Here is a 113,527-nt window from a genome sequence, read left to right on the forward strand (position 1 = left end):
AATTACGTGTTCACTCAGAGACTTGGTATTCATTTTTCGTCCGAGGACGTTAAGAATCCATGTCACTTTGAGTGCCCACACAGATTGTCTGATAAATTGTTAAAGAGCAGTGCAACGCGGCTTTCGCTCACCGTTGCGAGGTGACGTATATTACGTTTTCCTCATTCAGAGTCAAGCGATTATTTCGCGCTTTTCTCTGCCGGGCATTCATCGCTGAACCCCGCTGACCCGGCGGCTTGCGTGCCGTTGTTCCGTGTCAGTGGAGGCGCATTATAGGGAGTTCTCCGGCGCTGACAAGCGTAAAATTAAAAAAAACTACCAACCGTGTTTTTTTTCGCCAAAAGCCTCATCTTTTAGCCAGAAACGGTGCTAATTGCTGTTTTCGTCACCACAACCCGCCTGCAGGTGGCATACTTACTGGCATCAAGATTTAAGGAATATGCTTTATGCCTTTAAGCGCGCAACAGCTGGCGGCACAAAAAAACCTTTCCTATGTGCTGGCAGAAAAACTGGCACAGCGGATCCTGGCAGGTGTTTACATGCCTGGCAGCATCCTGCCGGGCGAACTGGAACTGGGGGAACAGTTTGGCGTGAGCCGAACGGCCGTTCGTGAAGCTGTGAAAACGTTAACCGCGAAAGGAATGGTGCTGCCCCGTCCGCGCATCGGTACGCGCGTGATGCCTCAGGGCAACTGGAACTTCCTCGATCAGGAGCTGCTCTCCTGGTGGATGACGGAAGATAACTTCCAGCAGGTTATTGATCACTTCCTTGTTATGCGCAGTAGCCTGGAGCCGCAGGCCTGCTTGCTGGCCGCAACGATCGGAACGGCAGAGCAAAAGGCCCGACTAAACACCCTGATGGATGAGATGGTTCATCTGAAGAAAAACTTTAACCGGGAACGCTGGATAGATGTGGATATGGCCTGGCACGAGCATATCTATGAGATGAGCGGTAATCCGTTCCTGACCTCTTTTGCCTCGCTCTTTCACTCTGTCTATCACACCTACTTTACCTCTATTACCCAGGATGAAGTGGTTAAGCTGGATTTACATCAGGCCATTGTCGATGCCATTCAGGACAGTGACGGGCCACGCGCCATGGCAGCCAGCCAGGCGCTGCTTGCCCCACCAGCACGGTAGCCATAACAACAGGAACTCGAATGACAGTAAAAAAAGCACGCAGTATGGCGGGCCTGCCGTGGATAGCGGCAATGGCCTTCTTTATGCAGGCCCTGGATGCGACCATCCTTAATACTGCCCTTCCCGCAATAGCCCAAAGCCTGAACCGTTCTCCGCTGGCGATGCAGTCAGCCATCATCAGTTATACCCTGACCGTTGCGATGCTGATCCCGGTGAGCGGCTGGCTGGCCGATCGCTTCGGCACCCGCCGTGTCTTTATGCTGGCGGTAACGTTGTTTACGCTGGGCTCGCTGGCTTGCGCACTCTCCAGTTCTCTGGGAGAGCTGGTTGTCTTCCGGGTAATCCAGGGGATAGGCGGCGCGATGATGATGCCGGTTGCGCGCCTGGCCCTGTTACGGGCCTACCCGCGCAGCGAGCTGTTGCCGGTGCTTAACTTTGTCACCATGCCGGGCCTGGTCGGGCCGATCCTCGGACCGGTACTGGGTGGCGTGCTGGTCACCTGGGCCAGCTGGCACTGGATATTCCTCATTAATATTCCGATTGGGATCGCCGGGCTTTTCTATGCCCGCAAATTTATGCCGAACTTCACCACCCCACGGCGTAAATTTGATATGGGCGGGTTTTTCCTGTTTGGCCTGAGCCTGGTGCTGTTTTCAAGCGGTATGGAGCTGTTCGGTGAGAAAGTGGTGGCGACCTGGCTGGCTATCTCCATCATTTTCAGCGGCATCGTTCTCTTCCTTCTTTATATCCGTCACGCGCGCCGTCATCCGACGCCGCTTATTTCGCTGTCGCTGTTTAATACTCGAACTTTCTCGGTGGGTATTGCCGGCAACATTGCCTCACGGTTGGGTACCGGTTGTGTTCCTTTCCTTATGCCGCTGATGCTACAGGTCGGGTTTGGTTACCCGGCACTGATTGCGGGCTGCATGATGGCGCCTACGGCGGTGGGCTCGATCCTCGCCAAATCCGGCGTGACGCAATTGCTGCGCCGGCTGGGCTACCGCAGGACGCTGGTTGGCGTGACAATATTTATCGGTGTGATGATTGCACAGTTCTCACTGCAGTCGGCGGCGTTGCCGGTATGGCTGCTGATCCTGCCGCTGTTTGTGCTGGGGATGGCGATGTCCATCCAGTTCACGTCGATGAACACCATTACCCTTGCCGATCTCAACGACGAGAATGCCAGCGGCGGTAACAGCGTGCTGGCGGTGACACAACAGCTGTCGATCAGTCTGGGGGTGGCGGTAAGTGCGGCAGTACTGCGTTTTTATGAAGGGTTCGACAGCACAAATACTGTCGAACAGTTTCACTTCACCTTTATCACCATGGGCGTGCTGACGGTGATCTCGGCGCTGGTCTTTATGCTGCTAAAACCGAAGGATGGTCGTAATCTTATTAAAGATCGGCACAAACCTAAACAGACCCCCGTTCCATCAGAACAGGAGTAAGCTGCAGCCGCTGTTGTTGCAGAGCGGGCTGGGCGATACGGTGGATCAGGACATCAACCGCCAGCTCGCCCAGTTCATCTTTTGGCTGATGGATGGTGGTGAGCGGCGGCGTCATATACTGCGCCAGTTCGATATCGTCATACCCCACCACGGCGATATCGTCCGGGATACGCAGTCCCGCCTGATAAAGCGCCTTGTAAGCCCCTACCGCCATCGCATCATTACCAATAAAGACCGCCTGCGGGCGCTCCTTCTGGGCCAGTAGAGCCTGCATCGCCTCAAACCCGCCGCTAAATTCAAAGTCACCGGTGATTTGATAGCCCTCAGGCACCGGCAAACCGGCACGCGCCATCGCCACCAGGAACCCTTCCAGCCGCAGGCGGGCGGGGGTTTTATCCAGCGGACCGGTAATACAGGCGATGCGGGTGTGGCCTTTATCAATCAGATGCTGTGTCGCCATGTCCCCGCCCAGCAACGAGTTATCCTGGATGAGATCGCTGGTACCGTCGAACGGCGCCCAGTCCATCATCACCGTGGGAACGGAGGGGTAGCGCTGCATAATCTCGGGGGAGGGTTGGTGCGTTTCGGTGCACAGCAATAGCAATCCGTCGACGCGCTTTTGCATCAGCGTCTCCAGATTGCGGTTCATCCGCTGTTCGTCGCCTTCGGTATTGCATAACACCAGGCTGTAGCCACGCTCAAAACAGCTGCGCTCAACGCCGCGCACCAGTTCAGAATAAAAGGGGTTGGTACTGGCCGTAATGAGCATGCCAATGGTACGCGTCTGGTTGAGTTTCAGACTGCGCGCCAGGGCGGAAGGCGCATAATTGAGGGATTTAACGGCAGCCTCGACCTTCTCCCGAATCGCGTCGCTGACGAAGCGATCGTTATTGATGACGTGGGAGACCGTCGAAGTAGAGACGCCCGCCATGCGGGCGACATCTTTCATTGTGGCCAAGCGTTACCTCTGCTGACTTAAAAATTCATCGATCTCATTACGCCATGGTACAGAAGGCTGTGCACCTGGACGGGTCACCGCAATGGCCGCCGCCGCATGGGCAAAGCGGATTGCGTCATCCAGGTGTTCGCCTTCCAGCAGCGCCGTCACCAGCGCACCATTAAAGGTGTCGCCCGCAGCGATGGTATCGACAGCTTTCACCTTAAAGCCAGGAATGCGACGCCCTTCTCCCTCAACGCTGGCCCATACGCCGCGGCTGCCAAGAGTAATGATGACCGTGTGGATGCCTTTGTCGTGCAGGGCTTTCGCCGCGCGCGCCGCATCCTCATCGTTTTCAACGCGAATGCCCGTCAGCTTTTCGGCCTCGGTTTCATTCGGGGTAATAATGTCCACCAGCGCCAGAAGCTCGTCTGATAATACACGGGCTGGCGCGGGATTTAGTACGACAGTGGTATGATTTTCATGAGCAATTTTCGCTGCCGCCAGCACGCTTTCTACCGGGGATTCCAGCTGCATCAGCAGGGCGTCGGCACTGGCGATAAGCGCATGTTGCGCCGCCACTCGTTCAGGTATCAGCGCCGCGTTTGCCCCCGCATGAATACCGATGACATTCTCACCTTCTCCGTTGACAAAAATCAGCGCCACGCCGGTTGATTCACCGTCCACCACGCTCACTGGCGCAATATCGATATTGTCGCTTTCCAGCTGCTGGCGAACGCGATCCCCGGTATCGTCATCGCCGGTACAGGCGATAAAGGCGATGTTCGCCCCGCTACGTCCGGCAGCGACCGCCTGGTTCGCGCCCTTGCCGCCAAAGGCGACCTGGTAGCGATGACCCGTTACGGTTTCGCCCGGTGTCGGGAAAGCGTCAAGGTTAAGAATGTGATCGGCATTAATACTGCCAAGGACGACGAGCTTACCTGCGGTTTTCATAGTTGAAGTGTCCATCAGAGAGTGCCACCGGGATGCCCCGGTGGCGTATGCCACTCTTTTCTTTATATGTTGTCCCTCAGGCAGCCTGCGACTGCCTGAATCGCATATTACTGCTTGATGACCAGTTTCAGGTCAACAGGGTATTTGGCCTGAACTTTCTCGCCCTTCAGCACTTTGTCAGCAGTCTGCACGCCAGTGGCGCCGATCTGCTCTGGCAGCTGAGCGATGGTCGCAGCCAGTTTGCCATCGTTTACCGCTTTTTCACCATCAGGCGTGCCGTCAAATCCAACCACCATCACATCAGATTTACCCGCAGTCTGCAGTGCACGCAGCGCGCCCAGCGCCATTTCATCGTTCTGTGCGAATACCGCTTTAACGTCCGGGTGCGCGGTCAGCAGGTTCTGCATGACGTTCAGGCCCTTAGTACGGTCGAAGTCTGCCGGCTGGCTGGCCAGTACGTTGAATTTGTGGGCAGCAACCGCCTGCTGGAAGCCTTCGCCACGCTCACGCGCTGCGGAAGTCCCGGCGATACCCTGCAGTTCGATAACCTTGGCGCCCTCGCCTGCTTTTTTGGCGATGTAGTCACCGGCGATTTTGCCGCCCAGCACGTTATCAGAGGCAATGTGGCTGACCACTTCGCCTTTAGATGCCTGACGGTCCAGGGTGATCACCGGGATGTTAGCCTGGTTCGCCATCTTCACAGCGTTACCTACCGCATCGGAATCGGTCGGGTTGATCAGCAGAATTTTGGTGCCGCGAACGGTTAAGTCCTGCACGTTAGCCAGCTCTTTTGCCGGGTTGTTCTGGGAGTCGAGGATCACCAGGTTGTAGCCCAGTTTGTCGGCCTCTTTCTGCGCGCCATCCTTCAGGGAGACGAAGAACGGGTTGTTCAGGGTAGAAACCACCAGCGCGATGGTATCTTTCGCCATGGCGTTTGCACTCACGGTTGCGCTCAGCGCGACAGCAGAAACCAGGGTAGCCAGTTTTTTCATGTTCATATCAAAGATGTCCTGTAGTGTCGTCAGTTACTGTTTTTTGTTGTCTACCAGTACCGCCAGCAAAATCACTACCGCTTTGACGATCATCTGGTAATAGGAAGAAACACCTAACAAATTCAATCCATTATTCAGGAAGCCGAGGATCAGCGCACCGATCAGCGTACCGACGATGCGGCCTTTCCCCCCGGCCAGGCTGGTGCCGCCCAGCACGACCGCGGCGATGGCATCCAGCTCATAGCCCGTACCGGCGGTCGGTTGCGCAGACGAGAGACGCGCCACTTCGATAATCCCCGCCAGCGAAGCCAGCAGGCCGCTCAGGGAGTAGACGATAACTTTGACTTTATTGACGCTGATACCGGACAGACGCGTCGCCGCTTCGTTCCCCCCCAGGGCATAGATATAGCGGCCCAGGCGGGTGTGATGCAACATGTACCACGCCGCGAGGAAGACTAACCCCATGATCCAGACCGGCGTCGGGATACCCAGCGGGCGGCCAATACCGAACCAGCCAAACAGATCGGCGTTGTCGGTAAAGCCGGTGTTAACCGGGCTGCCGTTGGTGTAAACCATGGTCACACCGCGCAGCAACAGCATCATCACCAGGGTAGCAATAAACGCCTGAACACGACCTTTCGCCACAATAACACCGGTAACAGCCCCAATAGCCGCACCCAGCGCCAGCGCCGCTGCAACGGCCACCAGCGCGTTGACTTCAATCCCTACAATTGAAGCAGCAACCGCGCCGGTGAGCGCCAGCAGGGAACCGACGGACAGATCGATACCCGAGGTCAGAATCACCAGCGTCATGCCCACCGCCATAATGGCGTTCACGGACGTCTGCTGGAGAATGTTGAACAGGTTATTAACGGTAAAAAAGTTCGGGCTCATGGTAGAGACAATCGCGATCAGCACCAGCAGGGCAATCAGCGATTTTTGTTCCATCAACCATGCCTTCGTGAAATAACGGCGTCCAGAAACAGCCTGGGTAGTCATCTTCTTACTCCTGATCCACGCGATTAAGCTTGCCCACAGCGGCAGCCATCAGAATTTCCTGGGTGGCCTGCTCGCGACTGAATTCACCGCCGAGATGCCCTTCATGCATGACGATAATGCGATCGCTCATGCCTAATACCTCTGGCATCTCGGAAGAGACCAGAATGATGCTTAGCCCGTCAGCCTTAAACTGGTTAATGAGCTGGTAAATCTCTTTTTTGGCGCCAACGTCCACGCCGCGCGTCGGTTCATCAAGAATCAGCACCTTCGGACGGGTCATCAGACCGCGGGCAATCGCCACTTTCTGCTGATTCCCGCCGGAGAGCAGCCCGATAGCCTGTTCCATCGACGGGGTTTTAACATTAAAGAGGCGGATAAAATCGCTGACTGCCTGCTGCTCGTCTTTATGCTTCAGACCACCGCCGCTGCGGCTGAAGTAGCGTAGCGCGGTTAAGGACATGTTCTCTTTCACCGACATGCCCAGTACCAGGCCATCGCGCTTACGGTCTTCGGAGATATAGACGATACCGTTCGCCAGGCCATCCTGCGGAGAACGGGTGACAACTTCATGACCATCAAGGGTGACATAGCCGCTGGTGCGCGGGTTGGCGCCATACAGCACCTTCATCAGCTCGGTACGCCCGGCGCCCATCAGCCCGGCCACGCCGAGGATCTCCCCCTGACGCAGGGTAAAGCTGACATCATGCACCCCAGGGCCAGACAAATTGTCGACCTTCAGGCGGATCTCGCCCGGCGCTTTATCGATACGTGGATACTGGTCTTCCAGCTTACGTCCCACCATCATCTCAATCAGCGTATCTTCGGTGAGGGTCACCACTTCACGCTCGGCAATAAACTGCCCGTCGCGGAAGACGGTGACGTCATCGCAAATCTCGAAGATCTCTTTCATACGGTGGGAGATATAGACAATGCCGCGCCCCTGCGCTTTCAGCTCGCGGATCACGCGGAACAGGGAGTCGGTTTCGGTATCGGTGAGGGCGTCGGTCGGTTCATCCATCACGATAACCCGGGATTCGAAACTCAGGACCTTGGCGATTTCGACCATCTGCTGATCGCCGATAGAGAGTTCGCCCACCAGACGATCGCTCTTAAAGCGCAGATTCAGCTTCGCCAGCAGTTTGTCGGCTTCGGCATACATCTGTTTCCAGTCGATTTTGCCAAAGCGGTTAACAAACTCACGCCCCAGGAAGATGTTCTCCGCGATGGAGAGCTGCGGGATGAGGTTCAGCTCCTGGTGGATGATGCCTATCCCGGCTTCCTGGGAGGATTTCGGGCCGTTGAAGGTGGTCTCTTTTCCCAGCCACAGCAGCGAACCGGCATCGCGTTGATAGATCCCGGTCAGCACTTTCATCATGGTGGATTTGCCAGCGCCGTTTTCGCCCACCAGCGCCATCACGCGCCCGGCGTAAACATTCAGCGCGGCCCCGGAGAGGGCTTTGACGCCCGGGAACGATTTATCGATCCCTTTCAGTTGCAGTAGTGCGTCCATGATGGCCTCAGAAGGTGACGCCAGCACAGAGAATGATATTCGCATACGGGGAACACTCCCCGCTGCGAATCACCGCCTGGCTGTCAGCGGTATTTTTCTTGAACTGCTCGTGCGTTATGTAACTTATTTTTATGGTGTTTCCCTGGTGTTGTTGCAGTTGCTTGATATGGCCAAGCAACGTTTCGTGGAGCTGCGGATTATGTTGTTTGATTTCCGTTGCGAGAATGGCTTCCTCAACCTGCATCTCGGTTGTCACCACATCCAGCACCTGCATAAACGTGGGCACGCCCTGCGTTAATGCCAGATCAATACGCGTTGTGCTGTGGGGAATGGGTAAACCCGCATCACAAACTACCAGCGTATCGGTATGCCCGAGACGGGAGATGACCGATGAGACTTCAGAGTTGAGTACCGTGCCTTTCTTCATTTTCTTGCTCCACTAGCGAAACGTTTCGCTGACATCAGTTTTATCTTACCGATGCGCAGAAAACCACCATGACGTAACAGATTTGTGATCGTTGTCGAAACGTTTCGCTAAGTGAAATGGGGAGATAAATATGGCGGTCAGGCAGGGGTTTTGTAGGCCGGGTAAGCGAAGCGCCACCCGGCATTTTCAGGAGGGATTAAATCTCGACTTGCGTCCCCAGCTCAATCACGCGGTTAGGCGGGATCTCGAACTGGTCAGGCGCGCGCAGGGCGTTACGCTGGAGAATAAGATAGAGCTTCCCACGCAGGCGCAGATACCACGGGCGTTTGCCGATGATCAGCGACTCGTGGGACATAAAGAACGAGGTCTCCATCATCCGGCAGCTTAAACCCTCCAGACCGCAGCGGTGGAACACCTCTTCCACGTTCGGGGTTTCACGCCAGCCGTAGCTGGCCACCACCCGCCAGAAGGTGGGCGACAGCTGCTCTATCTGCACCCGGCGGACGTTATGCACATAGGGCGCATCCTCGGTACGCAGGGTCAACAGGATCACCCGCTCGTGCAGCACTTTGTTGTGCTTGAGGTTGTGCATCAGGGCAAACGGGATCACGTTCAGCGCGCGCGACATATAGACCGCAGTGCCGGGTACGCGCACCGGCGGAGATTTCTCCAGCGAGGCAATCATCGCCTCCAGAGAATTACCGTGTTCATGCATCCGGCGCAGCAGGCGGAAACGCTCGCTCTTCCAGGTGGTCATCACAATGAACATCACCAGACCCAGCGTCAGCGGCAGCCAGCCGCCGGAGACAATCTTGTCGAGGTTCGCGGAGAACAGCGGCACGTCAATACAGAGGAAGCCGACCAGAATCATCCCCACAAGGAATTTATTCCAGTGCCAGTTCCGGTACGCCACCGTGGTAGAGAGGATCGAGGTCAGCACCATCGTACCGGTAACGGCAATACCGTAGGCCGCCGCCAGGTTACTGGAGTGCTCGAAGCTGACGATAACAATTACCACCGCGACATAAAGCAGCCAGTTAACGAAAGGAATGTAGATCTGGCCCGACTCCATCTCGGAGGTATGGATGATACGCATTGGCGAAAGATAGCCCAGACGTACCGCCTGGCGGGTCAGGGAGAAGACGCCGGAAATCACCGCCTGAGAAGCAATCACCGTCGCCAGCGTCGCCAGGATCAGCATCGGCACCAGCGCCCAGTCAGGTGCCAGCAGGAAGAACGGGTTTTTAATCGCTTCCGGATGTTTGAGCAGCAGCGCCCCCTGGCCGAAGTAGTTCAGCACCAGCGACGGCAGCACCACTAAAAACCAGGCCACGCGAATAGGCAGCTTACCGAAGTGGCCCATATCGGCATAGAGCGCTTCAACACCGGTAATAGAGAGCACCACCGCGCCCAGCGCGATAAACGACACGGTTTTGTATTCGAGGAAGAAATGCACTGCCCACATCGGATTCAGGGCATGCAGCACTTCCGGGTTAGCAATGATGCTGCGTAACCCCAGCGCCGCCAGGATCAGGAACCAGGAGAGCATAATCGGCGCGAAGAGTTTGCCCACCAGCCCGGTACCGTGTTTCTGAATAACAAACAGCAGGGTCAAAACAAGTATGGCCAGCGGGACAACCCACTCATCAAGATGCGGCGCGATAATCTCAAGCCCCTCTATCGCCGACAGCACCGAGATAGCAGGGGTGATCACCACTTCACCATAGAAGAAGCTGCCACCCACCAGGCCAATGATGACCAGGAACGAGGTCATTCTGGCGGACGTATTGCGTCCGGCAAGCGACATCAGGGTCAGGATCCCACCTTCACCGGCGTTATCTGCACGCATCACGAAGGAGAGATATTTAACAGAAACCACCAGGATCAGCAGCCAGAAGATCAGGGACAGAAAACCAAACACAGCGTCGCGTTCAACGCCAAATCCAAACTGACCGGACAAACATTCGCGCAGCGTATAAAGCGGGCTGGTGCCGATATCACCGTAGACAACGCCGATCGCCGCGAGCGTAATTGCGGGTAATGATTGCTTATTATCAGTGCTCATAGACTAGTCTTTTCGTTTAAATAACAAATGTGTGCTTAGTCCCTTGGCCCACAAAAAGCGCACAGTATGCACGATTAATCTTAGAATCGTACCCCTAAATGCCACCTCATTAACGTAGCGCAAAGAAAATAGCACCGTGGTTCAGTCTATTACCAGCCCGGAACGAAACGTCTATACTCGCTTCAATTAGCCGGGGGTACGGCGAAAGGATGCAAAAACAATTATGGCTCACACTCATTTATTAGCAGAAAGAATTTCCCGTCTCAGCGGTGCACTGGAGAAAGGGCTCTATGAACGTAGCCACGCCATTCGCCTCTGTTTACTGGCGGCGTTGAGCGGCGAAAGCGTATTTCTGCTGGGGCCGCCCGGCATCGCAAAAAGCCTGATTGCCCGCAGGCTGAAGTTCGCTTTTCAGCAAGCCAGGGCGTTTGAATACCTGATGACCCGCTTTTCCACGCCGGAAGAGGTCTTTGGTCCGCTCTCCATTCAGGCGTTAAAAGATGAAGGGCGGTACGAACGGTTAACCACCGGCTATCTGCCGGAAGCGGAAATTGTCTTTCTCGATGAGATCTGGAAAGCCGGCCCGGCGATCCTGAATACCCTGCTTACCGCCATTAACGAACGCCGGTTTCGCAACGGCGCGCATGAGGAGAAAATTCCGATGCGCCTGCTGGTGGCAGCATCCAACGAACTGCCCGAAGCCGACAGCAGCCTCGAAGCGCTGTATGACCGTATGCTGATCCGCCTGTGGCTCGATAAGGTGCAGGACAAAGCGAACTTCCGCTCGCTGCTGACCAGCCAGCAGGATGAAAACGATAACCCGGTGCCTGCCGCATTGCAGGTGACGGACGAGGAGTATCAGCAGTGGCAGCAGGACATTGGCAAAATCACCCTGCCTGATGCGGTGTTCGACTTGGTCTTTATGCTGCGCCAGCAGCTTGATGCCCTGCCGGGGGCGCCTTACGTCTCCGATCGCCGCTGGAAGAAAGCCATCCGCCTGCTGCAGGCCAGCGCGCTGTTCAGCGGTCGCGATGCGGTGGCGCCAATCGATCTGATCCTGCTGAAGGATTGCCTCTGGCACGACGCCAGCGGCATGAATCTGATGCAGCAGCAGCTGGAAATATTGATGACCGGACACGCGTGGGGACAGCAGGAGATGTTGAACCAGCTCGGGGCCATTACCCAGCGCCGCCTTCAGCTTCAGCAGCAGCAGAGCGACAAAACCGCCCTGCGCGTTATCCGTCAGAGCGGCATGTTCGCCCGTCGCCCACACTATGAATTACCGGCAGAACTGAGTGATACCACCCTGACGCTGCTCCTCCAGCAGCCGCTCAAGCTCCACGATATGCAGGTAATTCACATCACCCTCGAGCGGGAAACGCTGGCGCAGTGGCTGACCAAAGGCGGCGAGATCCGCGGCAAACTCAACGGCATTGGTTTCGCCCAGCCGCTCAACATGGAAGTGGACGGCAGCCTGCATCTGGTGATCCGCGACGTCAGTTTGCAGGGATCGCGTCTTGCGCTGCCCGGAACCGCGTCGGAAAGCGTGCCGGAAGAGATCAAACAGCAGCTGGAAGCGCTGGATAATCAGTGGCACCTCCAGCACACGCGCTTCAGCGAGCAGCAAAAATGTCTGTTCATCCACAGCGACTGGCTGGGGCGGATTGAAGCCAGCCTGCAGGATGTGAGCGCGCAGATCAAACAGGCGCGTCAATGCTGACGCTGGATACCCTCAACGTCATGCTTGCCGTCGGCGAGGAGGGCATGATCGAAGAGATCATCCTCACTCTGCTGGCCTCGCCGCAGCTGGCGATCTTTTTCGAAAAATTCCCGCGCCTTAAAACCGCCATTACCGACGATCTTCCTCGTTGGCGGGAAAATCTCCGTAAAAGGCTGAAAGATACCCGCGTCCCGCCGGAACTCACCGAAGAGGTGATGTGTTATCAGCAGAGCCAGTTACTCTCTACCCCCCAGCTTATCGTCCAGCTGCCGCAGATTTTAACCCTGCTGGACAAGGTTCACTCCCCCTTTGCCGGCCAGGCGCGGCAGCTGGTGGTGGATAACGCCACCTTTACCCCCGCCCTGCATACCCTCTTTTTACAGCGCTGGCGGCTGAGCCTGGTGGTGCAGGCCACCTCCCTGAATCAGCAGTTACTGGAAGAGGAGCGCGAACAGCTGCTCAGCGAAGTACAGGAGCGGATGACCCTGGCCGGGGCGCTGGAGCCGGTACTGGTGGAGAATGAAAATTCCGCCGGTCGCCTCTGGGATATGAGCGCCGGTCAGCTCAAGCGGGGGGATCATCAGCTTATCGTTCGCTACGGCGATTTTCTGGCACAGCAGCCGGAGCTGATGCAACTGGCGGAACAGCTGGGCCGTTCGCGGGAGGCGAAGTCGGTGCCAAAAAAGGATGCCCCGCTGGAAACCTTCCGCACCCTGGTGCGCGAACCGGCGACGGTGCCGGAGCAGGTGGACGGACTGCAGCAGAGCGATGACATTCTGCGCCTGCTGCCGCCAGAGCTGGCGACCCTCGGCATCACAGAACTTGAGTACGAATTTTACCGTCGGCTAGTGGAGAAGCAGCTCCTCACTTACCGTCTGCAAGGCGATGCCTGGCGGGAGAAGGTGAGCCAGCGCCCGGCTGTGCATCAGGATTTCGACGAACAACCCCGCGGGCCGTTTATCGTCTGCGTGGATACGTCCGGTTCGATGGGAGGATTCAACGAGCAGTGCGCCAAAGCCTTCTGTCTGGCCCTGATGCGCGTGGCGCTCGCCGACAGACGACGTTGCTTTATCATGCTGTTTTCCAGCGAGGTGGTGGGCTACGAACTCTCGGGCCAGCACGGTCTGGAGCAGGCGATCCGTTTCTTAAGCCAGCGCTTTCGCGGCGGTACCGATCTCGCCAGCTGTTTTCGCGCCATTATTGAGCGGATGCAGGGCGGCGAGTGGTATGACGCCGACGCGGTGGTGATTTCAGACTTTATTTCCCAGCGGCTGCCGGAAGAGGTGGTGAGTAAGGTGAAGGTACTGCAGCAGGTCCACCAGCATCGTTTTCATGCCGTGGCGATGTCCACACATGGAAAACCCGGCATCATGCGCATCTTCGATCATATCTGGCGCTTTGATACCGGGTTGCGTAGCCGCCTGCTGCAGCGCTGGAAACGCTAATTACAGCAGGGCGTCGACGCTGTCACGAACCTGCTGCGGCCATACGCCACACTGAACCTGGCCGATATGGGAGAGTTGCAGCAGTAACATGGTCAGACGAGACTGGCCGATACCGCCGCCGATGGTCTGCGGCATCTCGCCACGCAGCAGCGCCTGGTGCCACTCCAGCTTAAGGCGATCTTCATCACCGGTAATAGCCAGCTGGCGCTTCAGCGCCTCGGCATCCACGCGGATCCCCATGGAAGAGAGTTCAAACGCATCTTCCAGCACCGGGTTCCAGACCAGAATATCGCCGTTCAGGCCCGCCAGGCCGCTCTCGCCTTCGCTGCTCCAGTCATCATAATCCGGCGCACGTACATCGTGACGCTGACCATGAGACAGCTTGCCGCCGATCCCGATCAGGAATACGGCCCCTAACTCTTTGGCGATCGCACGCTCACGCCCTTTGGCATCCAGATCCGGGAAGCGGCTCAGCAGCTCCTGGCTGTGGACAAAGTGGATCGTCTCCGGCAGGAACGGGGTCAGGCCAAACTCTTTGCTGACCGCCGCCTCGGTGGCTTTGATCCCGGCATAAATGGCTTCTACCGTCGCTTTCAGCGTACCGGTATGACGTTCGCCATCACCCATAACGCGTTCCCAGTCCCACTGGTCAACGTAAACAGAGTGAATCGCGGTAAGACGGTCTTCATCGGGGCGAAGGGCTTTCATGTGCGTGTAAAGCCCTTCGCCCGCGCTGAAGTCGTGTTGTCCCAGGGTTTGACGCTTCCACTTCGCAAGGGAATGGACCACTTCGAACTGGGCGTCTGGCAGTGTTTTCACTTTCACCTGAACCGCTTTTTCGCAACCAGACAGGTTGTCCTGCGTCCCGTCGCCCACGCGGCTTAAGATAGGTGCCTGGACTTCAACCAGGCCCAGCTTCTCTTCCAGCTGGCGGGAAAAGTGGGATTTAACGAAACTGATCTGGCGTTGTTGTGCGATGTAAGCGGTTTTCATTATTTATACTCCTGCGTCCTGTTGGCATTGATTAAGCAACAAAAAAGAGCCTCTTTCAATAATCCAACAATAAAACTCCCGACTCACTTTTAAATCGCTAAAATTACCCGCTAAAATAGAGTGATTCATTAATCTTCATAAGAAAAAGCTATGGAAAATTATCAGATCGACAATCTGGACCGCGGCATTCTCGAGGCGCTGATGGCTAACGCACGTACCGCCTACGCAGAACTGGCAAAACAGTTTGGCGTCAGCCCGGGGACCATTCACGTGCGCGTAGAGAAGATGAAACAGGCGGGGATCATTACCGGCGCCCATATTGACGTCAGTCCGAAACAGCTGGGGTATGACGTCTGCTGTTTTATCGGCATCATCCTTAAGAGCGCTAAAGACTACCCTTCAGCGCTGGCAAAACTGAATGCGCTGGATGAAGTGACCGAGGCCTACTACACCACCGGCCACTACAGCATCTTTATTAAGGTGATGTGCCGATCGATCGACGCTTTGCAACAGGTACTTATCAACAAGATCCAAACAATCGATGAAATTCAGTCCACCGAGACGTTGATCTCCCTGCAGAACCCGATCATGCGTACCATCCGCCCGTAGCCGGGCAAAATAATTACCACATTTTCCACAGGTAGATCCCAGCTCGTTCACAGCGTACAATGTCCTCCTGTTTATCTGAGCGAGCGATCAATGGCGGACATTACTCTTATTAGCGGCAGCACCCTTGGCGGCGCTGAATATGTCGCGGAACACCTGGCCGAAAAGCTGGAAGACGCGGGCTTTTCTACTGAAACGCTGCATGGACCGTTATTAGAGGATCTCCAGCTCGACGGGATCTGGCTGTTGATCACCTCCACCCACGGTGCGGGGGATCTTCCGGATAACCTTCTTCCTTTATATGAAGAGTTAAAAGAGCAGCAGCCCGACCTGACGAACGTCCGGTTTGGTGCCATTGGTATTGGCAGCCGGGAGTACGACACCTTCTGCGGCGCCGTTGAGAAGGTCGAGACCGAACTGAAGTCCTGCGGGGCACAACAGATCGGTGAAACGCTGAAGATCAACATCCTCGATCATGATATTCCGGAAGATCCAGCCGAACTTTGGCTGGCGGAATGGAAAAATTTACTCAAAACAGATTAAAGATCGTGCGATCAGATGTGGATAACTCTGGTTAAAAGCTTGGATCAACCGGTAGTTATCCAAAGAACAACCCGTGATGACTTTTTGTGCTGTGTATAACATCACGATCTGATCCCAGCTTATACGTCGCAGGATCACCGATCATTCACAGCAAACGATCCTCTCTAAGCACATGATCTTCTTTGGGAGATCCGGCTTATCCACAGAAACCCGCGATCCTAATAAGAGATCACAATAAAACAGATCTCTAAATAAAAAGATCTTCTTTTTAATAGCCAGGATCCCAGTGCTTTCTCGAACGACTAAAGTTGAGTAGAATCCACGGCCCGGGCTTCAATCCATTTTCTTACCGCTTTACGCGAGGCAGACCACCATGTTTTATCAGGATCCTTTTGACGTCATTATCATTGGCGGGGGTCATGCAGGCACCGAGGCCGCAATGGCCGCGGCGCGAATGGGTCAGCAGACCCTGCTTTTGACACACAATATCGACACGCTAGGACAGATGTCCTGTAATCCGGCGATTGGCGGCATTGGGAAAGGACACCTGGTAAAAGAAGTGGATGCACTTGGCGGCCTGATGGCAACCGCGATCGATCATGCGGGTATCCAGTTTAGGATACTAAACGCGAGCAAAGGTCCCGCCGTTCGAGCGACCCGTGCTCAGGCGGACCGCGTGCTCTACCGCCAGGCCGTGCGTACCGCGCTGGAGAATCAGCCGAACCTGATGATCTTCCAGCAGGCGGTTGAGGATCTGATTGTGGAAAACGATCGTGTCGTTGGCGCCGTGACCCAGATGGGTCTGAAGTTCCGTGCCAAAGCCGTCGTGCTGACCGTCGGGACCTTCCTTGACGGCAAAATTCATATCGGACTGGACAACTACAGCGGTGGCCGTGCTGGCGATCCGCCGTCCATTCCCCTTTCACGCCGTCTGCGCGAGCTGCCGCTGCGCGTCAGCCGCCTGAAAACCGGTACGCCACCGCGTATCGACGCCCGCACCATTGATTTCAGCGTGCTGGCCCAACAGCACGGCGATAACCCGATGCCGGTCTTCTCGTTCATGGGTAGCGTGGATCAACATCCGCGCCAGGTGCCGTGCTATGTCACGCACACTAACGAGAAAACACATGACGTGATCCGCAGTAACCTCGATCGCAGCCCGATGTATGCCGGTGTGATCGAAGGGATCGGCCCACGCTACTGTCCGTCGATCGAAGACAAGGTAATGCGCTTCGCCGATCGTAACCAGCACCAGATCTTCCTGGAGCCTGAAGGGCTGACCTCCAACGAGATCTACCCGAACGGTATCTCCACCAGCCTGCCTTTCGACGTGCAGATGCAGATCGTCCGTTCCATGCAGGGGATGGAGAATGCGAAGATCGTCCGTCCGGGCTATGCCATTGAGTATGACTTCTTCGATCCACGTGACCTGAAGCCAACCCTGGAGAGCAAATTTATCCAGGGGCTCTTCTTCGCCGGTCAGATCAACGGCACAACCGGTTACGAAGAGGCTGCCGCTCAGGGGCTGCTGGCTGGTCTGAACGCCGCGCGCTTCTCGGCCGAAAAAGAGGGCTGGGCGCCGGGTCGTTCTCAGGCTTATCTGGGCGTACTGGTGGACGACCTCTGCACCCTCGGCACCAAAGAGCCGTACCGCATGTTTACCTCCCGCGCGGAATACCGTCTGATGCTGCGTGAAGACAACGCCGACCTGCGCCTGACCGAAATCGGTCGTGAGCTGGGGCTGGTGGATGATGCACGCTGGGCGCGCTTCAACGAGAAGCTGGAGAACATCGAGCGTGAACGTCAGCGCCTCAAATCGACCTGGGTCAACCCAACAGCCGAGTCTGTAGACGAAGTGAATGCTCACCTGTCTGCGCCGCTCTCCCGTGAAGCCAGCGGGGAAGATCTGCTCCGCCGTCCGGAGATGACCTACGACCAGCTAATCCAGATGACGCCGTTTGCGCCGGGTCTGGAGGATGTCCAGGCTGCTGAGCAGGTCGAAATCCAGGTGAAATACGAAGGCTATATCGCCCGTCAGCAGGATGAGATCGAGAAACAGCAGCGTAACGAGAGTACGATCCTGCCCGCCACGCTGGATTACCGTCTGGTTAACGGCCTCTCCAACGAGGTGATCGCCAAGCTGAATGACCATAAACCGTCGTCTATCGGCCAGGCATCGCGTATTTCAGGCGTCACGCCTGCGGCCATCTCCATTCTGCTGGTGTGGCTGAAAAAACAGGGTATGCTGCGCCGCAGCGCTTAATTGTAAGAACTGCCCGGTGGCGCAGCGCTTACCGGGCCTACAGAATTCCGTAGGGCGGGCTCGCGTAGCGCCACCCGCCCACACCTATCTCAACAGGTATTCGCCGTGCTCAACAAACTCACTCGTCTGCTGGAACAAGCCGGTATTTCGCTCACCGATCACCAGAAAAATCAGCTGGTGGGGTATGTCGACATGCTGAACAAATGGAACAAGGCCTATAATCTCACCTCGGTTCGCGATCCGAACGAGATGCTGATTCGTCACATCCTCGACAGCATCGTGGTGGCGCCGCATCTCAAAGGAGAGCGTTTTATCGACGTGGGAACGGGGCCGGGTCTGCCAGGTATTCCACTCTCTATCGTTCGTCCCGAGAGCCATTTCACGCTGCTGGACAGCCTGGGCAAGCGCGTACGCTTCCTGCGTCAGGTTCAGCATGAACTGAAGCTGGAAAACATTTATCCGGTGCAGAGTAGGGTAGAGGCGTTCCCCGCCGAGCCGCCATTTGATGGTGTGATCAGCCGGGCCTTTGCCTCGCTCAATGACATGATCGACTGGTGTAAGCATCTGCCTGCGGAAAATGGCCGCTTCTATGCCCTGAAAGGGGTGCTGCCGGAAGACGAAATCGCGCAGATGCCTGAAGGTTTTGAGGTGGAAGAGGCGATTAAATTGCATGTTCCCCAGCTGGAAGGCGAGCGTCATCTGGTGATCGTTAAGCCAAAATATTTTTAAAAATATAATAAAAAATGTGGAATTTGTGCTGTTCTTAGGATGTTAAAAATTACGCGACAGGCTAAGAAATAGACAAGGTTAATTTAACCACTTTTTTACTGGGGATTTTCTTTGGGTTAACCTGGACATGTAGTTAACCCAAAAGATAATAAACACCGAAAATATCAGCTTGCTAAAAGTAGGGAAGAGTAATCAGATTGTAATGTTAAATATTTATTAAAAATGTCAATAAAAGGTTTTTGTTGTATACAGGGCTGTTTTGAGAATAGTTGCTGAAATTAATCTTTAATATCATAAAGATGAAATATAACGTTTTACCGCTTTAATTTATTCGACCTTATCGTAAATGTGTATTTTGTGATCTCGTGCACGCTTTATCGTCAACGTTTCCGCGTTGTTTGCAGTTTTGACGCGCCATTCATAGTTTGACGAAAAGTTAAGAAATAGCGCCGGGGAAAAATATTTAAACATTTATTCACCTTTTCGCTACTTATTGTTTGAAATCACGGGGACGCACCGTATAATTTGTCCGCTTTTTGCTGCTTGACTCTGAGCCTTAAAGAACGTTTTATACGACACGCGACATACCTCGAAGTGAGCAGGAGTAAAAACGTGATATCAGTGTCGCTCTTGAGTCGAAACGTTGCTCGTAAGCTTCTGTTCATTCAGTTTCTGGCGGTGATGGCAAGTGGATTGCTGTTCTGCCTCAAAGACCCCTTCTGGGGCATCTCTGCGGTAAGCGGAGGTTTGGCAGTGGTTGTGCCAAACATGTTGTTTATGATTTTTGCCTGGCGTCATCAGGCGCATACACCTGCCAAAGGCCGCATGGCCTGGTCCTTCGCCCTCGGCGAAGTGTGTAAGGTGTTGCTGACCTTTGCCCTCCTGGTGGTGGCGCTGGCGGTTTTTAAAGTGGTATTTTTGCCGCTGATAGTGACGTGGGTTTTGGTGCTGGTGGTACAAATTCTGGCGCCAGCTGTAATCAATAACAAAGGGTAAAAGGCATCATGGCTTCAGAAAATATGACGCCGCAGGATTACATAGGTCACCATCTGAACAACCTTCAGTTGGACTTACGTACATTCTCGCTGGTGGATCCGCATAACCCCCCAGCCACCTTCTGGACGATTAATATCGACTCCATGTTCTTCTCGGTGGTACTGGGTCTGTTGTTCCTGGCCATTTTCCGCGGCGTTGCGAAACGTGCGACCAGCGGCGTTCCAGGGAAATTCCAGACGTTTATCGAAATGATCATTGGCTTTGTCCACGGTAGCGTCAAAGACATGTACCACGGTAAGAGCAAGGTAATTGCGCCGCTGGCGCTGACCGTCTTTGTCTGGGTCTTCCTGATGAACCTGATGGACCTGCTGCCGATCGACCTGCTGCCGTTTATCGGCGAGCATATCTTCGGTCTGCCTGCGCTGCGTGTGGTGCCGTCTGCTGACGTGAACATCACCCTGTCTATGGCGCTGGGCGTATTCATCCTGATTCTTTTCTACAGCATCAAAATGAAAGGTGTAGGCGGCTTCGTGAAAGAGCTTACCCTGCAGCCGTTCAACCACTGGGCGTTTATTCCGATCAACCTGATTCTGGAAGGCGTTAGCCTGCTGTCCAAACCGATTTCCCTCGGTCTGCGACTGTTCGGCAACATGTATGCGGGTGAGCTGATTTTCATTCTGATCGCGGGTCTTCTGCCGTGGTGGTCACAGTGGGTTCTGAATGTGCCGTGGGCCATTTTCCACATCCTGATCATTACGCTGCAAGCCTTTATCTTCATGGTTCTGACGATCGTCTATCTGTCGATGGCGTCTGAAGAGCACTGATTCTTTACCAACACTACTACGTTTTAACTGAAACAAACTGGAGACTGTCATGGAAAACCTGAATATGGATCTGCTGTACATGGCTGCCGCTGTGATGATGGGTCTGGCGGCTATCGGTGCTGCGATCGGTATCGGCATCCTCGGGGGTAAATTCCTGGAAGGCGCAGCGCGTCAGCCAGATCTGATTCCTCTGCTGCGTACTCAGTTCTTTATCGTTATGGGTCTGGTGGATGCTATCCCGATGATCGCTGTAGGTCTGGGTCTGTACGTGATGTTTGCTGTCGCGTAGTAAGTCGTTTAAACCCTAAGCCACAGTTGTAAATTTAAAGAGGTATTGTGCTGTGAACATGAACGCAACAATCCTCGGCCAGGCCATCGCGTTTGTTATCTTTGTCTGGTTCTGCATGAAGTATGTATGGCCGCCTTTAATGGCTGCCATCGAAAAACGTCAGAAAGAAATTTCTGACGGCCTGGCTTCTGCAGAACGCGCTAAGAAAGATTTGGACCTTGCACAGGCCAACGCGACCGACCAGCTGAAAAAAGCGAAAGCGGAAGCCCAGGTAATCATCGAGCAGGCGAACAAACGTCGTTCTCAGATCCTGGACGAAGCGAAAGCTGAAGCAGAACAGGAACGTACTAAAATCGTGACACAAGCGCAGGCAGAAATTGATGCCGAGCGTAAACGTGCTCGCGAAGAGCTGCGTAAGCAGGTCGCGATTCTGGCTGTTGCTGGCGCCGAGAAGATCATCGAACGTTCCGTGGATGAAGCTGCTAACAGCGACATCGTGGACAAACTTGTCGCTGAACTGTAAGGAGGGAGGGGCTGATGTCTGAATTTGTTACGGTAGCTCGCCCCTACGCCAAAGCAGCTTTTGACTTTGCTATCGAACACCAAAATGTCGATCGCTGGCAGAACATGCTGGCGTTTGCCGCTGAGGTAACGAAAAACGAACATATGGCTGAGATGCTTTCTGGCGCCCTGGCGCCTGAAACCCTCGCCGATTCGTTCATCGCCATTTGCGGTGAGCAGCTGGACGCCAACGGCCAGAACCTGATTCGGGTAATGGCAGAAAATGGTCGTCTGAAAGCGCTCCCGGATGTTCTCGAGCAGTTTGAGCACTTGCGTGCCCTCAGTGAAGCCACTGTTGAAGTTCACGTAACTTCTGCGACTGAACTGAGTAACGAACAGCTTGCGAAAATCACCGCCGCGATGGAAAAACGTCTGTCACGCAAAGTGAAGCTGAATTGCAATATCGATAAGTCTGTAATGGCAGGCGTAATCATCCGTGCGGGTGATATGGTCATTGATGGCAGCGTACGCGGCCGTCTTGAGCGCCTTGCAGACGTCTTGCAGTCTTAAGGGGACTGGAGCATGCAACTGAATTCCACCGAAATCAGCGAACTGATCAAGCAGCGCATTGCTCAGTTCAGTGTTGTGAGTGAAGCTCACAACGAAGGTACTATTGTTTCTGTAAGCGACGGTGTTATCCGCATCCACGGCCTGGCCGATTGTATGCAGGGTGAAATGATCTCCCTGCCGGGTAACCGTTACGCTATCGCACTGAACCTGGAGCGCGACTCCGTAGGTGCAGTTGTGATGGGTCCTTACGCTGACCTCGCCGAAGGCATGAAGGTTAAGTGTACTGGCCGTATTCTTGAAGTTCCAGTTGGCCGCGGCCTGCTGGGTCGCGTGGTGAACACCCTGGGTGCGCCAATCGACGGTAAAGGTCCGGTTGAGCACGATGGCTTCTCCCCAATCGAAGTTATCGCACCGGGCGTAATCGATCGTCAGTCCGTCGACCAGCCGGTGCAGACCGGTTATAAATCCGTTGACGCCATGATCCCAATCGGCCGTGGCCAGCGTGAGCTGATCATCGGTGACCGTCAGACCGGTAAAACCGCGATGGCAATCGATGCGATCATCAACCAGCGCGATTCCGGCATCAAATGTGTGTACGTAGCTATCGGCCAGAAAGCGTCCACCATCTCTAACGTGGTGCGTAAACTGGAAGAGCACGGCGCGCTGTCCAATACCATCGTTGTTGTGGCGACCGCTTCTGAATCTGCTGCACTGCAATATCTGGCACCGTATGCCGGTTGCGCAATGGGCGAATACTTCCGTGACCGCGGTGAAGATGCACTGATCGTATACGATGACCTGTCTAAACAGGCTGTTGCTTACCGTCAGGTTTCCCTGCTGCTCCGTCGTCCACCTGGACGTGAAGCATTCCCGGGCGACGTATTCTATCTGCACTCCCGTCTGCTGGAGCGTGCATCCCGCGTTAACGCGGAATACGTTGAGAACTTCACCAAAGGTGAAGTGAAGGGTAAAACGGGCTCTCTGACCGCTCTGCCGATCATTGAAACCCAGGCGGGTGACGTTTCTGCGTTCGTTCCGACCAACGTAATCTCCATTACCGATGGTCAGATCTTCCTGGAAACCAACCTGTTTAACTCCGGTATTCGTCCGGCGGTTAACCCGGGTATCTCCGTATCCCGTGTGGGTGGTGCAGCGCAGACCAAGATCATCAAGAAACTGTCCGGTGGTATCCGTACCGCACTGGCACAGTATCGTGAACTGGCAGCGTTCTCCCAGTTTGCATCCGATCTTGACGATGCAACCCGTAAACAGCTTGACCACGGTCAGAAAGTGACCGAACTGCTGAAACAGAAACAGTATGCCCCTATGTCAGTCGCACAGCAGGGCCTGGTACTGTTCGCAGCAGAACGTGGTTATCTGGGGGATGTAGAACTGGCGAAAATCGGTAGCTTTGAAGCCGCACTGCTGGCTTACGCTGACCGTGACCATGCTCCACTGATGCAAGAGATCAACCAGTCCGGTGGCTATAACGACGAAATCGAAGGCAAGCTGAAGAGCCTGCTCGATTCCTTCAAAGCAACCCAGTCCTGGTAACGTCTGGCGGTCTGTCTTAGGACAGACCGCAAGGCATTGAGGAGAAGCTCATGGCCGGCGCAAAAGAGATACGTAGTAAGATCGCAAGCGTCCAGAACACGCAAAAGATCACTAAAGCGATGGAGATGGTCGCCGCTTCCAAAATGCGTAAATCGCAGGAACGTATGGCGGCCAGCCGTCCTTATGCAGATACCATGCGCAAAGTGATTGGTCACCTTGCGAGCGGTAATCTGGAATATAAGCACCCTTACCTGGAAGAACGCGACGTTAAGCGCGTGGGCTACCTGGTGGTGTCTACCGACCGTGGTTTGTGCGGCGGCTTGAACATTAACCTGTTCAAAAAACTGCTGGCGGATATGAAAGCATGGTCCGATAAAGGCGTTCAAAGCGATATCGCGATGATTGGCTCTAAGGGCGTCTCTTTCTTTAATTCCGTAGGCGGCAATATCGTCGCCCAGGTGACCGGTATGGGTGATAACCCGTCCCTGTCCGAACTGATCGGTCCGGTTAAAGTGATGTTGCAGGCCTATGATGAAGGCCGTCTGGACAGGCTGTACGTTGTAAACAACAAATTTATTAACACCATGTCACAGGTTCCGACCCTCACTCAGCTGCTGCCGTTACCGGCATCAGAAGATGAAGAGTTACAGCATAAAGCCTGGGATTACCTGTATGAACCGGATCCAAAACCGCTGCTGGATACCTTGCTGCGTCGTTATGTTGAATCTCAGGTTTATCAGGGCGTGGTAGAAAACCTGGCTAGCGAGCAGGCCGCACGTATGGTGGCGATGAAAGCCGCTACCGATAATGGTGGCAGCCTGATCAAAGAGCTGCAGTTGGTATACAACAAAGCTCGTCAGGCCAGCATTACTCAGGAACTCACCGAGATCGTCTCGGGGGCCGCCGCGGTTTAACCAGGTTTACGAATTACGTAGAGGATTCAAGATGGCTACTGGAAAGATTGTCCAGGTAATCGGCGCCGTAGTTGACGTCGAATTCCCTCAGGATGCCGTACCGCGCGTGTACGATGCTCTTGAGGTTCAGAATGGTAACGAAAATCTGGTGCTGGAAGTTCAGCAGCAGCTCGGTGGCGGTATCGTGCGTACCATCGCCATGGGTTCTTCCGACGGTCTGCGTCGTGGTCTGGAAGTAAAAGACCTTGAGCACCCAATTGAAGTACCAGTAGGTAAAGCAACCCTGGGTCGTATCATGAACGTCCTGGGTCAGCCGATCGACATGAAAGGCGATATCGGCGAAGAAGAGCGTTGGGCTATCCACCGTTCAGCACCTTCCTATGAAGAGCTGTCCAGCTCTCAGGAACTGCTGGAAACCGGCATCAAAGTTATCGACCTGATGTGTCCGTTTGCGAAGGGCGGTAAAGTTGGTCTGTTCGGTGGTGCGGGTGTAGGTAAAACCGTAAACATGATGGAGCTGATCCGTAACATCGCGATCGAGCACTCCGGTTACTCCGTGTTTGCGGGCGTAGGTGAGCGTACTCGTGAGGGTAACGACTTCTACCACGAAATGACCGACTCTAACGTTCTGGATAAAGTATCCCTGGTTTACGGCCAGATGAACGAGCCACCTGGAAACCGTCTGCGCGTTGCGCTGACCGGTCTGACCATGGCTGAGAAATTCCGTGACGAAGGTCGTGACGTACTGCTGTTCGTCGACAACATCTACCGTTACACCCTGGCCGGTACGGAAGTATCCGCACTGCTGGGTCGTATGCCATCAGCGGTAGGCTACCAGCCGACCCTGGCGGAAGAGATGGGTGTTCTGCAGGAACGTATCACCTCTACCAAAACCGGTTCTATTACCTCCGTTCAGGCGGTATACGTACCTGCGGATGACTTGACTGACCCATCCCCAGCAACCACCTTTGCGCACTTAGACGCAACCGTGGTACTGAGCCGTCAGATCGCGTCTCTGGGTATCTACCCGGCCGTTGACCCGCTGGACTCCACCAGCCGTCAGCTGGATCCACTGGTAGTAGGTCAGGAACACTACGACACCGCGCGTGGCGTACAGTCCCTGCTGCAGCGTTATCAGGAACTGAAAGACATCATCGCCATCCTGGGTATGGATGAACTGTCTGAAGAAGACAAACTGGTGGTAGCACGTGCGCGTAAGATCCAGCGCTTCCTGTCCCAGCCGTTCTTCGTAGCAGAAGTATTTACCGGTTCTCCGGGCAAATACGTTGCGCTGAAAGACACCATCCGTGGCTTTAAAGGCATCATGGAAGGCGAATACGATCACCTGCCGGAGCAGGCGTTCTATATGGTGGGTTCCATCGACGAAGCCGTAGAAAAAGCCAAAAAACTTTAACGCCTTAATCGGAGGGTGATATGGCAATGACTTACCACCTGGACGTCGTCAGCGCAGAGCAACAAATGTTCTCTGGTCTGGTCGAGAAAATCCAGGTAACGGGTAGCGAAGGTGAACTGGGTATTTTCCCGGGTCACGCCCCGCTGCTCACCGCCATTAAGCCTGGTATGATCCGCATCGTTAAACAGTTCGGTCATGAAGAGTTTATCTATCTGTCTGGCGGCATTATTGAAGTGCAGCCTGGTAGCGTGACCGTACTGGCTGATACCGCAATTCGTGGCCAGGATCTCGACGAAGCGCGAGCTCTGGAATCGAAGCGTAAAGCAGAAGAGCACATTAAGAGCTCTCATGGCGACGTGGATTACGCTCAGGCGTCTGCAGAGCTGGCCAAAGCGATCGCGAAACTGCGTGTTATCGAGTTGACCAAAAAAGCGATGTAACACCGGCTTGAAAGCACGAAAGCCAGTCTGGTCTCCAGACTGGCTTTTTTTATGGATCTGTTTCATTAAATCTGAAACTAAAACGATGTTTTATTATTTTGTGATTTAGCTCACAAAAAGATTGATCGGCAGAATTGTCAGGAGTAGACTTCGTTTTGTGATGAATGTCACATAACTGAACTCCAAAAATATCAGGATGCCATCATGAAAACGATCAACAAAATCATCGCCCTTTTCAGCAACATGAACGTCTCTTTCGGTACGTTCAACCACTAAGTGCTGATATGCCGGGTGGCGCCACGCTTACCGTAGTGTGATAAGCGAAGCGCCTCTCTGGTACCTACATTTTTACCTGCGTTTTATCCAGTTCCTTCCCTTCACTGTTCACGCTTTTACCCTTCGCGATAAAGTAGTTCGTGTTATCAACGTTTCCTGTCACCGCATCGTCGTACTCGCCTGGCTGATTACGGATCGATACGTTGCCGGTAAAGGTTCCCTGAGTTGTCACATCGCCGTATGGGCTTGGACGGAAGATGTAGTTAAAGCGCTGGTTATCTACCGCGATATTGTTCTCCACCACCAGCCTGCCGGGGTTAAAGTTATCGGTGAAGCCGTCCAGGTGATTGCCCGTGGCTTTGCTGTTGCGGATCTGATGCGCCACAGGCTGCCCTTCTCCGCCGAGCTTAAAGCCGTTACTGGTATTGTTGCTGGCAACCGAGTTCTCGATCACGACCACGCCGTTTGCGCCATCTTCAATCTTGTTGAACAGGTCAAAACCGTCGTCGATATTGTCATGAGAATAGCAACGCTCCAGCCGGTTACTTTCCCCTACCCGCATTTTCACCGCGAAGCCATCGGCGTTAATCTTGCCGGGATCTTCATTGCCGTAAGATTCAGAATCCACAACCCGGTTATAGCTTGCCCATAATGGCCGGCCAATCTTATCCGGGGAGGAGATCTGGATCCCGGTATCGTCATTGCGGTAGGCCGTGACGCGCTCGATCAGGTTATGGCTACCCTGAACGCGCAGACTTTTGCCGGTCACGTCGATACCGTTGATATGCCAGTAGCTGGCATCAAGCAACAGGCCGTGGATCACCACTTTCCCGTCTGCCTGCAGGGTTTTGAGTTTATCGCTGCTGCCGCTGGCAGCGACGGGGATCTCACTCTGCGGGTAATCGCCGCTTTTCAGCACCAGCTTGCCGCCGGGCGCCAGCAGGGCGATGGCGGTGGCGAGATCCAGTGGCGCATCGGCAGTGCCTTGTGCATCCGCTTTTCCGTCCGGAGCGGCATACAGGTGCGTCGTATCTCTGTCTGCAATGCGTTCGACGGTGAGCTGCTGGTTCACTGGCGTGCCATGAGCAGGCGTAAAGGTCACCGTGAAGGTGCTGGTCTGCTCCAGGCGGGCTGGCAGGGTGTACATCTCGCCTGCTTTCACCGCTTTCTCATTACCGATCACCACTTCGTTTTGTCTTACGCTAAATACCCCGTCCTCATTAGCGCGCGCCTGCAGCAGGTAATCTGGCGAAGCGCTGACCGTACCGGACGCCAGCTGCACCACGACCGGCAGTGGCTCTGCCTGCCAGGGCTCCGAAGGCACGGTATGGGCGCTGGTGGTGATGAGCGAGGCGTTAGTGACCGTAATTTTGGCATTGCGGGAGGCAAAAAAGCCGACGTAATAGTGGTCCTTGTTCTGTACCGAAATCAGGTCAGCGCGCGGCACGCGCTTGCTCACCCAGGTGTCGCTGTCCAGCGGGGCCCAGGCGGTAATAAAGCCGTCGTCGGTGCGCTGGAGTTTCAGGCGAAATTCCGGCGTCTGGCTCAGATCCACCTCTTCCTTGTAACTCTGTTTTTTAATGGCGGCTCCGGCATCACCCCACGGATGGCTGATCCCCTCCCGGGTGATAGCCTGCATTTTTACCCGCTGATGGTCTTTTTTATCCTGGGTCATGATGGCGTTCATCACCTGATTCGATGCCGCCGGAAACTCTTCATAACCCATTTTTAGCGGTTGCTGGCGCGGGTTGCCGAGGACATCACGTACCAGCAGTCCGGCGCCCTCCTGCGCGGCAGGTTTCGCGCCATTCTCCGGCCCAAACTGGTCGACCCGGACAGTGGCCTGCAAAACAAAATTTTCTCCCGTTGGCAGCTCGGTATAGAAAAACGTTAAGCCGTCATGGGAGTTGGCGATTTTGCCGCCCCGGCTTTCCAGGGTGATGGCTTTTGCCAGGTCAGCGCTCTCCTGGGGCGAGAGCTTTTTCCCGTCGATAGTCACATCATTGACGCCGATTTTCTCGGGCAGCACGTTGGAGGAAAAATTCAGATCCGTTGATTGCCCAAAGGCAATGGCTTTCCAGACATGAGGTTGTTCTGTTGCCATAGCGGAAAAGGCGCTACACATCATCAGGGCCAGAGGTATTTTAGACTTCATCTTATTCTCCTGAGTAATAATTGAGCGCTATTATCATCAGAATAAAACAGTGTTTCTTTTTTGTGTGTCACACATTCAGATAATTAAAACAGTGTTTTGCTTATAACAGGCTTTATTAATAGAGCGAAAAAATAGCTAACATGTTGGGAGGGCTGGAGAGTTCGCTAAAGGGCGCTATATTTCACAGGCAAAGCCCTTTAATCTGCGGTAAAAAGGACCTTTAATTTGCCCGAAACAGGCAACGTTGTGCGTTTTACCGCCACTCCATTTTTTGGCGCAAAATATGTAGAATTTTCAACGCCAAAGGGTTTTACTTTTCACTCAAATTACAGTCAGGACGTGTATGTTGAACACTGCAATGAGCGTGGTCATCCTTGCCGCAGGCAAAGGCACCCGCATGTATTCCGATCTTCCTAAAGTGCTGCACACCCTTGCAGGGAAAGCGATGGTGCAGCATGTCATTGACGCAGCTAACGATCTTGGCGCCAGCCAGGTGCATCTGGTCTACGGTCACGGCGGCGATCTGCTGAAGCAGACGCTACGCGATGACAAACTCAACTGGGTTCTGCAGGCAGAACAGCTGGGCACCGGCCACGCCATGCAGCAGGCCTCCCCGTTCTTCTCTGACGACGAAGACATCCTGATGCTCTACGGCGACGTGCCGTTGATCTCAGTTGAGACGCTGACCCGCCTGCGTGCTGCAAAACCGCAGGGCGGGATCGGTCTGCTGACCGTTAAGCTGGACGATCCAACCGGTTATGGCCGTATCACCCGTGATAACGGCAAGGTGACGGGCATCGTTGAGCACAAAGATGCCACCGAGGCACAGCGTGAAATTCAGGAAATTAACACCGGCATTCTGATCGCCAACGGCGCGGACATGAAGCGCTGGCTGTCACAGCTGAACAACAATAACGCCCAGGGCGAATTCTACATTACCGATATCATCGCGATGGCGTATCAGGAAGGCCGCGAGATCGCTGCCGTTCATCCGGATCGCTTAAGCGAAGTGGAAGGGGTGAACAACCGTCTTCAGCTGTCCCGTCTGGAGCGCGTATATCAGTCCGAGCAGGCTGAAAAGCTGCTGCTGGCGGGCGTGATGCTGCGCGATCCAGCGCGTTTCGATCTGCGTGGGGTGCTGAGCCACGGGCGCGACGTCGAAATCGATACTAACGTTATTCTGGAAGGCAACGTAACGCTGGGTAACCGCGTCAAAATTGGCGCCGGTTGTGTGATTAAAAACAGCATCATTGGCGACGACTGCGAAATCAGCCCTTATAGCGTGGTTGAAGATGCTCATCTCTCCGCCGCCTGCACTATCGGGCCGTTTGCCCGCCTGCGTCCGGGCGCTGAGCTGCTGGAAGGCGCACATGTCGGCAACTTCGTCGAAATGAAAAAGGCGCGTCTGGGCAAAGGCTCGAAAGCTGGCCATCTGACCTATCTGGGCGATGCGGAGATTGGCGATAACGTGAATATCGGCGCCGGGACTATCACCTGTAACTATGACGGTGCGAACAAGTTTAAAACCATTATTGGTGACGACGTGTTTGTGGGATCGGATTCACAGCTGGTGGCGCCAGTGACGATTGGTAAAGGCGTAACCATTGCGGCGGGCACGACCGTTACCCGCAATGTGGCGGAGAACGAGCTGGTGTTAAGCCGTGTGCCGCAGGTGCATAAGCAGGGCTGGAAACGCCCGGTGAAGAAAAAGTAAGTGGATTATTTCCTCTCCCCCTCCGGGAGAGGGTTCGGGATGAGGGGATAACATAATCCCCCGCCCATCAGCAGTACCCATAAATATAACCCCACTCTCTACAAGGCTCGGGGCGCCCGGAAAGGGCATAACAGGTCAGCGACAACGCAGGCGAAAGCCTCTATTCGGAATCTAAAACTATGTGTGGAATTGTTGGCGCAGTCGCGCAGCGTGATATTGCTGAAATCCTTCTCGAAGGTTTACGTCGTCTGGAATACCGTGGTTATGACTCTGCCGGTCTGGCAGTGGTGGATGCAGAAGGGAATATGACCCGTCTGCGTCGCCTCGGTAAAGTAAACATGCTGGCACAGGCCGCGGAAGAGAACCCGCTGCACGGTGGCACAGGTATTGCCCATACCCGCTGGGCGACCCACGGTGAACCTTCGGAAGGCAACGCGCACCCGCACGTCTCTGAACACATTGTGGTGGTGCATAACGGCATCATCGAAAACCATGAACCGCTGCGTGAAGAGCTTATCGCGCGTGGTTACACCTTCGTCTCTGAAACCGACACCGAAGTGATTGCCCACCTGGTTCACTGGGAGCTGGAGCAGGGCGGTACGCTGCGTGAGGCCGTACTGCGTGCGATCCCACAGCTGCGCGGCGCCTACGGCACCGTGATCATGGACAGCCGCGACCCGTCTACCTTGCTGGCAGCCCGCTCTGGCAGCCCGATGGTGATTGGCCTGGGGATGGGGGAGAACTTTATCGCCTCCGATCAGCTGGCGCTGCTGCCGGTGACCCGTCGCTTTATCTTCATGGAAGAGGGCGATATTGCAGAAGTGACCCGCCGTGACGTCAAAATCTTTGATAAATCTGGCGAGCCGGTAAAACGTCAGGATATCGAATCCAACCTGCAGTACGACGCGGGTGATAAAGGCGCTTACCGTCACTACATGCAGAAAGAGATCTACGAGCAGCCGAATGCCATCAAAAACACCCTGACCGGGCGTATCAGCCACGGCGAAGTGGATTTGAGCGAACTGGGGGCTAACGCCAACGAAATGCTGGCAAAAGTTGAGCACATTCAGATCGTGGCCTGCGGCACCTCTTACAACTCCGGTATGGTTTCCCGCTACTGGTTTGAAGCGCTGGCAGGCGTGCCGTGCGACGTGGAGATCGCCTCCGAGTTCCGCTATCGCAAATCAGCCGTGCGTCGTAACAGCCTGATGATCACCCTGTCTCAGTCCGGCGAAACCGCTGATACCCTGGCGGCGCTGCGTCTCTCCAAAGAGCTGGGCTATCTGGGCTCGCTGGCCATCTGCAACGTACCGGGCTCCTCGCTGGTGCGTGAGTCTGACCTGGCGCTGATGACCAAAGCCGGTACCGAAATTGGCGTGGCCTCCACCAAAGCGTTCACCACCCAGCTGACGGTCCTGCTGATGCTGGTGGCGAAACTGGCCCGTCTGAAAGGTCAGGATGCGGCGATTGAGCACGATATCGTGCACGGTCTGCAGGCGCTGCCGAGCCGTATTGAGCAGATGCTCTCCCAGGACAAGCGCATTGAAGCGCTGGCGGAAGATTTCTCCGACAAGCATCACGCCCTGTTCCTGGGGCGTGGCGATCAGTATCCGATTGCTCTGGAAGGTGCGCTGAAGCTCAAAGAGATCTCCTATATCCACGCTGAAGCCTACGCGGCAGGTGAGCTGAAACACGGCCCACTGGCGCTGATCGATGCGGATATGCCGGTTATCGTGGTGGCACCGAACAACGAACTGCTGGAAAAACTGAAGTCCAACATCGAAGAAGTCCGCGCCCGTGGCGGCGTGCTCTATGTCTTCGCGGATCAGGATGCTGGCTTTACCAGCAGCGACAACATGCACATCATCGAGATGCCGCATGTGGAAGAGGTCATTGCTCCTATCTTCTATACCGTTCCGCTGCAGCTGCTGGCTTACCACGTTGCGCTGATCAAAGGCACTGACGTCGACCAGCCGCGTAACCTGGCGAAGTCCGTTACCGTAGAGTAATCCTCTCAGGCTCCACCTTTGGGTGGAGCTTTTTTTATCCTTCCTGCCCGTTTTTTCGCCTGCTTTTTTGCCCTGCGTTCTATGACAATCTGTCATCTTCGGCTATTTTTTTCAGTTTCACAGAAAGAAAATTTTTCTGAAATCAATGCGTCATATTTCGCTTTAACTTATTGATAAAGATGCTTTAATTTGCTTAATTTTCTGCGCAATTTTCGTTGTCATAAAACTGTCATAATTCGTACATTTATCTGTCACCTCTTTGTCCTATTTTGCTCATCGTAGCCACTAAACAACGATTTACGAAAATCTTGCAGGAGACATTATGAAAGTTATGCGTACCACTGTCGCAACTGTTGTCGCCGCGACCTTATCGATGAGCGCGTTCTCTGTATTTGCAGAGGCAAGCCTGACTGGCGCTGGTGCAACCTTCCCTGCGCCGGTGTATGCCAAATGGGCTGATACTTACCAGAAAGAGACTGGTAACAAGGTGAACTACCAGGGTATCGGCTCCTCCGGTGGCGTTAAACAAATTACCGCAAATACCGTTGATTTCGGCGCATCTGATGCTCCGCTGTCGGATGAGAAACTGAATCAGGAAGGCCTGTTCCAGTTCCCGACCGTTATCGGTGGTGTTGTGCTGGCGGTAAATATCCCTGGCCTGAAGTCCGGCGAGCTGGTGCTGGATGGTAAAACCCTGGGTGATATCTACCTCGGCAAAATCAAAAAATGGGATGACGAAGCCATCACTAAACTGAACCCGGGCGTGAAACTGCCTTCGCAGAACATCGCTGTGGTTCGTCGTGCTGACGGCTCCGGTACCTCCTTCGTCTTCACCAGCTACCTGGCGAAAGTGAACGAAGAGTGGAAATCCAAAGTCGGTTCCGGCTCTACCGTTAACTGGCCGACCGGCCTGGGCGGTAAAGGTAACGACGGTATCGCCGCGTTCGTACAGCGTCTGCCAGGCTCAATCGGCTACGTAGAATACGCTTACGCCAAGCAGAACAACCTGGCGTACACCAAACTGGTTTCTGCCGACGGCAAACCGGTCAGCCCAACTGAAGAGAACTTTGCTAACGCGGCTAAAGGCGCTGACTGGAGCAAATCCTTCGCTCAGGATCTGACCAACCAGAAAGGCGACAATGCATGGCCAATCACCTCTACCACCTTCATCCTGGTCCACAAGGATCAGAAGAAGCCAGAGCAGGGTGCTGAAGTGCTGAAGTTCTTCGACTGGGCATACAAAAATGGCGGCAAACAGGCTAACGACCTGGATTACGCCAGCCTGCCGGACAGCGTGGTTGAGCAGATTCGTGCTGCATGGAAAACCAACGTGAAAGACAGCAGCGGTAAAGCGCTGTACTAACAGGATATTTTTGACGAAGATGGCGGGTGGCGCTAGCGCTAACCCGCTCTACGGTTCCGACTGTAGGCCCGGCAAGCGTAAGCGTCACCGGGCATATTCGTAAGACGTCTCAAACAGAAGAGTAATTTATGGCTGCAACCAAGCCTGCATTTAACCCTCCGGGTAAAAAAGGTGACATGATTTTCAGCGCGCTGGTAAAACTGGCTGCGCTGATTGTGCTATTGCTGCTGGGCGGCATTATCGTGTCCCTGATTTTCTCCTCCTGGCCGAGCATCCAGAAATTTGGTTTCTCCTTCCTGTGGACCAAAGAGTGGGATGCGCCGAACGATATCTACGGTGCGCTGGTGCCTATCTACGGCACGCTGGTGACCTCGTTTATCGCGCTGCTGATTGCGGTGCCGGTGAGCTTCGGTATCGCCCTGTTCCTGACCGAACTGGCGCCAAACTGGCTGCGACGCCCGCTGGGTATTGCCATTGAACTACTGGCGGCCATTCCAAGTATCGTTTACGGCATGTGGGGTCTGTTTATCTTCGCTCCGCTGTTCGCGACCTATTTTCAGGAGCCGGTAGGTAACGTCCTTTCCGCCATCCCGTTTGTGGGCGCGCTATTCTCCGGTCCGGCTTTCGGTATCGGCATCCTGGCGGCTGGCGTGATCCTCGCCATCATGATTATTCCGTACATTGCGGCGGTCATGCGCGATGTCTTCGAACAGACCCCGGTGATGATGAAAGAGTCGGCCTACGGTATCGGCTGCACCACCTGGGAAGTTATCTGGCGTATCGTCCTGCCGTTCACCAAAAATGGGGTAATCGGCGGCATTATGCTGGGTCTGGGTCGTGCGCTGGGTGAAACCATGGCAGTGACCTTTATCATCGGTAACACCTACCAGCTCGACAGCGCCTCGCTCTATATGCCGGGTAACAGCATTACCTCGGCGCTGGCAAACGAATTCGCCGAAGCGGAATCGGGCCTGCACGTTGCCGCGCTGATGGAACTGGGCTTAATTCTGTTTGTTATCACCTTCATTGTTCTGGCGATCTCCAAACTGATGATCATGCGCCTGGCGAAAAATGAGGGGGCACGCTAATGGCTACGCTCGAAATGCAAAATACCGCGGAGCTGGCGGAATCCCGCCGCAAAATGCAGGCGAAACGCCGCATGAAAAACCGCCTCGCCCTGACGCTCTCCATGGCGACCATGGCGTTTGGTCTGTTCTGGCTGATCTGGATCCTGTTCTCCACGGTGGCGCGTGGTATCGACGGCATGTCGTGGGCGTTGTTTACCGAAATGACACCGCCGCCAAATACGGCAGGTGGTGGTCTGGCGAACGCCCTGGCGGGCAGCGGCCTGCTGATCCTCTGGGCGACCGTCTTCGGCACGCCACTTGGCATCATGGCGGGCATTTACCTGGCGGAGTATGGCCGTAAATCCTGGATTGCTGAAGTGATTCGCTTCATTAACGACATCCTGCTCTCTGCCCCATCGATTGTGGTCGGCCTGTTCGTCTACACCATCGTGGTGGCGCAGATGGAACACTTCTCCGGCTGGGCGGGTGTGATTGCGCTGGCGCTGCTGCAGGTGCCTATCGTTATTCGTACCACCGAGAACATGCTGAAACTGGTGCCGGACAGCCTGCGTGAAGCGGCCTACGCACTGGGTACGCCAAAGTGGAAGATGATTTCTGCCATCACCCTGAAAGCCTCCATCTCGGGGATCCTGACAGGTGTGCTGCTGGCCGTTGCCCGTATCGCCGGTGAAACGGCACCGCTGCTCTTTACCGCGCTCTCAAACCAGTTCTGGAGCACGGACATGATGCAGCCGATCGCCAACCTGCCGGTGACGATCTTTAAATTTGCGATGAGCCCGTTTGCCGAATGGCAGTCACTGGCCTGGGCCGGGGTACTGATTATTACCCTGTGCGTACTGTTACTGAACATTCTGGCGCGCGTTATTTTCGCGAAGAAGAAACACGGTTAATTATTGACGGCGTGGCACGCTGCGGCGCCGGATGAGGAAATGAGTCAATGAGTATGGTGAATACTGCTCCGGGTAAACTTTCGGTTCGTGACCTGAACTTCTACTACGGTAAGTTCCATGCCCTGAAGAACATCAACCTGGATATTGCTAAAAACCAGGTTACCGCGTTCATCGGTCCGTCTGGCTGCGGTAAGTCCACGCTGCTGCGTACCTTTAACAAAATGTATTCGCTTTATCCGGAGCAGCGCGCCGAAGGCGAGATCCTGCTGGATGGCGACAACATTCTGACCAATACCCAGGATATCGCTCTGCTGCGCGCGAAAGTGGGTATGGTGTTCCAGAAGCCTACGCCATTCCCGATGTCGATTTATGACAACATCGCCTTTGGCGTGCGCCTGTTCGAGAAGCTCTCCCGCGCCGATATGGATGAACGCGTGCAGTGGGCTTTGACCAAGGCCGCATTGTGGAACGAAACCAAAGATAAACTTCACCAGAGCGGGTACTCTCTCTCCGGTGGTCAGCAGCAGCGTCTGTGCATTGCGCGCGGTATCGCCATTCGCCCGGAAGTGTTGCTGCTGGATGAGCCGTGCTCAGCGCTGGACCCGATCTCCACCGGGCGTATTGAAGAGCTGATCACCGAGCTTAAGGCGGATTACACCGTGGTGATCGTGACCCACAACATGCAGCAGGCTGCCCGTTGTTCCGACCACACAGCATTTATGTACCTGGGCGAGTTGATTGAGTTCAGTAAAACGGACGACCTGTTCACCAAGCCTGCGAAGAAACAAACAGAAGACTACATCACCGGACGCTACGGCTGATTCAGGAGTGCGCAATGGATAATCTCAATCTTAATAAACATATTTCCGGCCAGTTTAACGCAGAGCTGGAGAGTATCCGCACCCAGGTGATGACCATGGGCGGTATGGTAGAGCAGCAGCTTTCTGACGCGATCACCGCAATGCATAACCAGGACAGCGAGCTGGCGAAGCGCGTGGTGGAAGGCGACAAACACGTCAACATGATGGAAGTGGCGATCGATGAAGCCTGCGTGCGCATTATCGCCAAGCGTCAGCCGACAGCGAGCGACCTGCGTCTGGTGATGGCGATCATCAAAACTATCGCCGAGCTGGAACGTATTGGCGACGTGGCGGACAAAATTTGCCGCACCGCGCTGGAGAAGTTCTCCCAGCAGCACCAGCCGCTGCTGGTGAGCCTGGAGTCGCTGGGGCGCCATACCGTGCAAATGCTGCACGACGTGCTGGATGCCTTTGCGCGTATGGATCTGGATGAAGCGGTACGTATTTATCGGGAAGATAAGAAAGTCGACCAGGAGTACGAAGGCATCGTGCGCCAGCTGATGACCTACATGATGGAAGATACGCGAACCATTCCAAGCGTACTGACCGCGCTGTTCTGCGCCCGTTCTATCGAGCGTATCGGTGACCGTTGCCAGAACATTTGCGAATACATCTTCTACTTCGTGAAGGGCCAGGATTTCCGCCATGTGGGTGGAGACGAGCTGGACAAGATGCTGGCGGGTAAAGATCCGAAAGAGTAATAACCTCCTTTCATCACGCCAGTACTTACTGGCGTGATTATTTCTGGTGCAATCACATTATTTACCTTCATCCGTTGCCTGACGACCGAAACGCGCTAACGTGGGACGAAAAAACAGCAAAGGATGGAACATGAAAAAATCATTAGCATGCCTGGCTATGGCAATCAGTATTGGAATAAGTACTGGAATGCCGGTTAACGCCGCCCCCTTTCCTGCCACACCCGATCCGGCGATGCCGGTTAGCCACTATGTCACGCAGGTTAATACGGATAAAAGTATTACCTTTCGCCTGTTTGCACCTGCTGCGAAGCGGGTCTCCGTGGTGACGGGATCGATGCCGGAAACCTGGGTTTCCCATGATATGACGAAAGATAAAAACGGCGTCTGGTCATGGAAAAGCGAGCCTATGGCTCCGAACCTGTATGAATATTTCTACGATATTGATGGTTTTCGCTCCAGCGACACGGGCAGCCGCTATCCAAAACCCCAGCGCCAGGTCAATACCAGCCTGATTCTGGTCCCCGGCAGCATTCTGGACGATCGTCCGGTTCCCCATGGCGATCTGACCACCCTGACCTGGCATTCGCAGGCGCTCAACGCTGAACGCCGCGTCTATGTCTGGACCCCGCCGGGATATAACGGTAAAGGCGAACCGTTACCGGTTCTCTATTTCTATCATGGGTTTGGGGATACCGGCCTTTCAGCCATCGATCAGGGCCGCCTGCCGCAAATCATGGATAACCTGATGGCCGAGGGTAAAATCAAACCTATGCTGGTGGTCGTGCCCGACACGGAGACCGACATTCCGGAGGCGATTCCTGAAAACTTCCCGCCTGCCGAAAGACGCAAAACCTTTTATCACCTCAACGCTAAAGCGGCAGATCAAGAGCTGATGAGCGAGATAGTTCCGCTGATTGATACCCGCTTCAACGTGCGTAAAGAGGCGGAGGGCCGCGCGCTGGCGGGTCTGTCGCAGGGGGGATATCAGGCGCTGGTGTCCGGAATGAATCACCTGGACAGCTTTGGCTGGCTGGGAACCTTCAGCGGCGTTACCACAACTACCGTACCTGACGCGGGCGTAGCCGCAAGATTTAAGCAGCCCGATGTTATCAACGGACAGCTGCGTAATTTTACGGTAGTGGTAGGAGAGCATGATTCGGTTACCGGAAAAGATATCGCCGGGCTGAAAGCGGAGCTGGAAAAGCAGGGCATCAAATTTGACTACAAGCTGTATCCCGGACTGAATCACGAAATGGACGTCTGGCGTCCGGCCTATGCGGAATTTGTACAAAAACTCTTTAAGTAAAAATATCAGCCCTCCCCGTTCGGGGAGGGCATTTGCTTAGCGGGTAATATTCCAGCCGCGTGCCTTCCAGAGTGCCGGCAGCTGCGCCAGATCGGTAAAGGTCGTGACTTTCGGATGGTCGAGCGGCGGGTTATGCGGATCGGCGCAGAAGTAGAACACCTCCATGCCCGCGGCGATCCCCGCCTGCGCGCCTGCGCTGGAGTCATCCACCAGGATGCAGTTCTCCACGTTGACGTTCATCGCTTTCGCCGCATGGAACATCATGGCCGGATCGGGCTTCCAGCGCTGAATATCGTAGCCGCTGAACAGTTTTTCCGGGAAATGGTGCAGCATCTGTAACTTGCCAAGGGAGTGCTGCATTTTGCTCACCGGGCCGTTAGAGACCACGCACATCGGCACCGCCATGGCATCCAGCAGGGCGCTGGCCCCGGCGATCGCTTCCAGTTCCGAGTCGAAAAGGCGTGCGACCTCGGCGCGGTAAACAGGCTCCAGATCCGCTTTCGCGAGGCTGACGCCGTGTTCGGCATTAATGATGTCGATGATCTCGTAGAGCTTTACGCCCTTAAAGCGTTTGAAGGTCTCTTCGAGATCGAGCGTGATACCAAATTCCTGGAACATGGTGACATACGCCCGGGAACAGATGACCTCACTGTCGACCAGCGTACCGTCGCAGTCGAAAAATACCGCATCAATCTGAGACATGCCTTTCCCTTTCTTAACAAGTTTAACGTTTACGTAATGCATAACGGTGTGACGCAATCGTTGCCGTATAAGCAGATGCAATGAAAAAAAGTACCTCACAACCGCCCTTATTGTCGCATTTTGGTATAGGATAGCGACGGATTTTCCCTCCCTGTTCGGAAATAGATAATGAGTCAACAACACACTACCCAGTCTTCTGGCGCGGGTTTGCTTGAGCGCGTGTTTAAACTGCGCGAGCACGGCACGACGGCACGCACCGAAGTGATCGCCGGTTTCACCACCTTCCTGACGATGGTCTATATCGTTTTCGTGAACCCACAAATTCTGGGCGTTGCTGGCATGGACACCAGCGCCGTCTTCGTTACGACCTGTCTTATCGCCGCCTTCGGCAGCATCCTGATGGGGCTGTTCGCTAACCTGCCGGTTGCCCTGGCACCGGCGATGGGCCTCAACGCTTTCTTCGCCTTCGTCGTGGTTCAGGCGATGGGCCTGCCGTGGCAGGTGGGCATGGGCGCCATCTTCTGGGGCGCGGTCGGTCTGCTGCTGCTGACCATTTTCCGCGTGCGTTACTGGATGATTGCTAATATCCCGGTCAGTCTGCGCGTAGGTATCACCAGCGGTATCGGCCTGTTTATTGGCATGATGGGGCTGAAAAACGCCGGCGTGATCGTGGCGAACCCGGAGACCCTGGTCAGTATCGGTAAACTCACCTCCCACAGCGTGCTGCTGGGTGTGCTGGGCTTCTTCATCATCGCGATTCTGGCCTCACGCAATATCCATGCGGCGGTGCTGGTGTCGATTATTGTCACTACCCTGCTGGGCTGGATGCTGGGCGACGTACATTACAACGGTATCGTCTCCGCGCCGCCGAGCGTCTCCACGGTGATTGGCCACGTCGATCTGGCGGGCTCGCTGAACCTGGGTCTGGCCGGGGTGATCTTCTCCTTCATGCTGGTGAACCTGTTTGACTCCTCCGGGACGCTGATTGGCGTGACCGACAAGGCCGGTCTGGCGGATGAGAAGGGCAAATTCCCGCGCATGAAGCAGGCGCTGTTTGTGGACAGCATCTCCTCCGTCACCGGCTCCTTTATCGGTACCTCCTCTGTGACCGCCTACATCGAATCCTCTTCCGGGGTCTCCGTGGGTGGCCGTACCGGCCTGACCGCTGTCGTCGTCGGCCTGCTGTTCCTGCTGGTGATCTTCCTCTCTCCGCTGGCCGGTATGGTGCCGCCCTACGCTGCCGCAGGCGCGCTGATTTACGTGGGTGTGCTGATGACCTCCAGCCTGGCGCGCGTGAAGTGGGATGACCTGACCGAAGCGGTGCCGGCGTTTATCACTGCGGTGATGATGCCGTTCAGTTTCTCCATCACCGAAGGCATTGCGCTGGGCTTTATCTCTTACTGTGTCATGAAGGCGGGGACCGGGCGCTGGCGTGAAATCAGCCCGTGCGTGATGGTCGTTGCGCTGCTGTTCATTCTGAAGATTGCGTTTATCGACGCGTAATAAAAAAAGCCCTTTTCTGAGAAAAGGGCTTTAATTTTTGTCCGTTCTTTTACGCTTTAACCCGCTGAATATACTTCCCGAACGCGCTCAGCTGTCCGCTCAGGTGATCCAGCGTGCTCTGGTCAATCACTTCACCCGTCTGCGGATCGACCTTGTTCTGAATCACGCCACCCATAAATTCCGGCTTGTTCATTACCATCGCATCCAGGAAGACCAGGATCTGGCGCAGATGATACTGGCAGCGCGCACCGCCAATCGCCCCCATTGAGCTGGTCTGGATCAGCACCGGCTTGCCTGCCAGCGGCTGCTCCGGCAGACGAGAAAGCCAGTCGATAGCATTCTTTAAGCCACCCGGCACGGAGTAGTTATATTCCGGAGTCACAATCACCACGCCGTCTGCCTGGCGGATCTGTTCTGCCAGCGCTTCTACGGCAGCAGGGAATCCCTCTTCCTGCTGTATATCGGCGTCGTACAGCGGGATATCGCCGATCGACGGCAGGGCGCTAATTGCCATCCCCTCAGGCGCCAGCTTCGGCAGAGTGCGGGCAACCATGCCGTTAAATGAACCTTTGCGCAGGCTTCCCAGTAACGTAACAACATTCAACGTATCAGACATCACTACTCCTTCTTCATCATGATGGCCCTGCTGAAGGGTCAGGTAAGGGTAATTGCTTTCTCCGCCGGTAAACTGGTGAGTCGCATCAGGCGTGCTGCCGGCTCGTTGGCGCGGGCAGGAACATCCGGCAGACCGTTCCATCCAAGGCGGCTATCGAATGCCCAGATTTTTAACCGTTCAATAACCGGGGTGACGGCAACAGACCAGATCAGCACATCTTCGGCATCGCTTAAGGCTTCCACCTGCGCGGCTCTGGATGCCCGTAGACGACCTGAGCCCGGTAACAGTTGCAGCAGGCTGGCGCAGTCGCTGGCGTCGCCTGACAGTTTACGAATGCTCTGGCGCAGGGTAATGAGCTGTGCTCTGGCTTCGTTGGGGTCGTTCTGATTACGCACCCATAAGTTCTCGTTGCTGGACAAGGGGTAGGTGTCGTGAGCGTGGGTACCATCCATGCTGCGAATGGTCCGCTGCAGCTCCATATCCAGGCCGCAGTCGCCCTCAGTGGTCAGCGCCAGACCCACGATATTGCCGGCGTAGGCAATAGAAAAACGGGGAAGCGCAGGATCGGCAAAAACCGGGCGACCCTCAGGTTCGGTAATTACGTCCGGCAGCTCGCTGGTGCCGTAAAGCATAAACATCAGTTCAGCAAGCAGCGATCGGGAAGCCAAAAATCGCGCCCGACGATGTTCCGGAAGCTTCCGCGCTTCGATATGACAGGATGGAGAGAGTCTGGTCGAAACCAGCCGCCCCTCGGTCAGCGTCCCTCTTGCAAAATGCGTTGCCATTTTTCGCTCCATGATAATGGTCAGTAGACGGGTTAAACGTTTACATCATTATCGCTTAACTGATCTACTGTTTTAATGGCTAAATGGGGGTAAGGGAAGTTTTGCAGCGGAACTTTACACTTTCTTAGCCAAAAACCGGACCATTAGCGCAATGGAGAACCATACAGCGCCTTAATGGTTTCTCTCAGCCAGAGGATTTTAGGGTTGTGGCTGTTACGCTTATGCCAGATCAGGGTGAAGGGAACGGTGAGCTTTTGCGCCTGCGTTTCATCGATGGGGATTGGCAGGGTAACCAGCTTCCGCTGGTGGAGCTGATTATAGTGATGGCAGTAGTGCGGCGCGGTGGCAATATAATTATGGCCCGGCTGCGCCGCCATAAACATCGACTGCTCGAATCCAGGCAGGCTCATGGCGATATTACGCGTACGTCCCATCTCTCTCAGCACCTCATCCAGCGCCCAGGTGTCGCTCCGCTCCCAGAAGATGCTGATATGCGGATAGCGCAGGAAGGTCTCCAGATCCCACGTCTCCTGAAGGGCTGGATGGTCCTCACGCAGATAGACGCACGGACGGTCGCTGAAGAGAATTTCGTAGTCGATAAACCACGGCATCAGCTTCAGTAACTCCCGGGAGCGCGGGTGCGTTTCACGTCCGGTAAAACCGAGATCGACCTCCCCGCGGGTAATGGCGTCCAGCGAATCGTAATCCCAGTGGCGCATCTTCACGGTCGCCTGTGGGTAACGCTGATTCACCTGTTCCAGTAGCGCGTTAAAGCGGATCAGCATCAGCGGCGTTTCCGCCGCCAGCTCAAAGGTCAGGCCGCCGGGAGAGTCATGGTGGAATTTATCGAGGATCTGGTTGCCAATCTGCATCCAGTCGGCCAGATCCTGTTCCAGACTCATCGTCAGCGGAGTAGGCAGCAGCCCCAGAGGGGTCTTTACAAACAGCGGATCGTCGAACCAGTCGCGCAGCTTCGCCAGTGATTTACTCACCGCGGACGGGGTAACGTTCATCCGTTTCGCGGCTTTGGTGACGCTGCGTTCCTGCAGCAAAAGCTGCAGGCACAACAACAGGTTAAGATCGAGACTGCTGAGGTGCTTCTTCATGATGTGCTGCGGGCCGGATGACCATAAGTAGGGTGATGCTGAGCATGCTACAGCCAATCAGAACCCCGATCAGCATATTCAGTGCATTCAGCCCGATTATCGCCGCCAGCCAAATCCACAGCGACGAGCCGCAGACCTGAGTAATACCCAGCACCGAGCTTGCCACTCCCGCTCGCAGCGCAAACGGCCCTAATGCCTGGCTCATTGCCACGCCAAACCCCATCGAGAACCCGGCGCAAACCAGGGTAATACCGGCCAGCATCAGGGCAGGAGAGCTGGCTGTCGCCAGCACCACGCCCGCCGCCAGGAACAGTACCTGCGAGGTCAGTATCAGCGTGCGCTGGCGGAAGATATTCAGTGCAAACGGCGCCGAAAAGGAGACGACCATGCTGACCAGCGCGGTTAACGCCATCACTGTGGAATACTCGCCTCGATCGAAACCCATGATTTCCATTAATAACACCGGGGAAGCGTTTACATAGGTCAGGATCACCGCCACGCTCAGGGTGGTGATCAGCAGCCGGCTAATGAAGAAGCGGTTAAGCAGCGTCTCCTCCGGCGGAACCGACGCCGTGTGACCAGGGTTTTGCGCTCCCGGATGGGTCTCTTTCAGCACCGCGATAGAGAGGATAAAAACCAGCATTCCCATCGCCGCCATGGCCCAGAAGAGGCTCTGCCACGGGAATTGCAGCATGATCAGGTAGCCCACCACCGGTGCCAGCACCGGAATAATACAGGTGATACCGTTTATCATGGAGAGCACCTTGGCGCGTCGCTGGGTGCTTAAGGTGTCACGCAAAATCGCAAACGCCACCACGTAGCAGCCGCCCGCGCCGATGCCCTGGATAAAGCGCCCGGCCAGAAACAGCGTACTCTCCTGCGCCAGAGAGCAGAGCACCGATGCCAGGGCAAAAATTACCGCCCCGGTAATGGCGACGGGCTGCCGTCCGGCTTTATCGGCAATCTTTCCGGCAAACACCATCGATGACGCCATCCCCGCGAGGTAGGCTGAAAACGCGATATGCAGCTGCGCTTCGCTGGCGCCCAGATCGCGGGCGATGTGCGGCAGCCCCACCAGATACATATCAATGCCCGATGGATAAAGCAGCACCAGCGCAAAACTACAAAACAGAAAACGAGCCATAAATCCCCCATAAATGCAGGCATGAAGCATAGGGGGAGAAGGAAGGTTTAGCGAGTTGCCATTTGGACAAAGGTGATTTCCTGGCAGGAAAGCCACCTCAGCGTGAGGTGGCTTACAGGAACGCAGGCAGGATCAACCGAAGCGCGGCAGGAAATTAAAGGTATTACCGAACCAGCAAAAAATGACCACGATACCGAAGAGGATCACCAGAGAAGGGATCGCCATCCCTCCCCAGACGGTGAAGATCTTATCCGGGAATTTCTGTCTCGCTTTCAACGCCAGCAGGGCCGGGACAATGACCGCCCATAGGGTTGCACACAGCCCGGCACCGCCAATTCCGTAGATAAAGCCGTTCGGGAAGATAAGGTAGAGCAAAGTGGGCGGCAGGAAGGTCAGCATGATTGTCTTCAGACGACCGGAGGGGGAATTATCCAGTTTAAAGAGGTCGGCAAGGTAATCGAACAAGCCTAGCGTGACGCCAAAGAAGGAGCTGGCGACGGCTAAATTGGAGAACACCAGTAAGCAAAATTCGATGACCCCGTGCTGGCGGGTGCCAAGGAAAGATTTCACCAGCGAATCGACGTTGCCCCCGGATGAGATGATCTCGTTGAAGCTGTCGCGGGTGATATTCCCCATCGTGCAATACAACCAGAACAGATAGATAAAAAGCGCCAGCAGCGAGCCAAACACAAGGCTTTTTATCAGTTTATCTTTCCGCTTCCCATAGCAGATGATCAGGCTGGGAATATTGCCATGAAAACCAAACGACGCCAGGCAGACGGGCAGGGCCATAAAGATATAGGGGAAGTAGCTGGTATTGCTGGCAGAGATAACGTTGCTGTCTCGTAATATCGAGTAATCAACCTGAAAGAAAAATGACCCAAAAACAACGATAAAGGCGATGATCTTAATGCCTAAAAACAGCGAGGTAATCCTGCTGGCGGCTAATGAGCTGAACCACAACACCGCCGCGACAAAGAGCGCCGTACTGACACCCACAATGCGCGGGTTCACATGCGTGCCCTGATTCATGGCGATGGTTTCACTTATGATTGCGCCATTGGCCGAGATATAGGCATAGGTCAGGATATAAAGCACAAAGGCGACCGTGAAACCACTTACGATATTCCATTTATTGCCAAGCAGATCTTTGGTGACCGTATTAAAACTTGAGCCGACAGGATAGTTCAAATTTGCTTCCAGCAATAATAACCCGGAGTGAAGCATTGAAAACCAGGCAATAATTAAAATAAAGGCACCCCAAAAAAACCATGCCCCTGCCAAATCCACGGGTAAAGCAAACATTCCCCCGCCAATAACGGTACCTGCTATAACCATGACACCCCAAACCGAAGAGTGTTTAGTCTCTAATTCTAAAGCGTTATCCATGGTGCCCCCATCAATTATGGTAAGCCTGATGTTATTGATATATTTACTTTGTGGGTGGCTAACATTATTTAGCCACCCGGGGACAGAAGGTTAAACTTCTTTGAGTTTTGCAGTGAAGTGGCGTAATACTTTAGGTTCGTAGGTGAAGGTTAACCCTTTTATATTCTTCGCATTTTCTTTAACGTGTTTAAAGGCTTCGACGATGAAATCCATATGCGATTGCGTATACGTGGCCCGCGGAATCGTTAAACGCAGCAGCTCTGCCGGGCAAGGTAATTGTTTACCTGTTTTCGGATCGCGGCCTAATAAGAACGAACCGATCTCAACTGCGCGGATACCTGCTACTTTATAGAGCTCACAGGCCAGCGCCTGCGCCGGGAACTGTTCTGCTGGAATGTGCGGCAATAACTTACCCGCATCCACGAAGGCAGCATGGCCCCCCGCCTGCTGGCAAACCACCCCGATGGCTTCCAGGCCGTCAACCAGGTACTGCACCTGATTAATCCGGTAGGCCAGCCAGTCCTGGCCCATGCCATCATGCAGGCCGACAGCCAGACGCTCCATCGCGCCACCTTCAAGGCCACCGTAAGTCGGGAACCCTTCCTGAACGACGCACAATGTTCTGCACTCGGTGTAGACATCGAAGTAGTCATCGTTCTTGATGCACAGCAACCCGCCCATGGGCACCATGGCATCTTTCTTGGCGGACATCGCCAGCATATCCGCGTACTTATAGGTTTCCCGGGTTATTTCCGCGATAGTCCAGTCTTTATATTCCGCTTCGCGTTTCTGAATAAACCAGGCGTTTTCTGCGAAGCGCGCCGAATCCATGACCACCGGGATATCGTATTTTCTGGCAATCGCATACATCGCTTTCAGGTTCGCCAGCGACACTGGCTGCCCACCGGCGGAGTTGCTGGTGATGGTTGCGACAATATAAGGCACGTTACTCGGCCCCACTTCTTCGATGCCGTTTTCCAGACCCTGCAGGTCAAAGTTGCCTTTAAAATCGTAACGGACGCCGGTATCGAATGCTTCCTTAATATAGACGTTACGGACGGTGCAGCCATTTATCTGGCTATGCCCCTGCGTGGTATCAAAGAAGTAGTTCGAGAAGGCAACCATTTTCGAGCGGTCTAACCCCTTCTCCTGCTCGCGTTTTTTGATTAACACAGGAATATAAATCTGCTCGGCGCCGCGTCCCTGATGGGTCGGGATAGTATATTGATAGCCGAAAATTTCTTTCACCGCGTCGGACAGCGCATAGTAGCTGCGGCTTCCACTATAGGCTTCGTCACCGCGCAGCATGGCGGCCTGCATATTTTGTGTGACAGCGCCAGTGCCGCTGTCGGTCAGTAAATCAATAAACACGTCTTCGCTATCCAGCAGGAAAGGGTTCATCCCCGATTTAATAATAGCGTTTTCGCGATGCTCCCTTGTGGTGCGTTTAACTGGCTCAATAACTCTGATGCGAAATGGCTCTGGTAAATGTTTGAAGTTTTCCATTATATCATTCCTGTTTTTATTGCAGCGGTGCTGGTGGCTATTTTAATAACCATTAATACAGGCATGCCTGGGCCTGCCATACCGCTACGCAACCGGGAGAATATATTTCACCGACAGAGACGTGCAGAGGCACAATTGCAGCCTTATGGGCGCAATGATTTCAGGCATACCGGATAAATAGAGTGTTAATCTATTCAGGTTGCATAGAGAATGAGAAGCGAAGGGAGATTAAGGATGGTGATTGACAATTTTATTGTCAATATTGAACCACTTAGAAGTGATATATGTATTTAAGATAATCATCATTGATTTATCCTCATTAGACACGCTACTACACTATTCGAATGAGAATATTTGTCTATGCGCGGTGATATTAATTGTGATTGTAATCACAGAGAATATAACAGGCGTATTTGGTATTTATTCAGGTAATATGAGAAAAGAAAAAGCCGCAATAACAGCGATGCTATTGCGGCTTTTTTGCAGTTAACTGCAACGGGTTTATTTCCCGATGCAGAAGCTGGAGAAGATGCGACCCAGCAGATCGTCCGAGGTAAACTCCCCGGTGATCTCGCTTAACGCCTGCTGCGCCAGACGCAGCTCTTCTGCCAGCAACTCTCCGGCCCAGGCGCCGAGCAGCTGCGCTTTACCCTGATCCAGATGCTGTGCCGCCTCTTCCAGTGCCTGCAAATGGCGACGACGGGCGAGGAAGCCGCCCTCCATGCTGGTATCAAAGCCCATGCTCTGCTTCAGATGGTTGCGCAGCTCATCCACGCCCTCGCCGGTGCGCGCCGACAGGCGGATCAGTGAGTGACCATTCACATCGCTGATACCCAGCATTTCGCCGGTAACGTCCGCTTTGTTACGCACCACGGTGATCGGCAGTTTTGCCGGCAGGCGGGCGATAAAATCCGGCCAGATCTCGGCCGGGTCAACGGCGGCGGTGGTAGTCCCGTCGACCATAAACAGCACCCGGTCGGCCTGCTCGATCTCCTGCCAGGCGCGCTCGATACCGATACGCTCCACTTCGTCACTGGCATCGCGTAAGCCCGCGGTGTCGATGATATGCAGCGGCATACCGTCGATATGAATGTGTTCCCGCAGCACGTCGCGGGTGGTGCCGGCAATGTCGGTGACAATTGCCGCTTCGCGCCCCGCCAGGGCATTCAGCAGGCTCGATTTCCCGGCATTAGGGCGACCAGCAATCACCACCTTCATCCCTTCGCGCAGCAGGCTGCCCTGACGCGCCTCGGCACGTACCGCGTCGAGATCGTTCATCACCGCGTTAAGCTGGGCTTCGATTTTGCCATCGGAGAGGAAGTCGATCTCCTCATCCGGGAAATCAATGGCTGCTTCCACGTAGATGCGCAGGTGAGTAAGTGCTTCCACCAGATGGTTAACGCGCGCGGAAAAGGCGCCCTGCAGCGAGTTCAGCGCCGAGCGCGCGGCCTGCTCGGAGCTGGCGTCGATCAGGTCGGCAATCGCTTCTGCCTGGGCCAGATCCAGCTTGTCGTTCAGAAACGCCCGCTCGGAGAACTCGCCCGGTTTAGCGATGCGTACGCCCGGCAGGGTCAGAATGCGTTTCAGCAGCAGGTCGAGGATCACCGGCCCGCCGTGGCCCTGCAGTTCGAGCACATCTTCGCCGGTAAAGGAGTTCGGGCCCGGGAACCAGAGTGCGATGCCCTGGTCCAGCGCCGTTCCGTCGCTATCTTTAAAGGGCAGATAATCGGCATAGCGTGGCTTTGGCAGTTTACCCAGCACCGCTTCTGCTACCTCGCGCGCCTTCAGGCCGGAGATACGCAGAATGCCCACACCACCGCGTCCCGGTGGGGTTGCCTGGGCGACGATAGTGTCGTTATGGCTCATGGTTTGTCTCTTCTTAACGCAATAAAAAAGGCGGTCTGATGACCGCCTTTATTTTAGCTACAGCCTACTTGGGATCAGGAGCTTTTCTTTTCGCGGCTATGCAGGCCACGTTTTTCCAGACCACGGTAGATCAGCTGTTGCTGAAGGATGGTTACCAGGTTGCTGACGATATAGTACAGCACCAGACCTGACGGGAACCACAGGAAGAACACGGTGAAGATGACCGGCATAAAGGTCATGATCTTCTGCTGCATCGGGTCGGTCACGGTGGTCGGCGACATCTTCTGGATGAAGAACATCGTCACGCCCATCAGGATCGGCAGGATGTAGTACGGGTCCTGTGCGGAGAGGTCATGGATCCACAGCGCGAATGGCGCGTGGCGCAGCTCAACGGAGCCCATCAGCATGTAGTAGAGCGCAAGGAAGATAGGCATCTGGATCAGCAGCGGGAAGCAGCCACCCAGCGGGTTCACTTTCTCGGCTTTGTACAGGGCCATCATCTCCTGGCTCTGACGCTGCTTGTCATCGCCCAGACGCTCACGCATCGCCTGAATCTTCGGCTGTAGCATACGCATCTTCGCCATGGAGGTGTACTGCGCTTTGGTCAGCGGGTACATGATGCCACGAACGATAAAGGTGATAACGATGATGGAGAAGCCCCAGTTACCCAGGAAGCTGTGGATCCACTTCAGCAGCTTGAACAGCGGCTGAGAGATGAACCACAACCAACCGTAGTCTACGGTCAGGTCCAGGTGCGGCGCCACGGCAGCCATTTTGTCCTGGATTTCCGGGCCGACCCACAGGGTGCTGGCCAGCGTACCGGTTTGACCCGGCTGAACCAGAACCGGCTGAGACTTATAGCCGATAGCGGCAACACCGTTACCCAGGTTCGCGGTATAGAAGTTGTTGGTACCGTCGTTATTCGGGATCCACGCGGTAGCGAAATACTGCTGCAGCATCGCAACCCAGCCGCCTTTGGAGCTGACGTTCAGGTTTTCGTTATCGGCGATGGTGTCGAACTTGTATTTCTCGTATTTCGCGTCTGGCGTAGAGTACGCTGCGCCGCGGAAGGTGTGCAGCGCGAAGTTGCTGCTTCCGGTGTCGCGGTGCGACGGCAGATTGATGGACTGCTTCAGCTGACCAAAGGTCGACACTTCCAGCGGCTTCGCACCGGCGTTCTGTACGTTATAGCCCACGTTTACCGCAAACTCACCGCGTTTCAGGGTGAAGGTTTTGGTGAAGGTGTTACCCGCGGCGTCGGTGTAGGTCAGCGGAATGGTGATTTCGTTCTGACCATCGGCCAGCACAAAGGTATCGCTGTCTACGTTATACAGCGGACGCGCACCGTTAGCCGGGTTATCCGGGCCATCACGACCGGTCAGGCCGCTCTGTGCCTGATAGATAAACTCAGGCGTGGTTTCCAGCAGCTGGAAAGGTTCGGAAGACTTCAGCTCTTTCGGGTAGGTCAACAGCAGCGCCTGCTCAATATCACCACCACGGGTGTTGATAGTCAGCTCAAGCACATCGGTCTTAACCGTAATCTGTTTCCCCTGGCCACTGGCCGGTACGCCCTGGTCGGCGGCGCTACCCGCTGCGGTGGTCGTTGTCTGCGTGACCTGCTGCTGAGGTTGAGGATTTTTGTCCTGCTCCCAAGCCTGGAAGATCATGAAAGACACGAACAACAAAGCGATGATAAGAAGATTGCGTTGCGAATCCATCGTTAGTGTTCTCTGGTATCAAAAGGTCCTGGAGGGACGGGGTCGTCTCCACCTGGGTGTAAAGGGTGGCATTTTAATACGCGTTTCACCGTCAACCAACTGCCTTTTATCACTCCAAACCTGCGCAATGCCTCAATTCCGTATTGCGAACAGGTCGGTCTGAAACGGCAGTGTGGCCCGAGTAGCGGACTAATCAGGCGTTGATAGACCCGGATAAGGCCGATCAGGACCCGTGAGCCAGGCGACAGTGGCGGCGCCATAATTTTTCCAACGCTTCCGAGAGAGCACGGTTATCGAGGTCGGCAACCCCTTTTTTAGCCACCACCACGAAATCCATAGAAGGCAGTTCATGTTGACGTAAACGGAAGCTTTCACGCGTCAGACGTTTAATCCGATTGCGTTCATGCGCACGCTTAACGTTTTTCTTGGCGACAGTGAGACCGATACGGGGATGCCCCAGCGAATTTTGGCGGCCGAGAATGGTGATTTGCGGCGTGCCAGCCCGTTGTGGCTGCTGGAAGACGAAAGTGAAATGAGTGGGAGTTAACAAACGTAACTCCCTGGGAAATGCTAGCTTAACCACTCAGGGGTTAGCTTAATTACTTGGAAACGGTCAGACGTGAACGGCCTTTAGCACGACGACGTGCCAGAACCTGACGACCATTTTTAGTAGCCATACGAGCACGGAAGCCGTGAGAACGGTTGCGCTTCAGTACAGACGGTTGAAAAGTGCGTTTCATGGCGATTTCTACCTAAACTTGAATAAATTCAATGACTTTTTGTGGAGTCCGAACGAATAACGAACGATGGACGCCGAAGCCATGGGTGATTAAAGAGGCCGGATTGTAATAATTGTACACTCCGGAGTCAATTCTCTTTCCTTATTTCCCGCGTCTTTCCGCACGTTTTTAGCGTGCAAATTGAGCAGCGTCAGACGCAGGAAATCGAGTCCCACGCGCCGGGTGGGGAATTATACGGGCTCCCGGGCAAATCGCAAGGATCGTCCAGGATCTTCGTTAGATCATTTAAGCAAAAATTTGTCGCTACTCATTAATTTTTCCAATATGCGGCCTAAATCGCGGGGTCGCTTCGCCAGGATCGTTTACACTTACCCCGTTTCGATCCTCCTGTGGATAAATCGGGAAGAAACTGTGAGAAACAGAAGATCTCTGGCTCAGTTTAGGCTATGATCCGCGGTCCTGATCGCGATCCCAGGATCCAGAGCAGGTAAAAAAAACCGCAGACAGCGGTTCGCACGTCCCCCTAAACGCCGGGTTCTTTCGACGTGTGTCTACAATCATGACTATTCAATAGCTTTCTTTTTTGTTCGAGTGGAGTCCGCCGTGTCACTTTCGCTTTGGCAGCAGTGTCTTGCCCGATTGCAGGATGAGTTACCAGCCACAGAATTCAGTATGTGGATCCGCCCGTTGCAGGCGGAACTGAGCGATAACACGCTGGCTTTGTATGCGCCAAACCGTTTTGTGCTCGATTGGGTCAGGGACAAATACCTCAATAACATCAACGGACTGCTAAACGAATTTTGCGGTGCCGATGCCCCACAGCTGCGTTTTGAAGTGGGCACTAAACCGGTCACCCAAACCCTCAAAGAGACCGTTAACGTCGCCGCTGCGCCCGCGCAGACCGCGCAGGTTCAGATGCCGCGCGTCGCGCCTGCGCCGCGTGCGGGTTGGGATAACGTCCCGGCACCGGCAGAGCCAACCTACCGCTCTAACGTTAACGTCAAACACACCTTTGATAACTTCGTCGAAGGTAAATCGAACCAGCTGGCCCGCGCGGCGGCGCGCCAGGTGGCGGATAACCCGGGCGGCGCCTATAACCCGCTGTTCCTTTATGGCGGTACCGGTCTGGGTAAAACGCACCTGCTGCATGCGGTAGGCAATGGCATTATGGCGCGTAAGCCCAATGCCAAAGTGGTGTATATGCACTCCGAGCGCTTCGTTCAGGATATGGTAAAAGCCCTGCAAAACAATGCGATCGAAGAGTTTAAACGCTATTACCGTTCCGTTGATGCGCTGCTGATCGATGACATCCAGTTCTTTGCCAATAAAGAACGATCCCAGGAAGAGTTTTTCCACACCTTCAATGCGCTGCTGGAAGGCAATCAGCAGATCATTTTGACCTCGGATCGCTATCCAAAAGAGATCAACGGGGTTGAAGATCGTCTGAAATCGCGCTTCGGCTGGGGCCTGACCGTGGCGATCGAGCCACCGGAGCTGGAAACCCGCGTGGCGATCCTGATGAAAAAGGCCGACGAGAACGACATTCGTCTGCCGGGTGAGGTGGCGTTCTTTATCGCCAAGCGTCTGCGTTCCAACGTTCGTGAGCTTGAGGGCGCACTGAACCGCGTTATTGCTAACGCCAACTTTACCGGACGGGCGATCACCATCGATTTCGTGCGTGAGGCGCTGCGCGATCTGCTGGCGCTGCAGGAAAAACTGGTCACCATCGACAATATTCAGAAGACGGTGGCGGAGTACTACAAAATTAAAGTGGCAGATTTGCTGTCTAAACGTCGTTCCCGCTCGGTGGCGAGACCGCGTCAGATGGCGATGGCGCTGGCAAAGGAGTTAACCAACCACAGTCTGCCGGAGATCGGCGATGCGTTTGGTGGCCGTGACCATACCACCGTGCTGCACGCCTGCCGTAAGATCGAGCAGCTGCGTGAAGAAAGCCACGACATAAAAGAAGACTTCTCCAATTTAATCAGAACATTATCATCGTGATGCTATGAAATTTACCGTTGAACGTGAACATTTATTAAAACCGCTGCAACAGGTGAGTGGCCCCTTAGGCGGCCGCCCGACGCTGCCTATTCTTGGTAACCTGCTGCTGCAGGTGGCAGACGGCACGCTGTCGCTGACCGGGACCGATCTCGAGATGGAAATGGTCGCACGTGTGACGCTTTCTCAGCCTCACGAAGCGGGCGCAACCACCGTTCCGGCGCGTAAGTTCTTTGATATCTGCCGCGGACTGCCTGAAGGGGCAGAGATTGCCGTGCAGCTGGAAGGCGACCGTATGCTGGTGCGCTCTGGCCGCAGCCGTTTCTCGCTCTCTACGCTGCCTGCTGCTGACTTCCCGAACCTGGACGACTGGCAAAGTGAAGTCGAATTCACCCTGCCACAGGCCACCATGAAACGCCTGATTGAAGCCACCCAGTTCTCTATGGCGCATCAGGACGTTCGCTACTACTTAAACGGTATGCTGTTCGAAACCGAAGGGGAAGAGCTGCGTACCGTTGCCACCGACGGTCACCGCCTGGCGGTCTGCTCCATGCCGGTTGGCGTGACGCTGCCGAACCATTCGGTGATCGTACCGCGTAAAGGCGTGATTGAACTGATGCGTATGCTCGACGGCGGTGAAACCCCGCTGCGCGTGCAGATTGGCAGCAACAATATCCGCGCTCACGTGGGCGACTTCATCTTTACCTCCAAGCTGGTAGATGGCCGTTTCCCGGACTATCGCCGCGTATTGCCGAAGAACCCGGACAAAACGCTGGAAGCGGGCTGCGATATCCTCAAGCAGGCCTTTGCCCGCGCGGCAATCCTCTCCAACGAGAAGTTCCGCGGCGTGCGTCTGTATGTGAGCGAAAACCAGCTGAAGATCACGGCCAACAACCCGGAACAGGAAGAGGCCGAAGAGATTCTGGATGTCACCTATGCCGCAGGCACCGAGATGGAAATCGGCTTTAACGTCAGTTACGTGCTGGATGTGCTGAACGCGCTGAAGTGCGAGAACGTGCGTATTCTGCTGACCGACTCCGTGTCGAGCGTACAAATTGAAGATGCTGCCAGCCAGAGTGCGGCTTATGTTGTCATGCCAATGAGACTGTAATGTCGCTCACCCGCCTGTTGATCCGCGACTTTCGCAATATCGAAAGCGCGGATCTTGCTTTATCCCCCGGCTTTAACTTCCTGGTTGGCGCCAACGGCAGCGGCAAAACCAGCGTGCTGGAAGCCATCTATACGCTCGGCCATGGCCGGGCGTTTCGCAGTTTGCAGATTGGCCGCGTCATTCGCCACGAGCAGGACGCGTTTGTGCTTCATGGCCGTTTACGGGGCGAAGAGCACGAGACCGCCATCGGCCTGACCAAAGACAAGCACGGTGACAGCAAGGTACGCATCGACGGCACCGACGGGCACAAAGTGGCCGAGCTGGCGCTGCTGATGCCCATGCAGCTAATCACCCCCGAGGGGTTTACTTTACTCAACGGCGGCCCCAAATACAGAAGAGCCTTCCTCGACTGGGGATGCTTTCACAACGAAGCCGGTTTCTTTAACGCCTGGAGCAACCTCAAGCGGCTGCTGAAACAGCGCAATGCCGCGCTGCGCCAGGTGACCCGCTACGCCCAACTGCGGGCGTGGGATAAAGAGCTGATCCCGCTGGCGGAGCAGATTAGCCGCTGGCGTGCGGAGTACAGCGCCGGGATCGCGGAAGACATGGCGGACACCTGCCAGCAGTTTTTACCCGAGTTCTCCCTGAGCTTCTCCTTCCAGCGCGGCTGGGAGAAAGAGACAGATTATGCCGAGGTGCTGGAGCGAAGCTTCGAGCGCGATCGCATGCTGACCTACACCGCGCATGGCCCGCACAAGGCGGATTTCCGCATTCGTGCCGATGGCGCGCCGGTGGAAGACACCTTATCACGCGGGCAGCTTAAACTTCTGATGTGCGCCCTGCGCCTGGCGCAGGGCGAGTACCTAACCCGTGAGAGCGGGCGACGCTGTCTGTATCTGATTGATGATTTTGCCTCGGAACTTGACGACGCGCGGCGCGGGCTGCTTGCCAGCCGCTTAAAAGCCACACAGTCCCAGGTTTTCGTCAGTGCGATTAGCGCTGAACACGTAATAGACATGTCGGACGAAAATTCGAAGATGTTTAACGTGGAAAAGGGTAAAATAACGGATTAACCCAAGAATAAATGAGCGAGAAACGTTGATGTCGAATTCTTATGACTCCTCCAGTATCAAAGTCCTGAAAGGGCTGGATGCGGTGCGTAAGCGCCCGGGTATGTATATCGGCGATACGGATGACGGCACCGGTCTGCACCACATGGTATTCGAGGTGGTAGATAACGCTATCGACGAAGCGCTCGCGGGTCACTGTAAAGACATTATCGTCACCATCCACGCCGATAACTCTGTTTCCGTACAGGATGATGGCCGTGGCATTCCGACCGGCATCCACCCGGAAGAGGGCGTCTCTGCGGCGGAAGTGATCATGACCGTTCTGCACGCGGGCGGTAAGTTCGATGATAACTCCTATAAAGTGTCCGGCGGTCTGCACGGCGTGGGCGTCTCTGTCGTTAACGCCCTGTCGCAGAAGCTGGAGCTGGTGATCAACCGCGAAGGTAAAATTCACCGTCAGGTCTATACCCACGGCGTGCCGCAGGCACCGCTGGCGGTAACGGGCGAGACGGAGAAAACCGGTACCACGGTCCGTTTCTGGCCGAGCCTCGAAACCTTCTCCAACGTGACCGAGTTCGAATATGACATCCTGGCGAAGCGTCTGCGCGAGCTGTCATTCCTGAACTCCGGCGTCTCGATTCGCCTGCGCGACAAGCGCGACGGCAAAGAAGACCACTTCCATTACGAAGGTGGTATCAAGGCGTTCGTTGAGTATCTGAACAAGAACAAAACGCCAATTCACCCAAATATCTTCTATTTCTCCACCGAAAAAGATGGTATCGGCGTGGAAGTGGCGCTGCAGTGGAACGACGGTTTCCAGGAAAACATCTACTGCTTCACCAATAACATTCCGCAGCGCGACGGCGGTACGCACCTGGTCGGCTTCCGTACGGCGATGACCCGTACCCTGAACGCCTACATGGACAAAGAAGGCTACAGCAAAAAAGCGAAAGTCAGCGCCACCGGTGACGATGCCCGTGAAGGCCTGATCGCCGTTGTCTCCGTGAAGGTACCGGATCCGAAGTTCTCCTCCCAGACCAAAGACAAGCTGGTCTCCTCTGAGGTGAAATCGGCGGTTGAACAGCAGATGAACGAGCTGCTGAGCGACTACCTGCAGGAAAACCCGTCCGACGCCAAAATCGTCGTCGGTAAAATTATCGATGCGGCGCGTGCCCGTGAAGCGGCGCGTAAAGCCCGTGAAATGACCCGTCGTAAAGGCGCGCTGGACTTAGCAGGCCTGCCGGGCAAACTGGCGGACTGCCAGGAACGCGACCCGGCGCTGTCCGAACTGTACCTCGTGGAAGGGGACTCTGCGGGCGGTTCTGCGAAGCAGGGCCGTAACCGTAAGAACCAGGCGATCCTGCCGCTGAAGGGTAAAATCCTCAACGTTGAGAAAGCGCGCTTCGACAAGATGCTCTCCTCTCAGGAAGTAGCAACCCTGATCACCGCCCTGGGCTGCGGTATTGGCCGCGACGAGTACAACCCGGACAAGCTGCGCTATCACAGCATCATCATCATGACCGATGCGGACGTCGACGGCTCGCACATTCGTACCCTGCTGCTGACCTTCTTCTACCGTCAGATGCCGGAGATCGTTGAGCGTGGCCACGTCTACATTGCCCAGCCGCCGCTCTACAAGGTGAAAAAAGGCAAGCAGGAGCAGTACATCAAAGATGACGAGGCGATGGATCAGTACCAGATCGCTATTGCTCTTGATGGCGCCACCCTGCACGCCAACTCAAGCGCCCCGGCGCTGGCGGGCGAGCCGCTGGAGCGTCTGGTCTCCGAGTACAACGCCACCCAGAAGATGATTGGCCGCATGGAGCGCCGTTATCCAAAAGCGCTGCTGAAGGCGCTGGTTTACCAGCCGACCCTGAACGAAGCCGATCTCGATAACGAGCAGGCGGTGACCCGCTGGGTAAATACCCTGGTCAGCGAGCTGAACGAGAACGAGCAGCACGGCAGCCAGTGGAAGTTCGATATTCAGCAGAACGCCGCCCACCAGTTCGAGCCGGTGATCCGCGTGCGTACCCACGGCGTGGATACTGACTATCCGCTGGAGCATGAGTTCGTGACCGGCGCGGAATACCGTCGTATCTGCACCCTCGGCGAGAAGCTGCGTGGCCTGATTGAAGACGATGCGTTCATCGAACGTGGCGAACGCCGTCAGCCGGTTGCCAGCTTCGAGCAGGCGCTGGAGTGGCTGGTGAAAGAGTCCCGTCGTGGCCTCTCCATTCAGCGCTATAAAGGTCTGGGCGAAATGAACCCGGATCAGCTGTGGGAAACGACCATGGATCCGGAAAGCCGCCGCATGCTGCGGGTTACCGTTAAGGACGCGATTGCTGCCGACCAGCTGTTCACTACCCTGATGGGCGATGCGGTTGAACCCCGTCGCGCCTTCATCGAAGAGAACGCCCTGAAAGCGGCGAATATTGACATCTAAGCCGTTTGTTCCCCGGTGGCGCTGCGCTTACCGGGGCTACAGGTTTCGTAGGCCCGGTACGCGTCAGCGTCACCGGGCTTTTCTTTAGATGCAAAAGAGGAATTTCCTCTCCAGACCCCATCCCCTTTCTTACCGTGTTTTTTGAGCGGAATCGCGCTAGCATGAGGAAAGACTCATTCCAACCGGGGATCTCATGGCTATCAAACTCATTGCAATCGATATGGACGGCACACTGCTGCTGCCAGACCACACCATCTCTCCTGCCGTTAAAAATGCGATTGCCGCAGCCCGGGAGAAGGGCGTGAACGTGGTGCTTTGCACCGGTCGCCCATATGCGGGGGTGCATAACTACCTGAAAGAGCTGCACATGAACGAGCCAGGAGATTACTGCATTACCTACAACGGTGCGCTGGTGCAGAAAGCGGCCGATGGCAGCACGGTGGCGCAGACGGCGCTGAGCTATGAAGACTATCGCTATCTGGAACAACTCTCCCGCGAGGTAGGCTCGCACTTCCACGCCCTCGACCGCACCACGCTGTACACCGCGAACCGCGACATCAGCTACTACACGGTACATGAATCCTACGTCGCCACCATCCCGCTGGTGTTCTGCGAAGCGGAAAAAATGGATCCCGAAACCCAGTTCCTGAAGGTTATGATGATCGATGAGCCCGCCATTCTCGACCAGGCCATCGCCCGCATTCCGGATGAGGTAAAAGAGAAGTACACCGTGCTGAAAAGTGCGCCGTACTTCCTCGAAATCCTCGATAAACGCGTCAATAAAGGCACCGGCGTGAAGTCGCTGGCCGAAACGCTGGGGATCAAGCCGGAAGAGATCATGACGCTCGGCGATCAGGAAAACGACATTGCGATGCTGGAATATGCTGGCTTAGGCGTGGCGATGGAGAACGCGATCCCGTCGGTGAAAGAGGTGGCTAACTTCGTCACTAAATCTAACCTCGAAGATGGCGTGGCCTACGCGATTGAGAAGTTTGTGCTGAATTAAGACCTGTCAGGCAAGTACGCTCGACGTACTTGCCGCCTGCTCTCATCTTTCCTTCTGAGCAATATGTGCCATTACGTGTTGTTCGCATCGTTTAGGGCGGCGTTACCTACGCACTGAAAGTGATGTGCTTGTTGAGTATGATTAATAAAATTGTCGCGCATCAGGGTATCCTCATGAAACAAATCACTTTCGCTCCCCGCAACCATCAGCTCACCAATACCCGTACCTGGACCGCAGACAGCCAGTGGCTGGCTTTTGACGTCCGGCCTTCCGGGGCGTCGTTTACCGGCGAAACCATTGAACGAGTGAATGTTAAAACCGGCGACGTCGAGGTGATCTATCGCGCCAGCAACGGTGCGCATGTGGGGGTTGTCACCGTCCATCCGACGGCTGATAAATACGTTTTTATCCACGGCCCGCAACATCCCGACGCCCACTGGCAGTACGACTTCCATCACCGTCAGGGGGTGGTTGCAGAGCGCGGGCAGGTGAGCAATCTTGATGCGATGGATATCACCCCGCCTTTCACCTCCGGCGCGCTGCGCGGTGGCAGTCATGTTCATGTGTATAGCCCGGACGGGCAGTTCGTCAGCTTTACCTATAACGACCATGTGTTGCACATGCTCGATCCGACGCTGGATTTACGTAACGTGGGCGTGGCCGCGCCTTATGGCCCGGTGACCCCTGCGGGCCACCATCCGCGGGAGTATGCCGGTACGCACTGGAGCGTGCTGGTCAGCCGTACCACCCCCGCGCCACAGCCGGGCAGCGATGAGATCAACCGTGCCTACGAAGAGGGCTGGGTCGGTAATCATCAACTGGCTTTTATCGGCGATACCCTTACCGCCAGCGGCAAGAAGGTGCCGGAGCTGTTTATCGTTGACCTGCCGAAAGAGGAACAGGGCTGGAAACAGGCGGGCGATCTACCGCTTCAGGGCACGGCAGATCGCATGCCCGCCCCGCCTGCCGGGGTCATGCAGCGCCGTTTAACCTTTACTCACGGCAACCGCTATCCGGGGCTGGTGAACGTGCCGCGCCACTGGGTGCGCAGCAACCCCCAGGCGACACAAATCGCGTTCCTGATGCGGGATGATAACGGCGTGGTGCAGCTGTGGCTGATCGCCCCTGAAGGGGGTGAACCCCGTCAGCTTACCCATAACCCAAGCGATATTCAGTCGGCCTTTAACTGGCATCCGGCGGGCCATTCACTGGGATTTGTGCTGGAGGATCGCATTGCAACCTGTGATGCGGCGTCTGGTGCTGTGACGTTTTTGACGTCCGATCACGGCAATCCGCCGTCGGGTGATGCGGTGATTTACTCTCCGGATGGGCACACCATTGCCTGGATGGAGGAGATCGACGGATTCCGGCAGCTGTGGGTGACAGAGACCGGACGCTAATCAGCGAGAGGGCATCCCGGCGGGCGGGATCACGGCGTTGGTCGCCAGGGTCTCTTGCTCGCTTTGCTCCACGCGGGAGCGAACGGATTTATCGGTGCGGAAGAGGTCCCACGGCAGCAGCAGGGTATCGACCACCGCGGTAAATGGCATATCGAGCACCACCAGCGATTTCGTTCCCCAGTGGGTATCGTCGTCAGCCAGCATAGTCGCGCTGGCTCGCGTGCCGGGATAGGTTCCTTCTTTACCGCCGGTGTGAGACATCACGCTCGAACACCCGCAAAGCACAACCACTGCGCTGAACGTCGTCAGTTTTATCAGAACATTTTTCATCATCAGTTAGTCATCATCAATGGCACGGCATAAACCTGCTACCGGGTTTATAACGGGCCATTCTCAAAATGAATAGTTGAAAAGTACCGCTCTGTGGCACCTATCGCATTTTAACCTTACGTGCTGTAGACCCAGTCTATTCCAGTACCCGTAAAGTGCAAAAAATTCTCGCAACGGCATGCTTGAAAAGATCGCAAACGGACCCATTTTAAGGATGTATCGATGAACAAACGTGCCTGAGGGGCGTTTGGGATACTCCTGCCTGTCCATGGTGGAAGGCGACAATTCTTGCTGATTTCAGGAGTTTTAACTGTATGCGTAACTTTGATCTTTCTCCGCTTTATCGTTCAGCCATTGGCTTCGATCGTCTGTTCAACCATTTAGAAAACAACCAAAGCCAGAGCAATGGCTACCCTCCATACAATGTTGAACTGGTTGACGAAAACCATTATCGCATTGCGATTGCCGTGGCCGGTTTCGCTGAAAGCGAACTGGAGATCACCGCTCAGGATAACCTGCTGGTGGTGAAAGGCGCTCATGCGGGCGAGCAGAAAGAACGTACCTACCTCTATCAGGGCATCGCAGAACGTAACTTTGAACGTAAATTCCAGTTAGCTGAGAACATCCACGTTCATGGCGCGAACCTGGTTAACGGTCTGCTCTATATCGATCTGGAACGTGTTATCCCGGAAGCGAAAAAACCGCGCCGTATCGAAATTAATTAATTGTCCGGGTCGCTTTCGCGGCCCAAATATAAATGCTTGCCGATATCGGGAGCATATGTGAATCCATAAGGATTTGCAGGAACAAGTGTGTACAAAAATAAATTGTACCGAACTCGCTTCTCAGAAGGAGATTTAGTATGCGTAATTACGATTTATCCCCGCTGCTGCGTCAGTGGATCGGTTTTGACAAACTGGCCTCCGCGCTGCAAAGCACCACCGAAAGCCAGACCTTCCCGCCGTATAACATCGAAAAGATCGACGATAACCACTATCGCATTACGCTCGCAGTGGCCGGCTTCAGCCAGCAGAACCTCGATATTCAGCTGGAAGGCACACGCCTGACGGTAAAAGGCACCCCGGAAAAACCAGCAACCGAAACCAAATGGCTGCACCAGGGGCTGGTGACCCAGCCGTTCAGCCTGAGCTTTACCCTGGCTGAACATATGGAGGTGACGGGCGCCACCTTCACCAACGGGCTGCTGCATATCGACATCACCCGCAACGTGCCGGAAGCGATTGCTCCGCAGCGGATCGCCATCAGTGAACGTCCGGCGTTGAACAGTTAATAGACTGTGTCGGGGGGCGCTACGCTCACCCGACCTACAAGACCCGCAGGCTCGCGCAAGCGAAGCGTCGCCGGGCAAAATCAAAGCCCCGCCCCGGCGGGGCTTTTTTGTGCGCCATCGCCCATACAACCCGCCTGCGCTCTGCGAAAATCCCTGCTAATTATATTGTTATTCACAGGGATGCTGTCATGAGTGATATAGCGTTAACGGTCAGTATTCTGGCGGTGGTTGCGGTGGTCGGGCTGTGGATAGGCAATGTCAAAATCCGCGGCGTCGGGTTCGGCATTGGCGGCGTGCTCTTTGGCGGGATTTTTGTCGGCCATTTTGCCGACCAGCTTGGCATTACGCTCAGCGCGGAAATGCTGCACTTCATTCAGGAATTTGGCCTGATCCTCTTCGTTTACACTATCGGCATCCAGGTCGGGCCCGGCTTTTTCGCCTCGCTGCGCGTCTCTGGCCTGCGGCTTAATCTTTTTGCGATGGGGATTGTGGTGATGGGGGGGCTAGTCACCGCCCTGCTGCATAAACTCTTCGCCATTCCGCTGCCGGTGGTGTTGGGCATTTTCTCCGGGGCGGTAACCAATACTCCCGCGCTGGGTGCCGGGCAGCAAATCCTGCGCGATCTGGGCATCGCCCCCGACATCGTCGATCAGATGGGGATGAGCTACGCCATGGCCTACCCGTTCGGCATCTGCGGCATCCTGCTCACCATGTGGCTGATGCGTATCCTGTTTCGCGTTAACGTTGAACAGGAAGCCCGGGAGCATGAATCTACCCTTACGAACGGACAGGCGCTGATTAAAACCATCAACATCCGCGTCGACAACCCCAACCTCAACAACCTGCCGATTCAGGATGTGCCGATCCTTAACAGCGCCAATATTATCTGCTCCCGCCTGAAGCGTGAGGAAACCCTGATGGTGCCGCTGCCCGGCACGGTGATCCAGATAGGCGACCTGCTGCATCTGGTGGGGCAACCGGCGGACCTGCATAACGCCCAACTGGTGATTGGCCAGGAGGTCGATACCTCTCTTTCTACCCGCGGCACCGATATGCGCGTCGAGCGCGTGGTGGTGACCAACGAGAAGGTATTAGGCAAGAAAATCCGCGAACTGCAGGTAAAAGAGCGCTACGACGTTGTGATCTCTCGCCTGAACCGCGCCGGGATCGAGCTGGTGGCCAGCCCGGACGCCAGCCTGCAGTTTGGCGACATCCTTAACCTCGTCGGGCGCCCGGCCTCCATTGACGCCGTCGCCAATATGGTAGGCAACGCACAACAAAAACTGCAGCAGGTGCAGATGCTACCGGTGTTTATCGGTATCGGACTCGGCGTCCTGCTCGGCTCTATCCCCCTCTATGTACCGGGGTTCCCGGTGGCGCTCAAGCTGGGGCTGGCAGGCGGGCCGTTGATTATGGCGCTGATCCTCGGTCGTATCGGCTGTGTCGGTAAGCTCTACTGGTTTATGCCTCCGAGCGCCAACCTTGCCCTGCGTGAGCTGGGGATCGTGCTGTTTCTGGCGGTGGTGGGGCTGAAATCTGGCGGGGATTTCGTCGAGACGCTCGCCCGCGGTGACGGCGTCAGCTGGATTGGTTACGGCATCCTCATTACCGCCGTCCCGCTGATCACGATGGGCATTCTGGCGCGGCTACTGGCGAAGATGAACTACCTCACCCTCTGCGGCATGCTGGCCGGTTCGATGACCGATCCCCCGGCGCTGGCCTTTGCCAACAACCTGCACGCCACCAGCGGGGCGGCGGCGCTCTCCTACGCCACGGTCTATCCGCTGGTGATGTTTATGCGCATTATCACACCGCAGCTACTGGCGGTGCTGTTCTGGGGGATAGGTTAAACCTCTAACCCCAGCCTGGTGAACTGCTCTGCCGGGGCGTCGCTCTCATGTAGCAGACGCACCAGCAGGGCAATCATCCGCGCTTCGATGGCTTTATCTTCTATCGGGCACTGCTGGTGCGGGTCGGTGTATAAATCGAACAGTAGATTACCGACGCGGTTCACCCCGGGGTATTTTTCCTGAGCCGGAATACGCAGCGTTTTAACCCCTTTGGTAAAGCGGAAGGGGGGCGCCAGCGCGATCGCCTCCAGCTCATCCGGGGTAAAGCGGGTATTCATCTTGATGGGCATCAGGGTGTAGTTGGCGATGTCATTCTCACGGCCAGGCAGTGCGGCGCGCATATAGACATAGCGCCCGTCCGTGACGTTGACATGGCCGCTGAAGACCCCAAACAGCGCAGCGTCACGCACCGGGGTATCATCTTCAAGAATGCGGGCTAACGGACGGCCCTGAACGTCAGGTGGAATGGGCTGGTTGAAGAACTCCAGCAGCGTTGGCGCCCAGTCAATCATCTGCACCAGCGCATCTCGCTGCACCCCCTGATGACCGCTGCGCGGATCCCAGATAAATAGCGGGTTATTCGCCACTTCGTTGTAATAGGGCATCTGGTTTTTCGCCCACCAGCCATGCTCCCCGAGCAAAAAGCCGTGATCGGTGCCGACGATGAGCATCGTATCGCGCCACAGATCGTGGCGGTCCATCAGGTCCAGAATGCGCCCCAGGTTGCGATCGCACATGGAGACCAGGGCGCGATAGCGGCAGCGAATATGCTCTACCGCCTCCGGGCTCTCTTCCACTTTGCCGCGGGGCCAGTCGTAGTGCGGGCCGTTCCAGGCATCCTGGTATAACGAGAGGTACGCCTCGGTGGTATAAAACGGCTCGTGGGGGTCGAAGGTTTCCACCTGCAATAGCCAGCTATCCTGGTGATGGTTCTTGTCGATAAACTCGCACCCGGCGTTAAAGACCTGGGTTTGCGGGAAGTCCGCCTCCTGCTGAATGTAGTCGCGGTTGACCCAGTCGTGTCGCCAGAGCCCGGAGACCCCGCCCCCGGTTTGTTTCTGGGGCACGCGCAGCACCTCCGGGATGGCCGGGTCGGCGACGCTGGCCTTCCAGTGATCCCCCTCCTGGCCACGGATAATTTCCCATGAGCTGTAGCGGTTATGGTAGTTGCCGCCGCCATCCTCCCAGTAGTGCAGGTGGTCGCTGATCAGGTGGGTATAGATGCCCGCTTTTTTCAGTAGCTCCGGCATGGAGTCGTCGAACGGCTCCAGCGGCCCCCATTCCCGGTGCAAAAAATTATACCGGCCAGTATGTAACTCGCGACGTGCGGGCATGCAGGGCATACTGCCAACATAGCTGTTGTTGAAGGTGGCGCAGCGGGCCGCCAGACGCTGGAAATTTGGCGCCTGGGTGATCATATCCCCGTAAGGCGGCAGATAGTGCTTATTCAGGCTGTCGAAGAGCAGAATGATCGCTTTCATCGTCGCTCCTTAACGGGCCTTTACCAGATGCGGGAAATGCTCTTCAACCACGGCGTAGATCTGCTTCCCGATGGTCTCTCCGTCCATAATATTTTCGATGGGGATCAGATACTGCCCGTGCCGCGGATCGAGGCTTACCACATCAATCAGTTTTTTCGAAATGGCATAGATATCGGCCCATTCGGTGAACCCACCGACTTCGCCGGCGGCGGTGTGCTCCATGGCGAAATCAATGTCATATTTAGCTAACGCTTTTTTTACCACCGTCTGCAACATCACGCTGCTGCCGACACCGTAGCCGCAAACAAACAGAATATTAATTTTGTCTTTCATAACGATATCCTTTTCACAATGAGATGAGTTAGCCCGCATAAGGCCCAAGATGGAACGTTAAGGCAATAAACTTAAGTACTTCGCAAATCGCTGGCCATAAGGTCGCCCAGTCGAAAATACCGGTCCAGCCCACCCCTTCCGCAGCGAGGCCAGTTAAGGGAATTGCCCATACGGTGCCGAAGGTTTGAATAATTCCCAGCAAGAAAGTACAAATAATAACGGCGCGGTAACCGCCCAGCCGGTTGGCTAATACGCCGATCGGGCCGCCCGCAAAAAATAGCGGCACAAAACCGGGCAATACCATAATCGGACTATGGGTAAGCAGCAGGATCCCCATCGAAAAAATCGTGCCGAAGGTACAGAAAATAAAACCAAGGGTGGCGGCATTCGGGGAGAAGGGAAGTAATGCTGCAACATCGACAGCGGGAATCGCGTCGGGAATTAAACGATCCTGCCAGCCTTTAAACGAGGCGTTAATTTCCCCGACCATCATACGAACGCCCTGGAGCAGGATCACCATATACATGGAGAACTGCAGGCCGAGATTAATAATGTAGATATACCAGGGCTTACCTTTTGCCATGACCTGAACGTTATCGATGCCGGTCGTCAACAGGAACCCGCCGACGAACACGGTCATGACAATGGCGATGGAGGTAACGTTATGGTTAAAAATCGCCAGCCAGCCGGGTAGCTTCATATTCTCGGCATCCTGCTTCTCGGCGTCGCCAAAGAGGTGGGCGAATTTCGAGAAAAACCAGATCCCCAGCATCTGGTTATGGGCTATGGTAAAGCCGGCATTATTGGTGATTTTCGCCACCGGTTTGGCTATCAGGGTAGTCGCAAACGCCCAGAATACGCCGGTTAAAATCCCGGCGATAATAATCGACGGCACCCAGCCAAAGCCCAGCCAGAAGACGATCAACCACAGCACTGCCTGAGAGTGAGACACCCCGGTATTGCCGGTGAGGAAAATGCCTTTCACCTTTGTGTAGCGGCCAAGTAAGACCAGCACCAGGTTGGTAAAAAAGGCCAGCACAAACACATAACCTACAAAACCGAAATTATCGCCGAGTGCAATCTGGGTTGCTGCTTTCATGGCATAGGAATCCATTAAATAGCCATGAATGCCATAAGATTTACTGACCGCATCGGCAACGGGTTTAAATGTGGCTGAGAACTGAAATCCGCCAAAGAGCACCATCATTAATCCCACCATGGCGCTAACCATACCGGTAATAATTTTGATCGGCGATTTCCTGTCGAGGGCATAACCCAGCCCCACCAGCAACCCAATTAAAATAGCGGGTTCAGTTAAAAAAGATTGTATTACTGAAATGAAGTCTGAAAACATAATGCAGTCAACCTCCGTGATATTCGCTTCCAGATTAATAAAATCCACTTTTTTGTTGCTTCTTATTTAATAACGGAACGACTAGTGGTGATAAAGGCAAACATTTTTGGCAGCAAATGCACTTTAATAATCATATTTAGTCATTAGAAGATTGATTTTGATTTTTTGTGATTCTATTTGCAAAATTACTGATGTATTACTTTCGATTATTTAAATTTCTATTCGATAAGCTTTTTATATATACAATGGATTTGTGAATAAGCCGGGATGCCCTTATTGGATGATTCAATATATAAACGGTCAATAATTTAACCTTAATTATTGAGGTGGGAAGTGTTTTGAAGATATATTTAGTAAATTAAAGGCGACGATTTTATTTTGCGGGCTCAGCCACAAAATTATATTAAACCGAAGTATAAGTTAGCTTTCGCACGGCCAAGTAATTTTCCAATCATTATTAAACAAAGGAATGAAAAAATGAACGCAACCTATACTGTTAATCTGAATCCCTACGATAAAAACAAACTGTGCGCATTAATTTCTATTGCTAGTACCGAGGCGGTACGCTTTGACTACACCGTCAAGGGTAAAACGGTGAACACCAGTTTTCATTACGGCACCGATCAATACAGCGTTAATCCAGAGATTGTCGTGGTGGGGTTGTATGCCAATTATTTAAATTCGGTCACGTTGAATCTTTATACCGCTGACAATGCCGTAGAAACCCTCCTTATATCGATATCAACAGAGGGACAGGACTATGGCGAAGTGCCCCTGTCGCTGGCAATCAATATTGCTGACGGCACGATGGCAGAGAATACCTTAGGGCAGGGTTGGTTTGTCACCAGCGCGTGGAATGGCTATGACATCAATGGCGATCTGCGTATTACCGGCCTGTTCCCCTGGATGTACGGCAACCTAAAAATTATTGAAAACTCGCTCTGGTCAGCCGAAGCCAGTGAAACCTGGGATCCCGACAAGCATGCTTTTGCGCCAACACTGTACCGCTTTAACCTTGCCGGTAAGGTCACGCAAACCTACTCTGCTCCAGCGGGTTACGGTTTTCATCACGACATCACTACTGACGGGCAAGGCAATCTCTGGGTGTTAGGCTCGCTGCTGGATGGTTGGAGTGACGAGCAAAAACTGGAGTGCATCCTCTATAAATACGACATCAACAGCGGGGCGTTGCTCTGGCAACGTGATTATTCCCGGGAATTTATGGGTGCCACGGTGCTGGATAATACCGACACCAACGACGTGCATTTCAATAGTCTGGAATATGTCGCAGAGACCGGGCAACTGATGATCAATTCCCGCTCCAGTTGTACTGTGCTGGGACTTAATAGTGCCTCCGGGGATCCGGAGTGGATTATTGATAACCCAGCTTTTCCTGTGCTGAATAGTGCCCTGAATCTGCAGGTGGTGGATGAGGATAACTTCAGCTATCCCAACGGCGAGCATGCCGTCTTTGTCACACACAACAGCCGGTACCAGGCGTGGCGGGGTGAAAACAAGTTCGTTGTCTCCCTGTTCAATAACAACTCCTGCGCAGATGAACAGGGCAAGGAACTGGTCCGGACGATTGAATCGGACCCGGTTACTTATACCGCTGCCGCACTGGATTCCTTACCTACCATTCTTGCCATAGATTTAACCGCCTCGACGGTTCAGCGCCTGGATCAGTTTCATTTCCCAGGCCAGCGCAGCGAACTCACATCATCGGTATTTGATGTCGGGAACGAATATTACAATGTTTATTTTGGTGCCGAACAATCTTTCTTCGTTTTTGATACCGATAATAATATTGGTGTGTCGGTTTACAATATTGATACCGGCTTAGGCTATCGCGGCAGAATATTTACTTACGATGAGCTGCGCTCATTAATCTAAAATTAACCTTAGCGGCAAGATAAGGCTTGGTGTTACTTGCCGCCTTTACACCACCTGTAACCCGTTTCCCTGGCTGTGGTTATACGGCTGTCACCACCGGATCCTGCGGGTGGGAATGACTTCTCTGTATACGTTACTATTGCCTGAGTTTTATTCGATGAGCAGCCAGACAGGAGTAGTTATGAAAATTTCCCGCCTCGGCGAAGCGCCGGATTATCGCTTCTCGCTGGCAAACGAGCGCACCTTTCTGGCCTGGATCCGCACCGCACTGGGCTTTCTGGCAGCCGGTGTCGGCCTTGACCAGCTGGCCCCCGACTTTGCCACGCCGGTGATCCGCCAGCTGCTGGCGCTGCTGCTGTGCCTCTTTTCCGGCGGGCTGGCGATCTACGGTTACCTGCGCTGGCTGCGTAATGAAAAGGCGATGCGCCTGAAAGAAGACCTGCCCTATACCCACAGCCTGCTGATTATCAGCCTGATCCTGATGGTGGTGGCGGTGATTGTCATGGGACTGGTGCTCTATGGCGGATAATCGCAAAGCCCGCCGCCTGGCCGATCCGGGACTGCAGCCGGAGCGGACCTCGCTCGCCTGGCTGCGCACCCTGCTGGGCTACGGCGCCCTGATGGTGCTGGCGGTTAAACACAACTGGCAGCAGGCAGGGCAGCTGTTCTGGGTGGCGCTGGGTGTACTGGCAATCGCGGCGCTGATCCTCTGGTATTACACCCGCAGCAGGGCGCAAATGGATGTTTCTCTGTATGATTTTTCATCATCCCGACCGGTGCATATTAAATTTTTGATCGCCCTCGCAGTGTTATCCCTCGCATTACTGTTTGCTGCTAGCCATGTCCACCATCTCATTATTTTTATCAGGGGTATTACATGACAGGATGTCAGGTTATGGCCAAGCCAGCCAGCTCACGATGCAACCTGAATTGCCGCTACTGTTTTTATATCGATAAGCCTAAACAGGCGATCATGGATGACGCCACCCTGGAAACCTTTATTCAACAGCATATCGCCGCCCAGCCCGGACCAGAGGTACAGTTCGCCTGGCAGGGCGGGGAACCGACCCTGTGCGGGCTGGATTTCTTTCGTCGTGTCGTGGAACTGCAACAGCGGCATGGCGCAGGAAAACGTATCCACAACGCTTTTCAGACCAACGGCATCCTGCTCAATGACGCCTGGTGTGTATTTTTTCGTGAACAGGGCTGGCTGGTGGGTATCTCTCTCGATGGGCCTGCGGCGCTGCATGATGCTTATCGCGTCAGCCGCAGCGGCAACCCTACTCATCATAAGGTGCTGGCGGCGATAGAGAAGCTGCGAGCGCATCAGGTGTCGTTTAATCTTCTGACGGTCATCAACCGGCAGAACAGCGGCCAGCCGGAGCGCATGTATCGCTATTTGCGCGCGCTGGGCACGCCGTATCTGCAGTTTCTTCCCCTGCTGGAGCACGACAACCCGGAATCAGTCAGCGATGCGCAGTGGGGAGCATTCCTGTCGTCGGTGTTTGATATCTGGGTGCGGGAGGATATTGGTCGCATCTTTGTGCAGCTTTTCGACTCGACGTTAGGGGTCTGGTGCGGCTATCCGTCGCAGATCTGTTCCCTCGCCGTCACCTGCGGCCACGCCTTCGCGCTGGAGGCGCAGGGCGATCTCTATCAATGCGATCACTATGTCTACCCCGAGTACCGGCTGGGTAACATCCACCAGACGCCGCTGGCAGAGCTTAATAACAGTGAGGCGGCCATCGCCTTTGGCCAGCGTAAAAAAACCACTTTACCCGGTGAGTGCCAGGCCTGCCCGGCGCTTTACCTGTGCAACGGCGACTGCCCGAAACACCGGGTGGAGGGCAAAAGCGCGCTGTGCGCGGGGTATCTGGCGTTCTTTCGCCATTGTGCCCCGCATATGCGGGTGATGCGCGATCTTATCCGCCATCACCGTTCGCCCATCGAGTTAATGACCCTGTTACGCCAGAGCCAGTAAGTTACCGCCCTTTTGCCAGATACTTCGCCATCTCCTCGTCCGGCACCATGCCGCCGCCGGTGGCCCACACCAGGTGGGTGGCGTTGTCCAGCGCATAGTGCCCGGCAGTGGCAAGACGTACCGGCCCGGCCATTCCCGCCAGCGCGGAGGGCTCAAGACGAATATGCTCTTCCTGCGCCAGCCAGCCCAGCATGTCATACATGCTCTGATCGGAGAGGGTATAGAACCCGTCGAGCAGGCGCTCCATGGCGCGGCCAACAAAACCGGACGCGCGGCCTACCGCCAGGCCATCGGCCGCGGTGAGGTTATCGATCCCCAGATCCTGCACGGCAATCTGGTCATGTAGCCCGGTATAAACCCCCAGCAGCATGCACGGTGAATGGGTAGGTTCGGCAAAGAAGCAGTGCACATGGTCGCCAAAGGCCAGCTTCAGCCCAAACGCCACGCCGCCAGGGCCGCCGCCGACGCCGCATGGCAGATAGACAAACAGGGGATGATCCCTGTCCACCACCCGGCCCTGGTCAGCAAACTGCGCTTTCAGTCGTGCGCCTGCCACGGCATAGCCTAAAAACAGGGTGCGGGAGTTTTCATCGTCGATAAAGAAGCAGTTCGGATCGCTTTCGGCCGCTTTGCGGCCTTGCTCCACCGCCACGCCGTAGTCCTGCTCATATTCCACCACCGTCACGCCGTGGCTGCGCAGTTTCGCTTTTTTCCATTCCCGGGCGTCGGCGGACATATGGACCGTCACCTTAAAGCCGATGCGGGCGCTCATGATGCCGATGGACATCCCCAGGTTGCCGGTCGACCCCACGGCGATGCTGTACTGGCTGAAGAAATCTTTGAAGCGCGGCTCCAGCAGGATGCTGTAATTCTCCTCCGGCGTTAACAGGCCCGCGGCGAGGGCCAGTTTTTCCGCGTGGGTCAGCACCTCATAGATGCCGCCGCGGGCTTTGATGGAGCCGGAGATCGGCAGATGACTGTCTTTTTTCAACAGCAACGTGCCGGGAAGGGTGATATCGAACGCCGTCTCCAGCCGCTTGTGCATCCCCGGTATGGCGACCAGCTCCGATTCGATAATCCCGTTTGTGGCCGCCGTTTCCGGGAACGCTTTCGCCAGGTACGGCGCAAACCGCGCCAGGCGCGCGTGGGCATCATCCACGTCGGCCTGGGTCAGGCCAACGTGCGGCAACCCTTCGGCCAGCGTGGTGGCTTTGGGGTTAAGCCAGGTGGTCTCTTTCAGGGCGATCAGCGCATTGAGCAGGGGATATTGCGCGATTAATGTCTGGGTCTGTGGCGTCATAGGTTCCTCGCAGGCGTTATCCCCTTAAGAAAACAGGAAACGGACGCGAGGGCAAGTGAACGCTACACCGCCTGCTGGTGATGTGAGGCGCGGGAGGCCAGCGGCAGCCAGCACAGCACAATCAGCAGCCCCATTAAGGTCATCAGCAGACCAAGGCTGGCCTGTCCGTTTTGCGGCATCATCGCCGAGAGCCAGGCCAGCGCGCCGGAGCCGATATTCTGCAATCCTCCCACCAGCGCCCCGGCGGTGCCCGCGAGGAACGGGAAGGGCTCCATCGCGCCGCTGGTCGCCAGCGGGAAGAGCATCCCCGCGCCAAAGAAGAAGAGCGCAGCCGGGATCAGCAGGGTCCAGACATTCATCACCCCGAACAGCCCCGGGATCCACATCATCAGCCCCGCCAGCAGGCAGCTTGCCACCGACTGCCACATCAGGGTGGTAAAGCGTTTATTGGCGCGTCCGGCAAACCAGGCGCCGAAGAACGCCGCCGGGATCGGCAGAATAAACAGAATACTTACCACCATACTGCTGAGACCCAGCCCGGCGCCCAACAGCACGCCCGAACTGGCTTCGAATACGGCGATACCCGCCAGGCCCCCAATCAGCATCAGCACGTAGCAGTTAAACGCCCCGTTGCCGAAAAGGATTTTGTAGCTGGTGAGCAGTCTGGTGCGAGGCGCCTCAGTAGGCCGGGTTTCCGGCATCCAGCGCGCCATGCTGAAGGTGACGATGGCGCACAGCACCAGCAGGAAGCCATAGCAGGCCCGCCAGGACCAGACGGTATCCAGCAGGCCGCCAATCAGCGGCGCCAGCAGCGGGCTCACCAGGATGCCCATGTTCAGCAGGCTATTGGCGTGACGCAGCTGGCTCCCCTGATACATATCCCGCGGCAGCGTGCGTGCCATCACCCCGCCGACGCCGGTGCCGACGCCCTGCAACGCGCTGGCGGCAATCAGCACGCTCAGGCTGTGGGTGGTCATGGCGATGACCGTCGCGATCATAAAAATCGTCATGCCGACCAGGATCACCGGGCGGCGACCCACGCGGTCCGAAAGCGGGCCGTAGACGAGCTGCGATACCCCATAGGTCAACAGATAGGCGCCCATCACGCTCTGGATTGCCCCTTCGCGCACCTGGAGTGCCTTCGCCATGCCCGCGATGGCCGGGATATAGATGGTTTGCGCCATCTGACCGACGGCGACCAGCAAGATCAACATCAAGAGTAAATTAACGTTCCGCTGTTTTTTCATGTCGCTGAATACTTTTGCCAAAAGTGAGAAATAAAGAATAAGTGACTACGCATTCCCATAAATGCGCGAGGAATCTACCACAGGAAAATGACAAGTTAAGTACCCGGCTGAATAACGGGAAGAGGCAAGAAGGCAGGATTTTTAAACGACAGCGGCAACGAATGTTGCCAGCGTTAATTCATTTGCTTAAACCGCGCAAAACAGCCGGTGCGTCACGCGCGGTTCATCGGCGACCAGCGTAAAGCCTGACCGCTGGTAGAAGGCCCAGGCGGCCTGCGGCGCATGGGTATTGAGAAAATCGAACCAGATGCTGGCATCGGCCATCACCACATCGAGCAGCTGCCTGCCGATACCCTGCCCGCGACACTTTTCGCTGATATAGAGATGGCGGATGCGACCGGCCCGCGGCTGCTGGCTGAACGGATCGCGGTTTAGTCCGCAAATTCCTACCAGCTTGCCATTGAGAAACGCACCCAGCAGCTTTTCGCCGGGGGCATTGAAGCGGTTTTCGCCGCGCTGCCAGTTCTCTTCCAGCCTGCGCAGCATGTTGAAATTGCGCGCGACGCTCTCGGCCTTAAGCGCGATATACCCCGGTTCGTCCGGCGTAACGGGTTCAATTAGCAAACGCGACATAGCATTCCCTCGTTATTATCGTTGTTAAAGAGGGGCGGTTTCCCGCCCCTCTTCGGTGCGACTTGAACCTGAATTACTTCACGTATTTCAGGACAGCATCAAGCAGTTGCAGTGCTGCAACAATGAGTTTGAGGATAAGTACAACCATATCCACTACGCTCATACGCGTCTCCTCTGGTTAAGGAGCACGATGCTGGCTTACCTTTCCGCCGCCTGTGACCAGCACCTTTGTTGACGTAACACAGTGTGCTCAGTTGGGGAGTGGAGGCGCTGACGGCACCACCCGTTTCAGCCAGGACTTCGTTGCGCCGGTGTACTACGAGCGGCTCCCCTCACACCCTGTGAACACCACCAGTATAGATAAATACTGTATATATGAACAGTAATTTATGGACAAAACGTGAAGGGCGATCCATACTCAAATGCGTCAAAATCCGTGCCCCAAATTGCGCGTTCCTGTGCGATCGCGTATACTTCGGGCGTTGACGTAACACAGTGTGCTCTGCGGTCACCAGCCGCAAACGCTGTAAAAAAAACCTCGCTCCGGCGGGGTTTTTTGTTTTCATCACCTAATAAACGAAACGTGATCCCTGACGCATTTTTGCGCAGATGAAAATATTTCCATTGTCACGCCTGAAAACCTGTGTTTGTATAAATTCTATCAATGATTCCAGAGATAGGTTCCTAATGACCTCTTCCATGCTGACCTCGACCCTACTAAAAACTGCGCAACCAGCCGCAGTGGTCGTCGTGCGTGTGGTGGTCGTCGTCGGCAATGCGCCGTAGGGACTGGATCAACACACGATTCCAAACCCCGCCGGCGCAAACCGGCGGGGTTTTTCGTTTAAAGCCCCCCGGAAAGTCGGCTCAGATCACAATAAGAGGACTGGAGCATGGCAAGTTCGGGCACAACATCACACAAGACGCGTTTCACAGGCGCGCAGTTAATCGTTCATCTGCTGGAACGTCAGGGCATTACCACGGTTGCGGGTATCCCTGGCGGAACGGTACTCCCGCTGTATGACGCCTTAAGCCAGAGCACGCAGATCCGTCACGTGCTGGCGCGACACGAACAGGGCGCAGGCTTTATCGCCCAGGGCATGGCGCGTACCCAGGGCAAACCGGCGGTTTGCATGGCCTGTAGCGGGCCGGGGGCCACCAACCTGGTGACCGCCATCGCCGACGCGCGTCTCGACTCCATTCCGTTAGTCTGCATTACCGGCCAGGTGCCTGCCTCGATGATCGGCACCGATGCGTTTCAGGAAGTGGACACCTACGGCATCTCTATCCCCATCACCAAGCACAACTATTTAGTGCGCGATATCAGCGAATTACCGCAGGTTATCAGCGATGCGTTCCGTATCGCCCAGTCCGGTCGTCCGGGTCCGGTGTGGATAGACATTCCTAAGGATGTGCAGACCGCTGAAATTGAGATCGAGGTACTGCCAGAGCCAGGCACCCGTGCGCCATCGCCGGCATTCAGCGCGGAGAGCGTGCGCGAGGCGGCGGCGATGATTAACGCCGCCCAGCGTCCGGTGCTCTATCTGGGCGGCGGGGTGATCGACGCGCCTGATGCGGTGCGTACCCTGGCAGAAAAGGCCAACCTGCCAACCACCATGACCCTGATGGCGTTGGGTATGCTGCCCAAAGCGCACCCGCTGTCGCTGGGTATGCTCGGGATGCATGGCGCGCGCAGCACCAACTTTATTCTGCAGGAAGCTGACCTGCTGATTGTTCTCGGGGCGCGTTTTGATGACCGGGCGATCGGCAAAACCGAGCAGTTCTGCCCGAACGCCAAAATCATTCACGTGGATATCGACCGCGCGGAGCTGGGCAAAATCAAGCAGCCGCACGTGGCGATCCAGGGCGACGTTGACGAGGTGCTGGCGCAGCTGCTGCCGCACATCGACGCCACTCCGCGCACCGCGTGGCGTGAGCAGGTTACCGGTCTGCAGCAGGAGTTCCCGGGCGCTATCCCGACCGGCGGCGATCCGCTGAGCCACTACGGGTTGATTAACGCCGTGGCCGCCTGCGTGGACGACAGCGCCATTATCACCACCGATGTGGGACAGCATCAGATGTGGACCGCCCAGGCCTATCCACTGAACCGTCCACGTCAGTGGCTGACCTCCGGCGGGCTGGGGACCATGGGCTTTGGCCTGCCTGCGGCAGTGGGCGCGGCGCTGGCGAATCCGGACCGCAAGGTGATCTGCTTCTCCGGCGACGGCAGCCTGATGATGAACATCCAGGAGATGGCCACCGCGGCGGAAAACCAGCTGGATGTGAAAATCATTCTGATGAACAACGAAGCGCTGGGCCTGGTGCATCAGCAGCAGAGCCTGTTCTACAAGCAGGGCGTCTTTGCCGCCACCTATCCGGGGATGATTAACTTTATGCAGATTGCCGCCGGGTTTGGCCTGCACACCTGCGATCTGAATGCCGAAGAGGATGCGCAGGCCGCACTTCAGGCGGCGATCTCGCGCCCAGGCCCGGCACTGATCCACGTGCGTATCGATCCACAACAAAAAGTTTATCCGATGGTACCGCCGGGTGCGGCCAATACAGAAATGGTGGGGGAATAAGCCATGCAGAAGCAAAATGATAATGTCATTCTGGAACTCACCGTCCGCAACCACCCAGGCGTCATGACCCACGTCTGCGGGCTGTTTGCCCGCCGGGCGTTCAACGTGGAAGGCATCCTCTGTTTACCAATCCAGGGCAGCGAGCACAGCCGTATCTGGCTACTGGTGAATGATGACCAGCGTCTGGAGCAGATGATGGCCCAGATCGACAAGCTGGAAGATGTGGTGAAAGTGGTGCGTAACCAGTCCGATCCGACCATGTTTAACAAAATTGCGGTGTTCTTCGAGTAACTTACTCCCCGGCGGCGTCCGGGGTGATGATTTTCACAAAGCCGTTCCGGCAGTGGGCCGGGTAGTCTGCCGGAAGCGGGCGGTCGCTGATCAGCACATCAAATGCCGACAGCGGCCCGATGCTGGCGGGGGCCACTTCATCAAACAGGGCGTAACGGGCCAGCAGGATCTTGCGGATGCCATGTTGCATGGCTTTGCGCTTGGTGGCGAGATCGTCAAGGTTAAACCAGGTAACCCCATAGTGCTCATGCACGCCGCTGGCGGAGATAAACACCTTGCGCGGGTTCAGGGAGTCCAGTATCGACGGGTTGCTGGTGTCATAAAACGCATCGCTTTTTGCCCGGTAGGTGCCGCCACACAAAATGGCGGTGGCGTTGGGCTTCTCATTAAGCGCCATAAATACGCGATGGGAATAGCAGATGCCGGTAAAGGTAATGTCGTCGGGGATCATGCTAATCACCAGCGGCATCTCCGGGCCATTATCAAAAAAGACCAGGTCGTTTTCCGCCACCATGCCCGCCGCCAGAATGGCGATAGGCAGATCGTCGGGGTGGTGAGTCTGGCTGCGTACCACCGGTGCGGCAGGCGCGGTGGCCGGTTTATTAACCATCACGATATAGCCGCCCAGCAGGGTCAGGGGCAGCACGGTCTCATGGTTATCCGGGCTGAGATCGCGACGGATAGTCATAACGGAGACTTCAAGCATCCGGGCGGCATCTTTCAGATGGATGCGGTCGGTTTTTTTTAACAGCTCCACCAGACGCCGGATTCGTTCTTTTTGCTTCGTCTCCATTCACCCTCTCCGCACAGTAGGATGTTCCTTTAAACACATGCATGATGCGTCAGGAACATTTTTGTTGCGTCATACTATACTGCCGCCCGGCCGGAAAGAAAAGCCGCTTCTGAAACTGTCATTATCATCCAATCTGTTGTAATTAATGAGTTAATTTTAAATTCCCGACATTGCTTTTCACTTTTAACTCCGCGCGAAGATTAAACATTAACCGACGTCAATGGATCCGCTAATCGCGATCGCAGTCACAAATGATACGAAAATAACATGATAATGTTACGATAATATCATTGTTGAGTGATTGTTTCAGAGAGGTAGTAAACATGGATATCGCGGTTATCGGCTCCAACATGGTGGATCTCATCACCTATATCAATCAGATGCCGAAAGAGGGCGAAACCCTTGAAGCCCCGGCGTTTAAAATTGGCTGTGGCGGCAAAGGCGCGAATCAGGCGGTGGCGGCGGCCAAGCTCAATTCGAAGGTGATGATGCTGACCAAAGTCGGTGACGATATTTTTGCCGATAACACCATCCGCAATCTGGAGTCCTGGGGCATCAACACCACCTATGTGGAAAAAGTGCCATGCACCAGCAGCGGCGTGGCGCCCATCTTTGTGAACGCCAACTCCAGCAACAGCATTCTGATTGTGAAAGGCGCCAATAAATTCCTCTCGCCGGAAGATATCGACCGCGCGGCAGAGGATTTGAAAAAGTGTCAGCTGATTGTTTTACAGCTTGAAGTGCAGCTGGAGACGGTTTATCACGCCATCGAGTTTGGTAAAAAACACGGTATTCAGGTGTTATTAAATCCGGCCCCGGCATTACGTGAATTAGATATGTCCTATGCCTGCAAATGTGATTTCTTTGTGCCGAATGAAACCGAACTGGAAATTCTGACCGGCATGCCGGTAAATACCTACGAAAATATCTGCCTCGCGGCGCGTTCGCTGGTAGATAAAGGGCTGAATAATATTATTGTCACCATGGGTGAAAAAGGGGCGCTATGGATGACGCGCGACCGGGAAGTTAAAGTCCCGGCCTTTAAAGTAAATGCCGTCGATACCAGCGGGGCCGGTGATGCCTTTATCGGCTGCTTCGCCCACTACTATGTCCAGAGCGGCGACGTTGAAGCCGCCATGAAAAAAGCCTCCCTCTTTGCCGCCTTCAGCGTCACCGGGAAAGGCACCCAGTCTTCTTACCCCAGCATCGAACAATTCAATGAGTTTCTGGCATTGAACGAATAATAAAACCCTGCGAAATAAAAGGTAGCACTATGAACGATAAAAACATCATTCAGATGCCTGACGGCTATCTGAATAAAACCCCTCTGTTCCAGTTTATTTTGTTATCCTGCTTATTCCCATTATGGGGATGCGCTGCTGCTTTAAATGATATTTTAATTACGCAGTTTAAAAGCGTCTTTGCACTCAGCAATTTTGCCTCGGCGCTGGTGCAAAGCGCATTTTATGGCGGTTATTTCCTGATAGCTATTCCGGCCTCGCTGGTAATTAAAAAGACCAGCTATAAAGTGGCGATCTTAATCGGATTAACGCTCTATATCGTAGGCTGTACGCTCTTTTTCCCGGCCTCGCACATGGCAACCTACACCATGTTCCTGGCGGCCATCTTTGCCATCGCGATTGGTCTGAGCTTCCTCGAAACGGCGGCTAATACCTACAGCTCAATGATCGGCTCGAAAGCCTATGCCACGCTGCGCCTGAACGTTAGCCAGACCTTCTACCCGATTGGCGCTGCCGCAGGCATCCTGCTGGGTAAATATCTGGTCTTCTCCGAAGGCGACAGCCTGGAAAAACAGATGGCAGGCATGAACGCCGAGCAGATCCACAACTTTAAGATCCTGATGCTGGAGAACACGCTGGAGCCTTACAAGTATATGATTATGGTTCTGGTGGTGGTGATGGTTCTGTTTCTGTTAACCCGCTTCCCCACCTGCAAAGTGGCGCAAACCACGGAGCGTAAGCGCCCGTCGGCGATGGATACCCTGCGCTACCTCGCCACCAATGCCCGCTTCCGTCGCGGTATTGTGGCGCAGTTCCTCTATGTGGGCATGCAGGTGGCGGTGTGGTCATTCACCATCCGTCTGGCGCTGGAGCTGGGCGATATCAACGAACGCGACGCCTCCAACTTTATGGTCTACAGCTTTGCCTGCTTCTTCATCGGCAAGTTCATCGCCAACGTTCTGATGACCCGCTTTAACCCGGCGAAGGTGCTCATTATGTACTCGGTGGTCGGCGCGCTGTTCCTGGCCTATGTGGCGCTGGCGCCAGGCTTTAGCGCGGTTTACGTTGCGGTGTTGGTCAGTATTCTCTTCGGGCCATGCTGGGCCACTATCTACGCCGGAACCCTGGATACCGTGGACAACGAACATACCGAAATGGCGGGCGCGGTGATCGTGATGGCGATTGTGGGTGCGGCAGTCGTGCCTGCGGTGCAGGGCTATGTCGCCGATCTGTTCCACTCGCTGCAGGCCTCTTTCCTGGTCTCGATGCTGTGCTTTGTCTACGTGGGCGTCTATTTCTGGCGTGAGAGCAAAGTGCGCCGTGAACTGACCGAAGCCACCGCTTCCTGAGGAGAAACACCATGACGCAACTTCCCCTGTGGCGCGCGCTCTTTACCGAACAGCCGCGCACCCTGCTGCAAAACGATGACTTCACGGTGACGGCGTTTCGCTACGCCAGCGGCGTGGAGGGGCTGCGGGTGCAAAACAGCCGCGGCCACCTGGTGATCCTCCCCTGGCTGGGGCAGATGATCTGGGATGCGGAGTTTGATGGCCGCGACCTGACGATGCGCAATATGTTCCGCCAGCCCAAAGCGGCAAAAGAGGTGGTGGAAACCTATGGCTGTTTTGCCTTCCACTCGGGCCTGCTGGCAAACGGCTGCCCGTCCCCGGAAGATACCCATCCGCTGCACGGCGAAATGCCCTGCGCGCCAATGGATGAAGCCTGGCTGGAGCTGAAGGGCGACAGCCTGACGGTGACCGGACGCTATGAATATGTGATGGGCTTCGGTCATCATTATCAGGCGCAGCCGGCGGTGACGTTACGTAAAGCCAGCGCCCTGTTTGAGATCACCATGGCGGTAACCAACCTGGCGACGGTGCCCATGCCGCTCCAGTACATGTGCCATATGAACTATGCGTATGTTGAGGGGGCCACCTTCAGCCAGAACGTCCCGGATGAAGCCATTCAGCTGCGCGAGTCGATCCCGGCGCACGTTAAACCTACCGAACAGTGGCTGGCGTTCAACCAGCGTGTACAGCAGGGCGAAGCGACCCTGAAGACCCTCTCTGAACCGCAATTTTACGATCCGGAGATTGTCTTCTTCACCGACCAGCTCGATCGTTATACGGATAGCCCGGAATTCCGCATGATCGCCCCGGATGGCGTCACCTTTGTTACGCGTTTTGCCAGCGCCGAACTGAACTACGCCACCCGCTGGATACTCTACAACGGCGATCAGCAGGTGGCGGCGTTCGTGCTTCCGGCCACCTGCCGCCCGGAAGGGTTCCTGGCGGCACAGCACAGCGGCAGCCTGATTTCGCTGGCTCCGGCCGAAACCCGCCGCTTTACGGTGACCACAGGCATCCTCTGACGGCACGAATCGTTCATCGCTTGAACAGTAACGCGCTTATCGCTAAGGTAAGCGCGTTTTTTAATCCCGCCAGGAATGCACCATGACCACCATCGCCCTTATCGACGATCACCTTATCGTCCGCTCCGGATTTGCCCAGCTGCTGAGCCTGGAGCCCGATTTTCAGGTGGTGGCCGAGTTCGGCTCCGGCCGCGAGGCGCTGGCCGGCCTGCCGGGATGCGGGGTGCAGGTCTGTATCTGCGATATCTCAATGCCGGACCTCTCCGGGCTGGAGCTGCTGAGCCAGCTGCCGAAAGGAATAACGACCATCATGCTCTCGGTTCACGACAGTCCGGCGCTGGTAGAGCAGGCGCTGAACGCGGGCGCGCGCGGGTTTCTCTCCAAACGCTGCAGCCCGGACGAGCTGATTGCCGCCGTGCGCACCGTCGCCACCGGCGGTTGCTACCTGACGCCAGATATCGCCCTCAAGCTGGCGGCCGGACGCCAGGACCCGCTTACCCGACGCGAACGCCAGGTGGCGGAAAAGCTGGCTCAGGGAATGGCGGTGAAAGAGATCGCCCTTGAGCTTGGCCTGTCGCCAAAAACCGTACACGTTCACCGCGCCAACCTGATGGAAAAACTGGGCGTCAGCAATGACGTTGAGCTGGCGCGCCGCATGTTTGACGGCTGGTAATGCACGCCTTTTTCTCCCGGCTGGTGGCGGTGGTCGCCAGCTTCTTTATCTTCTCCGCCGCCTGGTTCTGCCTGTGGAGCATCAGCCTGCACCTGGTAGAACGCCCGGAGCTGGCGGTGTTGCTGTTCCCTTTCGGCCTGCGGCTGGGGCTGATGCTGCAATGCCCGCGCGGCTACTGGCCGGTTTTATTGGGTGCAGAGTGGCTGATGCTGATCTGGTTGTCGCAGGAAGTCGCCCTCGCGTATCTGCCCTTATTGATGACCGGAAGCCTGCTCACGCTCCTCCCGGTTGCGCTTATTTCCCGCTATCGTCACCAGCGCGACTGGCGCACCCTGCTGCGCCAGGGGGCGGCGCTGATCGCCGCCGCGCTGTTGCAGTCCCTGCCGTGGGTGGGCGAAAAGGAGATGCTGAACACCCTGCTGCTGACCCTGACCGGCGGCCTGACCCTGGCCCCGACCTGCCTCGTCATCTGGCATTACCTCACCAGCACCGTCTGGCAGCCCCTTGGCCCGGCGTTGGTTTCTCAGCCCGTCAACTGGCGCGCCCGGCATCTCATCTGGTATCTGCTGCTGTTTGTGGTGAGCCTGTGGTTGCAGCTTGGCCTGCCCGCAGAGCTGTCGCGCTTTACGCCGTTTTGTCTGGCGCTGCCGATCATCGCGCTCGCCTGGCATTACGGCTGGCAGGGGGCGTTGATCGCCACGCTGATGAACGCCATCGCGCTGATTGCCAGCCAGACCTGGCACGATCACCCGGTGGATCTGCTGCTTTCTCTGCTGGCCCAGAGCCTGACCGGGCTGCTGCTCGGCGCGGGCATTCAGCGTCTGCGTGAGCTGAACCAGTCCCTGCAAACCGAGCTGTCGCGCAATCGCCGCCTGGCAGAACGCCTGCTGGAGACCGAAGAGAGCGTGCGCCAGGAGGTGGCGCGTGAACTGCACGACGACATCGGCCAGACCATTACCGCCATTCGTACCCAGGCGGGTATCGTCCAGCGTCTGGCGGCGGACAACGCCGGGGTGAAGCAGGGCGGGGCGCATATCGAACAGCTCTCGCTGGGCGTGTATGACTCGGTGCGTCGCCTGCTGGGCAGGCTGCGTCCGCGCCAGCTGGACGATCTGACCCTGGAACAGGCGGTGCGCTCCCTGATGCGTGAGATGGAGCTGGAGAGCCGCGGCATCGTCAGCCATCTCGACTGGTGCATTGATGAATCATTGCTGAGTGAAGGCCAGCGCGTCACGCTGTTTCGCGTCTGTCAGGAAGGGCTGAACAATATCGTCAAACACGCCAACGCCAGCGCGGTGACGCTGCAGGGCTGGCAGCAGGATGAAAGCCTCAGGCTGGTGATTGAAGACGATGGCTGCGGCCTGCCGCCGGGCTCAGGGCAACAAGGCTTTGGCCTGGCGGGGATGCGCGAACGCGTGAAGGCGCTGGGCGGCACGCTGACTATCTCCTGCACACACGGGACGCGCGTCAGCGTCAGTTTACCGCTTCGGAGTCACCATGTTTAAACCCCCTGTCGATGCAGTCCCGATAAGCGATAAGGCGGAAATCGACGCCCGCTATCGTTACTGGCGACGCCATATTCTGATCACCCTCTGGCTCGGCTACGCGCTGTTCTACTTCACCCGCAAAAGCTTTAACGCCGCCGCGCCGGAGATCCTCGCCAGCGGGGTGATGACCCGCACCGATATCGGCCTGCTGGCGACGCTGTTTTACATCACCTATGGCCTGTCGAAGTTCTTCTCCGGCATCGTCAGCGACCGCTCCAACGCCCGCTACTTTATGGGTTTTGGCCTGATCGCCACCGGGGTGGTGAACATCCTGTTCGGCTTCTCCACCTCGCTGTGGGCCTTCGCCCTGCTGTGGGCGCTGAACGCCTTTTTCCAGGGCTGGGGCGCGCCGGTCTGTGCCCGCCTGCTCACCGCCTGGTATTCGCGCAACGAGCGCGGCGGCTGGTGGGCGATCTGGAACACCGCCCATAACGTCGGCGGGGCGCTGATCCCGATGGTGGTCGGTGCCGCAGCGCTGCACTACGGCTGGCGCGCGGGGATGATGATTGCCGGTTGTCTCGCGATCCTCGCCGGGCTGTTTCTCTGCTGGCGTCTGCGCGATCGGCCGCAAACCGTGGGTCTGCCGGCGGTGGGCGACTGGCGGCACGACGCGCTGGAGATTGCCCAGCAGCAGGAGGGGGCCGGGCTGTCCCGCCAGGCGATCCTCACCCGATATGTGCTGAAAAACCCCTATATCTGGCTGCTGTCGCTCTGCTACGTGCTGGTCTACGTGGTGCGCGCGGCGATCAATGACTGGGGCAATCTGTACATGTCCGAGACGCTGGGTGTGGATCTGGTCACCGCCAACTCGGCGGTGACGATGTTTGAGCTGGGCGGGTTTATCGGCGCGCTGGTGGCGGGCTGGGGCTCGGATAAGCTCTTCAACGGCAACCGAGGCCCGATGAATCTCATTTTTGCCGCCGGGATTTTGCTCTCGGTCGGCTCGCTGTGGCTGATGCCGTTCGCCAGCTACGTGATGCAGGCGGCGTGCTTCTTTACCATCGGCTTCTTTGTATTTGGCCCGCAGATGCTGATCGGCATGGCGGCGGCGGAGTGCTCCCACAAGGACGCAGCAGGGGCGGCGACCGGTTTTGTCGGGCTGTTCGCCTACCTCGGGGCATCGCTCTCCGGCTGGCCGCTGGCCAGGGTGATCGACACCTGGCACTGGAGCGGGTTCTTCGCGGTGATCGCCATCGCGGCGGGGATTTCGGCCCTGCTGCTGCTGCCGTTCCTTAATGCCCAGGCCCCGCGTGAAGCCAGTGTGATGTGATGCGCCTCACCTTTTCACCGCGAGTGGCGCGAAACTAAGAAATTTTCCCGGTTCCGCCTGGACGCTGTCTCAGGCATCTCTCCTGGCTGATTTTTACAATGCCTGCCATTCGCAGGTAAAAATCAGCTCAGGAGCAAACCATGCTGGCCTTCCTCAATCAGGTGCGCAAGCCGACCCTGGATCTGCCGCTCGATGTGCGGCGCAAAATGTGGTTCAAACCCTTCATGCAGTCCTACCTGGTGGTCTTTATCGGCTACCTGACCATGTATCTGATCCGCAAAAACTTTAACATCGCGCAGAACGACATGATCTCGACCTACGGGCTGAGCATGACCCAGTTGGGGATGATTGGCCTCGGTTTCTCCATCACCTACGGGGTGGGGAAAACCGTTGTCTCGTACTATGCGGACGGCAAAAACACCAAGCAGTTCCTGCCGTTTATGCTGATCCTCTCCGCCATCTGTATGCTCGGCTTCAGCGCCAGCATGGGCGCGGGCTCCGTCAGCCTGTTTCTGATGATCGCCTTCTACGCCCTGAGCGGTTTCTTCCAGAGTACCGGCGGGTCGTGCAGCTACTCCACCATCACCAAATGGACCCCGCGCCGCAAGCGGGGCTCGTACCTCGGCATGTGGAACATCTCCCACAACCTCGGCGGGGCGGGTGCGGCAGGGGTGGCGCTGTTCGGCGCGAACTACCTCTTCGACGGCCACGTGATCGGCATGTTTATCTTCCCGTCGATTATCGCCCTGATCGTCGGCTTTATCGGCCTGCGCTTCGGCAGTGACTCCCCGGAATCATACGGTCTGGGTAAAGCCGAAGAGCTGTTTAATGAAGAGATCAGCGAAGAGGACAAAGAGACTGAAGAGAACGAGATGACCAAATGGCAGATCTTTGTTGAGTACGTGCTGAAAAACAAAGTGATCTGGCTGCTCTGCTTCTCCAATATCTTCCTCTACGTGGTGCGCATCGGTATCGACCAGTGGTCGACCGTGTATGCCTTCCAGGAGCTGAAGCTCTCCAAAGAGGTGGCGATCCAGGGCTTCACCCTGTTTGAAGTAGGCGCGCTGGTCGGCACCCTGCTGTGGGGCTGGCTCTCGGATCTCGCCAATGGCCGTCGTGCGCTGGTGGCCTGCGTCGCGCTGGCGCTGATTATCGCCACGCTGGGTATTTATCAGCATGCAAGCAACCAGTACGTCTATCTCGCCTCCCTGTTCGCGCTCGGCTTCCTGGTCTTTGGTCCGCAGCTGTTGATCGGCGTGGCGGCGGTAGGTTTTGTGCCGAAAAAAGCGATCGGCGCTGCCGATGGGATTAAAGGCACCTTCGCTTACCTGATCGGCGACAGCTTCGCCAAGCTCGGTTTGGGGATGATTGCCGACGGCACGCCGATCTTCGGCCTCACCGGCTGGGCAGGCACTTTTGCCGCGCTGGATGCGGCAGCCATCGGCTGTATCGTCCTGATGGCGATGGTTGCGGTGTTGGAAGAGCGCAAGATCCGCCGCGAAAAACGCGTACAACGTTTGAAAGCAGCCTGAGTATGCAGGTCACTTTTTGCCCGGCGTGATGCCGGGCTTTTTTACATTCTCACCCCGATTACCTTACCCCGCTTTACACATCCGCTCCGTCCTATGCTCTACAGTTTTAGTTTGCTGCCGCCTTTCGCGCAGCCTCAGCCCTTTTGCTAACGGAGAGCTTGCATGTTGACCCGACGATTGTCCTGCCTTGCGCTGCTGGTGGCGCTGGCCTCACCCGCGATGGCGGCCGATACCCCCACCTACGGCGAAAAGCTGGAAGGTTTTGACTACGCCTGGCCGGTAAAACACTTCACCTTCACCTCGCAAGAACAGTCTCTGGATATGGCCTATCTGGACGTGAAGCCGGAAAACGCCAACGGCCGGACCGTGGTGCTGATGCACGGTAAAAACTTCTGCGCCGGCACCTGGGATGGCACCATCCGCGCCCTCACCGCCAGCGGCTATCGCGTGGTGGCACCCGATCAGGTGGGCTTCTGCAAATCCACCAAGCCGGAGCGCTATCAATACACCTTCCAGCAGCTGGCGGATAACACCCATGCCCTGCTGAAAGAGCTGGGGATCGATCGCGTTACCGTTATTGGTCACTCCACCGGCGGCATGCTGGCGACCCGCTACGCGCTGATGTGGCCCCAGGAGGTGGAACAGCTGGTGATGGTCAACCCGATTGGGCTGGAGGACTGGAAGGCGCGCGGCGTGCCGCACATTACGGTCGACCAGTGGTATCAGCGCGAGCTAAAAACCAGCGCCGACGGCATCCGCCAGTACGAAAAAAACACCTACTACGCCGGAGAGTGGAAGCCGGAGTACGAGCGTTGGGTCACCATGCTCGCCGGGCTGAACAACGGGCCGGGAAAAGAACGTGTGGCCTGGAACTCGGCGCTGCTCTACGACATGATCTACACCCAGCCGGTGATCTACGAATTTAGTGAACTGAAGATGCCGGTATTATTGATGATCGGCACGAAGGACAACACCGCCATCGGCAAAGATCTCGCCCCGCAGGAGATCCGTAAAACGCTCGGCAACTATGCGGTACTGGGGAAGGAGACGGCGAAACGTATCCCACACGCCACGCTGGTGGAGTTTGACGATATGGGCCATGCCCCGCAGATGCAGGATCCGCAGCGTTTCCATGAGGCGCTGCTGAAAGGGCTTCAGGCGCGCTGACTGGTCTTAAGCATTAGCTCGCGCAACCAGGCCTGCGCGGGATTGCGGTGCGTTCTGCCGTGCCAGGCCATGCTTTTGGTAAAGCCTGGCACGGAAACGGGTGTCTCGCAGACGAACATCTCCGTCTGATTTTCGGCGATGCGTGATGGTACGGTGGCAATCATATCGCTGAGAGCCAGCACGTCCGGTAGTACTAAAAAATGGCTCACCGAAAGTCCCACACGCCGCATTCGACCAATTTTCTCCAGCACGCTATCGGTCACCCCGCGAAAACCGTCTCCCTCGTAAGAGACCAGCACATGCTCTAGGGCGCAAAAACGTGCCAGCGAAAGCGGTTTGCCCGCGTCCGGATGGTCGGCACGCATCATGCAAACGTACCGTTCATCATAAAGTGCGCGACTATGCAATTCGGCCGGCGTGGTGTGTGGAGTGATCAGCGCCACGTCAACGCTGCCCCGCTCAAGCTGGCTGACCAGACGGTCGGATTCCACCGGTACCACCCGCACGCGGATGGCGGGCGCTCGTATCTTAAGGGCTGCGATAAAGGGCACCATTACTGCCCGCAATGCGTAGTCGGTGGCGGCAACGGTAAAGGTCATGCTGGCGCTCAGGGGATCGAAGCCGGTGGGCTGCAGCAGCACGTCGATATCCGCCAGAATACGTTTTACCGGGGCGGCCAGCTCTTCGGCGCGCGTGGTTGGCACTATGCCGTGCGGGGCGCGGATAAACAGCGGATCGTCAAAGTAATCGCGCAGGCGGTTGAGCATGCCGCTGACCGCGGGCTGGGTCAGGGATAAGCGTGATGCCGCGCGGGTGACGCTGCGCTCATCCATCAGAGCATCCAGAGTTTTCAAAAGATTCAAATCCAGCGTGCGGATATCCGTTTTCATAGTCCTCTACTACCTGTTTTCAGTACATTAATACGACGTTGTCCGCTGTCGACGCGCTGCGTTTCCCGATATTATGCTCGACTAACCGTAAGGAGAATTCATGGTCTGGATAATGCTGGCTACGCTTGCCGTGGTATTTGTGGTGGGCTTTCGCGTCATGACGTCGGGCTCCCGGCGCGCCATTCGTCGTCTCAGCGAACGGCTGGGGATCGCCCCTGTGCCGCTGGAGTCGATGATCGATCAGTTTGGCAAAAGCGCCGGCAATGAGTTTATCCGCTACCTTGAACGTCCTGACGAGGCGCATCTGCTCAATGCCGCGCAGGTGCTGCTGATCTGGCAGGTGTGCATCGTCGACAGCAGTGAAAACAACCTGCAGAACTGGTATCGCCTGCTGCGCAAGGCGCGTCTTGCCGCGCCGATCACCGATGCGCAGGTTCGCCTGGCGCTTGGCTTTATGCGCGATATGGAGCCGGATCCGTACGAACTGAATGCCTTCCAGCTGCGTTATAACCAACTCTTCCTGCCGGAAGAGGGGGTCTTCTTCCTGCACTGATATCACGCCTCGTGATGAGGATTATAAATCATCGTCATTATATTTATACCACTAACCGGCGCACCATCACCCCATTAACAAACGATGAGGTGAACCATGAATCAATCCGCCATTATCTGGCCGCAGGAGTACCTGCCGGGCACTACCGATAATTTTGCATCCAACGAAATCATCGTCGCTGGGCTGACCGCGCAGGCCGTCTGGGACCAGCTGAACGACACCCGTCTGTGGCCGGAGTATTACAGCAATGCCGAGGATATTCGCTTTCACGACGGCAGCGGCCCGCTGCTCAGCGACGGCGCGCGCTTCCGTTTCACAACCTTCGGCTTTCCGGTAGAAGCGCAGGTTACGGAATATGTGCCGCCGGTCGCAGGCCAGGCCGCGCGCATCGCCTGGCACGGCTGGGTAGAGGGCGATGCCAGCTCACGTCTGGATGTGATCCACGCCTGGCTGTTTGAAGATTTACCGGGAAATCGCGTGCGCATCCTGACCCAGGAGTCGCAGAAAGGCGTTCCTGCACAAGAGCTGGCGCGCACCGTGCCGAATCCAATGATTAACGGGCATCAGGAGTGGATCGTCGGGCTGGCGAAGGCGGCAATGCAAGAAAAGTTGTCGAAACGTTAAATATGTCACACTTTTGATGATAAACTGCGCGACTTTTCCGCACGTTTTTATCTCAGGTGATGCCATGACAGAACATATCCAGCCCACGATTCAACCGCAGGCCAAAACGGTTTCTCGCCCGAACTGGTCGGCGGTTTTTTCCGTGGCGTTTTGCGTCGCCTGCCTGATTACCGTGGAGTTTTTGCCGGTCAGCCTGCTGACGCCGATGGCGCAGGATCTGGGCATATCTGAAGGGCTGGCGGGCCAGTCGGTTACCGTTACTGCGTTTGTGGCGATGTTTGCCAGCCTGTTTATCACCCAGGCGATCGGCACCGTTGACCGTCGCAAAGTGGTGATCCTGTTCAGCGTGCTGCTGACCCTCTCCTGCCTGCTGGTCTCTTTTGCTGATAGTTTCACCCTGTTGCTGTTAGGGCGCGCCTGCCTCGGGCTGGGACTCGGCGGCTTCTGGGCGATGTCCGCCTCGCTCACCATGCGACTGGTGCCCGCGCGTACCGTGCCGAAAGCGCTGTCGGTGATCTTCGGTGCGGTCTCCATCGCGCTGGTGATTGCCGCGCCGCTCGGCAGCTTCCTCGGGGGGATCATCGGCTGGCGCAACGTCTTTAACGGTGCTGCGGTGATGGGCGTGCTCTGTATTCTGTGGGTCTGGAAAGCGCTGCCGTCGCTGCCGGGCGAAGCCGCGCACCACAAGCAGAACATGTTCAGCCTGCTGAAACGCCCGGGTGTGCTGGCGGGGATGACCGCCATCTTTATGGCCTTCGCCGGACAGTTCGCCTTCTTCACCTATATCCGCCCGGTGTTTATGACCATGGCCGGGTTTGACGTCGATGGCCTGACGCTGGTGCTGTTAAGCTTCGGTATCGCCAGCTTTGTCGGCACCTCGCTGTCGGCGCAGTTCCTTAAACGCTCCCTGAAGGTGGCGCTGGCGGGGGCGCCGCTGGTGCTGGCGGTCAGCGCGCTTGTACTGATTCTGTGGGGCAGCGACAAATGGGTTGCCTCGGCGATCGCGATTATCTGGGGCTTTGCCTTTGCGCTGATTCCGGTGGGCTGGTCGACCTGGATCACCCGCTCGCTGGCCGATCAGGCGGAAAAAGCCGGGTCCATTCAGGTGGCGGTGATCCAGCTGGCGAATACCTGCGGTGCGGCGTTGGGCGGCCTGGCGCTGGATAATTTAGGGCTCACCTCACCGGTGGTGATTTCCGGCACCCTGATGCTGCTGACGGCGCTGCTGGTGGCCGGGAAGGTGAAGGCGCAGTAAGTTTTTGGCCCTCTCCCCGCCGGGAGAGGGCATCAGGCTACGACGATGTCTGAGCCCTTCTTCTCGAATCCATCGAAATCAGCACCACCGACGACACAATCAGCAGCGTGCCCAGCCAGTCTGGCAGGGTAAACGCCACCCCCAGTAAAATCACCGACAGCAGGGCGCTGCTCAGCGGCTCGGCGCAGCTCAGAATGCTCGCCTTTGGCCCGCCAATCATCTGCGCGCCTTTCAGATAGAGGCTGAAGGTCACCGACGTGCCGATCACCACCAGATAGAAGAAGGCCAGCAACAGGCTGCCGTCGACCACGAAGGTGGTGTCGCGCCCGGCATAGAACGGCGTCAGCATTAACCCGGCCAGCAGCATACTCCAGCCGACAATCGGCAGGGTGCCGTAGCGGGCAATCAGCGCCGAGGGGTAAGTGGTATAGAACGCCGCGGAGAAGGCGGAGGCGATGCCCCAGCAGAGCGCGGCAGGGGAGATGGTCAGCGAAGTCGGATCGCCGTGAGTGACCAGTAAAAAGGTGCCGATGAGCGAGGTCATGATCGCCGCCAGCACGAAAATCCCCGGACGCTTTTTACGCGCCAGCGCAAACCACGCCACGATAATGGTCGGGGAGAGGAACTGCAGCACGGTGGCGGTGGCGGCGTTGGATTTTTCAATCGTCACCAGGAAGGTGAGCTGGACGATCAGCGCCCCGAAGAGCGAGAAAATCAGCAGGCTGAGGGCATCTTTGCGATTTTTGATGACCGAGAAAATCTTGTCGCCGTGAACGAATGAGAGTGTCAGCAGGATCACGCCAGCAAACAGCAGGCGAACCATGGTGAGGTAAGGCGAGGAAATATGACTTTTCTCCATGATGTACTGCGCGCAAACCCCTGAGCTGCCCCATAAAATGGCGGCGATCAGGACGTTCAGCATCCCTTTACGTGTGGAACCCATGTTCTCCCCTGCGATATTGGCTTTTCAAAGGCCAGCAGCATAACACGGGGCCTGCCGGGTGGCGCTACGCTTACCCGGCCTACAAAACCTTGTAGGCCCGTGCAAGCGCAGCGCCGCCGGGCGCAGCAGGGGTTAGAACCAGGCTTCCCACATCGCGCCGACGTTGAAGTCGTCGAGCGTTTCGTCTTTGGTGTTGTTCACGCGGGCGGTGCGTTCGTTATCCACCTTGCCGCCGGTGACGTAGAAGCGCAGCATCGGACGGAATTCCGGGCCCATAGCGATAGACATGTTCTGCGACAGGGTCAGCTTCCAGCCTTTGTTATCGCCGCCGTTGTCGTAATCAACGTGCTGCCAGCCCGCTTCCAGCCAGGTGGAGTGAACGTCGTTCCACCAGTGCATTGGACGCACGATGGCGTTGTAGTTCTTACGGTTGTCGGTGTTGTCACGGCTGTTGTCATAGTCGTGGAAGGCCAGAATGTACTCCACCTGGGTCGCCGGGGTGAACTTGTGCAGCCCTTCGAAGCTGGCGTACACCGTGGTCAGATCCTCGGTTTTGTTGAACACGCTGTTGTCAGAGTTATCAGAGTAACGGGCGATCACTTTGTTCACGCCGCTGTCGTTGGTGTGGCTCAGCACCACGCCACCCTGCCAGGCGTTAGTACGCTCTTCGGTGTCGATGGCTTTGGAGTCAAAGCCGTAGTTGGCGTACAGCTCCAGATCGATCGGGCCGAGCTTCATGCCGTGAATTTTGGAGGTGGCCGCGTAGTTGCCCTTGTCGCCCGTGCCGGAGCCGCCGGTACAGGTGATGCGCGACGGGTTCGCTTCATCGTCCATCACTTCCGGACTACAGGATTCCACTGCCGCCACGGTGGCCACGTCAAACTGCACGCCACCGATGTCGAAGTTCTTCACCCCGGCGCCCTGGCCGTCGTGGTTCATCCAGAAGTAATCGTTGATGCCCTGCTGCGGACGCTGGTGGAAGTCACGACCCGCCCAGATATAGGCGTTCGGGTTGGATTCCAGAATATTGGTCACGCCGGCGTAGGCTTTTTTCAGGTTAACTTCGTCGCCCCAGTGGTCAATCATCACGTTGACGTCCCAGATGGCGCCATTTTCGCCTTTGAAGGCTTTGGAAAGCTGGAACTCGCCGCCGTTACTTTCGTTACCCAGACGACCAATCGCCGAGGCGCCGTTATAGGAGCCATCTACGGCAACGTATTTCTGATCGGCGGCCTGGAAGTGGGCGCCGTAACGGGCATAACCGGTAAATTTAATGCCGAACGGGATCGCCATATCCGGAGACTGCGCGGCGCTTTGCGGTTCGTTGATGACGTCGGCTTTTTTCGCTACCGCGGCATCCATTTTTGCCTGGCGTTCTGCCAGGGCTTTATCCACCGCTTTGGCGACAATGGCGTCGATTTGCTCCTGCGTAAATTCTTGTGCGAGTACCGTCATTGGGCAAAGCGCGGCGATAACCGCCATTGTTAATGGAAGTTTTTTAATCATATTCATGGTTATCTCAATATATATTTAAATTTTATTCAGACAATAACCATCCCGTTCCGTATTGACAAAATATGTCGCTATCATCAGAACAAGTTGATTTTATTTTTTTGGGCACAGAGGGTTTACACTATTATCGTAAAGCTATCTCCATTACTGATATTTAAATATTAGCGCTGGTATAAATGAATAATCTCTTCGGATAATTCACGGGCCAGCAGCGAGTTCATTAAATGATCCTGAGCATGCACCATAATTAAGGTCATCGGCTGACGGGCTTCGCCTGCGTCCTGTTCGATGAGTTTGGTCTGCATATGGTGCGCCTGGCGCGCGTAGCCATCGGCTTCGCGCAGCAGGCTTTTTGCTTCGTCAAAGTTGCCCTGCCGCGCAGCATGCAGTGCTTCAAAGCACAGGCTGCGCGACTGACCAGCATTGACGATGATTTCCATTACTGCTTCTTCTAAGGCAATCATCATCTTCCACTCTATTTATCGAAACTATTATTCAGAGAGGTTTCGGCAAACCATTCTCCGCTCTTTTTAATGGTGCGTTGCTGCGTTTCTAAATCGAGCTGGACAAAGCCATATCGGTTTTTATACGCATTGCACCACGACCAGTTATCAATAAATGTCCACATATGGTAGCCAAGACAATTACAGCCTTCGCTAATGCCTTTATGCAGCCATTTAAGATGTTCAGAAATAAACTCGATACGATATTGGTCGTTAATCTGACCGTTCTCAATAAAACGCTGCTCGTTTTCAACTCCCATACCATTTTCAGAAATAAAACAGCGTGGGTTGCCGTAATTATCGCGCAGGTTAATAAGAATATCGTAAATACCTGGCTCGTAGATTTCCCAGCCGCGATGCGGGTTCATTTTGCGGCCCGGCATCTCGTAGCTGTCGAAGAACCACTCCGGCATAAACGGCGCGTTGGGATTAATGGCCGTATCACGGCACTTCACCCGACGCGGCTGGTAGTAGTTAATGCCCAGCAGGTCGATTTTACCGTCGGCAATCAGCGCGCTGTCCTCTGGCAGACAGGCAGGCAACTGATCGTGCGCTTTCAGCATCGCTACCAGATCTGCCGGGTATTCACCGCACAGCACCGGGTCGAGGAAGCTGCGGTTAAACAGCAGATCGCAATGGTGCGCAGCTTTCACGTCCGCCGGGTTCTGCGAACGCGGATAGGACGGCGTCAGGTTCAGTACGATGCCGATCTCACCGGCATAATGCCCGGCGCGGAAGGCGCGAACCGCCTGCGCATGAGCCAGCACGGTGTGATAAGCCACGGTGGCGGCGCGACGGAAATCGACCACGTTCGGGTAGTGGAAGTCATACAGATACCCGCCCTCTACCGGCACAATCGGCTCGTTAAAGGTAAACCAGTGCATTACCCGATCACCAAAAAGCTCAAAGCAGGTTTCTGCGTAGCGGGCATAGGCCGCGACCACATCGCGGTTTTCCCAGCCGCCAATCTCCTGCATCGCCATCGGCATGTCGAAGTGGAACAGGGTGATGAATGGCGTAATGCCCTGGGCGATCAGTTCGTCGATCACCTGGTTGTAAAACGCCACCGCTTCCTGGTTCACTTCACCGGTACCTTCCGGGATCAGGCGCGCCCAGCTTATCGAGGTGCGAAAGCTATTGTGGTTCAGCTGCTTTAACAGCTGAATGTCGGCTTTCCAGTGCTGATAAAACGTGGAGGTATTCTGCGGCCCCACCCCGTTGTGAAAGCGATTTGGCTGTGTGGCGAACCAGTGATCCCAGGTGGTTAATCCTTTGCCGCCGCCCTGGCTTTCCCCTTCGGTTTGCAGTGCAGAACAGGCGCTACCCCACCAGAAGTTTTCGGGAAATGCATATTTCATAAAACGTCCTCTTTGACTTAATTGCCGACGGTCCCTGCTGCACCTACGGACGCCTGCGCTTTCTGCTCTTCGGTTTTCACCAGGGAGCGCTCATAAGCACGCAGGAACGGTAAATACATCAGCGCCGACATCACCATACAAATGACGCACATCACCACCGGACTCAGGGCCCAGTTTGCCGCCCAGGAGGCGCCAATCGGAGCCGGCGTCGTCCACGGCGTCAGCGACACAACCTGTGCCAGCCAGCCGAGTTTGGTGGCGGTATACGCCAGACAAGCGTTGATCATCGGAACGAACACGAACGGAATAAACAGCATCGGGTTCATGATGATCGGCGCACCGAACAGAATCGGTTCGTTGATATTAAAGAAGCTTGGCACGATGCCCATTTTGCCGATGGTGCGCAGGTGCGTTGCACGGCTACGCAGCAGCAGGAAGGCCAGCGGCAGGGTAGAGCCCACGCCGCCAATCAGCAGGTAGTGATCCCAGAAGCCCTGCAGATAGACGTGCGGCAGTGCTGCGCCGGCAGCCAGTGCGGCCTGGTTGGCAGAAAGGTTAGCCATCCAGAACGGGTTCATGATGCCGGTGACAATCAGCGCGCCGTGGATGCCGGCAAACCAGAAGATCTGGCACAGCAGCACGGAGAGCAGAATGGCAGGCAGGGAGTCAGAGGCGGAAACCAGCGGCTCCAGCAGGTGCATAATCGCCTGCGGAATGATCATCCCGGTTTGCGCTTCGATAAACAGGTTCAGCGGGTGCAACGTACCGATTATCACCACCACCGGGATCAGGATCTCAAACGAGCGCGCCACGCCGGTCGGCACTTCCTTCGGCAGGCGAATAGTGACGTTATGATCCTTCAGCCAGGCGTAGACGCGGGTGGCATAGATAGAGGTGATCAGCGCGGTGAAGATCCCCTGGCCCGACAGATACTGGGTGGAGATTTTACCGTCGGCATACGGCGCGGCGACCAGCAGGAATGCCATAAAGGCCAGCAGGCCGGACATTACCGGGTCGAGATTAAACTGGCGGCCCAGGCTGGCGCCAATCCCTACCGAGATAAAGAAGGTCATCACGCCCATGCTGAGGTTAAACGGCAACATCAGCTGGTCGCGGTAGGTTTCAGAGAAATCGAGCCAGCCGCGGGCAAAGCTGTTGGTGGTATCCGCGGAGAACGGCGGGAAGATGAACACCAGCATAAACGAGCCGATGATCATAAACGGCAGCGCGGCGGTAAAGCCGTCGCGGATGGCAATCACGTACTTCTGCTGGCCCAGCTTGCCTGCCAGCGGCGCGATGGACTGCTCAATGACGGCAACCATAGATTGATATAACGAACTCATGAGAACACCTTCTTAGTGTGCCGCTTCGATGAGCGACAGAGCATAGTCCAGCACTTTATCGCCACGTTGCATACCGTAATCCATTGTATCGATGGACTGAACGGGTATGCCCTGAGTGGCAGCCTTATCTGAGAGCGTTTTTAACATGTATTTGACTTGCGGTCCGAGAAGCACGACCTGATATTGCGGAAACTGTGTATCAAATTCTGAAACACCGTACGCATCGATTTTGACGGGGAGTCCGCGTTCTTCCGCGGCTTCGACCATTTTCCGTACCAGCAGACTGGTGGACATCCCGGCAGAACAGCACAGCATAATCTTGAACATCGACAACCATCCTCAAAATGTAAATAGTTATTGCGGAGATGATTGGATAACATATGGAAACCGGTTTCCATGCATATAAGACAGAAGTGTGACAGCCATCAAGATCCATTACTTATAGGGGCTGTTTATCGGATTTGGGTCACATATTTTGGCTGCTTTTACATCACTAAGAGTGGAAACGGAAAATCGGTTTCCATAGAAAACGGAAACAGATATACTCCTGAGTGGCTATAATATGAGCCGAAGTGGAATCAGGAATTACAGGGGCCTGGAGAGACCTGTCAGGGGATAAAGATGTCTACAATCAACGATGTATCACGTCTGGCCGGGGTGTCCAAAGCCACGGTATCACGGGTGTTGAGCGGGTCGCGCGGCGTGAAGGAAGCCAGCCGTCAGGCCGTACTGAAAGCAGTTGAAGAGCTGAACTACCGGCCAAACGTGATTGCCCAGTCGCTGCTGAGCCAGACAACCGGTTGTATCGGCGTGATTTGCGCCCACGACAACATTAACCAGACTACGGGTTACCTTTACGCGCTGGAAAAACACCTTAGCCAGCACCAGAAGCACCTGCTGCTTCGCTTCGCCAACACCAAAGCCGAAGTCATGGGCGCGCTGGATGAACTCTCCTGCGGGCTATGCGATGACATTCTGATTATCGGCGCCCGTTTTCCACTGCATATCGATCAGGAGAATGTCATCCTGGTGGACTGCATGGAAACCGGTAACGTCAACAGTATCCAGTATGACCACGCTTTCGCCGCGGAAACCGCCTGTAATTTCCTCGCCAGCCAGGGGCGACGCCAGATTGCCCTGATCCATCCGTACGGCAGTGGTTTTGCCGATCAGGTGCTGCTGGGCTACAAGCATGGGCTGGAAAAGAACTTCCTGCCGTTTAATCGCAACCTGGTCTTTATGGAAGCCACCTCATCCTCCGTGGCCCTGCAGGAGCTGCTCAATAACGCCTCTACGCTCAATTTCAACGCCTTACTGGTGGCCGACGAGCAGGAAGCGCAGCGGGTGATCCCCCAGCTCCAGGCGTTCAACCGATCGGTGCCGGGCGACATCATGGTCTTCAGTCTGGCGGGTTCACTGCATCTGCCGGGTATTCCAACCATTCCGGCGATTGAGTACTCAATGGATGCCATGGCGGCACGGATCGTCAGCTGGCTGAATGAGAAGACCCAGATGCTGGGTTCGTATGTGCTGCGCGGGGATTTAATTATTCCGGATGTGCGTCGCTAAAAAATTAAGGGGGCTGCATGGCCCCTTTATGCGTAATCAGTAATCCTCCATGCAGTCCACCTGACTGACGGCATCCCAGTAACCTTCCTGATTGTTCCGCTCCATCGCCACCACCGCGTTTTTGACCAGCATCTGATTCGCCTCAGACGCCATAATCATCGCCTGCCACTCTTTATCGGTTTGCTTGCGTTGCGGGGCACAGGCTTTTTTCACATCCTTTAAAACCGCCTGTTTCATCTGCTCTAGCTTTGCCGGATCGTTCATCTCCTGAGCATGAACGAAGGCGGCGAAAAGCAGGCAGACGATGAGGCAAAACAGGTGCGCTGACTTCATGGAAACCTCCGGAAAAAAACACACACGTTTATGAAATATATCGTTACATCCGCCGTTGCGACCCAAGCCGAAAGTATTAATTTTGCCAATAGTTGCGCAGGGGTACGACTAAGCGTAGCCGCAGAATTTGCCGGAGAGGGAAGCGCAGAAGAAAAATGTGTGACGGCTGGCGGGTGACAGGTAACAAGGGGTGATAGTGCTCGCAAAGGCAATTTTTCGTTGATTTCAGTTACATTTTTTAACCCATACAGGACCAGAATTTGGCGTTTGTATCCCGGGCGGAGTATGCGATAGTCGATCTGCAACGTAACGGGGGATTGATATGCAACTGAGTATTACCGACACCATTACCGAACACGAGCAGGAAGAGTTACTCCAGCTACTGCGGATCTATAACAGCCAGTTTATTGATTTTTCCCGCGTGGGGAGCGATCTCGCCGTCTATGCCCGCGATGACAGCGGCAACATGCGCGGCGGACTCATCGGCAATCGCCAGGGCGAGTGGTTGAATATCAAATACCTGTGGGTATCCGATGAATTGCGTGGAAGCGGGCTTGGCAGCCAGTTGATGCATGCCGCTGAAGAGGAGGCCCGGAAGCAGGGGTGCCGACATGCACTGGTGGACACTTTCAGTTTTCAGGCGCGTCCGTTTTATGAAAAGCAGGGCTATAAGCTGGAAATGACGCTCAACGATTTTCCCTACCCGGGAATACAACGACATTACCTGTCGAAGGCGCTTTAACCGCCAATACCACTGCCCATCACCGCCAGAGCATGGCGCACAATACGTTCCGGCGAGAGGGCGCTTAACCTCTCGTCATTGCGCATGCGTGAAAAGGGCACCAGCACCAGGCTCAACAGCGTGGTGAATAAAAGCTCCGGCGCCAGATCGCGGTTCAGTTTACCCTCCTGCTGCCAGCGGGCAACGGTATCCAGCGTCCCCTGATATTTCTCATCGCCAAAGCGGGCCTGCAGATGCGCGCGCAGTACCGGCATTTCACCGATCACCTCCTGCATCCACAGCGGCGCGAACCAGTGATGCTTTACGGCCAGTTCGGCCAGCTTTTCCACCATCAACCTCAGGGCGGTAACCGGATCGTCCGGGTGAGCGCTGAAAAGCGTCGCGATGGCGCTGCGAAGCGGCAGAAAACGCTCCTCGATCATCGCATCAAGCAGTTGTTCCCGGGAGTTGAAGTAGTAGTGCAGCATCGCCGGCGTCACGCCCGCTTCTTTGGCAATGGCATTAAGCGAGGTGCGGGCAATACCCTGGCGCGCAAAGAGATCGAGGGCGATATCCAGCAGCTGTTCCCGGCTGGTGGCGGTGGGTTTACTTCCGCGTGGGCGTCCGGGACGGCGAGCCTGTGGCGTAGGGTCGGAATTATCTTTATGTGCTGACATGCGCGGAGGATCCCTTGACCTGATTCATAACTTCATTAAATATTAATTATCCAATTAATTAATTTCAAGCGGTGTTTTATGGTCTCCGATTCAACAACGCAAACCAAAAACGCGCCCCCGGTGCGGCTGCTCTTCAGCGCGCTCCTGCTGGTGATGCTGCTCTCGGCTCTCGATCAGACCATCGTCTCCACGGCGCTGCCCACCATTGTGGGCGAGCTGGGCGGCCTGGATAAACTCTCCTGGGTCGTGACGGCCTATATTCTGAGCTCCACGATTGTGGTGCCGCTGTACGGTAAGTTTGGCGATCTCTTTGGCCGCAAAATCGTGCTGCAAATCGCGATTGTTCTTTTTCTGGTGGGCTCCGCCCTGTGCGGGCTGGCGCAGAATATGACCCAACTGGTACTGATGCGCGCCCTGCAAGGGCTGGGCGGCGGGGGGCTGATGGTGATCAGCATGGCGGCGGTGGCCGACGTTATTCCCCCCGCGGAGCGTGGCCGCTATCAGGGCTTATTCGGCGGGGTCTTTGGGCTCGCGACGGTGATTGGTCCGCTGGTCGGTGGTTTTCTGGTGCAGCACGCCTCCTGGCGCTGGATTTTCTACATCAATCTGCCGCTGGGCCTGTTTGCCCTGCTGGTGATTGGCGCGGTCTTCCGCGGCAGCGCGAAGCGCAACAAACATGAGATCGACTATCTGGGGGCGATTTACCTTAGCATGGCCCTGCTGTGCATCATTCTGTTTACCAGCGAAGGGGGCACGGTACGCGAGTGGAGTGACCCGCAGCTGTGGTGCATTCTGGCCTTTGGCCTGACGGGTATCGCCGGGTTTATCTACGAGGAGCGTCTGGCGTGGGAGCCGATTATTCCCCTGTCGCTTTTCCGGGATCGCAGCTTTCTGCTGTGCAGCCTGATTGGCTTTATTATCGGTATGTCGCTGTTTGGCTCGGTCACCTTCCTGCCGCTCTATCTGCAGATTGTCAAAGAGGCGACCCCGACTGAAGCCGGTTTACAGCTGATCCCGCTGATGGGCGGACTGCTGCTGACCTCAATTATCAGCGGGCGCATTATCAGCCGCACCGGGAAATACCGCCTGTTCCCCATCCTCGGTACCCTGCTGGGTGTGGTCGGTATGGCCCTGCTCACGCGGATCACCATCGAATCACCGATCTGGCAGCTTTACCTGTTTACCGGCGTGCTGGGGGCGGGGCTGGGTCTGGTGATGCAGGTGCTGGTGCTGGCGGTACAGAACAGCGTCTCATCCAGCCAGTACGGTGTGGCCACTTCAGGCGTAACGTTGTTCCGCTCCATCGGCGGGGCGATTGGCGTGGCGCTGTTTGGCGCGGTCTTCACCCACGTATTGCAGTCGGGCCTGATGGCGCGGATCCCCGAGGGGACCGAACTGCCGCGGGAGATGAACCCCACCGCCATTCATCACCTGCCGGATGCCCTGCGCCTGGACTACCTGGACGCCTTTGGCTCCGCCATTCATGCGGTGTTTTTGATGGCTGCCGCGATCATGGTGCTGGCCTTTGTCCTGTCGTGGTTCCTGCGTGAGGCGCCGCTGCGCAAGCGGGAGGCGTAAAGTTAGCGGGTCAGCTATTTGTTGCGAGTCGCTTTCCGAATTTTGACGCTCTGGCTTGTCATTCCCGACGCTGCTGGCGCATGCTTTGTCCTGGTTAATAAATCAGCAGAGGTTGCGATGGAACGTAAAGCAAAACTGTTCAAAAAAGGGCGAAACCAGGCGGTTTTACTGCCTGCTGAGTTCGCGTTTGACTCAGAGAATGTCTGGATCCGGCGGGATGAAGAGGGGAATGTTGTGTTGAGGGCTATGTCAGAGAAGGAACGGCACAGGGAAAATTTTTTGCGTTTACTGAAGCAGACTCATGTCCCTGATTCTTTCCTGAGTAAAGAGGAACGCAATCAGAGCTATACGACAAGAGATCCTTTTGAAGGATTATAGAAAATGCTGCATATGCTGGACACTAACATAGTAAGCCATCTCGTGAGGCAGCATCCAGGAGTGGTAAATCACTATTCCCGGTTGGCGCCAGAAGATATGTGTATTTCAAGCGTAACGGAGGCTGAGCTGCTTTACGGCGTTGCCAAAAAGCAAAGTCTTAGATTGCACGAAACCATCTCGGAATTTCTTAAAACTATCACCGTTTGCGACTGGGACAGTGACGCCGCGGCAATATACGGCAAGCTGCGCGCCGAAATGGAAAAGCGCGGGAAAGTCATGGGCGATCTCGATCAGTTGATCGCAGCGCACGCAATCAGCCGGGGCACAACGATTGTGACTAACGATCAGGCTTTCGCCATGGTGCAGGAACTGACAGTCGAAGACTGGACTACCGCAGCCTGACTCCCCCCACCCGGTGGCGCGACGCTTACCGGGCCTGCGACAGTTCTCCGTCTCAGCACGTAGGCCGGGCAAGCGCAGCGCCGCCCGGCAAAACCCGCATATAACTTATCCTTCTTATTGATTCCTTTTCGTTTTTTAACCTGCCGCTGGGTTGCCGATATAGTCGATAAAACATTTCTCAAAAGGACTGACCGGTGAAACTTCGATTGGGTGCTCTTCTTCTTGCTGGCCTGCTGCTGGCGGGCTGCGACCAAAGCGGCAGCGATGCTAAACACATTAAGGTCGGCGTGATCAACGGCGCCGAGCAGGACGTGGCGGAAGTCGCCAAAAAAGTGGCGAAAGAGAAGTTCGGCCTCGACGTTGAGCTGGTGGGCTTTAGCGGCTCGCTGCTGCCAAACGACGCCACTAACCACGGTGAGCTGGACGCCAACGTCTTCCAGCATCGCCCATTCCTGGCGGAAGACAACAAAGCACACGGCTACAAGCTAGTGGCAGTGGGGAACACCTTTGTCTTCCCGATGGCGGGTTATTCCCGCAAGATCAAATCGGTCTCTGAACTCAAAGATGGCGCAACCATCGCCATTCCGAACGACCCCACCAACCTGGGCCGTGCGCTGTTGCTGCTGCAAAACGAAAAGCTGATCGTCCTGAAACCGGACGTTGGTTTACTGCCGACGGCGCTGGATATCACCGCCAACCCAAAAAACCTGAAAATCATGGAGCTGGAGGGGGCGCAACTGCCGCGCGTGCTGGACGATCCGAAAGTGGATGTGGCGATTATCAGCACCACCTATCTCCAGCAAACCGGGCTGTCGCCGGTGCATGACAGCGTCTTTATCGAAGATAAAAACTCGCCTTACGTGAACATTGTGGTGACGCGGGAAGATAATAAAGATGCCCAGAAGGTGAAGGAGTTTATCCAGGCGTACCAGTCGCCAGAGGTCGCGAAGGCGGCAGAGTCCATCTTTAACGGCGGGGCAGTGCCGGGCTGGGAATAAATCATCATGCCGCTCACTGCGGCATGAAGATAAGTTGGCCCAATCCCATCGTTGAATGCCCTTTAGCCCACATTCTGCCGTTCCTCCTCCGGCTATTCTTTCTGCAATACAGACCGGAGGAGAGCTCATGAACATCACCCACATTCGTAACGCGACACAGCTTATCACCTATGCCGGAAAGCGCTTTCTGGTTGACCCGATGCTGGCACCTAAAGGGACTTACCCCGGCTTTCCGGGCACTGCCCGGGAGGCGATCCGCAACCCGATGGTGGAACTGCCCTGTGCGATTGAAACCCTGCTGGATGTCGATGCCGTTATCGTAACCCATACCCACCCCGATCACTGGGATCAGTACGCCATCGAGCGGATCGCCAAAGACAAACCGATCTTCGTGCAGAACGAAGATGACGCGCAGCTGCTGCGCAGCCAGGGCTTCACCCAACTCAGCGTGCTGACGGACAACAGCCCGTTTGGCGATATCCAGCTAAGTAAAACCGACGGCGGCCAGCACGGTACCGATCGCGCCTATGCGGTGCCGGAGCTGGCGGAGCGGCTGGGCGAAGCCTGCGGCGTGGTGTTTCGTCATCCTGACGAAAAGACGCTCTGCATTGTTGGGGATACGATCTGGCGCGAGGCGGTAGCAACCGACCTGCAAAAACATCAGCCGGATGTGGTGGTCATCAACGCCGGTTATGCCCACGTGATCGGGTTTGGGCCGATCATCATGGGTCAGGAGGATGTGCTGAATATCCACTTCCTGCTACCGCAGGCGAAAATTGTGGCGGTCCATATGGAGGCCATCAACCACTGCCTGCTGACCCGCAGCGCGTTGCGCCAGTATGCAGAGGATAATCAGGTCAGCGACGTGCTGAGCATTCCTCAGGACGGTGAATCCGTTATATTCTGAGGCAATCAGGGGAAAGGAGAGATCAATGCCGCTTACTCACGTTGCCATTGTCGCCGTGGACGGGTTCAGCCCGTTCCACTACTCCGTCCCCTGCATTCTGTTTGGGGATACCGTTTCCGGTAAAAAGCGTTTTAATGTGACGATCTGCGCCGAAAAGCCCGGACTCCTGACCTCGCCTGACGGCTTCGCGCTCAACGCAACGCAGGATTATTCTGCCATCGGGCAGGCCGATATCGTGGTGGTGCCTTACTGGCAACACGTACTGGCGCGTCCCCCGCAGGCGCTGCTCGACAGCCTGGTGCAGGCCAAAGACCACGGGGCGGAGATCGTCGGGCTCTGTCTGGGGTCATTTGTTCTCGGCTATGCCGGTATCCTGGACGGCAAACGCGCGGCAACCCACTGGGAGTTCGAACGCCAGTTTCAGACGCTTTTCCCGAACGTGCAGCTCGATATCAACGCGCTGTACGTTGATGACGACCGCATCATCACCTCTGCCGGTACCGCCGCCGCGCTGGACTGCTGCCTGTACATTATCCGTCAGCGCTTTGGCGGCGTGGTGGCCAACCAGATTGCCCGGCGGATGATCGTGCCGCCCCACCGCGAGGGCGGGCAGGCGCAGTTTATCGCCCAGCCGGTGCCGGAAACCACCCGCGATGCGCGGATCAACTACCTGATCGACTATCTCCAGCGTAATATCAGCCAGCCGCTCAGCCTGGATGCGCTGGCAGAGAGCGTGGCGATGAGTCGCCGCACCCTGACCCGCCATTTTATGAAAGCCACCGGGATGAGTGTGGCCTCGTGGATCACCGCCGAACGCCTGCGGCGTAGCCAGCTGTTGCTGGAGAGCAGCAATCTGCCGATAGAGGCGGTGGCAGAGCAGGTGGGCTATCTCTCAGCCGTAACTTGGCGTCAGCAGTTTAAGGCCCGCTTTGGCGTCAGCCCGGCGGAGTGGCGCAAAACCTTCCGCACGCAGGCCCAGGCCGGATAAGCGTAGCGCCATCCGGCATTTACCCCAGCCGCGCCATTCTCGTCTCGCCTTCCACCATCGACAGCTGATACAGCGAAAACGATCGATGCTTCTCAATCAGGTTCGCCAGCTCCGGCGAGTGGCTGGTGAGCCAGATCTGCGAATAGCGGCTGGCCTCAGCAATCAGGCTAGCCAGAGCAGGCAGCATCTGCGGATGCAGGCTGTTTTCCGGTTCGTTGAGGGCGATAAAAGCGGGCGGGCGCGGGCTGAGCAGGGCCACCGCCAGACAGAGAAAACGCAGCGTGCCGTCGGAAAACTCTGCGGGCTCCAGCGGCCGGCTTAAGCCTTCGCGCTGCATCATCATCCGGAAACGTCCGCCCGTATTGTCGCTGTAAAAGACGCAGCCGGGGAAAGCCTGGTCGAGAATACGCATCAGCAGCATCTCGTCACCAATCTCGACGATAGTCTGAAACGCGGCCGCCAGGTTTGCGCCGTCGCTGGCCAGCACTGGCGAACGGAACCCCACCTGCGGGGCGCGCATCGCCGAACCGGATGAGACAGAAAACTCATGATAAAAACGCCAGTTACGCAGGGATTCGCGCATCTGCGACACCTCGGGGTAGAGGTGCGGCTCGCCGAGCTGGCCGAAGACCGATTCGTTCTCATACAGGGTGCCGCTGTGGGTCACCTTCTCGTGATGAACATTATTCAGAAACACGGTCTGGTTTTTGCGCTGCATCAGGCGTGCGGAGGGACGCCGCTGATGGCCGCTCAGCCAGATGGACTCCTCTTTGATGACCGGATCGAGCTGAAACTGCGAGGGATAAGGCAGCTTTTCGACAAAACCCACCTGCAGTTCATACTCGTAAGTTTCGGTTTCCACCGCCAGATTCATCCGCCGCAGCTGGTCGCTGCGGGTTTTGCCTGCCCAGAACACCTTCAGAATGCCGCCTTCATTCGCCAGCGCCTGGGAAAACTGCCCCTGCGCCGCGCTGTGCATCAGGTGGATGGCTTTATAGATATTCGATTTTCCGCTGCCGTTCGGGCCGAAAACGATATTGAGCTGCTCCAGATCCAGCGACATGTCGCGAATCGAACGGTAGTTTTGAATGTGCAGGGTGTTGATCATGGGCAGACCCTTTTGCGGCTTAAACCTGTATAAAGTTACAGTATTTTAAGCAAACTGCAAAAAAAAGACGACAGTGAGGGTGTCGTCTAAACGGGGTACTGCTTTGGGCCTCTCGGGGTCAATGGGGCCTTCGCATTGTGAATTTCAGGCTACAGCGAGACGCAGACCTAAATCATCCGGGTAGGGATCAAAGTAGTTTTGCGTCATCAGGTACTGGTCAGGGTATTCCGCCAGATAGTGCTTCAGCAGCGTGAGCGGGGCGAGAATAGGCAGTAATCCGTCACGGTAATGCAGGATCACGTCGCGCAGTTCGCCGCGCTGGCGGCTGTTAAGCTGGTTACGGAAATAGCCCTGAATATGCATCAGGACGTTAGTGTGGTTTTTGCGCGAGGCGGGTTGCTTCAGGATCGCCATCAGCTTTTCGCGGTACGCCTCGAAGAAAGCGTTCAGATCTTCCCACTCGTGCAGCGAAGCGACGAACGGGCCAATCTCCCGGTAGCCTGCCTGATGATGGGCCAGCAGCTGGAGTTTGTAACGACTGTGGAAGTCCAGCAGCGCGCGGCGCGTCAGACCATTGGCGCGCAGGGTGTTCAGTTCGTGAAGGGCAAAGACGCGCTCAACAAAATTCTCCCGCAGTACCGGATCGTGCAGGCGTCCATCCTCCTCCACCGGTAACCATGGCCAGGTTTCAAGGAGCGCAGCGGTGAACAGCCCGACACCCTCCTTGCGGCCCCGGTTGCCGTTTTCATCATAAAGCCGCACGCGTTCCATGCCGCAGCTGGGGGATTTGGCACAGACGATAAAGCCAGCAAGATCGCCGATTTTTGGCAGATAACCCGCCGCAAAATCGGCCATCTTCTGCGTAACGTCTTCGTGAAGCGCTTTGCTGAACCGCATCTGCGTCTCACCGCTGTCGGTCAGAACCAGACGCAGCGCCGGACGAGGCGTCGGCAGACCAATAGCCATTTCCGGACAGACGGGCCTGAAGTTGACCCACTGGGCCAGCTCATCCATGACAAAGCCCATACGCTTATGACCGCCGTCGAAGCGAACGGCGGAACCGGTTAAACATCCGCTAATACCCAGTACAGGTTTCGTTGTCATGGTGTGTACCTCCAGAGCCTATATCTAAAAGTTACACAACTTGACTATTTTGTCCAAGTATTGGCGAAACTATTTTTTAATGTGTATAAATATCAACGATTTTTAGCTGCCCTTATAGGTCGAGTAACCGTACTGGCTGAGCAGCAGAGGGATGTGCAGCTTCTCGTTGGTGCGGGTCACGGTAAACAGCACCGGGATCTCGGGGAAGAATGACTGCAGCTTATTCGCCTGGAAGTACTCTGCGGTTTTAAACGTCACTTTATAGACGCCAGGTTGCATGTCCTGATCGTCTGGATAGAGCGACTTGATGCGGCCATCCTGGTCGGTTTTGCCGCTGGCAACAGGGGTCCATTTGTCCTGCTGCTGTTTTTCCAGCGTGACGCTGACGCCCGGCGGCGGCGTACCGGTTTGCTGGTCAAGAATATGCACGCTCAGCGTACCGACAGGGGCGCTAAAGGCGACAGGAGCAAAGGCCATAGAGGCCAGGATCAGCAGAGGGACACTTTTTTTCATTGGGTTTTCCTGTGGAGTAGTAAGTCACAGGAAAACGTTAGCATTTGCTGCGCGGGAAAATATTCAACTTTTCGTGACAATTCCCGCAGGAGAAAATCATCGGAGGATAATCACCTCAAGGGAAACCTGCTGCTGCCACTGCTCAACCTGCCTTTTGCGCGCGGCATTGAGCTTACCGCTGGTGACCAACAGCCACTTGCGGTCCGGGAAGATCTCCGGTGCCAGCGCGGCAGGGGGAATGGGCAGGAGGGTGATTCGATGGCCCTGGCCGGTGCGCGCCAGGGCTTCAAGCCAGATTTCACACGGGTCGTTCAGGTGCCAGCCGCTGAGCAGAAGGTTGTCGCCCGGCGCTTTTTTGTCGCTCTCAAGGCAAAACGAGGTATAGGCGATGATGATGCCGTCGAGGATCTCGCGCAGGGTCATGGCGGCGGGAACGTTCGCCGAGACCTGGCTGCGCAGGGGGCGTAACACCTTCGCGACCAGCTCTGGCCGGGGGTACTCGCGGCCGGCATCGTAAATCATCTGGCGCAAGGATTCGATTTTGCCCGCCTGCAGACGGTCCAGCATGTTCTGTTGCAGCGTTTGCCAGTTATTGGTACGGCTCGGAGCAGGGCGCTCCAGCAGCGGCTTCACCTGGCCAATCGGGACGCCTTTTTTCACCCAGTCGAGGATTTTCAGCGCCTGTTGGACATCCTCCTCGCTGTACTGGCGATGGCCGCCCTCCGTGCGCTGCGGCTTGAGTAAACCGTAGCGGCGCTGCCACGCCCGCAGGGTGGTGGCGGTGATCCCGCTGAGTCTGGCGAATTCGCCGATGGAGTAGGCCATGTCTGCGTCCGAAGGAAAGGATTAATCTCAATATACTACGAATATTTGCCTGCGGGATGAAGCACCAGAGCGGTGCACTACACTTTACATCCAGACGCGCAAATGAAAGGAGCTCTCATGAAACTATGGCCTGTTGTGACCGGTGTCGCCATTGCGCTGACCCTGGTTGCCTGTAAATCCCCTACGCCGCCGAAAGGCGTGCAGCCGATAACCAACTTTGACGCCAGCCGCTATCTCGGCAAGTGGTACGAAGTCGCCCGCCTGGAAAACCGCTTCGAACGTGGTCTGGAGCAGGTTACCGCCACCTACGGCAAGCGCAGCGACGGGCAGATCAGCGTCATCAACCGCGGATACGATCCGGTGAAACGCAAGTGGAACGAGAGCGAGGGGAGAGCCTCCTTCACCGGCGCGCCGACCACCGCCGCGCTGAAGGTTTCGTTCTTCGGCCCGTTCTACGGCGGGTATAACGTCATCAAGCTGGACGATAATTACCAGTACGCGCTGGTCAGCGGCCCGAACCGCGACTACCTGTGGCTCTTGTCGCGCACTCCGACCATTCCGGATGCGGTGAAAGAGGATTACCTCAATACCGCGCGCAGCCTGGGCTTCCGGGTCGATCAGCTGGTATGGGTTAAGCAGTAAATATCGTGCTTTCCGGGGCGGTAAAAGCGGACCCGCTGATGCCGCCCTCTCCTGTGGGGAGAGGGATAAAAAGGACTGGCTCGCCAGGAATTGACTAAATGTGAAACGCCACGCGTTTTCCGTTCGGGAGTTCAACATCCAGGCTTAGTTTACCGCCCATCGCCTCGATATAGCGTTTTAGCGTGGTGATTTTCAGTTCATTGCCACGCTGCTCAAGTTGGGTGATAGCGGGCTGGCTGATGCCCATCACTTCCGCAACGTGTTTTTGCGATAATTTCAGTTCCTCGCGCATCATTTGCAGGCCCGTTTCCAGAATCATTTCGTCGGCCATTTCTTTGATGCGTTTTTGGCTTTCAGGGGAACGCGAAGCGATCGCTTCATTCAAGGTTTTCAATTTCTTGTCTCCATTGCTGCCAGGTGAGCCGAAAATTCATCATCTGCAATACGAATGAGTCGTTCATAGAATTTTTTGTCATGACTTTTATCGCCTGCGCAAAGCACAATAGCCTGACGCACGGGATCGAAAGCAAAAAATGCACGAATCGGACGGCCATAATATTGAATACGTAATTCTTTCATATTGTTATGTCGCGAGCCTCTGACTGTATCGGCATAGGGACGTGGAAGGCGGGGACCATAGGTTTGCAGGTTTATGAGAGCTGCAAATACCTTTTCCTGAACGCCTTGTTCTTGATCTTCCAGCCACGCTTCAAACACTTCTCCTAAGATTACCGTCCACATGTTGTCATCCTTGATAAGTTGTAGCTTATACTAGGGAATGTATAAGCTACAACTTATAAATGCACGTGCTGTTGCTTGATGTAGATTCGTTTTTCGACCATGCTCGCATCATGAAAATCGAATCCGCATTCCCCTCACAATTTGACCGTCTTGTCGCGATCTGGGAGTCTTCCGTTCGCGCCACTCACCACTTTTTGCAGGAGAGCGATATCGCGACATTACGCCCGTTATTGCTTAACGCCTATTTACCGAACTTAACCGTTGTTATTGCGCGGGATGAAACCGGCGTCATTCATGGCTTTTTAGGTGTGGATGAGAACCGCATTGAAATGCTGTTTGTTGATGATGCGAGCCGGGGGAAAGGCGTCGGCACGCTGCTGCTGAGGCACGCCATTGAACACTTTGGCGCCAATGAAGTGGATGTGAATGAGCAGAACCCGCAGGGGGTTGGGTTTTATCGCTATATGGGGTTTGAGCAGGTCGGGCGAACGGAGCGGGACGGGCAGGGGAATCCGTTTCCGCTGCTGCATATGCGCTATAAGGGTTAATTAAAGCGCGTACTACCCCTTCGCCCCTATGGGGGGAGGGGAAATAACCCCTTAACCCTTTCCTGAAGCCGATCAGTTACTCGTAATTTGCCCCACGATCACGCCACGCACTTTCTCACCGTCGAAGGAATAAGAGACGGTATTGCTTTGGGTAAATCCCTCCTGAACGGGGGTATCCTGATAGAAAAGAACAGCCTCCTTTTTTATAACCTCATTATTTCCAAATGACTGAGCGATATCCTGACGAGTGGTATCAAGCAAAGATATCTTCCCTATGGAAACGCGAATGGATTCTGGCGATGCCACACACTCTTTATGATTGCCGTCTTTAGCTATCGCAATAGCAGTGAGTAACCCCCTCCCCATTTCATTATCGGAAATAAACCAATAATTTATACCCTCTTTTGAATGCAGGCAGAGCCAGTGAGCAGAGCTGTCTGTCTGAATAGGTATGTCAGCAATATCCGTCAGGGAAGTCGCCTCCATTTGTATGGCTTTGGTGCCGATAGTAATGGTGGGAGAGATAGGCTGTTGTGATACAACTTCTTGGGAAGAGAGGTCATCCCGGTAATATTGTTCCGCAAAGCCTGTCATTTTGGCCGCGAAAGCGTGATGGCAGGCTGAAAGTAATATAAGAGTCAGGAACGATAAGCATTTAATTTTGACATTAGCTATTGTTTTCATGTCTGGCACTCATTCTGATTTGTATCGTCGTGAGTATACCGGGCTATTTACTGGCCGCTTGCCAGTCTTTGTTTATAAAATTCTGATTTTTGCCTGGTGATGGGTTTGAGATGAAGGTTACGGGCTGCGGCAGTTGTTCGGTTTTGCTGAACAACTGCATATCTGCTTTGGTTTCGCGTCTGCCGAACCTGTAAGCCTGACTTACAGGTTAAGTAATAATCAGGTGATCAGCCTGTGATTACACCATGGACAGCGCCCCTTCAATCCCTTTCAGCTTCTGCTGCGCCTGCTTTAATTCGGTGAGAAGTGCCTTCTCATGCGGGTTGTGCGACATCACAACGATGCAGCCATCCATGACTTTCACTGTGACTTTATCTCCGGTATCAAATCCCGCCGCACGCAGCCATTTGCCGGAAAGGATCAGGTTTGGCGTACTGCGATCGCGACCTTGCGGGCGATATCCCACAATTAATGTACGCTCAGTTCCGGTTGCGGTAGTGTCTGGGGTAGAATGCGAATCAGCCATAATCAACTCCTTGATAGTTGGTGAGGTTAGACGCTCCCGTGTGTTCCTGCACACTGGGGCGTTGATAAAATTGGAGGTTTAGGTGGCCTCCTATATGGTTCAGATTAGATGGATAGGTGGCCCCATGTCAATCATAGCGCGCGAAAAAAAACCAAAAGGCGGTGGGCAATCCCCGCAGTTTAAAATGCGTATTGATCCGGCATTGAAGGAGCAATTGGATGCTGTGGCGGCTAAGGAAGGGGTGAGCCTCGCTAGCTGGCTGAAAGAACTGGCGAGGGAGGCTTTGCGAACCAAAGGAATCGAACCTAAAGGTTAAGAAATGGTATATGAATCAGTCATCGTTAAAACCAATAATATGAAACTCTGCGCCTGATGATTTAATAGCATTATCCGAACTTACCAATAATACATCTAACTGCCTTTTAATGTTATTGCCTTGTAACTGTGTGTAATAGCTTTTGATTGTATGGGGTTGTATGACAATTACTCTTGTTTTAAGTTTGTTTGGATTTGTATTCAATGACGATAGTTTTGTAATAAAATCAGAAGGTTGTATTGGCTTATTTTCTTGCCAGCACATTTTGTTTTGAGAGGTACTGGCTCTTTCGGTGAGGTCCTGAATGAGATTCTTACGGTTCGAATATCTTAAATTTTTAACGGCTTGGCTTAATACAATATCATGAGCTCCTACGGATACTCTTCTTTTATTACTGTCACTATTAGCCGCTTTAATATGAATTAAAGATACTATAGTCTTATCATTGTAGTCATCAATATGAATAAAATCGGCTTTTTCACCAGCACCATCATCACAATATAACCATCCTGTGGGTTTCTCTGTAGTATTGAATTTTTCTATGGAATCCCAACGACTATTCCAGCGATTTTTAACCCAGCAAAAAAGTGATTTTTGCATTCCTATATTTGACAAGTCAAGCATGCCCGAGACTAATGGCTTCTCTTGGCATATATCAAAGTTTTCAAAATCAGCCCAAATAAATCCATTATAAATTACATCTTTATAGTCAGTCTTAAATATCCAAGAGTTTACTATAGCATGCCCGGATTCATACCAGCATTTTATTAGTTCAGGATATTTAAGCACTTTTGCATAGTTATTAAGTATTTCTTTTTTCTGCGCCACGGGGTTTTGGCTATCAATGGAGAAGCTAATTTCATATTCTTTAATTATTAATTTTACATTGATATCTCCACAAAATACATTTTCATAATAGACTTTAAGAGAAAAAGATGAGTTTAATATGGGTATAACTTCAGTTTTATATTTTGAGCTTATTTTTCTTAGTAAATCAATTTTGGTAGTACTCATTTCATATGGGACGAAATCAGGATCTATTACCGAAAAATCATAGGCATCTTTGACACCATTGAGGTCATTAATAG

General features: G+C 55.4%; 113 protein-coding genes, 1 pseudogene and 1 other annotated feature (1 of these 115 cut by a window edge). Of the genes and pseudogenes, 64 read left to right on the forward strand and 50 right to left on the reverse strand.

Annotated features, from left to right (window positions below; translation table 11 throughout):
* Positions 1-446 precede the first annotated feature (446 nt).
* Both ACOKCT_RS17800 and mdtD read left to right on the forward strand, forming a co-directional pair.
* On the forward strand, positions 447-1,139 hold the full coding sequence (locus ACOKCT_RS17800) for a FadR/GntR family transcriptional regulator (RefSeq protein ID WP_103791332.1): 693 nt from the start codon (positions 447-449) through the stop codon (positions 1,137-1,139).
* 20 nt (positions 1,140-1,159) lie between these two features.
* A complete protein-coding gene (gene mdtD / locus ACOKCT_RS17805; RefSeq protein ID WP_159340386.1) occupies positions 1,160-2,587 on the forward strand; it encodes a multidrug transporter subunit MdtD in 1,428 nt (475 codons plus the stop codon).
* On the opposite strand, the gene rbsR is transcribed toward mdtD, so the two are convergent.
* From rbsR to kup, 7 genes are all read right to left on the reverse strand, one after another.
* Positions 2,553-3,545 carry a ribose operon transcriptional repressor RbsR gene (gene rbsR / locus ACOKCT_RS17810; RefSeq protein WP_103177593.1) on the reverse strand — a complete coding sequence of 331 codons (993 nt, stop codon included), beginning with the start codon at positions 3,543-3,545 and terminating at the stop codon, positions 2,553-2,555. The two genes, mdtD and rbsR, sit on opposite strands and share 35 nt — an antisense overlap.
* 3 nt (positions 3,546-3,548) lie before the next feature.
* Positions 3,549-4,478 carry a ribokinase gene (rbsK, locus tag ACOKCT_RS17815; protein ID WP_103177594.1) on the reverse strand — a complete coding sequence of 310 codons (930 nt, stop codon included), beginning with the start codon at positions 4,476-4,478 and terminating at the stop codon, positions 3,549-3,551.
* Between the two features lie 107 nt (positions 4,479-4,585).
* A complete protein-coding gene (gene rbsB, locus ACOKCT_RS17820) occupies positions 4,586-5,476 on the reverse strand; it encodes a ribose ABC transporter substrate-binding protein RbsB (protein WP_032615470.1) in 891 nt (296 codons plus the stop codon).
* Between the two features lie 27 nt (positions 5,477-5,503).
* Positions 5,504-6,469: a ribose ABC transporter permease gene (gene rbsC / locus ACOKCT_RS17825; protein WP_103177595.1), complete on the reverse strand. Its 966-nt coding sequence runs from the start codon at positions 6,467-6,469 to the stop codon at positions 5,504-5,506.
* Between the two features lie 4 nt (positions 6,470-6,473).
* Positions 6,474-7,979: a ribose ABC transporter ATP-binding protein RbsA gene (rbsA, locus tag ACOKCT_RS17830; protein WP_103177596.1), complete on the reverse strand. Its 1,506-nt coding sequence runs from the start codon at positions 7,977-7,979 to the stop codon at positions 6,474-6,476.
* 7 nt (positions 7,980-7,986) lie between these two features.
* Complete coding sequence (gene rbsD, locus ACOKCT_RS17835; RefSeq protein WP_103177597.1) at positions 7,987-8,406, reverse strand: D-ribose pyranase; 420 nt, start codon at positions 8,404-8,406, stop codon at positions 7,987-7,989.
* Positions 8,407-8,602: 196 nt separating this feature from the next.
* Positions 8,603-10,471 carry a low affinity potassium transporter Kup gene (gene kup, locus ACOKCT_RS17840; protein WP_103177598.1) on the reverse strand — a complete coding sequence of 623 codons (1,869 nt, stop codon included), beginning with the start codon at positions 10,469-10,471 and terminating at the stop codon, positions 8,603-8,605.
* 223 nt (positions 10,472-10,694) lie between these two features.
* Here kup and ravA point away from each other — a divergent pair, with 223 nt between their 5' ends.
* Positions 10,695-12,191 (forward strand): ATPase RavA, encoded by a 1,497-nt coding sequence (gene ravA / locus ACOKCT_RS17845; RefSeq protein ID WP_420193739.1) that lies wholly within the window; start codon positions 10,695-10,697, stop codon positions 12,189-12,191.
* Complete coding sequence (gene viaA / locus ACOKCT_RS17850; protein WP_420193740.1) at positions 12,185-13,636, forward strand: ATPase RavA stimulator ViaA; 1,452 nt, start codon at positions 12,185-12,187, stop codon at positions 13,634-13,636. Before ravA ends, viaA begins: the two co-directional genes overlap by 7 nt.
* On the opposite strand, the gene asnA is transcribed toward viaA, so the two are convergent.
* Entirely contained in the window at positions 13,637-14,629 is a 993-nt protein-coding gene (gene asnA, locus ACOKCT_RS17855) for an aspartate--ammonia ligase (RefSeq protein WP_103177601.1), read from the reverse strand.
* A gap of 150 nt (positions 14,630-14,779) precedes the next feature.
* Between asnA and asnC the strand changes: the two genes are divergently transcribed.
* From asnC to ACOKCT_RS17920, 13 genes are all read left to right on the forward strand, one after another.
* Positions 14,780-15,238 (forward strand): transcriptional regulator AsnC, encoded by a 459-nt coding sequence (gene asnC, locus ACOKCT_RS17860; protein ID WP_032615488.1) that lies wholly within the window; start codon positions 14,780-14,782, stop codon positions 15,236-15,238.
* Positions 15,239-15,328: 90 nt separating this feature from the next.
* Positions 15,329-15,778: an FMN-binding protein MioC gene (mioC, locus tag ACOKCT_RS17865; RefSeq protein ID WP_103177602.1), complete on the forward strand. Its 450-nt coding sequence runs from the start codon at positions 15,329-15,331 to the stop codon at positions 15,776-15,778.
* 373 nt (positions 15,779-16,151) lie between these two features.
* Positions 16,152-18,041: a tRNA uridine-5-carboxymethylaminomethyl(34) synthesis enzyme MnmG gene (gene mnmG / locus ACOKCT_RS17870; protein WP_103177603.1), complete on the forward strand. Its 1,890-nt coding sequence runs from the start codon at positions 16,152-16,154 to the stop codon at positions 18,039-18,041.
* Positions 18,042-18,146: 105 nt separating this feature from the next.
* Positions 18,147-18,770, forward strand: a complete 624-nt coding sequence (gene rsmG / locus ACOKCT_RS17875; RefSeq protein WP_103177604.1) for a 16S rRNA (guanine(527)-N(7))-methyltransferase RsmG — start codon at positions 18,147-18,149, stop codon at positions 18,768-18,770.
* 615 nt (positions 18,771-19,385) lie between these two features.
* The gene (atpI, locus tag ACOKCT_RS17880) at positions 19,386-19,766 is read left to right on the forward strand and encodes a F0F1 ATP synthase subunit I (RefSeq protein ID WP_103181004.1); all 381 of its coding nucleotides are present in this window, start codon (positions 19,386-19,388) and stop codon (positions 19,764-19,766) included.
* A gap of 8 nt (positions 19,767-19,774) precedes the next feature.
* Positions 19,775-20,590, forward strand: coding sequence for a F0F1 ATP synthase subunit A (gene atpB / locus ACOKCT_RS17885; protein ID WP_103177605.1), 816 nt, complete (start codon positions 19,775-19,777; stop codon positions 20,588-20,590).
* Between the two features lie 49 nt (positions 20,591-20,639).
* Complete coding sequence (gene atpE, locus ACOKCT_RS17890) at positions 20,640-20,879, forward strand: F0F1 ATP synthase subunit C (protein ID WP_000429386.1); 240 nt, start codon at positions 20,640-20,642, stop codon at positions 20,877-20,879.
* 52 nt (positions 20,880-20,931) lie between these two features.
* Positions 20,932-21,402: a F0F1 ATP synthase subunit B gene (atpF, locus tag ACOKCT_RS17895; RefSeq protein ID WP_032615498.1), complete on the forward strand. Its 471-nt coding sequence runs from the start codon at positions 20,932-20,934 to the stop codon at positions 21,400-21,402.
* Between the two features lie 14 nt (positions 21,403-21,416).
* Positions 21,417-21,950, forward strand: a complete 534-nt coding sequence (atpH, locus tag ACOKCT_RS17900; RefSeq protein ID WP_103177606.1) for a F0F1 ATP synthase subunit delta — start codon at positions 21,417-21,419, stop codon at positions 21,948-21,950.
* A gap of 12 nt (positions 21,951-21,962) precedes the next feature.
* On the forward strand, positions 21,963-23,504 hold the full coding sequence (gene atpA, locus ACOKCT_RS17905) for a F0F1 ATP synthase subunit alpha (protein WP_103177607.1): 1,542 nt from the start codon (positions 21,963-21,965) through the stop codon (positions 23,502-23,504).
* A 50-nt stretch (positions 23,505-23,554) separates the two neighbouring features.
* Positions 23,555-24,418 (forward strand): F0F1 ATP synthase subunit gamma, encoded by an 864-nt coding sequence (gene atpG, locus ACOKCT_RS17910; RefSeq protein ID WP_103177608.1) that lies wholly within the window; start codon positions 23,555-23,557, stop codon positions 24,416-24,418.
* Between the two features lie 31 nt (positions 24,419-24,449).
* Complete coding sequence (gene atpD / locus ACOKCT_RS17915; RefSeq protein ID WP_103177609.1) at positions 24,450-25,832, forward strand: F0F1 ATP synthase subunit beta; 1,383 nt, start codon at positions 24,450-24,452, stop codon at positions 25,830-25,832.
* Positions 25,833-25,852: 20 nt separating this feature from the next.
* Positions 25,853-26,272: a F0F1 ATP synthase subunit epsilon gene (locus ACOKCT_RS17920; protein WP_039032217.1), complete on the forward strand. Its 420-nt coding sequence runs from the start codon at positions 25,853-25,855 to the stop codon at positions 26,270-26,272.
* Positions 26,273-26,612: 340 nt separating this feature from the next.
* On the opposite strand, the gene ACOKCT_RS17925 is transcribed toward ACOKCT_RS17920, so the two are convergent.
* Entirely contained in the window at positions 26,613-28,703 is a 2,091-nt protein-coding gene (locus ACOKCT_RS17925) for a right-handed parallel beta-helix repeat-containing protein (protein WP_420193741.1), read from the reverse strand.
* Positions 28,704-29,046: 343 nt separating this feature from the next.
* Between ACOKCT_RS17925 and glmU the strand changes: the two genes are divergently transcribed.
* The 8 genes from glmU to ACOKCT_RS17965 all read left to right on the forward strand — a co-directional run bounded on the left by glmU (position 29,047) and on the right by ACOKCT_RS17965 (position 38,634).
* Positions 29,047-30,417, forward strand: a complete 1,371-nt coding sequence (gene glmU / locus ACOKCT_RS17930) for a bifunctional UDP-N-acetylglucosamine diphosphorylase/glucosamine-1-phosphate N-acetyltransferase GlmU (RefSeq protein ID WP_420193742.1) — start codon at positions 29,047-29,049, stop codon at positions 30,415-30,417.
* A 179-nt stretch (positions 30,418-30,596) separates the two neighbouring features.
* On the forward strand, positions 30,597-32,426 hold the full coding sequence (gene glmS / locus ACOKCT_RS17935; protein WP_103177612.1) for a glutamine--fructose-6-phosphate transaminase (isomerizing): 1,830 nt from the start codon (positions 30,597-30,599) through the stop codon (positions 32,424-32,426).
* Between the two features lie 322 nt (positions 32,427-32,748).
* Positions 32,749-33,789, forward strand: a complete 1,041-nt coding sequence (pstS, locus tag ACOKCT_RS17940; protein ID WP_103824239.1) for a phosphate ABC transporter substrate-binding protein PstS — start codon at positions 32,749-32,751, stop codon at positions 33,787-33,789.
* 128 nt (positions 33,790-33,917) lie between these two features.
* A complete protein-coding gene (gene pstC / locus ACOKCT_RS17945; protein WP_103177614.1) occupies positions 33,918-34,877 on the forward strand; it encodes a phosphate ABC transporter permease PstC in 960 nt (319 codons plus the stop codon).
* Positions 34,877-35,767, forward strand: coding sequence for a phosphate ABC transporter permease PstA (gene pstA / locus ACOKCT_RS17950; protein ID WP_103177615.1), 891 nt, complete (start codon positions 34,877-34,879; stop codon positions 35,765-35,767). The genes pstC and pstA overlap by 1 nt, the downstream gene beginning before the upstream one ends.
* A 47-nt stretch (positions 35,768-35,814) precedes the next feature.
* Positions 35,815-36,588: a phosphate ABC transporter ATP-binding protein PstB gene (gene pstB, locus ACOKCT_RS17955; protein ID WP_103177616.1), complete on the forward strand. Its 774-nt coding sequence runs from the start codon at positions 35,815-35,817 to the stop codon at positions 36,586-36,588.
* Positions 36,589-36,602: 14 nt separating this feature from the next.
* Positions 36,603-37,328: a phosphate signaling complex protein PhoU gene (phoU, locus tag ACOKCT_RS17960; protein ID WP_103177617.1), complete on the forward strand. Its 726-nt coding sequence runs from the start codon at positions 36,603-36,605 to the stop codon at positions 37,326-37,328.
* Between the two features lie 157 nt (positions 37,329-37,485).
* Entirely contained in the window at positions 37,486-38,634 is a 1,149-nt protein-coding gene (locus ACOKCT_RS17965; RefSeq protein ID WP_420193775.1) for an esterase, read from the forward strand.
* 36 nt (positions 38,635-38,670) lie between these two features.
* Here ACOKCT_RS17965 and yieH read toward each other — a convergent pair whose 3' ends face one another.
* Positions 38,671-39,336, reverse strand: coding sequence for a 6-phosphogluconate phosphatase (gene yieH, locus ACOKCT_RS17970; protein WP_103177619.1), 666 nt, complete (start codon positions 39,334-39,336; stop codon positions 38,671-38,673).
* Positions 39,337-39,504: 168 nt separating this feature from the next.
* Here yieH and adeP point away from each other — a divergent pair, with 168 nt between their 5' ends.
* Entirely contained in the window at positions 39,505-40,839 is a 1,335-nt protein-coding gene (adeP, locus tag ACOKCT_RS17975; RefSeq protein ID WP_139156311.1) for an adenine permease AdeP, read from the forward strand.
* A gap of 49 nt (positions 40,840-40,888) precedes the next feature.
* Here adeP and ACOKCT_RS17980 read toward each other — a convergent pair whose 3' ends face one another.
* The 13 genes and pseudogenes from ACOKCT_RS17980 to ACOKCT_RS18040 form a co-directional block, all read right to left on the reverse strand.
* The gene (locus ACOKCT_RS17980) at positions 40,889-41,455 is read right to left on the reverse strand and encodes an NADPH-dependent FMN reductase (RefSeq protein ID WP_103177621.1); all 567 of its coding nucleotides are present in this window, start codon (positions 41,453-41,455) and stop codon (positions 40,889-40,891) included.
* A gap of 38 nt (positions 41,456-41,493) precedes the next feature.
* Entirely contained in the window at positions 41,494-42,240 is a 747-nt protein-coding gene (locus ACOKCT_RS17985) for a 4'-phosphopantetheinyl transferase family protein (RefSeq protein ID WP_103177622.1), read from the reverse strand.
* A 143-nt stretch (positions 42,241-42,383) separates the two neighbouring features.
* Positions 42,384-43,346, reverse strand: a complete 963-nt coding sequence (yidZ, locus tag ACOKCT_RS17990) for an HTH-type transcriptional regulator YidZ (RefSeq protein ID WP_325941846.1) — start codon at positions 43,344-43,346, stop codon at positions 42,384-42,386.
* Positions 43,315-44,490, reverse strand: a complete 1,176-nt coding sequence (locus ACOKCT_RS17995) for an MFS transporter (protein WP_103177624.1) — start codon at positions 44,488-44,490, stop codon at positions 43,315-43,317. The genes yidZ and ACOKCT_RS17995 overlap by 32 nt, the downstream gene beginning before the upstream one ends.
* 132 nt (positions 44,491-44,622) lie before the next feature.
* Positions 44,623-45,879: a low affinity tryptophan permease TnaB gene (tnaB, locus tag ACOKCT_RS18000; protein ID WP_156655423.1), complete on the reverse strand. Its 1,257-nt coding sequence runs from the start codon at positions 45,877-45,879 to the stop codon at positions 44,623-44,625.
* A gap of 90 nt (positions 45,880-45,969) precedes the next feature.
* Entirely contained in the window at positions 45,970-47,385 is a 1,416-nt protein-coding gene (gene tnaA / locus ACOKCT_RS18005) for a tryptophanase (protein ID WP_103177626.1), read from the reverse strand.
* Between the two features lie 228 nt (positions 47,386-47,613).
* Complete coding sequence (gene tnaC / locus ACOKCT_RS18010; protein WP_350028380.1) at positions 47,614-47,691, reverse strand: tryptophanase leader peptide; 78 nt, start codon at positions 47,689-47,691, stop codon at positions 47,614-47,616.
* A gap of 195 nt (positions 47,692-47,886) precedes the next feature.
* Positions 47,887-49,251 (reverse strand): tRNA uridine-5-carboxymethylaminomethyl(34) synthesis GTPase MnmE, encoded by a 1,365-nt coding sequence (mnmE, locus tag ACOKCT_RS18015; protein ID WP_420193743.1) that lies wholly within the window; start codon positions 49,249-49,251, stop codon positions 47,887-47,889.
* A 74-nt stretch (positions 49,252-49,325) separates the two neighbouring features.
* The gene (yidC, locus tag ACOKCT_RS18020; protein ID WP_103177628.1) at positions 49,326-50,969 is read right to left on the reverse strand and encodes a membrane protein insertase YidC; all 1,644 of its coding nucleotides are present in this window, start codon (positions 50,967-50,969) and stop codon (positions 49,326-49,328) included.
* A 2-nt stretch (positions 50,970-50,971) separates the two neighbouring features.
* Entirely contained in the window at positions 50,972-51,229 is a 258-nt protein-coding gene (yidD, locus tag ACOKCT_RS18025; protein ID WP_072036746.1) for a membrane protein insertion efficiency factor YidD, read from the reverse strand.
* Positions 51,193-51,552 carry a ribonuclease P protein component gene (rnpA, locus tag ACOKCT_RS18030; RefSeq protein ID WP_014072458.1) on the reverse strand — a complete coding sequence of 120 codons (360 nt, stop codon included), beginning with the start codon at positions 51,550-51,552 and terminating at the stop codon, positions 51,193-51,195. Before rnpA ends, yidD begins: the two co-directional genes overlap by 37 nt.
* 16 nt (positions 51,553-51,568) lie before the next feature.
* A complete protein-coding gene (gene rpmH, locus ACOKCT_RS18035; protein ID WP_003849659.1) occupies positions 51,569-51,709 on the reverse strand; it encodes a 50S ribosomal protein L34 in 141 nt (46 codons plus the stop codon).
* A 230-nt stretch (positions 51,710-51,939) separates the two neighbouring features.
* Positions 51,940-51,990, reverse strand: a pseudogene (locus ACOKCT_RS18040) (hypothetical protein); the annotation flags it as partial.
* A gap of 322 nt (positions 51,991-52,312) precedes the next feature.
* Here ACOKCT_RS18040 and dnaA point away from each other — a divergent pair.
* The 6 genes from dnaA to ACOKCT_RS18070 all read left to right on the forward strand — a co-directional run bounded on the left by dnaA (position 52,313) and on the right by ACOKCT_RS18070 (position 60,740).
* Positions 52,313-53,713: a chromosomal replication initiator protein DnaA gene (dnaA, locus tag ACOKCT_RS18045; protein WP_103177629.1), complete on the forward strand. Its 1,401-nt coding sequence runs from the start codon at positions 52,313-52,315 to the stop codon at positions 53,711-53,713.
* Between the two features lie 4 nt (positions 53,714-53,717).
* Complete coding sequence (dnaN, locus tag ACOKCT_RS18050; protein ID WP_103177630.1) at positions 53,718-54,821, forward strand: DNA polymerase III subunit beta; 1,104 nt, start codon at positions 53,718-53,720, stop codon at positions 54,819-54,821.
* The gene (gene recF / locus ACOKCT_RS18055; RefSeq protein WP_159340382.1) at positions 54,821-55,894 is read left to right on the forward strand and encodes a DNA replication/repair protein RecF; all 1,074 of its coding nucleotides are present in this window, start codon (positions 54,821-54,823) and stop codon (positions 55,892-55,894) included. The genes dnaN and recF overlap by 1 nt, the downstream gene beginning before the upstream one ends.
* Positions 55,895-55,922: 28 nt before the next feature.
* Positions 55,923-58,334: a DNA topoisomerase (ATP-hydrolyzing) subunit B gene (gyrB, locus tag ACOKCT_RS18060; RefSeq protein WP_420193744.1), complete on the forward strand. Its 2,412-nt coding sequence runs from the start codon at positions 55,923-55,925 to the stop codon at positions 58,332-58,334.
* A 193-nt stretch (positions 58,335-58,527) separates the two neighbouring features.
* Positions 58,528-59,340: a sugar-phosphatase gene (yidA, locus tag ACOKCT_RS18065; protein WP_156653641.1), complete on the forward strand. Its 813-nt coding sequence runs from the start codon at positions 58,528-58,530 to the stop codon at positions 59,338-59,340.
* Between the two features lie 173 nt (positions 59,341-59,513).
* On the forward strand, positions 59,514-60,740 hold the full coding sequence (locus tag ACOKCT_RS18070) for a DUF3748 domain-containing protein (protein ID WP_420193745.1): 1,227 nt from the start codon (positions 59,514-59,516) through the stop codon (positions 60,738-60,740).
* Here ACOKCT_RS18070 and ACOKCT_RS18075 read toward each other — a convergent pair whose 3' ends face one another.
* Complete coding sequence (locus ACOKCT_RS18075; RefSeq protein ID WP_103177639.1) at positions 60,741-61,073, reverse strand: YceK/YidQ family lipoprotein; 333 nt, start codon at positions 61,071-61,073, stop codon at positions 60,741-60,743. It abuts the gene before it with no gap.
* Between the two features lie 244 nt (positions 61,074-61,317).
* Positions 61,318-61,391 (forward strand) — a sequence feature (ROSE (Repression Of Heat Shock gene Expression) occurs in the 5'-region of heat shock genes and acts as an RNA thermometer to modulate expression.).
* Here ACOKCT_RS18075 and ibpA point away from each other — a divergent pair.
* The 3 genes from ibpA (at position 61,385) to ACOKCT_RS18090 (ending at position 64,211) form a co-directional block, all read left to right on the forward strand.
* The gene (gene ibpA / locus ACOKCT_RS18080) at positions 61,385-61,795 is read left to right on the forward strand and encodes a small heat shock chaperone IbpA (RefSeq protein ID WP_032615564.1); all 411 of its coding nucleotides are present in this window, start codon (positions 61,385-61,387) and stop codon (positions 61,793-61,795) included. Its footprint overlaps the feature before it by 7 nt.
* 137 nt (positions 61,796-61,932) lie before the next feature.
* Positions 61,933-62,361 carry a small heat shock chaperone IbpB gene (gene ibpB / locus ACOKCT_RS18085; protein ID WP_420193746.1) on the forward strand — a complete coding sequence of 143 codons (429 nt, stop codon included), beginning with the start codon at positions 61,933-61,935 and terminating at the stop codon, positions 62,359-62,361.
* A 188-nt stretch (positions 62,362-62,549) separates the two neighbouring features.
* Positions 62,550-64,211, forward strand: a complete 1,662-nt coding sequence (locus ACOKCT_RS18090; protein WP_420193747.1) for a putative transporter — start codon at positions 62,550-62,552, stop codon at positions 64,209-64,211.
* Here ACOKCT_RS18090 and ACOKCT_RS18095 read toward each other — a convergent pair.
* Genes ACOKCT_RS18095 through ACOKCT_RS18105 form a run of 3 tightly spaced genes read right to left on the reverse strand, consistent with a single transcriptional unit; the run spans position 64,208 to position 67,379 of the window.
* Positions 64,208-65,692: a sulfatase gene (locus tag ACOKCT_RS18095; protein WP_420193748.1), complete on the reverse strand. Its 1,485-nt coding sequence runs from the start codon at positions 65,690-65,692 to the stop codon at positions 64,208-64,210. The genes ACOKCT_RS18090 and ACOKCT_RS18095 overlap by 4 nt on opposite strands.
* A gap of 9 nt (positions 65,693-65,701) precedes the next feature.
* Positions 65,702-66,025, reverse strand: coding sequence for a PTS sugar transporter subunit IIB (locus tag ACOKCT_RS18100; RefSeq protein ID WP_103177643.1), 324 nt, complete (start codon positions 66,023-66,025; stop codon positions 65,702-65,704).
* A 28-nt stretch (positions 66,026-66,053) separates the two neighbouring features.
* Complete coding sequence (locus ACOKCT_RS18105) at positions 66,054-67,379, reverse strand: PTS sugar transporter subunit IIC (RefSeq protein WP_103181006.1); 1,326 nt, start codon at positions 67,377-67,379, stop codon at positions 66,054-66,056.
* A gap of 477 nt (positions 67,380-67,856) precedes the next feature.
* On the opposite strand from ACOKCT_RS18105, the gene ACOKCT_RS18110 reads away from it, so the two are divergent.
* The 4 genes from ACOKCT_RS18110 to ACOKCT_RS18125 all read left to right on the forward strand — a co-directional run bounded on the left by ACOKCT_RS18110 (position 67,857) and on the right by ACOKCT_RS18125 (position 71,253).
* Positions 67,857-69,272, forward strand: coding sequence for an aryl-sulfate sulfotransferase (locus tag ACOKCT_RS18110; RefSeq protein ID WP_325941850.1), 1,416 nt, complete (start codon positions 67,857-67,859; stop codon positions 69,270-69,272).
* 181 nt (positions 69,273-69,453) lie between these two features.
* On the forward strand, positions 69,454-69,801 hold the full coding sequence (locus ACOKCT_RS18115) for a YidH family protein (protein ID WP_103177645.1): 348 nt from the start codon (positions 69,454-69,456) through the stop codon (positions 69,799-69,801).
* Entirely contained in the window at positions 69,791-70,153 is a 363-nt protein-coding gene (locus tag ACOKCT_RS18120) for a DUF202 domain-containing protein (protein ID WP_159340378.1), read from the forward strand. The genes ACOKCT_RS18115 and ACOKCT_RS18120 overlap by 11 nt, the downstream gene beginning before the upstream one ends.
* Entirely contained in the window at positions 70,150-71,253 is a 1,104-nt protein-coding gene (locus ACOKCT_RS18125) for an anaerobic sulfatase maturase (protein ID WP_159340377.1), read from the forward strand. Before ACOKCT_RS18120 ends, ACOKCT_RS18125 begins: the two co-directional genes overlap by 4 nt.
* Position 71,254: 1 nt before the next feature.
* On the opposite strand, the gene dsdA is transcribed toward ACOKCT_RS18125, so the two are convergent.
* The 4 genes from dsdA to tisB all read right to left on the reverse strand — a co-directional run bounded on the left by dsdA (position 71,255) and on the right by tisB (position 74,596).
* Positions 71,255-72,553, reverse strand: coding sequence for a D-serine ammonia-lyase (gene dsdA / locus ACOKCT_RS18130; RefSeq protein WP_420193749.1), 1,299 nt, complete (start codon positions 72,551-72,553; stop codon positions 71,255-71,257).
* A gap of 62 nt (positions 72,554-72,615) precedes the next feature.
* The gene (emrD, locus tag ACOKCT_RS18135) at positions 72,616-73,800 is read right to left on the reverse strand and encodes a multidrug efflux MFS transporter EmrD (protein ID WP_420193750.1); all 1,185 of its coding nucleotides are present in this window, start codon (positions 73,798-73,800) and stop codon (positions 72,616-72,618) included.
* Between the two features lie 186 nt (positions 73,801-73,986).
* Positions 73,987-74,433, reverse strand: a complete 447-nt coding sequence (locus ACOKCT_RS18140; protein ID WP_420193751.1) for a GNAT family N-acetyltransferase — start codon at positions 74,431-74,433, stop codon at positions 73,987-73,989.
* Between the two features lie 73 nt (positions 74,434-74,506).
* Positions 74,507-74,596 (reverse strand): type I toxin-antitoxin system toxin TisB, encoded by a 90-nt coding sequence (gene tisB / locus ACOKCT_RS18145; protein WP_039032257.1) that lies wholly within the window; start codon positions 74,594-74,596, stop codon positions 74,507-74,509.
* A 524-nt stretch (positions 74,597-75,120) separates the two neighbouring features.
* Here tisB and ivbL point away from each other — a divergent pair.
* The 3 genes from ivbL (at position 75,121) to ilvN (ending at position 77,306) form a co-directional block, all read left to right on the forward strand.
* Positions 75,121-75,219: an ilvB operon leader peptide IvbL gene (ivbL, locus tag ACOKCT_RS18150; protein ID WP_103177650.1), complete on the forward strand. Its 99-nt coding sequence runs from the start codon at positions 75,121-75,123 to the stop codon at positions 75,217-75,219.
* A 107-nt stretch (positions 75,220-75,326) separates the two neighbouring features.
* Positions 75,327-77,015, forward strand: a complete 1,689-nt coding sequence (gene ilvB / locus ACOKCT_RS18155; RefSeq protein ID WP_156653651.1) for an acetolactate synthase large subunit — start codon at positions 75,327-75,329, stop codon at positions 77,013-77,015.
* A 3-nt stretch (positions 77,016-77,018) separates the two neighbouring features.
* Entirely contained in the window at positions 77,019-77,306 is a 288-nt protein-coding gene (gene ilvN / locus ACOKCT_RS18160) for an acetolactate synthase small subunit (protein WP_039032259.1), read from the forward strand.
* Position 77,307: 1 nt separating this feature from the next.
* Here ilvN and ACOKCT_RS18165 read toward each other — a convergent pair whose 3' ends face one another.
* On the reverse strand, positions 77,308-78,099 hold the full coding sequence (locus ACOKCT_RS18165) for a DeoR family transcriptional regulator (RefSeq protein ID WP_103177652.1): 792 nt from the start codon (positions 78,097-78,099) through the stop codon (positions 77,308-77,310).
* Positions 78,100-78,422: 323 nt separating this feature from the next.
* Here ACOKCT_RS18165 and rbsK (ACOKCT_RS18170) point away from each other — a divergent pair, with 323 nt between their 5' ends.
* The 8 genes from rbsK (ACOKCT_RS18170) (at position 78,423) to ACOKCT_RS18205 (ending at position 87,900) form a co-directional block, all read left to right on the forward strand.
* Positions 78,423-79,343, forward strand: a complete 921-nt coding sequence (gene rbsK, locus ACOKCT_RS18170) for a ribokinase (RefSeq protein WP_103177653.1) — start codon at positions 78,423-78,425, stop codon at positions 79,341-79,343.
* A gap of 29 nt (positions 79,344-79,372) precedes the next feature.
* Positions 79,373-80,689, forward strand: coding sequence for an L-fucose:H+ symporter permease (fucP, locus tag ACOKCT_RS18175; protein WP_103177654.1), 1,317 nt, complete (start codon positions 79,373-79,375; stop codon positions 80,687-80,689).
* Positions 80,690-80,700: 11 nt separating this feature from the next.
* Positions 80,701-81,711, forward strand: a complete 1,011-nt coding sequence (locus ACOKCT_RS18180; RefSeq protein ID WP_103177655.1) for an aldose 1-epimerase family protein — start codon at positions 80,701-80,703, stop codon at positions 81,709-81,711.
* Positions 81,712-81,793: 82 nt separating this feature from the next.
* The gene (gene uhpA / locus ACOKCT_RS18185; RefSeq protein ID WP_263950109.1) at positions 81,794-82,384 is read left to right on the forward strand and encodes a transcriptional regulator UhpA; all 591 of its coding nucleotides are present in this window, start codon (positions 81,794-81,796) and stop codon (positions 82,382-82,384) included.
* Positions 82,384-83,889 (forward strand): signal transduction histidine-protein kinase/phosphatase UhpB, encoded by a 1,506-nt coding sequence (uhpB, locus tag ACOKCT_RS18190; RefSeq protein ID WP_103177657.1) that lies wholly within the window; start codon positions 82,384-82,386, stop codon positions 83,887-83,889. The genes uhpA and uhpB overlap by 1 nt, the downstream gene beginning before the upstream one ends.
* Positions 83,882-85,201 (forward strand): MFS transporter, encoded by a 1,320-nt coding sequence (locus ACOKCT_RS18195; RefSeq protein WP_103177658.1) that lies wholly within the window; start codon positions 83,882-83,884, stop codon positions 85,199-85,201. The genes uhpB and ACOKCT_RS18195 overlap by 8 nt, the downstream gene beginning before the upstream one ends.
* A gap of 140 nt (positions 85,202-85,341) precedes the next feature.
* Positions 85,342-86,733: a hexose-6-phosphate:phosphate antiporter gene (gene uhpT / locus ACOKCT_RS18200; protein WP_103177659.1), complete on the forward strand. Its 1,392-nt coding sequence runs from the start codon at positions 85,342-85,344 to the stop codon at positions 86,731-86,733.
* Positions 86,734-86,895: 162 nt separating this feature from the next.
* A complete protein-coding gene (locus ACOKCT_RS18205) occupies positions 86,896-87,900 on the forward strand; it encodes an alpha/beta fold hydrolase (RefSeq protein ID WP_103177660.1) in 1,005 nt (334 codons plus the stop codon).
* On the opposite strand, the gene ACOKCT_RS18210 is transcribed toward ACOKCT_RS18205, so the two are convergent.
* On the reverse strand, positions 87,888-88,790 hold the full coding sequence (locus tag ACOKCT_RS18210) for a LysR family transcriptional regulator (RefSeq protein ID WP_103177661.1): 903 nt from the start codon (positions 88,788-88,790) through the stop codon (positions 87,888-87,890). The two genes, ACOKCT_RS18205 and ACOKCT_RS18210, sit on opposite strands and share 13 nt — an antisense overlap.
* Before the next feature lie 100 nt (positions 88,791-88,890).
* On the opposite strand from ACOKCT_RS18210, the gene ACOKCT_RS18215 reads away from it, so the two are divergent.
* From ACOKCT_RS18215 to nepI, 3 genes are all read left to right on the forward strand, one after another.
* Positions 88,891-89,343 (forward strand): DUF1198 domain-containing protein, encoded by a 453-nt coding sequence (locus tag ACOKCT_RS18215; RefSeq protein WP_103177662.1) that lies wholly within the window; start codon positions 88,891-88,893, stop codon positions 89,341-89,343.
* A 96-nt stretch (positions 89,344-89,439) separates the two neighbouring features.
* Entirely contained in the window at positions 89,440-89,967 is a 528-nt protein-coding gene (locus ACOKCT_RS18220; RefSeq protein WP_103177663.1) for an SRPBCC domain-containing protein, read from the forward strand.
* Positions 89,968-90,031: 64 nt separating this feature from the next.
* On the forward strand, positions 90,032-91,222 hold the full coding sequence (gene nepI / locus ACOKCT_RS18225) for a purine ribonucleoside efflux pump NepI (protein ID WP_156653656.1): 1,191 nt from the start codon (positions 90,032-90,034) through the stop codon (positions 91,220-91,222).
* Positions 91,223-91,259: 37 nt separating this feature from the next.
* On the opposite strand, the gene ACOKCT_RS18230 is transcribed toward nepI, so the two are convergent.
* From ACOKCT_RS18230 to ACOKCT_RS18255, 6 genes are all read right to left on the reverse strand, one after another.
* Positions 91,260-92,165: a DMT family transporter gene (locus ACOKCT_RS18230; protein WP_103177665.1), complete on the reverse strand. Its 906-nt coding sequence runs from the start codon at positions 92,163-92,165 to the stop codon at positions 91,260-91,262.
* A 132-nt stretch (positions 92,166-92,297) separates the two neighbouring features.
* A complete protein-coding gene (locus tag ACOKCT_RS18235; protein ID WP_180209089.1) occupies positions 92,298-93,677 on the reverse strand; it encodes a carbohydrate porin in 1,380 nt (459 codons plus the stop codon).
* A 161-nt stretch (positions 93,678-93,838) separates the two neighbouring features.
* The gene (locus ACOKCT_RS18240) at positions 93,839-94,141 is read right to left on the reverse strand and encodes a PTS lactose/cellobiose transporter subunit IIA (protein WP_072250852.1); all 303 of its coding nucleotides are present in this window, start codon (positions 94,139-94,141) and stop codon (positions 93,839-93,841) included.
* Between the two features lie 11 nt (positions 94,142-94,152).
* Positions 94,153-95,538 (reverse strand): glycoside hydrolase family 1 protein, encoded by a 1,386-nt coding sequence (locus ACOKCT_RS18245; RefSeq protein WP_103177667.1) that lies wholly within the window; start codon positions 95,536-95,538, stop codon positions 94,153-94,155.
* 17 nt (positions 95,539-95,555) lie between these two features.
* The gene (locus tag ACOKCT_RS18250; RefSeq protein ID WP_325941859.1) at positions 95,556-96,881 is read right to left on the reverse strand and encodes a PTS sugar transporter subunit IIC; all 1,326 of its coding nucleotides are present in this window, start codon (positions 96,879-96,881) and stop codon (positions 95,556-95,558) included.
* A 12-nt stretch (positions 96,882-96,893) separates the two neighbouring features.
* The gene (locus tag ACOKCT_RS18255; protein WP_103177669.1) at positions 96,894-97,208 is read right to left on the reverse strand and encodes a PTS sugar transporter subunit IIB; all 315 of its coding nucleotides are present in this window, start codon (positions 97,206-97,208) and stop codon (positions 96,894-96,896) included.
* 294 nt (positions 97,209-97,502) lie between these two features.
* On the opposite strand from ACOKCT_RS18255, the gene ACOKCT_RS18260 reads away from it, so the two are divergent.
* Positions 97,503-98,450 carry a LacI family DNA-binding transcriptional regulator gene (locus ACOKCT_RS18260; RefSeq protein ID WP_103177670.1) on the forward strand — a complete coding sequence of 316 codons (948 nt, stop codon included), beginning with the start codon at positions 97,503-97,505 and terminating at the stop codon, positions 98,448-98,450.
* 36 nt (positions 98,451-98,486) lie between these two features.
* On the opposite strand, the gene ACOKCT_RS18265 is transcribed toward ACOKCT_RS18260, so the two are convergent.
* Positions 98,487-98,783, reverse strand: a complete 297-nt coding sequence (locus ACOKCT_RS18265) for a YicS family protein (protein ID WP_103177671.1) — start codon at positions 98,781-98,783, stop codon at positions 98,487-98,489.
* A 322-nt stretch (positions 98,784-99,105) separates the two neighbouring features.
* On the opposite strand from ACOKCT_RS18265, the gene ACOKCT_RS18270 reads away from it, so the two are divergent.
* Positions 99,106-99,525, forward strand: a complete 420-nt coding sequence (locus ACOKCT_RS18270) for a GNAT family N-acetyltransferase (protein ID WP_103177672.1) — start codon at positions 99,106-99,108, stop codon at positions 99,523-99,525.
* Here ACOKCT_RS18270 and ACOKCT_RS18275 read toward each other — a convergent pair.
* A complete protein-coding gene (locus ACOKCT_RS18275) occupies positions 99,522-100,181 on the reverse strand; it encodes a TetR/AcrR family transcriptional regulator (protein WP_103177673.1) in 660 nt (219 codons plus the stop codon). The two genes, ACOKCT_RS18270 and ACOKCT_RS18275, sit on opposite strands and share 4 nt — an antisense overlap.
* A gap of 78 nt (positions 100,182-100,259) precedes the next feature.
* Here ACOKCT_RS18275 and ACOKCT_RS18280 point away from each other — a divergent pair, with 78 nt between their 5' ends.
* The 6 genes from ACOKCT_RS18280 to ACOKCT_RS18305 all read left to right on the forward strand — a co-directional run bounded on the left by ACOKCT_RS18280 (position 100,260) and on the right by ACOKCT_RS18305 (position 105,432).
* On the forward strand, positions 100,260-101,759 hold the full coding sequence (locus ACOKCT_RS18280) for an MDR family MFS transporter (protein ID WP_156653661.1): 1,500 nt from the start codon (positions 100,260-100,262) through the stop codon (positions 101,757-101,759).
* Positions 101,760-101,876: 117 nt separating this feature from the next.
* Complete coding sequence (locus ACOKCT_RS18285) at positions 101,877-102,137, forward strand: antitoxin (RefSeq protein ID WP_103177675.1); 261 nt, start codon at positions 101,877-101,879, stop codon at positions 102,135-102,137.
* A gap of 3 nt (positions 102,138-102,140) precedes the next feature.
* Positions 102,141-102,539 carry a type II toxin-antitoxin system VapC family toxin gene (locus ACOKCT_RS18290; RefSeq protein WP_103177676.1) on the forward strand — a complete coding sequence of 133 codons (399 nt, stop codon included), beginning with the start codon at positions 102,141-102,143 and terminating at the stop codon, positions 102,537-102,539.
* Between the two features lie 194 nt (positions 102,540-102,733).
* Complete coding sequence (gene nlpA, locus ACOKCT_RS18295; protein WP_214421460.1) at positions 102,734-103,537, forward strand: lipoprotein NlpA; 804 nt, start codon at positions 102,734-102,736, stop codon at positions 103,535-103,537.
* A gap of 127 nt (positions 103,538-103,664) precedes the next feature.
* Positions 103,665-104,444 carry an MBL fold metallo-hydrolase gene (locus ACOKCT_RS18300; RefSeq protein WP_214421461.1) on the forward strand — a complete coding sequence of 260 codons (780 nt, stop codon included), beginning with the start codon at positions 103,665-103,667 and terminating at the stop codon, positions 104,442-104,444.
* Positions 104,445-104,469: 25 nt separating this feature from the next.
* Complete coding sequence (locus ACOKCT_RS18305) at positions 104,470-105,432, forward strand: GlxA family transcriptional regulator (protein ID WP_214421462.1); 963 nt, start codon at positions 104,470-104,472, stop codon at positions 105,430-105,432.
* Between the two features lie 19 nt (positions 105,433-105,451).
* Here the strand turns inward: ACOKCT_RS18305 and ACOKCT_RS18310 are convergent, their stop codons facing one another.
* From ACOKCT_RS18310 to ACOKCT_RS18325, 4 genes are all read right to left on the reverse strand, one after another.
* On the reverse strand, positions 105,452-106,540 hold the full coding sequence (locus tag ACOKCT_RS18310; protein WP_159340366.1) for an AAA family ATPase: 1,089 nt from the start codon (positions 106,538-106,540) through the stop codon (positions 105,452-105,454).
* Positions 106,541-106,684: 144 nt separating this feature from the next.
* On the reverse strand, positions 106,685-107,644 hold the full coding sequence (locus ACOKCT_RS18315) for a YbgA family protein (protein ID WP_420193752.1): 960 nt from the start codon (positions 107,642-107,644) through the stop codon (positions 106,685-106,687).
* A gap of 102 nt (positions 107,645-107,746) precedes the next feature.
* Positions 107,747-108,157, reverse strand: coding sequence for a hydroxyisourate hydrolase (uraH, locus tag ACOKCT_RS18320; RefSeq protein ID WP_269775957.1), 411 nt, complete (start codon positions 108,155-108,157; stop codon positions 107,747-107,749).
* Between the two features lie 96 nt (positions 108,158-108,253).
* Positions 108,254-108,982, reverse strand: coding sequence for a MerR family transcriptional regulator (locus ACOKCT_RS18325; protein WP_420193753.1), 729 nt, complete (start codon positions 108,980-108,982; stop codon positions 108,254-108,256).
* 117 nt (positions 108,983-109,099) lie between these two features.
* Between ACOKCT_RS18325 and ACOKCT_RS18330 the strand changes: the two genes are divergently transcribed.
* Positions 109,100-109,624 carry a lipocalin family protein gene (locus ACOKCT_RS18330; RefSeq protein ID WP_103177683.1) on the forward strand — a complete coding sequence of 175 codons (525 nt, stop codon included), beginning with the start codon at positions 109,100-109,102 and terminating at the stop codon, positions 109,622-109,624.
* A gap of 94 nt (positions 109,625-109,718) precedes the next feature.
* Here ACOKCT_RS18330 and ACOKCT_RS18335 read toward each other — a convergent pair whose 3' ends face one another.
* Both ACOKCT_RS18335 and ACOKCT_RS18340 read right to left on the reverse strand, forming a co-directional pair.
* Positions 109,719-110,018 (reverse strand): helix-turn-helix domain-containing protein, encoded by a 300-nt coding sequence (locus ACOKCT_RS18335; protein ID WP_103177684.1) that lies wholly within the window; start codon positions 110,016-110,018, stop codon positions 109,719-109,721.
* Positions 110,015-110,365, reverse strand: a complete 351-nt coding sequence (locus ACOKCT_RS18340; protein WP_103177685.1) for a type II toxin-antitoxin system RelE/ParE family toxin — start codon at positions 110,363-110,365, stop codon at positions 110,015-110,017. The genes ACOKCT_RS18335 and ACOKCT_RS18340 overlap by 4 nt, the downstream gene beginning before the upstream one ends.
* A 110-nt stretch (positions 110,366-110,475) precedes the next feature.
* Here ACOKCT_RS18340 and ACOKCT_RS18345 point away from each other — a divergent pair, with 110 nt between their 5' ends.
* Positions 110,476-110,913 (forward strand): acetyltransferase, encoded by a 438-nt coding sequence (locus ACOKCT_RS18345; protein WP_263950102.1) that lies wholly within the window; start codon positions 110,476-110,478, stop codon positions 110,911-110,913.
* A 72-nt stretch (positions 110,914-110,985) separates the two neighbouring features.
* Here the strand turns inward: ACOKCT_RS18345 and ACOKCT_RS18350 are convergent, their stop codons facing one another.
* Both ACOKCT_RS18350 and ACOKCT_RS18355 read right to left on the reverse strand, forming a co-directional pair.
* Complete coding sequence (locus ACOKCT_RS18350; RefSeq protein WP_420193754.1) at positions 110,986-111,597, reverse strand: hypothetical protein; 612 nt, start codon at positions 111,595-111,597, stop codon at positions 110,986-110,988.
* Positions 111,598-111,835: 238 nt separating this feature from the next.
* Positions 111,836-112,123, reverse strand: a complete 288-nt coding sequence (locus tag ACOKCT_RS18355; RefSeq protein WP_420193755.1) for a SymE family type I addiction module toxin — start codon at positions 112,121-112,123, stop codon at positions 111,836-111,838.
* Positions 112,124-112,247: 124 nt separating this feature from the next.
* Here ACOKCT_RS18355 and ACOKCT_RS18360 point away from each other — a divergent pair, with 124 nt between their 5' ends.
* Complete coding sequence (locus ACOKCT_RS18360) at positions 112,248-112,439, forward strand: toxin-antitoxin system HicB family antitoxin (protein WP_420193756.1); 192 nt, start codon at positions 112,248-112,250, stop codon at positions 112,437-112,439.
* Between the two features lie 15 nt (positions 112,440-112,454).
* Here ACOKCT_RS18360 and ACOKCT_RS18365 read toward each other — a convergent pair whose 3' ends face one another.
* Positions 112,455-113,527: the 3' portion of a hypothetical protein gene (locus ACOKCT_RS18365; protein ID WP_420193757.1), read on the reverse strand. It continues 727 nt past the right edge of the window; 1,073 of the gene's 1,800 nt are visible here — the last part of the coding sequence; the start codon falls outside the window, past its right edge; the stop codon is at positions 112,455-112,457.

It is taken from the genome of Leclercia sp. M-A074-M (assembly GCF_965195605.1).
GTDB lineage: Bacteria > Pseudomonadota > Gammaproteobacteria > Enterobacterales > Enterobacteriaceae > Enterobacter.

Bases quoted from the DNA above. Each gene is read 5' to 3' on its own strand.
- ACOKCT_RS18300 (WP_214421461.1), top strand. From the start codon at position 103,665: ATGAACATCACCCACATTCGTAACGCGACACAGCTTATCACCTATGCC.
- ACOKCT_RS18195 (WP_103177658.1), top strand. From the start codon at position 83,882: ATGTTTAAACCCCCTGTCGATGCAGTCCCGATAAGCGATAAGGCGGAA.
- ACOKCT_RS18290 (WP_103177676.1), top strand. From the start codon at position 102,141: ATGCTGCATATGCTGGACACTAACATAGTAAGCCATCTCGTGAGGCAG.
- ACOKCT_RS17920 (WP_039032217.1), top strand. From the start codon at position 25,853: ATGGCAATGACTTACCACCTGGACGTCGTCAGCGCAGAGCAACAAATG.
- yidA (WP_156653641.1), top strand. From the start codon at position 58,528: ATGGCTATCAAACTCATTGCAATCGATATGGACGGCACACTGCTGCTG.
- ACOKCT_RS18070 (WP_420193745.1), top strand. From the start codon at position 59,514: ATGAAACAAATCACTTTCGCTCCCCGCAACCATCAGCTCACCAATACC.
- ACOKCT_RS18260 (WP_103177670.1), top strand. From the start codon at position 97,503: ATGTCTACAATCAACGATGTATCACGTCTGGCCGGGGTGTCCAAAGCC.
- ACOKCT_RS18325 (WP_420193753.1), bottom strand. From the start codon at position 108,982: ATGGCCTACTCCATCGGCGAATTCGCCAGACTCAGCGGGATCACCGCC.
- ACOKCT_RS18230 (WP_103177665.1), bottom strand. From the start codon at position 92,165: ATGGGTTCCACACGTAAAGGGATGCTGAACGTCCTGATCGCCGCCATT.
- ACOKCT_RS18165 (WP_103177652.1), bottom strand. From the start codon at position 78,099: ATGGAGACGAAGCAAAAAGAACGAATCCGGCGTCTGGTGGAGCTGTTA.
- yieH (WP_103177619.1), bottom strand. From the start codon at position 39,336: ATGTCTCAGATTGATGCGGTATTTTTCGACTGCGACGGTACGCTGGTC.
- dsdA (WP_420193749.1), bottom strand. From the start codon at position 72,553: ATGACGCCACAGACCCAGACATTAATCGCGCAATATCCCCTGCTCAAT.
- ACOKCT_RS18215 (WP_103177662.1), top strand. From the start codon at position 88,891: ATGGTCTGGATAATGCTGGCTACGCTTGCCGTGGTATTTGTGGTGGGC.
- atpG (WP_103177608.1), top strand. From the start codon at position 23,555: ATGGCCGGCGCAAAAGAGATACGTAGTAAGATCGCAAGCGTCCAGAAC.
- ACOKCT_RS18090 (WP_420193747.1), top strand. From the start codon at position 62,550: ATGAGTGATATAGCGTTAACGGTCAGTATTCTGGCGGTGGTTGCGGTG.
- ACOKCT_RS18115 (WP_103177645.1), top strand. From the start codon at position 69,454: ATGAAAATTTCCCGCCTCGGCGAAGCGCCGGATTATCGCTTCTCGCTG.
- uhpT (WP_103177659.1), top strand. From the start codon at position 85,342: ATGCTGGCCTTCCTCAATCAGGTGCGCAAGCCGACCCTGGATCTGCCG.
- ACOKCT_RS18355 (WP_420193755.1), bottom strand. From the start codon at position 112,123: ATGGCTGATTCGCATTCTACCCCAGACACTACCGCAACCGGAACTGAG.
- gyrB (WP_420193744.1), top strand. From the start codon at position 55,923: ATGTCGAATTCTTATGACTCCTCCAGTATCAAAGTCCTGAAAGGGCTG.
- nepI (WP_156653656.1), top strand. From the start codon at position 90,032: ATGACAGAACATATCCAGCCCACGATTCAACCGCAGGCCAAAACGGTT.
- ACOKCT_RS18235 (WP_180209089.1), bottom strand. From the start codon at position 93,677: ATGAATATGATTAAAAAACTTCCATTAACAATGGCGGTTATCGCCGCG.
- ACOKCT_RS17965 (WP_420193775.1), top strand. From the start codon at position 37,486: ATGGCAATCAGTATTGGAATAAGTACTGGAATGCCGGTTAACGCCGCC.
- adeP (WP_139156311.1), top strand. From the start codon at position 39,505: ATGAGTCAACAACACACTACCCAGTCTTCTGGCGCGGGTTTGCTTGAG.
- ACOKCT_RS18245 (WP_103177667.1), bottom strand. From the start codon at position 95,538: ATGAAATATGCATTTCCCGAAAACTTCTGGTGGGGTAGCGCCTGTTCT.
- ravA (WP_420193739.1), top strand. From the start codon at position 10,695: ATGGCTCACACTCATTTATTAGCAGAAAGAATTTCCCGTCTCAGCGGT.
- ACOKCT_RS18275 (WP_103177673.1), bottom strand. From the start codon at position 100,181: ATGTCAGCACATAAAGATAATTCCGACCCTACGCCACAGGCTCGCCGT.
- asnA (WP_103177601.1), bottom strand. From the start codon at position 14,629: ATGAAAACCGCTTACATCGCACAACAACGCCAGATCAGTTTCGTTAAA.
- pstB (WP_103177616.1), top strand. From the start codon at position 35,815: ATGAGTATGGTGAATACTGCTCCGGGTAAACTTTCGGTTCGTGACCTG.
- atpE (WP_000429386.1), top strand. From the start codon at position 20,640: ATGGAAAACCTGAATATGGATCTGCTGTACATGGCTGCCGCTGTGATG.
- pstA (WP_103177615.1), top strand. From the start codon at position 34,877: ATGGCTACGCTCGAAATGCAAAATACCGCGGAGCTGGCGGAATCCCGC.
- atpH (WP_103177606.1), top strand. From the start codon at position 21,417: ATGTCTGAATTTGTTACGGTAGCTCGCCCCTACGCCAAAGCAGCTTTT.
- fucP (WP_103177654.1), top strand. From the start codon at position 79,373: ATGAACGATAAAAACATCATTCAGATGCCTGACGGCTATCTGAATAAA.
- yidD (WP_072036746.1), bottom strand. From the start codon at position 51,229: ATGGCGCCGCCACTGTCGCCTGGCTCACGGGTCCTGATCGGCCTTATC.
- ACOKCT_RS18255 (WP_103177669.1), bottom strand. From the start codon at position 97,208: ATGTTCAAGATTATGCTGTGCTGTTCTGCCGGGATGTCCACCAGTCTG.
- dnaN (WP_103177630.1), top strand. From the start codon at position 53,718: ATGAAATTTACCGTTGAACGTGAACATTTATTAAAACCGCTGCAACAG.
- ACOKCT_RS18075 (WP_103177639.1), bottom strand. From the start codon at position 61,073: ATGATGAAAAATGTTCTGATAAAACTGACGACGTTCAGCGCAGTGGTT.
- ACOKCT_RS18360 (WP_420193756.1), top strand. From the start codon at position 112,248: ATGTCAATCATAGCGCGCGAAAAAAAACCAAAAGGCGGTGGGCAATCC.
- rbsA (WP_103177596.1), bottom strand. From the start codon at position 7,979: ATGGACGCACTACTGCAACTGAAAGGGATCGATAAATCGTTCCCGGGC.
- ACOKCT_RS18285 (WP_103177675.1), top strand. From the start codon at position 101,877: ATGGAACGTAAAGCAAAACTGTTCAAAAAAGGGCGAAACCAGGCGGTT.
- mdtD (WP_159340386.1), top strand. From the start codon at position 1,160: ATGACAGTAAAAAAAGCACGCAGTATGGCGGGCCTGCCGTGGATAGCG.
- ACOKCT_RS18330 (WP_103177683.1), top strand. From the start codon at position 109,100: ATGAAACTATGGCCTGTTGTGACCGGTGTCGCCATTGCGCTGACCCTG.
- glmS (WP_103177612.1), top strand. From the start codon at position 30,597: ATGTGTGGAATTGTTGGCGCAGTCGCGCAGCGTGATATTGCTGAAATC.
- glmU (WP_420193742.1), top strand. From the start codon at position 29,047: ATGTTGAACACTGCAATGAGCGTGGTCATCCTTGCCGCAGGCAAAGGC.
- uhpA (WP_263950109.1), top strand. From the start codon at position 81,794: ATGACCACCATCGCCCTTATCGACGATCACCTTATCGTCCGCTCCGGA.
- ACOKCT_RS18240 (WP_072250852.1), bottom strand. From the start codon at position 94,141: ATGATTGCCTTAGAAGAAGCAGTAATGGAAATCATCGTCAATGCTGGT.
- rbsB (WP_032615470.1), bottom strand. From the start codon at position 5,476: ATGAACATGAAAAAACTGGCTACCCTGGTTTCTGCTGTCGCGCTGAGC.
- ACOKCT_RS17995 (WP_103177624.1), bottom strand. From the start codon at position 44,490: ATGGCTCGTTTTCTGTTTTGTAGTTTTGCGCTGGTGCTGCTTTATCCA.
- ACOKCT_RS18310 (WP_159340366.1), bottom strand. From the start codon at position 106,540: ATGATCAACACCCTGCACATTCAAAACTACCGTTCGATTCGCGACATG.
- tnaC (WP_350028380.1), bottom strand. From the start codon at position 47,691: ATGATGATTATCTTAAATACATATATCACTTCTAAGTGGTTCAATATT.
- viaA (WP_420193740.1), top strand. From the start codon at position 12,185: ATGCTGACGCTGGATACCCTCAACGTCATGCTTGCCGTCGGCGAGGAG.
- ivbL (WP_103177650.1), top strand. From the start codon at position 75,121: ATGACCTCTTCCATGCTGACCTCGACCCTACTAAAAACTGCGCAACCA.
- yidC (WP_103177628.1), bottom strand. From the start codon at position 50,969: ATGGATTCGCAACGCAATCTTCTTATCATCGCTTTGTTGTTCGTGTCT.
- ACOKCT_RS18180 (WP_103177655.1), top strand. From the start codon at position 80,701: ATGACGCAACTTCCCCTGTGGCGCGCGCTCTTTACCGAACAGCCGCGC.
- atpA (WP_103177607.1), top strand. From the start codon at position 21,963: ATGCAACTGAATTCCACCGAAATCAGCGAACTGATCAAGCAGCGCATT.
- rbsK (WP_103177653.1), top strand. From the start codon at position 78,423: ATGGATATCGCGGTTATCGGCTCCAACATGGTGGATCTCATCACCTAT.
- recF (WP_159340382.1), top strand. From the start codon at position 54,821: ATGTCGCTCACCCGCCTGTTGATCCGCGACTTTCGCAATATCGAAAGC.
- kup (WP_103177598.1), bottom strand. From the start codon at position 10,471: ATGAGCACTGATAATAAGCAATCATTACCCGCAATTACGCTCGCGGCG.
- yidZ (WP_325941846.1), bottom strand. From the start codon at position 43,346: ATGAAGAAGCACCTCAGCAGTCTCGATCTTAACCTGTTGTTGTGCCTG.
- ACOKCT_RS18105 (WP_103181006.1), bottom strand. From the start codon at position 67,379: ATGTTTTCAGACTTCATTTCAGTAATACAATCTTTTTTAACTGAACCC.
- ACOKCT_RS18220 (WP_103177663.1), top strand. From the start codon at position 89,440: ATGAATCAATCCGCCATTATCTGGCCGCAGGAGTACCTGCCGGGCACT.
- ACOKCT_RS18305 (WP_214421462.1), top strand. From the start codon at position 104,470: ATGCCGCTTACTCACGTTGCCATTGTCGCCGTGGACGGGTTCAGCCCG.
- ACOKCT_RS18315 (WP_420193752.1), bottom strand. From the start codon at position 107,644: ATGACAACGAAACCTGTACTGGGTATTAGCGGATGTTTAACCGGTTCC.
- ACOKCT_RS17985 (WP_103177622.1), bottom strand. From the start codon at position 42,240: ATGGCAACGCATTTTGCAAGAGGGACGCTGACCGAGGGGCGGCTGGTT.
- pstS (WP_103824239.1), top strand. From the start codon at position 32,749: ATGAAAGTTATGCGTACCACTGTCGCAACTGTTGTCGCCGCGACCTTA.
- rbsD (WP_103177597.1), bottom strand. From the start codon at position 8,406: ATGAAGAAAGGCACGGTACTCAACTCTGAAGTCTCATCGGTCATCTCC.
- ACOKCT_RS18210 (WP_103177661.1), bottom strand. From the start codon at position 88,790: ATGAAAACGGATATCCGCACGCTGGATTTGAATCTTTTGAAAACTCTG.
- uhpB (WP_103177657.1), top strand. From the start codon at position 82,384: ATGCACGCCTTTTTCTCCCGGCTGGTGGCGGTGGTCGCCAGCTTCTTT.
- ACOKCT_RS18340 (WP_103177685.1), bottom strand. From the start codon at position 110,365: ATGTGGACGGTAATCTTAGGAGAAGTGTTTGAAGCGTGGCTGGAAGAT.
- asnC (WP_032615488.1), top strand. From the start codon at position 14,780: ATGGAAAATTATCAGATCGACAATCTGGACCGCGGCATTCTCGAGGCG.
- phoU (WP_103177617.1), top strand. From the start codon at position 36,603: ATGGATAATCTCAATCTTAATAAACATATTTCCGGCCAGTTTAACGCA.
- ibpA (WP_032615564.1), top strand. From the start codon at position 61,385: ATGCGTAACTTTGATCTTTCTCCGCTTTATCGTTCAGCCATTGGCTTC.
- ACOKCT_RS17980 (WP_103177621.1), bottom strand. From the start codon at position 41,455: ATGTCTGATACGTTGAATGTTGTTACGTTACTGGGAAGCCTGCGCAAA.
- ACOKCT_RS18140 (WP_420193751.1), bottom strand. From the start codon at position 74,433: ATGTCGCGTTTGCTAATTGAACCCGTTACGCCGGACGAACCGGGGTAT.
- ACOKCT_RS18270 (WP_103177672.1), top strand. From the start codon at position 99,106: ATGCAACTGAGTATTACCGACACCATTACCGAACACGAGCAGGAAGAG.
- ACOKCT_RS18095 (WP_420193748.1), bottom strand. From the start codon at position 65,692: ATGAAAGCGATCATTCTGCTCTTCGACAGCCTGAATAAGCACTATCTG.
- rbsK (WP_103177594.1), bottom strand. From the start codon at position 4,478: ATGAAAACCGCAGGTAAGCTCGTCGTCCTTGGCAGTATTAATGCCGAT.
- rbsC (WP_103177595.1), bottom strand. From the start codon at position 6,469: ATGACTACCCAGGCTGTTTCTGGACGCCGTTATTTCACGAAGGCATGG.
- tnaB (WP_156655423.1), bottom strand. From the start codon at position 45,879: ATGGATAACGCTTTAGAATTAGAGACTAAACACTCTTCGGTTTGGGGT.
- uraH (WP_269775957.1), bottom strand. From the start codon at position 108,157: ATGAAAAAAAGTGTCCCTCTGCTGATCCTGGCCTCTATGGCCTTTGCT.
- atpB (WP_103177605.1), top strand. From the start codon at position 19,775: ATGGCTTCAGAAAATATGACGCCGCAGGATTACATAGGTCACCATCTG.
- ACOKCT_RS17925 (WP_420193741.1), bottom strand. From the start codon at position 28,703: ATGAAGTCTAAAATACCTCTGGCCCTGATGATGTGTAGCGCCTTTTCC.
- ACOKCT_RS18350 (WP_420193754.1), bottom strand. From the start codon at position 111,597: ATGAAAACAATAGCTAATGTCAAAATTAAATGCTTATCGTTCCTGACT.
- emrD (WP_420193750.1), bottom strand. From the start codon at position 73,800: ATGAAAAAACAGCGGAACGTTAATTTACTCTTGATGTTGATCTTGCTG.
- ACOKCT_RS18125 (WP_159340377.1), top strand. From the start codon at position 70,150: ATGACAGGATGTCAGGTTATGGCCAAGCCAGCCAGCTCACGATGCAAC.
- ACOKCT_RS18250 (WP_325941859.1), bottom strand. From the start codon at position 96,881: ATGAGTTCGTTATATCAATCTATGGTTGCCGTCATTGAGCAGTCCATC.
- ACOKCT_RS17800 (WP_103791332.1), top strand. From the start codon at position 447: ATGCCTTTAAGCGCGCAACAGCTGGCGGCACAAAAAAACCTTTCCTAT.
- tnaA (WP_103177626.1), bottom strand. From the start codon at position 47,385: ATGGAAAACTTCAAACATTTACCAGAGCCATTTCGCATCAGAGTTATT.
- ACOKCT_RS18205 (WP_103177660.1), top strand. From the start codon at position 86,896: ATGTTGACCCGACGATTGTCCTGCCTTGCGCTGCTGGTGGCGCTGGCC.
- ACOKCT_RS18280 (WP_156653661.1), top strand. From the start codon at position 100,260: ATGGTCTCCGATTCAACAACGCAAACCAAAAACGCGCCCCCGGTGCGG.
- ACOKCT_RS18110 (WP_325941850.1), top strand. From the start codon at position 67,857: ATGAACGCAACCTATACTGTTAATCTGAATCCCTACGATAAAAACAAA.
- mnmE (WP_420193743.1), bottom strand. From the start codon at position 49,251: ATGAGCCATAACGACACTATCGTCGCCCAGGCAACCCCACCGGGACGC.
- ilvB (WP_156653651.1), top strand. From the start codon at position 75,327: ATGGCAAGTTCGGGCACAACATCACACAAGACGCGTTTCACAGGCGCG.
- ACOKCT_RS18120 (WP_159340378.1), top strand. From the start codon at position 69,791: ATGGCGGATAATCGCAAAGCCCGCCGCCTGGCCGATCCGGGACTGCAG.
- ibpB (WP_420193746.1), top strand. From the start codon at position 61,933: ATGCGTAATTACGATTTATCCCCGCTGCTGCGTCAGTGGATCGGTTTT.
- pstC (WP_103177614.1), top strand. From the start codon at position 33,918: ATGGCTGCAACCAAGCCTGCATTTAACCCTCCGGGTAAAAAAGGTGAC.
- ACOKCT_RS18100 (WP_103177643.1), bottom strand. From the start codon at position 66,025: ATGAAAGACAAAATTAATATTCTGTTTGTTTGCGGCTACGGTGTCGGC.
- mioC (WP_103177602.1), top strand. From the start codon at position 15,329: ATGGCGGACATTACTCTTATTAGCGGCAGCACCCTTGGCGGCGCTGAA.
- tisB (WP_039032257.1), bottom strand. From the start codon at position 74,596: ATGAGCGTAGTGGATATGGTTGTACTTATCCTCAAACTCATTGTTGCA.
- rpmH (WP_003849659.1), bottom strand. From the start codon at position 51,709: ATGAAACGCACTTTTCAACCGTCTGTACTGAAGCGCAACCGTTCTCAC.
- atpD (WP_103177609.1), top strand. From the start codon at position 24,450: ATGGCTACTGGAAAGATTGTCCAGGTAATCGGCGCCGTAGTTGACGTC.
- ilvN (WP_039032259.1), top strand. From the start codon at position 77,019: ATGCAGAAGCAAAATGATAATGTCATTCTGGAACTCACCGTCCGCAAC.
- mnmG (WP_103177603.1), top strand. From the start codon at position 16,152: ATGTTTTATCAGGATCCTTTTGACGTCATTATCATTGGCGGGGGTCAT.
- ACOKCT_RS18265 (WP_103177671.1), bottom strand. From the start codon at position 98,783: ATGAAGTCAGCGCACCTGTTTTGCCTCATCGTCTGCCTGCTTTTCGCC.
- ACOKCT_RS18345 (WP_263950102.1), top strand. From the start codon at position 110,476: ATGAAAATCGAATCCGCATTCCCCTCACAATTTGACCGTCTTGTCGCG.